At 60.5% G+C, this 114141-nt stretch carries 94 protein-coding genes, 4 tRNA genes, 3 rRNA genes and 1 riboswitch (2 of these 102 only partly in view); of the genes, 50 read left to right on the top strand and 51 right to left on the bottom strand.

The features are described 5' to 3' along the window. Both ACMGGW_RS22075 and ACMGGW_RS22070 read right to left on the bottom strand, forming a co-directional pair. Positions 1 to 1094, bottom strand: the 5' portion of a protein-coding gene (locus ACMGGW_RS22075) for a dihydrolipoyl dehydrogenase (RefSeq protein WP_049294990.1). The gene continues 355 nt to the left of window position 1, outside the view; only the first 1094 of its 1449 coding nucleotides appear in the window; it begins with the start codon at positions 1092 to 1094; its stop codon lies off the left edge, out of view. Positions 1095 to 1166: 72 nt separating this feature from the next. Continuing rightward, entirely contained in the window at positions 1167 to 1898 is a 732-nt protein-coding gene (locus ACMGGW_RS22070; protein WP_015379403.1) for a glutathione peroxidase, read from the bottom strand. 151 nt (positions 1899 to 2049) lie between these two features. On the opposite strand from ACMGGW_RS22070, the gene oxyR reads away from it, so the two are divergent. After that, the gene (oxyR, locus tag ACMGGW_RS22065; RefSeq protein WP_025304651.1) at positions 2050 to 2967 is read left to right on the top strand and encodes a DNA-binding transcriptional regulator OxyR; all 918 of its coding nucleotides are present in this window, start codon (positions 2050 to 2052) and stop codon (positions 2965 to 2967) included. Here oxyR and sthA read toward each other — a convergent pair. Beyond that, the gene (gene sthA / locus ACMGGW_RS22060; protein ID WP_004931047.1) at positions 2950 to 4347 is read right to left on the bottom strand and encodes a Si-specific NAD(P)(+) transhydrogenase; all 1398 of its coding nucleotides are present in this window, start codon (positions 4345 to 4347) and stop codon (positions 2950 to 2952) included. The two genes, oxyR and sthA, sit on opposite strands and share 18 nt — an antisense overlap. 218 nt (positions 4348 to 4565) lie before the next feature. Between sthA and fabR the strand changes: the two genes are divergently transcribed. Together fabR and ACMGGW_RS22050 are read left to right on the top strand one after the other, a co-directional pair. Further along, positions 4566 to 5198, top strand: a complete 633-nt coding sequence (gene fabR / locus ACMGGW_RS22055; RefSeq protein ID WP_004931044.1) for an HTH-type transcriptional repressor FabR — start codon at positions 4566 to 4568, stop codon at positions 5196 to 5198. Positions 5199 to 5213: 15 nt separating this feature from the next. Further along, positions 5214 to 5585 (top strand): YijD family membrane protein, encoded by a 372-nt coding sequence (locus ACMGGW_RS22050; RefSeq protein WP_025304650.1) that lies wholly within the window; start codon positions 5214 to 5216, stop codon positions 5583 to 5585. 34 nt (positions 5586 to 5619) lie between these two features. Here the strand turns inward: ACMGGW_RS22050 and trmA are convergent, their stop codons facing one another. Continuing rightward, a complete protein-coding gene (gene trmA, locus ACMGGW_RS22045; protein ID WP_025304649.1) occupies positions 5620 to 6723 on the bottom strand; it encodes a tRNA (uridine(54)-C5)-methyltransferase TrmA in 1104 nt (367 codons plus the stop codon). 122 nt (positions 6724 to 6845) lie between these two features. After that, positions 6846 to 7059, top strand: a riboswitch (cobalamin riboswitch). Between the two features lie 68 nt (positions 7060 to 7127). Between trmA and btuB the strand changes: the two genes are divergently transcribed. The 9 genes from btuB (at position 7128) to ACMGGW_RS22000 (ending at position 15620) form a co-directional block, all read left to right on the top strand. After that, entirely contained in the window at positions 7128 to 9005 is a 1878-nt protein-coding gene (btuB, locus tag ACMGGW_RS22040) for a TonB-dependent vitamin B12 receptor BtuB (RefSeq protein WP_089181443.1), read from the top strand. After that, positions 8950 to 9813, top strand: a complete 864-nt coding sequence (murI, locus tag ACMGGW_RS22035; RefSeq protein WP_025304647.1) for a glutamate racemase — start codon at positions 8950 to 8952, stop codon at positions 9811 to 9813. The genes btuB and murI overlap by 56 nt, the downstream gene beginning before the upstream one ends. A 373-nt stretch (positions 9814 to 10186) precedes the next feature. After that, a 16S ribosomal RNA gene (locus ACMGGW_RS22030) occupies positions 10187 to 11728 on the top strand. A 74-nt stretch (positions 11729 to 11802) separates the two neighbouring features. Further along, positions 11803 to 11879 (top strand) — tRNA-Ile (locus tag ACMGGW_RS22025). A 38-nt stretch (positions 11880 to 11917) separates the two neighbouring features. Next, positions 11918 to 11993: transfer RNA gene (locus ACMGGW_RS22020), tRNA-Ala, on the top strand. 206 nt (positions 11994 to 12199) lie between these two features. Continuing rightward, a 23S ribosomal RNA gene (locus ACMGGW_RS22015) occupies positions 12200 to 15107 on the top strand. Positions 15108 to 15206: 99 nt separating this feature from the next. Then, positions 15207 to 15322, top strand: a 5S ribosomal RNA gene (gene rrf / locus ACMGGW_RS22010). The 16S, 23S and 5S rRNA genes sit together here with 4 tRNA genes alongside, the layout of an rRNA operon. Before the next feature lie 94 nt (positions 15323 to 15416). After that, positions 15417 to 15493: transfer RNA gene (locus ACMGGW_RS22005), tRNA-Asp, on the top strand. A gap of 51 nt (positions 15494 to 15544) precedes the next feature. Continuing rightward, positions 15545 to 15620: transfer RNA gene (locus ACMGGW_RS22000), tRNA-Trp, on the top strand. A gap of 268 nt (positions 15621 to 15888) precedes the next feature. Here ACMGGW_RS22000 and hdfR read toward each other — a convergent pair. After that, on the bottom strand, positions 15889 to 16716 hold the full coding sequence (hdfR, locus tag ACMGGW_RS21995) for an HTH-type transcriptional regulator HdfR (protein WP_094141939.1): 828 nt from the start codon (positions 16714 to 16716) through the stop codon (positions 15889 to 15891). Between the two features lie 119 nt (positions 16717 to 16835). Between hdfR and ACMGGW_RS21990 the strand changes: the two genes are divergently transcribed. Beyond that, positions 16836 to 17174 carry a DUF413 domain-containing protein gene (locus ACMGGW_RS21990; RefSeq protein ID WP_004929946.1) on the top strand — a complete coding sequence of 113 codons (339 nt, stop codon included), beginning with the start codon at positions 16836 to 16838 and terminating at the stop codon, positions 17172 to 17174. 27 nt (positions 17175 to 17201) lie between these two features. On the opposite strand, the gene ACMGGW_RS21985 is transcribed toward ACMGGW_RS21990, so the two are convergent. Beyond that, the gene (locus tag ACMGGW_RS21985; protein WP_049205986.1) at positions 17202 to 18725 is read right to left on the bottom strand and encodes a YifB family Mg chelatase-like AAA ATPase; all 1524 of its coding nucleotides are present in this window, start codon (positions 18723 to 18725) and stop codon (positions 17202 to 17204) included. Positions 18726 to 19066: 341 nt separating this feature from the next. Between ACMGGW_RS21985 and ACMGGW_RS21980 the strand changes: the two genes are divergently transcribed. The 10 genes from ACMGGW_RS21980 to ACMGGW_RS21935 all read left to right on the top strand — a co-directional run bounded on the left by ACMGGW_RS21980 (position 19067) and on the right by ACMGGW_RS21935 (position 29440). Beyond that, a complete protein-coding gene (locus ACMGGW_RS21980; protein WP_089196353.1) occupies positions 19067 to 20299 on the top strand; it encodes an MFS transporter in 1233 nt (410 codons plus the stop codon). 133 nt (positions 20300 to 20432) lie between these two features. Beyond that, positions 20433 to 20531 carry an ilv operon leader peptide gene (ilvL, locus tag ACMGGW_RS21975; RefSeq protein ID WP_013814970.1) on the top strand — a complete coding sequence of 33 codons (99 nt, stop codon included), beginning with the start codon at positions 20433 to 20435 and terminating at the stop codon, positions 20529 to 20531. A gap of 142 nt (positions 20532 to 20673) precedes the next feature. Then, positions 20674 to 22320, top strand: a complete 1647-nt coding sequence (ilvG, locus tag ACMGGW_RS21970; RefSeq protein WP_049294987.1) for an acetolactate synthase 2 catalytic subunit — start codon at positions 20674 to 20676, stop codon at positions 22318 to 22320. Beyond that, positions 22317 to 22574, top strand: a complete 258-nt coding sequence (gene ilvM / locus ACMGGW_RS21965; RefSeq protein WP_004929955.1) for an acetolactate synthase 2 small subunit — start codon at positions 22317 to 22319, stop codon at positions 22572 to 22574. Before ilvG ends, ilvM begins: the two co-directional genes overlap by 4 nt. Positions 22575 to 22597: 23 nt before the next feature. Continuing rightward, positions 22598 to 23524, top strand: coding sequence for a branched-chain amino acid transaminase (locus ACMGGW_RS21960; RefSeq protein ID WP_016930475.1), 927 nt, complete (start codon positions 22598 to 22600; stop codon positions 23522 to 23524). Positions 23525 to 23630: 106 nt separating this feature from the next. Then, positions 23631 to 25481: a dihydroxy-acid dehydratase gene (ilvD, locus tag ACMGGW_RS21955; protein WP_015379395.1), complete on the top strand. Its 1851-nt coding sequence runs from the start codon at positions 23631 to 23633 to the stop codon at positions 25479 to 25481. Between the two features lie 5 nt (positions 25482 to 25486). Further along, a complete protein-coding gene (gene ilvA, locus ACMGGW_RS21950; protein WP_015379394.1) occupies positions 25487 to 27031 on the top strand; it encodes a threonine ammonia-lyase, biosynthetic in 1545 nt (514 codons plus the stop codon). 112 nt (positions 27032 to 27143) lie between these two features. Further along, complete coding sequence (locus tag ACMGGW_RS21945; protein ID WP_025304642.1) at positions 27144 to 28139, top strand: hypothetical protein; 996 nt, start codon at positions 27144 to 27146, stop codon at positions 28137 to 28139. Next, a complete protein-coding gene (locus tag ACMGGW_RS21940; RefSeq protein ID WP_049209494.1) occupies positions 28139 to 28717 on the top strand; it encodes a hypothetical protein in 579 nt (192 codons plus the stop codon). The genes ACMGGW_RS21945 and ACMGGW_RS21940 overlap by 1 nt, the downstream gene beginning before the upstream one ends. 21 nt (positions 28718 to 28738) lie before the next feature. Beyond that, entirely contained in the window at positions 28739 to 29440 is a 702-nt protein-coding gene (locus ACMGGW_RS21935) for a DUF2461 domain-containing protein (protein ID WP_048326462.1), read from the top strand. 9 nt (positions 29441 to 29449) lie between these two features. Here the strand turns inward: ACMGGW_RS21935 and ilvY are convergent, their stop codons facing one another. After that, on the bottom strand, positions 29450 to 30340 hold the full coding sequence (gene ilvY, locus ACMGGW_RS21930) for an HTH-type transcriptional activator IlvY (RefSeq protein WP_004929971.1): 891 nt from the start codon (positions 30338 to 30340) through the stop codon (positions 29450 to 29452). 168 nt (positions 30341 to 30508) lie between these two features. On the opposite strand from ilvY, the gene ilvC reads away from it, so the two are divergent. Continuing rightward, positions 30509 to 31984 (top strand): ketol-acid reductoisomerase, encoded by a 1476-nt coding sequence (gene ilvC, locus ACMGGW_RS21925; protein WP_197832496.1) that lies wholly within the window; start codon positions 30509 to 30511, stop codon positions 31982 to 31984. A 47-nt stretch (positions 31985 to 32031) separates the two neighbouring features. Here ilvC and ACMGGW_RS21920 read toward each other — a convergent pair whose 3' ends face one another. Then, positions 32032 to 32733 (bottom strand): LuxR family transcriptional regulator, encoded by a 702-nt coding sequence (locus ACMGGW_RS21920; RefSeq protein WP_043142927.1) that lies wholly within the window; start codon positions 32731 to 32733, stop codon positions 32032 to 32034. Positions 32734 to 32968: 235 nt separating this feature from the next. Then, the gene (locus ACMGGW_RS21915; protein ID WP_049209490.1) at positions 32969 to 33904 is read right to left on the bottom strand and encodes a sugar kinase; all 936 of its coding nucleotides are present in this window, start codon (positions 33902 to 33904) and stop codon (positions 32969 to 32971) included. A gap of 238 nt (positions 33905 to 34142) precedes the next feature. Between ACMGGW_RS21915 and pdeH the strand changes: the two genes are divergently transcribed. Further along, positions 34143 to 34934, top strand: coding sequence for a cyclic-guanylate-specific phosphodiesterase (pdeH, locus tag ACMGGW_RS21910; protein ID WP_043142934.1), 792 nt, complete (start codon positions 34143 to 34145; stop codon positions 34932 to 34934). 90 nt (positions 34935 to 35024) lie between these two features. After that, positions 35025 to 37064, top strand: a complete 2040-nt coding sequence (locus tag ACMGGW_RS21905) for an AsmA family protein (protein ID WP_197832495.1) — start codon at positions 35025 to 35027, stop codon at positions 37062 to 37064. Here ACMGGW_RS21905 and ACMGGW_RS21900 read toward each other — a convergent pair whose 3' ends face one another. From ACMGGW_RS21900 to yhjD, 3 genes are all read right to left on the bottom strand, one after another. Beyond that, positions 37065 to 37832, bottom strand: coding sequence for a CDP-diacylglycerol diphosphatase (locus ACMGGW_RS21900; protein WP_141999150.1), 768 nt, complete (start codon positions 37830 to 37832; stop codon positions 37065 to 37067). 100 nt (positions 37833 to 37932) lie between these two features. Beyond that, positions 37933 to 39255 carry an MFS transporter gene (locus ACMGGW_RS21895; protein ID WP_043142943.1) on the bottom strand — a complete coding sequence of 441 codons (1323 nt, stop codon included), beginning with the start codon at positions 39253 to 39255 and terminating at the stop codon, positions 37933 to 37935. Between the two features lie 329 nt (positions 39256 to 39584). Next, a complete protein-coding gene (gene yhjD, locus ACMGGW_RS21890; RefSeq protein WP_025304632.1) occupies positions 39585 to 40604 on the bottom strand; it encodes an inner membrane protein YhjD in 1020 nt (339 codons plus the stop codon). Positions 40605 to 40945: 341 nt separating this feature from the next. On the opposite strand from yhjD, the gene ACMGGW_RS21885 reads away from it, so the two are divergent. Next, positions 40946 to 41812: a crotonase/enoyl-CoA hydratase family protein gene (locus tag ACMGGW_RS21885; protein WP_025304631.1), complete on the top strand. Its 867-nt coding sequence runs from the start codon at positions 40946 to 40948 to the stop codon at positions 41810 to 41812. 16 nt (positions 41813 to 41828) lie between these two features. On the opposite strand, the gene pdeR is transcribed toward ACMGGW_RS21885, so the two are convergent. Beyond that, positions 41829 to 43823, bottom strand: a complete 1995-nt coding sequence (gene pdeR, locus ACMGGW_RS21880; protein WP_025304630.1) for a cyclic di-GMP phosphodiesterase — start codon at positions 43821 to 43823, stop codon at positions 41829 to 41831. A gap of 536 nt (positions 43824 to 44359) precedes the next feature. Here pdeR and spy point away from each other — a divergent pair. After that, on the top strand, positions 44360 to 44851 hold the full coding sequence (gene spy / locus ACMGGW_RS21875) for an ATP-independent periplasmic protein-refolding chaperone Spy (RefSeq protein ID WP_043142950.1): 492 nt from the start codon (positions 44360 to 44362) through the stop codon (positions 44849 to 44851). 94 nt (positions 44852 to 44945) lie between these two features. Here the strand turns inward: spy and ACMGGW_RS21870 are convergent, their stop codons facing one another. Beyond that, a complete protein-coding gene (locus tag ACMGGW_RS21870; protein ID WP_043142954.1) occupies positions 44946 to 46163 on the bottom strand; it encodes a Tm-1-like ATP-binding domain-containing protein in 1218 nt (405 codons plus the stop codon). Positions 46164 to 46427: 264 nt separating this feature from the next. Between ACMGGW_RS21870 and ACMGGW_RS21865 the strand changes: the two genes are divergently transcribed. The 4 genes from ACMGGW_RS21865 to ACMGGW_RS21850 all read left to right on the top strand — a co-directional run bounded on the left by ACMGGW_RS21865 (position 46428) and on the right by ACMGGW_RS21850 (position 55098). Further along, complete coding sequence (locus tag ACMGGW_RS21865; RefSeq protein ID WP_038630005.1) at positions 46428 to 47066, top strand: TetR/AcrR family transcriptional regulator; 639 nt, start codon at positions 46428 to 46430, stop codon at positions 47064 to 47066. Positions 47067 to 47544: 478 nt separating this feature from the next. Beyond that, positions 47545 to 50568, top strand: a complete 3024-nt coding sequence (locus tag ACMGGW_RS21860) for an autotransporter outer membrane beta-barrel domain-containing protein (RefSeq protein WP_197833623.1) — start codon at positions 47545 to 47547, stop codon at positions 50566 to 50568. Between the two features lie 118 nt (positions 50569 to 50686). Then, positions 50687 to 53791, top strand: coding sequence for an autotransporter outer membrane beta-barrel domain-containing protein (locus tag ACMGGW_RS21855; protein ID WP_420279532.1), 3105 nt, complete (start codon positions 50687 to 50689; stop codon positions 53789 to 53791). A gap of 455 nt (positions 53792 to 54246) precedes the next feature. Next, positions 54247 to 55098: a helix-turn-helix domain-containing protein gene (locus tag ACMGGW_RS21850; protein ID WP_049210183.1), complete on the top strand. Its 852-nt coding sequence runs from the start codon at positions 54247 to 54249 to the stop codon at positions 55096 to 55098. Here the strand turns inward: ACMGGW_RS21850 and ACMGGW_RS21845 are convergent. The 3 genes from ACMGGW_RS21845 to ACMGGW_RS21835 form a co-directional block, all read right to left on the bottom strand. Then, positions 55088 to 56872 (bottom strand): hybrid sensor histidine kinase/response regulator, encoded by a 1785-nt coding sequence (locus ACMGGW_RS21845; RefSeq protein ID WP_025304623.1) that lies wholly within the window; start codon positions 56870 to 56872, stop codon positions 55088 to 55090. The genes ACMGGW_RS21850 and ACMGGW_RS21845 overlap by 11 nt on opposite strands. Next, a complete protein-coding gene (locus tag ACMGGW_RS21840; protein ID WP_049205620.1) occupies positions 56869 to 57363 on the bottom strand; it encodes a molybdopterin-dependent oxidoreductase in 495 nt (164 codons plus the stop codon). Before ACMGGW_RS21840 ends, ACMGGW_RS21845 begins: the two co-directional genes overlap by 4 nt. Positions 57364 to 57524: 161 nt before the next feature. Then, on the bottom strand, positions 57525 to 58874 hold the full coding sequence (locus tag ACMGGW_RS21835) for a PLP-dependent aminotransferase family protein (RefSeq protein WP_049205619.1): 1350 nt from the start codon (positions 58872 to 58874) through the stop codon (positions 57525 to 57527). Positions 58875 to 59013: 139 nt separating this feature from the next. Between ACMGGW_RS21835 and ACMGGW_RS21830 the strand changes: the two genes are divergently transcribed. From ACMGGW_RS21830 to ACMGGW_RS21820, 3 genes are all read left to right on the top strand, one after another. Beyond that, entirely contained in the window at positions 59014 to 59643 is a 630-nt protein-coding gene (locus ACMGGW_RS21830) for a LysE family translocator (RefSeq protein ID WP_043139101.1), read from the top strand. Positions 59644 to 59676: 33 nt separating this feature from the next. Then, a complete protein-coding gene (locus ACMGGW_RS21825) occupies positions 59677 to 60528 on the top strand; it encodes a PhzF family phenazine biosynthesis protein (protein ID WP_043139098.1) in 852 nt (283 codons plus the stop codon). Positions 60529 to 60597: 69 nt separating this feature from the next. After that, complete coding sequence (locus ACMGGW_RS21820; protein ID WP_025304618.1) at positions 60598 to 61164, top strand: DinB family protein; 567 nt, start codon at positions 60598 to 60600, stop codon at positions 61162 to 61164. A gap of 77 nt (positions 61165 to 61241) precedes the next feature. Here the strand turns inward: ACMGGW_RS21820 and gorA are convergent, their stop codons facing one another. Both gorA and ACMGGW_RS21810 read right to left on the bottom strand, forming a co-directional pair. Then, positions 61242 to 62594 carry a glutathione-disulfide reductase gene (gene gorA, locus ACMGGW_RS21815; RefSeq protein ID WP_025304617.1) on the bottom strand — a complete coding sequence of 451 codons (1353 nt, stop codon included), beginning with the start codon at positions 62592 to 62594 and terminating at the stop codon, positions 61242 to 61244. Positions 62595 to 62724: 130 nt separating this feature from the next. Continuing rightward, on the bottom strand, positions 62725 to 63567 hold the full coding sequence (locus tag ACMGGW_RS21810; RefSeq protein WP_004931012.1) for a 23S rRNA (adenine(2030)-N(6))-methyltransferase RlmJ: 843 nt from the start codon (positions 63565 to 63567) through the stop codon (positions 62725 to 62727). Between the two features lie 135 nt (positions 63568 to 63702). Here ACMGGW_RS21810 and ACMGGW_RS21805 point away from each other — a divergent pair, with 135 nt between their 5' ends. The 4 genes from ACMGGW_RS21805 (at position 63703) to rsmJ (ending at position 67501) form a co-directional block, all read left to right on the top strand. Next, positions 63703 to 64107 carry an ASCH domain-containing protein gene (locus ACMGGW_RS21805; RefSeq protein WP_122004534.1) on the top strand — a complete coding sequence of 135 codons (405 nt, stop codon included), beginning with the start codon at positions 63703 to 63705 and terminating at the stop codon, positions 64105 to 64107. 16 nt (positions 64108 to 64123) lie between these two features. Beyond that, on the top strand, positions 64124 to 64585 hold the full coding sequence (locus ACMGGW_RS21800; RefSeq protein ID WP_033651785.1) for an HIT family protein: 462 nt from the start codon (positions 64124 to 64126) through the stop codon (positions 64583 to 64585). Positions 64586 to 64703: 118 nt separating this feature from the next. Further along, the gene (prlC, locus tag ACMGGW_RS21795; RefSeq protein WP_025304614.1) at positions 64704 to 66746 is read left to right on the top strand and encodes an oligopeptidase A; all 2043 of its coding nucleotides are present in this window, start codon (positions 64704 to 64706) and stop codon (positions 66744 to 66746) included. A gap of 8 nt (positions 66747 to 66754) precedes the next feature. Next, the gene (rsmJ, locus tag ACMGGW_RS21790; RefSeq protein ID WP_197832491.1) at positions 66755 to 67501 is read left to right on the top strand and encodes a 16S rRNA (guanine(1516)-N(2))-methyltransferase RsmJ; all 747 of its coding nucleotides are present in this window, start codon (positions 66755 to 66757) and stop codon (positions 67499 to 67501) included. Between the two features lie 28 nt (positions 67502 to 67529). Here the strand turns inward: rsmJ and ACMGGW_RS21785 are convergent, their stop codons facing one another. The 10 genes from ACMGGW_RS21785 to ACMGGW_RS21740 form a co-directional block, all read right to left on the bottom strand. Beyond that, positions 67530 to 68129, bottom strand: coding sequence for an SIS domain-containing protein (locus ACMGGW_RS21785; RefSeq protein ID WP_197832490.1), 600 nt, complete (start codon positions 68127 to 68129; stop codon positions 67530 to 67532). Continuing rightward, positions 68129 to 69766, bottom strand: coding sequence for an FGGY-family carbohydrate kinase (locus ACMGGW_RS21780; RefSeq protein ID WP_148123815.1), 1638 nt, complete (start codon positions 69764 to 69766; stop codon positions 68129 to 68131). Before ACMGGW_RS21780 ends, ACMGGW_RS21785 begins: the two co-directional genes overlap by 1 nt. 10 nt (positions 69767 to 69776) lie before the next feature. Continuing rightward, on the bottom strand, positions 69777 to 70730 hold the full coding sequence (locus ACMGGW_RS21775; RefSeq protein WP_025304610.1) for an ABC transporter permease: 954 nt from the start codon (positions 70728 to 70730) through the stop codon (positions 69777 to 69779). A 1-nt stretch (position 70731) separates the two neighbouring features. Then, positions 70732 to 71721 (bottom strand): ABC transporter permease, encoded by a 990-nt coding sequence (locus ACMGGW_RS21770; RefSeq protein WP_015379367.1) that lies wholly within the window; start codon positions 71719 to 71721, stop codon positions 70732 to 70734. After that, positions 71714 to 73213, bottom strand: a complete 1500-nt coding sequence (locus tag ACMGGW_RS21765) for a sugar ABC transporter ATP-binding protein (protein ID WP_025304609.1) — start codon at positions 73211 to 73213, stop codon at positions 71714 to 71716. The genes ACMGGW_RS21770 and ACMGGW_RS21765 overlap by 8 nt, the downstream gene beginning before the upstream one ends. 105 nt (positions 73214 to 73318) lie before the next feature. After that, positions 73319 to 74305: an autoinducer 2 ABC transporter substrate-binding protein gene (locus ACMGGW_RS21760; protein WP_025304608.1), complete on the bottom strand. Its 987-nt coding sequence runs from the start codon at positions 74303 to 74305 to the stop codon at positions 73319 to 73321. 329 nt (positions 74306 to 74634) lie between these two features. Continuing rightward, the gene (gdhA, locus tag ACMGGW_RS21755) at positions 74635 to 75978 is read right to left on the bottom strand and encodes an NADP-specific glutamate dehydrogenase (RefSeq protein ID WP_021505207.1); all 1344 of its coding nucleotides are present in this window, start codon (positions 75976 to 75978) and stop codon (positions 74635 to 74637) included. Between the two features lie 199 nt (positions 75979 to 76177). Then, positions 76178 to 76615, bottom strand: coding sequence for a universal stress protein UspA (gene uspA / locus ACMGGW_RS21750; protein ID WP_004930988.1), 438 nt, complete (start codon positions 76613 to 76615; stop codon positions 76178 to 76180). A gap of 267 nt (positions 76616 to 76882) precedes the next feature. Next, positions 76883 to 77791: a LysR family transcriptional regulator gene (locus ACMGGW_RS21745; protein WP_025304607.1), complete on the bottom strand. Its 909-nt coding sequence runs from the start codon at positions 77789 to 77791 to the stop codon at positions 76883 to 76885. Positions 77792 to 77894: 103 nt separating this feature from the next. Beyond that, on the bottom strand, positions 77895 to 78668 hold the full coding sequence (locus ACMGGW_RS21740; protein WP_025304606.1) for an SDR family oxidoreductase: 774 nt from the start codon (positions 78666 to 78668) through the stop codon (positions 77895 to 77897). A 432-nt stretch (positions 78669 to 79100) separates the two neighbouring features. On the opposite strand from ACMGGW_RS21740, the gene uspB reads away from it, so the two are divergent. Beyond that, positions 79101 to 79436 carry a universal stress protein UspB gene (uspB, locus tag ACMGGW_RS21735; protein WP_016930435.1) on the top strand — a complete coding sequence of 112 codons (336 nt, stop codon included), beginning with the start codon at positions 79101 to 79103 and terminating at the stop codon, positions 79434 to 79436. 73 nt (positions 79437 to 79509) lie between these two features. Here uspB and pitA read toward each other — a convergent pair whose 3' ends face one another. Further along, positions 79510 to 81012 carry an inorganic phosphate transporter PitA gene (gene pitA, locus ACMGGW_RS21730; RefSeq protein ID WP_025304605.1) on the bottom strand — a complete coding sequence of 501 codons (1503 nt, stop codon included), beginning with the start codon at positions 81010 to 81012 and terminating at the stop codon, positions 79510 to 79512. Between the two features lie 300 nt (positions 81013 to 81312). Here pitA and ACMGGW_RS21725 point away from each other — a divergent pair, with 300 nt between their 5' ends. Further along, on the top strand, positions 81313 to 82512 hold the full coding sequence (locus tag ACMGGW_RS21725) for an NAD(P)/FAD-dependent oxidoreductase (protein ID WP_043139059.1): 1200 nt from the start codon (positions 81313 to 81315) through the stop codon (positions 82510 to 82512). Between the two features lie 17 nt (positions 82513 to 82529). Here the strand turns inward: ACMGGW_RS21725 and ACMGGW_RS21720 are convergent, their stop codons facing one another. The 5 genes from ACMGGW_RS21720 to ACMGGW_RS21700 all read right to left on the bottom strand — a co-directional run bounded on the left by ACMGGW_RS21720 (position 82530) and on the right by ACMGGW_RS21700 (position 85771). Further along, positions 82530 to 82757: a hypothetical protein gene (locus ACMGGW_RS21720; protein WP_025304603.1), complete on the bottom strand. Its 228-nt coding sequence runs from the start codon at positions 82755 to 82757 to the stop codon at positions 82530 to 82532. A 137-nt stretch (positions 82758 to 82894) separates the two neighbouring features. Beyond that, positions 82895 to 83311: a VOC family protein gene (locus ACMGGW_RS21715; RefSeq protein ID WP_049205612.1), complete on the bottom strand. Its 417-nt coding sequence runs from the start codon at positions 83309 to 83311 to the stop codon at positions 82895 to 82897. Between the two features lie 145 nt (positions 83312 to 83456). After that, positions 83457 to 83873, bottom strand: a complete 417-nt coding sequence (locus tag ACMGGW_RS21710) for an SRPBCC family protein (RefSeq protein ID WP_197769831.1) — start codon at positions 83871 to 83873, stop codon at positions 83457 to 83459. Between the two features lie 36 nt (positions 83874 to 83909). Further along, entirely contained in the window at positions 83910 to 84707 is a 798-nt protein-coding gene (locus ACMGGW_RS21705) for an SDR family oxidoreductase (protein ID WP_197832498.1), read from the bottom strand. A gap of 53 nt (positions 84708 to 84760) precedes the next feature. Then, entirely contained in the window at positions 84761 to 85771 is a 1011-nt protein-coding gene (locus tag ACMGGW_RS21700; RefSeq protein ID WP_025304599.1) for an aldo/keto reductase, read from the bottom strand. Positions 85772 to 85912: 141 nt separating this feature from the next. Between ACMGGW_RS21700 and ACMGGW_RS21695 the strand changes: the two genes are divergently transcribed. Further along, positions 85913 to 86812, top strand: a complete 900-nt coding sequence (locus ACMGGW_RS21695) for a LysR substrate-binding domain-containing protein (RefSeq protein ID WP_025304598.1) — start codon at positions 85913 to 85915, stop codon at positions 86810 to 86812. A 33-nt stretch (positions 86813 to 86845) separates the two neighbouring features. Here the strand turns inward: ACMGGW_RS21695 and ACMGGW_RS21690 are convergent, their stop codons facing one another. The 3 genes from ACMGGW_RS21690 to ACMGGW_RS21680 are packed head-to-tail and all read right to left on the bottom strand — an operon-like array spanning position 86846 to position 93218. Then, on the bottom strand, positions 86846 to 89038 hold the full coding sequence (locus ACMGGW_RS21690; protein ID WP_197832489.1) for a virulence factor SrfC family protein: 2193 nt from the start codon (positions 89036 to 89038) through the stop codon (positions 86846 to 86848). Then, on the bottom strand, positions 89035 to 91980 hold the full coding sequence (locus ACMGGW_RS21685; RefSeq protein WP_197832497.1) for a virulence factor SrfB: 2946 nt from the start codon (positions 91978 to 91980) through the stop codon (positions 89035 to 89037). The genes ACMGGW_RS21690 and ACMGGW_RS21685 overlap by 4 nt, the downstream gene beginning before the upstream one ends. Then, positions 91980 to 93218, bottom strand: coding sequence for an SrfA family protein (locus ACMGGW_RS21680; protein WP_151429179.1), 1239 nt, complete (start codon positions 93216 to 93218; stop codon positions 91980 to 91982). The genes ACMGGW_RS21685 and ACMGGW_RS21680 overlap by 1 nt, the downstream gene beginning before the upstream one ends. Positions 93219 to 93515: 297 nt before the next feature. Here ACMGGW_RS21680 and ACMGGW_RS21675 point away from each other — a divergent pair, with 297 nt between their 5' ends. Then, the gene (locus ACMGGW_RS21675) at positions 93516 to 94430 is read left to right on the top strand and encodes a DMT family transporter (protein WP_049205608.1); all 915 of its coding nucleotides are present in this window, start codon (positions 93516 to 93518) and stop codon (positions 94428 to 94430) included. On the opposite strand, the gene ACMGGW_RS21670 is transcribed toward ACMGGW_RS21675, so the two are convergent. From ACMGGW_RS21670 to ACMGGW_RS21630, 9 genes are all read right to left on the bottom strand, one after another. Continuing rightward, positions 94427 to 95920: an aminotransferase class I/II-fold pyridoxal phosphate-dependent enzyme gene (locus tag ACMGGW_RS21670; protein ID WP_197832488.1), complete on the bottom strand. Its 1494-nt coding sequence runs from the start codon at positions 95918 to 95920 to the stop codon at positions 94427 to 94429. The genes ACMGGW_RS21675 and ACMGGW_RS21670 overlap by 4 nt on opposite strands. A 79-nt stretch (positions 95921 to 95999) precedes the next feature. Continuing rightward, complete coding sequence (locus ACMGGW_RS21665; protein WP_043139025.1) at positions 96000 to 96623, bottom strand: helix-turn-helix transcriptional regulator; 624 nt, start codon at positions 96621 to 96623, stop codon at positions 96000 to 96002. A 109-nt stretch (positions 96624 to 96732) separates the two neighbouring features. Next, positions 96733 to 97269 carry a fimbrial protein gene (locus tag ACMGGW_RS21660; protein WP_025304591.1) on the bottom strand — a complete coding sequence of 179 codons (537 nt, stop codon included), beginning with the start codon at positions 97267 to 97269 and terminating at the stop codon, positions 96733 to 96735. 18 nt (positions 97270 to 97287) lie between these two features. After that, positions 97288 to 98292: a fimbrial protein gene (locus tag ACMGGW_RS21655; RefSeq protein ID WP_197832487.1), complete on the bottom strand. Its 1005-nt coding sequence runs from the start codon at positions 98290 to 98292 to the stop codon at positions 97288 to 97290. A gap of 14 nt (positions 98293 to 98306) precedes the next feature. Then, positions 98307 to 98918: a fimbrial protein gene (locus ACMGGW_RS21650; protein WP_049294962.1), complete on the bottom strand. Its 612-nt coding sequence runs from the start codon at positions 98916 to 98918 to the stop codon at positions 98307 to 98309. A gap of 11 nt (positions 98919 to 98929) precedes the next feature. Beyond that, positions 98930 to 99676 carry a molecular chaperone gene (locus ACMGGW_RS21645; RefSeq protein WP_049294961.1) on the bottom strand — a complete coding sequence of 249 codons (747 nt, stop codon included), beginning with the start codon at positions 99674 to 99676 and terminating at the stop codon, positions 98930 to 98932. 24 nt (positions 99677 to 99700) lie between these two features. After that, positions 99701 to 102187: a fimbria/pilus outer membrane usher protein gene (locus ACMGGW_RS21640; RefSeq protein ID WP_046687943.1), complete on the bottom strand. Its 2487-nt coding sequence runs from the start codon at positions 102185 to 102187 to the stop codon at positions 99701 to 99703. An 86-nt stretch (positions 102188 to 102273) separates the two neighbouring features. Next, positions 102274 to 102825, bottom strand: coding sequence for a fimbrial protein (locus tag ACMGGW_RS21635; RefSeq protein ID WP_049205598.1), 552 nt, complete (start codon positions 102823 to 102825; stop codon positions 102274 to 102276). A 91-nt stretch (positions 102826 to 102916) separates the two neighbouring features. After that, entirely contained in the window at positions 102917 to 103447 is a 531-nt protein-coding gene (locus ACMGGW_RS21630) for a fimbrial protein (RefSeq protein ID WP_015379342.1), read from the bottom strand. Between the two features lie 795 nt (positions 103448 to 104242). On the opposite strand from ACMGGW_RS21630, the gene ACMGGW_RS21625 reads away from it, so the two are divergent. The 5 genes from ACMGGW_RS21625 (at position 104243) to fetB (ending at position 107722) form a co-directional block, all read left to right on the top strand. Then, complete coding sequence (locus ACMGGW_RS21625) at positions 104243 to 104617, top strand: hypothetical protein (RefSeq protein WP_373275267.1); 375 nt, start codon at positions 104243 to 104245, stop codon at positions 104615 to 104617. Between the two features lie 29 nt (positions 104618 to 104646). Next, a complete protein-coding gene (locus tag ACMGGW_RS21620; RefSeq protein ID WP_235211372.1) occupies positions 104647 to 105768 on the top strand; it encodes an FKBP-type peptidyl-prolyl cis-trans isomerase N-terminal domain-containing protein in 1122 nt (373 codons plus the stop codon). Between the two features lie 37 nt (positions 105769 to 105805). After that, a complete protein-coding gene (locus tag ACMGGW_RS21615) occupies positions 105806 to 106093 on the top strand; it encodes a FaeA/PapI family transcriptional regulator (RefSeq protein ID WP_004930885.1) in 288 nt (95 codons plus the stop codon). A 191-nt stretch (positions 106094 to 106284) separates the two neighbouring features. Further along, the gene (fetA, locus tag ACMGGW_RS21610; protein ID WP_004930881.1) at positions 106285 to 106962 is read left to right on the top strand and encodes an iron efflux ABC transporter ATP-binding subunit FetA; all 678 of its coding nucleotides are present in this window, start codon (positions 106285 to 106287) and stop codon (positions 106960 to 106962) included. Further along, entirely contained in the window at positions 106949 to 107722 is a 774-nt protein-coding gene (gene fetB, locus ACMGGW_RS21605; RefSeq protein ID WP_025304582.1) for an iron efflux ABC transporter permease subunit FetB, read from the top strand. Before fetA ends, fetB begins: the two co-directional genes overlap by 14 nt. A gap of 35 nt (positions 107723 to 107757) precedes the next feature. On the opposite strand, the gene ACMGGW_RS21600 is transcribed toward fetB, so the two are convergent. Together ACMGGW_RS21600 and ACMGGW_RS21595 are read right to left on the bottom strand one after the other, a co-directional pair. Further along, entirely contained in the window at positions 107758 to 108594 is an 837-nt protein-coding gene (locus tag ACMGGW_RS21600; RefSeq protein WP_197832486.1) for a TIM barrel protein, read from the bottom strand. 31 nt (positions 108595 to 108625) lie between these two features. Continuing rightward, entirely contained in the window at positions 108626 to 110068 is a 1443-nt protein-coding gene (locus ACMGGW_RS21595; protein WP_025304580.1) for a sugar porter family MFS transporter, read from the bottom strand. A gap of 556 nt (positions 110069 to 110624) precedes the next feature. Between ACMGGW_RS21595 and ACMGGW_RS21590 the strand changes: the two genes are divergently transcribed. Together ACMGGW_RS21590 and iolB are read left to right on the top strand one after the other, a co-directional pair. Next, complete coding sequence (locus tag ACMGGW_RS21590; protein ID WP_025304579.1) at positions 110625 to 112130, top strand: CoA-acylating methylmalonate-semialdehyde dehydrogenase; 1506 nt, start codon at positions 110625 to 110627, stop codon at positions 112128 to 112130. Positions 112131 to 112207: 77 nt separating this feature from the next. Then, complete coding sequence (iolB, locus tag ACMGGW_RS21585; protein WP_197832485.1) at positions 112208 to 113029, top strand: 5-deoxy-glucuronate isomerase; 822 nt, start codon at positions 112208 to 112210, stop codon at positions 113027 to 113029. Between the two features lie 38 nt (positions 113030 to 113067). Here iolB and ACMGGW_RS21580 read toward each other — a convergent pair whose 3' ends face one another. Together ACMGGW_RS21580 and ACMGGW_RS21575 are read right to left on the bottom strand one after the other, a co-directional pair. Next, on the bottom strand, positions 113068 to 113904 hold the full coding sequence (locus ACMGGW_RS21580; RefSeq protein ID WP_004930856.1) for a MurR/RpiR family transcriptional regulator: 837 nt from the start codon (positions 113902 to 113904) through the stop codon (positions 113068 to 113070). 203 nt (positions 113905 to 114107) lie between these two features. Next, positions 114108 to 114141: the final stretch of a bifunctional 5-dehydro-2-deoxygluconokinase/5-dehydro-2-deoxyphosphogluconate aldolase gene (locus ACMGGW_RS21575; RefSeq protein ID WP_025304577.1), read on the bottom strand. The gene runs 1898 nt beyond the window's last position; 34 of the gene's 1932 nt are visible here — the last part of the coding sequence; the start codon falls outside the window, past its right edge; the stop codon is at positions 114108 to 114110.

The following is a 114141-nucleotide window of genomic DNA, read 5'->3' as shown; positions in this document are numbered from 1 at the left end:
CGGAAAGTTGAGCCGACCATGGCGATCTGCGGATCGGAGAACACCACCGAAATCGCGCTGCGGCGCAGACCTGGATTGATCTCCGGGAAGCTGCCGGCGTTGGCGCCGGCGATGCGCGCCTGATCGCTGGCCTCGTGCAACAGCGGCAGCTGGTTGCTGGCGTCGCCGGCGATAAAGATATGCGGCACGCTGGTTTGCATCGTCAGGCGGTCGGCCAGCGGCACGCCTCGAGCGTCGAGCTGCAGGTCGGTGTTTTCGAGACCCAGCCGATCGACGTTGGGGCGGCGGCCGGTGGCGGCCAGCACGTAGTCCACCAGGATCTCCTGCGACTGGCCCTGCAGATCCTGATAGCGGATAAATACGCGGTCGCCTTCGCGCTGCATCATCTCCACTTTCACGTCGGCGTCGAGGTAGAACTCTTCTCCCAACGCCTTCGCAGCGTAATCGCGCACGGCGCTGTCGGTCAGCGGCCCGACGGCGCCGCCGATGCCGAAGACCTTGGTGTCGACGCCGAGGCGGTGCAGCGCTTGCCCCAGCTCCAGCCCGATGACGCCGGGGCCGAATACCGCCACGGACTGCGGCAAGTCATCCCAGTTGAACAGATCGTCGTTGACGATCAGGCGATCGCCCAGTTCGTTCCACGGCGCCGGCCAGCTGGGGCGAGAGCCGGTGGCGATCACGATGCGCTGCGCCACGATGCGCGTATGGTCATCGACCTGCAGCGTGTTGTCGTCGATAAAGCGGGCATAGCCCTGAATTTTGTCGGCGGCCGGGATCTCGTCCACGCCTTCCAGCACGAAGCCGACGAAACGATCGCGTTCGCGTTTGACGCGCGCCATCACCTCGCGTCCGTCGATGCGGGTTTTACCGGCTGGGTGCACGCCAAAGCCCGGCGCGCGTTCGATTTGATGCACCGCTTCGGCGGCGGCGATCAATAATTTGGATGGCATGCAGCCAACGCGCGCACAGGTGGTGCCGTAAGGCCCGCCTTCAATCATCACCACGCTGGGGGTAGACAGTTTGGCCGCGCGATAGGCGCCGAGCCCTGCGGTGCCGCCGCCGATGACCGCAACATCAACGTTCAACAGTTTCATATCCGCTCCTGAAAGGTAAAAAAAGGGCGGGCCGTAGCCCGCCAAAGTTCACGTTGGCTTTGTTATTACTTATTAAGCTGACAGGAAAGTTTCCAGATCGTCGCTGCCGCCAATGTGACGGCCGCCGATGAACACCTGCGGCACCGTGGCGCGGCCGCTGACGGCGCGCAGGCTGACGGTGGTGGCGTCTTTGCCCAGGACGATCTCTTCATACTGAATGCCGCGCTCTTGCAGCATCTGTTTGGCTTTGGCGCAGAATGGGCAACCCGGTTTGGTGAACAGGGAGACCGATTCCTGCACTTTGAATTCCGGCGCCAGGTATTTCAGCATGGTGTCGGCGTCGGACACTTCAAACGGGTCGCCCGGCTTGTTCGGCTCGACAAACATTTTCTCGACCACGCCGTTGCGCACCAGCATCGAGTAGCGCCATGAACGAGGGCCAAAGCCCAGGTCCGCTTTCTCGACCAGCATGTTCATGCCTTTGGTGAATTCACCGTTGCCGTCCGGTACGAAGGTGATGTTTTCCGCATGTTGGTCAGCTTTCCAGGCGTTCATCACGAAGGTGTCGTTCACGGAGACGCAAAGAATGCTGTCGACGCCGTGCTGCTTGAATACGCTGGACAGTTCGTTGTAGCGCGGCAGGTGGCTCGAAGAACAGGTCGGCGTGAACGCGCCCGGCAGCGAGAAAACAATGACGGTTTTGTTTTTGAACAGGTCATCAGTGGTCACATCAATCCATTGGTCGCCCTGACGGGTGTGGAAAGTAACCTGAGGAACTTTCTTGCCTTCTTGACTGGTAAACATTGATTAACCCCTTAATTAGGAAAAGTAATTTTTAGCATTTAGCGCGATATCGCTTCGTTGGGACACATTATTGTCGCTGGGGCTTGATAGATCTAATCGCTCATTGCTATCTTATCTATCGCCATGAGCTATCATGGAATGGAGGGAAACAATGAATATTCGTGATTTAGAGTATCTGGTCGCCTTGGCCGAGCACCGGCACTTCCGCCGCGCGGCCGATTCATGCCATGTAAGCCAACCCACGCTGAGCGGGCAGATCCGCAAGCTGGAAGACGAGTTGGGCGTCATGCTGCTCGAACGCACCAGCCGCAAGGTACTGTTCACCCAGGCGGGCCTGTTGCTGGTGGAGCAGGCGCGTACCGTGCTGCGCGAAGTGAAAGTGTTGAAGGAGATGGCCAGCCAGCAGGGCGAGGCCATGTCCGGGCCGCTGCACATCGGTCTGATCCCGACCGTGGGGCCTTATCTGCTGCCGCAGATCATCCCGACGCTGCACAAAACCTTCCCGAAACTGGAAATGTACCTGCACGAAGCGCAAACCCACCAACTGCTGGCGCAACTCGACAGCGGCAAGCTGGACTGCGCCATTCTGGCGCTGGTGAAGGAAACCGAGGCGTTTATCGAAGTGCCTCTGTTCGATGAACCGATGAAGCTGGCGGTGTATTCCGATCACCCGTGGGCGCAGCGCGAGCGCGTGGCGATGCCGGATTTGGCGGGAGAAAAGCTGCTGATGCTGGAAGATGGCCACTGCCTGCGCGATCAGGCGATGGGCTTCTGCTTCCAGGCGGGCGCGGACGAGGATACCCACTTCCGCGCCACCAGTCTGGAAACGCTGCGCAATATGGTCGCGGCCGGCAGCGGCATTACCCTGCTGCCGTCCCTGGCGGTGCCGCCGCAGCGCGAGCGCGATGGCGTCTGCTATCTGGATTGCTACAAGCCGGAGCCGAAGCGCACCATCGCGTTGGTGTATCGCCCCGGTTCCCCACTGCGCAGCCGTTATGAGCAGTTGGCCGAAGCGATCCGCGAGCACATGCAGGGCTACATCGACAACGCGTTAAAACAGGCGGTTTAAGCCGTTAAGCGCTGCCACCCGGTAGGCTTCGGCCATGGTCGGATAGTTGAAGGTCGTATTAACGAAATACTCGATAGTATTGCCTTCACCTTTCTGTTCCATGATCGCCTGACCGATGTGGATGATCTCCGCCGCACGTTCGCCGAAGCAGTGGATCCCGAGGATCTGCAGGGTGTCGCGATGGAACAGGATCTTCAGGCTGCCGACGTTCATCCCGGCGATCTGCGCGCGCGCCAGATGTTTGAACTGGGCGCGGCCCACTTCATACGGCACCTTCATCGCCGTCAGTTCCTGCTCGGTTTTGCCGACGGAGCTGATTTCCGGAATGGTGTAGATGCCGGTCGGGATATCTTCGATTAAGTGACCGCTGGCTTCACCGGAGGCGATCGCCTGCGCGGCGATGCGGCCCTGATCGTAGGCGGCGGAAGCCAGACTCGGATAGCCGATGACGTCACCGACCGCATAAATGTGCGACAGCGCGGTTTGATACATGCTGTTCACTTTCAGCAGCCCGCGGCTGTCCGACTCCAGGCCGACGTTCTCCAACCCTAACGAATCGGTGTTACCGGTACGGCCGTTGGCGTACAGCAGGCAGTCCGCTTTCACCTTCTTGCCGGACTTCAGGTGCACGATCACGCCGTCTTCGGTGCCTTCGATCTTCTCGAATTCTTCGTTGTGGCGGATCACCACGCCGTTGTTCCAGAAGTGGTAAGAGAGCGAATCCGACATCTCCTGATCGAGGAACGCCAGCAGACGATCGCGGGTGTTGATCAGATCGACCTTGACGTTCAGGCCGCGGAAGATGGACGCATACTCGCAGCCGATCACCCCGGCGCCGTAAATGATCACGTGGCGTGGCTCATGGCTCAGCTCGAGAATGGAATCGCTGTCGTAGATGCGCGGATGGTTGAAATCGACGCTGGCCGGATGGTAAGGACGCGAGCCGCAGGCGATCACGATGTGATCGGCGCGGATGGTGTCCTGGGTGCCGTCCATGTAGCTGACGCTGACGGTGTTGGCGTCGATGAAGCGCGCGTCGCCGGCGAACAGTTTGCACTGGTTCCGCTCATAGAACCCTTGGCGCATTCGGGTCTGCTGGCTGATGACGTTATCGGCGTGGCGTAAAATGTCAGGGAAGGTCGCGCTGAGCGTGCGCGAGTTGTTGTAAAGCGGGTTCTGGTTGAATTCGATAATGCGGCTGACGGCGTGGCGGAGGGCTTTGGAAGGGATGGTGCCCCAGTGGGTACATCCGCCGCCTACGTTATTGTACCGTTCGATAACGGCCACGCGGGCGCCTTGTTTCACCAGCCCCATGGCGGCACCTTCACCACCAGGGCCCGAGCCAATCACAATGGCATCAAATTGATAGTGCTGTTGCATGTAGGAGAGACCTGTTTTTTTATACAAGATTACAACGGTATCTTAACATCATAGCGCTGCTCACCCAATCACCATTAGGCTTTTTGAGTCAAAGCACAATCGGCTCAGGGCGGAAGTGTGATAGAGCGCGTTAGTATAAATGCTGTTGCAATAAAATTTGCTATATTGCCGAGTCTAGGGCGTTAGACTGAGAAAATGGAACCTATCCGGATATGCATATGGGCGTCAGAGCACAACAAAAAGAACGGACTCGTCGTTCCCTGATCGAAGCCGCTTTCAGCCAGCTGAGCGCCGAACGCAGCTTCGCCAGCCTGAGCCTGCGGGAAGTTTCACGCGAGGCGGGCATTGCGCCCACGTCGTTTTATCGCCATTTCCGCGATGTGGACGAGCTGGGGCTGACCATGGTGGACGAAAGCGGCCTGATGCTGCGTCAGTTGATGCGCCAGGCGCGCCAACGCATCGCCAAGGGCGGCAGCGTAATCCGCACCTCGGTGTCCACCTTTATGGAATTTATCGGCAACAACCCGAACGCCTTCCGCCTGCTGCTGCGTGAGCGCTCCGGCACGTCGGCGGCATTCCGTGCGGCAGTGGCGCGCGAGATCCAGCATTTCATCGCTGAACTGGCGGACTACCTCGAATTGGAAAACCACATGCCGCGCAGTTTTACCGAAGCGCAGGCGGAAGCGATGGTCACCATCGTGTTCAGCGCCGGCGCGGAAGCGCTGGATATCGACGTCGAGCAGCGGCAGCAGCTGGAAGAACGGCTGGTGCTGCAGCTACGGATGATCTCCAAAGGGGCGTATTACTGGTATCGTCGCGAACAAGAAAAAGCTTCTGTGTCCCACGTATAAAAAAGGTAAAAAATGATGGAAAAACCAGGCCGTGAAAATGGCACCTTACTGCTGGCGTTAATTGCCGGCCTTTCGATCAACGGTTCCTTTGCCGCGCTGTTCAGCTCGGTGGTGCCGTTTTCGATCTTCCCGCTGATCGCGTTGGTGCTGGCGGTGTACTGCCTGCATCAGCGTTACCTGAACCGCGCCATGCCGGACGGTATGCCGAAGCTGGCGGCGGCCTGTTTCCTGCTGGGGCTGCTGCTGTACAGCGCCATCGTGCGCGCCGAATATCCGCAGATCGGCTCCAACTTCCTGCCGTCGGTGATCTGCGTGGCGCTGGTGCTGTGGATCGGGATGAAACTGAAGGCGCGCAAGGCGCCGGATGCGCCGACTCAAGAATCGTAATGAAACGGGGCGCCATCATGGCGCCCCTGTCGTATCAGCGATGCTTTTCCAGCAACACACCGCATTCCATGTGATGGGTATACGGGAACTGATCGAACAGCGCCAGGCGGCTGACCCGGTGGGTGGCCTGCAGCGTTTCCAGGTTGGCACACAGCGTTTCCGGATTGCATGAAATATACAGAATGCGCGGGTAAGCCTGCACCATCTTCACCGTTTCCTCGTCCAGCCCGCTGCGCGGCGGATCGACGAAAATCGTCTCGCAGTTGTAGCCGCTCAGATCGATGCCTTTCAACCGGTTGAATTCGCGTACTCCGTTCATCGCCTGAGTGAAGTCTTCTGCCGCCATGCGGATGATTTGCACGTTGTCGATATGGTTGGCGGCGATGTTGTACTGCGCCGCCGCCACCGACGGCTTGGCGATCTCGGTCGCCAGCACGCGCTCGAAATTGCGCGCCAGCGCCAGCGAGAAGTTGCCGTTGCCGCAGTACAGCTCCAGCAAATCGCCTTTGGAACCGGCGGTAACCGCCAACGCCCACTCCAGCATCTGCACGTTCATGGCCGCGTTGGGCTGCGTGAAGCTGTTTTCCACCTGACGATAGATCATGTCGCGGCCGGCGACCGGCAGCACTTCGTCAACATAATCCTGGTCGAGCATGATCTTGGTCTTCGACGCCCGGCCGATCAGCTGCAGGTCGAAACCCTGAGCGCGCAGCTCGTCGCGCAGCTGCTCGGCTCGCTGTTGCCAAACGTCATCCAGCTTGCGGTGATACAGCAGCGAAGCGATGATTTTGCCGCTTCGCGTCGACAGATAATCGATCTGGAACAGCTTGTGGCGCAGGATCGGCTCCGGTTTCAGCGCGGCGATCAGGGCGGTCATCAGGCGGTTGATCAGCTCGCTGGCCGCCGGGAACTGGTCGACGCGAATACGCTGCTTGGTCTGTTGATCGAACATGATGTGATACATGTCATCCGCGTCGTGCCAGATGCGGAATTCGGCGCGCATGCGGTAGTGGTCGACTGGCGAGCGGAACACTTCCGGCTCGGGCGCCGCGAACGGTGACATCAACGTCTTCAGGCGGGCGACTTTCTCCGCCAGTTGGTCATCGTAACGTTCAATAGGCAAATTCTCGGGCGTCATGTGTGTCTTCTCGTCAGGCAAATTTGATCAGCGGGGATTGTAGGGAATCAGCCCGTGAAGTCCAGTTTTGTCGCGTTTATTATTTGTAACATTAGTAGCAGTCTAGACATCTATTTTCATTGATCGTAGCATTGCCGTCCGGCCTCAAGCAGCGAGTGAAAAGGGAATCCGGTGTGAATCCGGAGCTGACGCGCAGCGGTAAGGGGAAGTCACGGCGATAGCGTTTCGACGCAGACACTGTCCACTGCAGGATGGGAAGTCATCGCCCGTTGCCGGTCGCGCCCCGCGGCCCGCAAATCCCAAGCCCGAAGACCTGCCGGTGTTACGTCGCAATGTCCGTGGCCGTCGCGAACTACCGGCCATGATCCTGCGGCATCCGCCAATTAAGTTTGGATGCTTTTCTCATGACAATTACAAAAAATATGCTGCTGGCGGTGGTCTCCTCCGTCACGGCTTTTTCTGGATGGGCGCAAGACAACACCACAGCCAAGAATGGCGATAACCTGGTGGTGACCGCCAACCGTTTCCCGCAGCCGGTTTCTTCTGTGCTGGCACCGACTTCCATCGTCACCCGTAACGATATCGATCGCTGGCAGGCCAAGAGCCTGACCGACGTGATGCGCCGTTTGCCGGGCGTGGACGTTGGCCAAAACGGTGGATTGGGACAAAAGAGCTCGCTGTTTATTCGCGGCACCAACTCCAGCCATGTGCTGGTGCTAATTGACGGCATTCGCCTTAATCAGGCGGGCGTCAGCGGTTCTTCCGATCTCAGCCAAATCCCGATTTCGCTGGTGCAGAAAGTCGAATACATTCGCGGCCCGCGCTCGGCGGTGTACGGCTCCGATGCCATCGGCGGCGTGGTCAACATTATTACCACCCGCGAAAAGAACGGCACGACGCTCTCAGCCGGCGTCGGCTCCAACGGCTATCAATCCTATGACGCGTCGACCCAACAACAACTGGGTGACAGCACCGTGGCGACGGTGGCGGGGAATTACACCTATACCAAAGGGTATGACGTGGTGGCTGAAGGTAATACCAGTATTCCTCAGCCCGATCGCGACGGCTTTATGAGCAAATTGCTCTACGGCGCATTGCAGCACCAATTTAACGAGCAAATCAGCGGTTTTGTGCGTGGTTATGGTTACGATAATCGTACAGGCTACGATGGATTCTATTCTTACGATAAAGACTTCAATATTACCGGTCTGCCCGATACCCGTAAGCTGTACAGCCAAACATGGGACACGGGGTTGCGCTATCAGGAAGGGATTTACGCCACGCAGCTAGTGGGGAGTTACAGCCACAGCAAAGACTACAATTACGATCCGCGCAAAGGCCAGTATGCGATCTCCTCCAGTTTGGATGATTCGGAACAGTACAATCTGCAGTGGGGCAACACGTTCAAGGTTGCCCAAGGCACCATTAGTGCGGGCGCAGATTGGCAGGATCAACAAATCAAACCGGGTACCGCGTCCGTCAGCAGCGAGAGAAGCCAGCGCAATACTGGCATCTATCTGACTGGGCAACAGTTGGTGGGACCGGTGACGCTGGAGGCTGCTGCGCGTGGCGACGACAACTCGGAGTTCGGTTGGCACGGCACCTGGCAAACCAGTGCAGCCTGGGAATTCATCGAGGGGTATCGTTTCATTGCCTCTTACGGTACCGCGTTCAAAGCGCCAAACATGAACCAGTTGTTTAGTACCACTTACGGCAACAATAATTTGAAACCGGAAGAAAGCAAGCAATGGGAAGGCGGTTTTGAAGGCTTGACCGGGCCTGTGACCTGGCGTATTTCCGGTTATCGCAATGACATTGATAATCTTATCGACAGCGATCCGGTGAGTTACCGCTATTATAATATCGGTAAGGCGACCATTAAAGGTGTAGAGGCCACGGCTTCTTTTGAAACCGGCCCGCTGACGCATCAGATTGGTTACGATTATGTCGACCCGCGCAATGCTAAAACCAACGAAGTGCTGCTGCGCCGCGCTAAACAGCAGGTGAAATACGAGCTGGATTGGCAACTGTACGACTTTGATTGGGCAGTAACCTATCAATACCTGGGTGAGCGCTACGACAAGGATTATGGCGTTTATCCTAGCCCGACGGTTAAACTCGGCGGCGTGAGCCTGTGGGATCTCGCAGTTTCGTATCCGGTCACATCTCATCTGACAGTTCGTGGTAGAATTGCCAACCTGTTTGATAAAGATTATGAGACGGCCTATGGCTATGCTACTCCAGGAAGAGAATACTACCTCACTGGAAGCTATACCTTCTAACAGCACCGCCACACCTCGCCCGACGGTGCTGGTTTTTGATTCCGGCGTCGGCGGGTTGTCGGTGTATCAGGAGGTTCGGCAGTTGCTGCCGGATCTCCACTATATATACGCTTTCGACAACGTGGCGTTCCCCTACGGCGAGAAGTCCGAAGAGTTTATCGTTGAGCGCGTGCTGGAAATTGTCGGCGCGGTACAGCAACGTCATCCTCTGGCGATTGTCGTCATTGCCTGCAACACCGCCAGCACCGTTTCCTTGCCGGCCTTGCGCGAGCGTTTCAGTTTCCCTGTCGTGGGCGTGGTGCCCGCCATCAAACCGGCGGCCCGTCTTACCGTTAATGGCATTGTCGGCCTGTTGGCGACCCGCGGTACCGTACAGCGCAGCTACACCCACGAACTGATTTCCCGTTTCGCCACCGACTGCAAGATTGAACTGCTGGGCTCTTCAGAGCTGGTGGAGCTGGCGGAGGCCAAGCTCCATGGCGAAGCCGTGCCGCTGCCGGTGCTGAAGAAGATCCTGCATCCGTGGCTGAGCATGCGCGAGCCGCCGGATACCGTCGTGCTGGGCTGCACCCATTTCCCTCTATTAGCTGAAGAGTTGATGCAGGTGTTGCCGGAAGGCACCCGGCTGGTGGATTCCGGCGCGGCGATTGCCCGCCGCACCGCCTGGCTCATCTCAACGCAGGAAAATCTGGTCTCGAGCCAGGAAGAGAATCTGGCGTATTGCATGGCGTTAAATGAAGATACTGACGCTTTATTGCCCGTTTTGCAGGGTTATGGCTTTAAATCGTTGAAAAAACTGCCGCTTTAACGGTGTTTTGGTTAAACATTCAACGGTCGGAAAAAATATTGAAAATAGGGGTTGCGGCCTGCCGAGAACTCCCTATAATGCGCCTCCACTGACCGGGAACAACGACTGACAAGCCGCCGGGTCAGCGAGAAGAAAGCGAAATAAACGCTTGACTCTCCGGGTGAAAAGCGTAATATACGCAGCCCGCGCCGATGAGTTTATCGGCACTGCTCTTTAACAATTTATCAGACAATCTGTGTGGGCACTCCACAAGACGATATCCAGCATCTTCGGATGCAAAAAAATATCAAGTCTTGAAGAGTGACTAACTGAAGTAAAATTCATGCAGTAAATCTTTGAGCATCGCTTCTCGAGTGGAAGCAAATCAAGCTTTTAATTGAAGAGTTTGATCATGGCTCAGATTGAACGCTGGCGGCAGGCTTAACACATGCAAGTCGAGCGGTAGCACAAGAGAGCTTGCTCTCTGGGTGACGAGCGGCGGACGGGTGAGTAATGTCTGGGAAACTGCCTGATGGAGGGGGATAACTACTGGAAACGGTAGCTAATACCGCATAACGTCGCAAGACCAAAGAGGGGGACCTTCGGGCCTCTTGCCATCAGATGTGCCCAGATGGGATTAGCTAGTAGGTGGGGTAATGGCTCACCTAGGCGACGATCCCTAGCTGGTCTGAGAGGATGACCAGCCACACTGGAACTGAGACACGGTCCAGACTCCTACGGGAGGCAGCAGTGGGGAATATTGCACAATGGGCGCAAGCCTGATGCAGCCATGCCGCGTGTGTGAAGAAGGCCTTCGGGTTGTAAAGCACTTTCAGCGAGGAGGAAGGTGGTGAACTTAATACGTTCATCAATTGACGTTACTCGCAGAAGAAGCACCGGCTAACTCCGTGCCAGCAGCCGCGGTAATACGGAGGGTGCAAGCGTTAATCGGAATTACTGGGCGTAAAGCGCACGCAGGCGGTTTGTTAAGTCAGATGTGAAATCCCCGGGCTCAACCTGGGAACTGCATTTGAAACTGGCAAGCTAGAGTCTCGTAGAGGGGGGTAGAATTCCAGGTGTAGCGGTGAAATGCGTAGAGATCTGGAGGAATACCGGTGGCGAAGGCGGCCCCCTGGACGAAGACTGACGCTCAGGTGCGAAAGCGTGGGGAGCAAACAGGATTAGATACCCTGGTAGTCCACGCTGTAAACGATGTCGATTTGGAGGTTGTGCCCTTGAGGCGTGGCTTCCGGAGCTAACGCGTTAAATCGACCGCCTGGGGAGTACGGCCGCAAGGTTAAAACTCAAATGAATTGACGGGGGCCCGCACAAGCGGTGGAGCATGTGGTTTAATTCGATGCAACGCGAAGAACCTTACCTACTCTTGACATCCAGAGAACTTTCCAGAGATGGATTGGTGCCTTCGGGAACTCTGAGACAGGTGCTGCATGGCTGTCGTCAGCTCGTGTTGTGAAATGTTGGGTTAAGTCCCGCAACGAGCGCAACCCTTATCCTTTGTTGCCAGCGGTTCGGCCGGGAACTCAAAGGAGACTGCCAGTGATAAACTGGAGGAAGGTGGGGATGACGTCAAGTCATCATGGCCCTTACGAGTAGGGCTACACACGTGCTACAATGGCATATACAAAGAGAAGCGACCTCGCGAGAGCAAGCGGACCTCATAAAGTATGTCGTAGTCCGGATTGGAGTCTGCAACTCGACTCCATGAAGTCGGAATCGCTAGTAATCGTAGATCAGAATGCTACGGTGAATACGTTCCCGGGCCTTGTACACACCGCCCGTCACACCATGGGAGTGGGTTGCAAAAGAAGTAGGTAGCTTAACCTTCGGGAGGGCGCTTACCACTTTGTGATTCATGACTGGGGTGAAGTCGTAACAAGGTAACCGTAGGGGAACCTGCGGTTGGATCACCTCCTTACCTAAAGATATTAGTTCGAGTGGCGTGCTCACACAGATTGTCTGATAGAAAGTAACGAGCAGAAATACCTTTATAGGCTTGTAGCTCAGGTGGTTAGAGCGCACCCCTGATAAGGGTGAGGTCGGTGGTTCAAGTCCACTCAGGCCTACCACTTCTTCGAAGTGGAAAAGGTACTGCACGTGACTGTATGGGGCTATAGCTCAGCTGGGAGAGCGCCTGCCTTGCACGCAGGAGGTCAGCGGTTCGATCCCGCTTAGCTCCACCATATAGTCCGGTATTTAATACTTCAGAGTATATTGGCGACAGTATGCTGCGAAGTATTTTGCTCTTTAACAATCTGGAACAAGCTGAAAATTGAAACATGACGGCTGAAATTTATCCCTCCGTAGATGTACTGGGATGAAGAGTAACCTGTCATAGAGTCTCTCAAATGTTTGCAGCGCGAACGATGGAAACATCTTCGGGTTGTGAGGTTAAGTGACTAAGCGTACACGGTGGATGCCTAGGCAGTCAGAGGCGATGAAGGGCGTGCTAATCTGCGAAAAGCGTCGGTAAGGTGATATGAACCGTTATAACCGGCGATACCCGAATGGGGAAACCCAGTGTGTTTCGACACACTATCATGTCATGAATACATAGTGGCATGAGGCGAACCGGGGGAACTGAAACATCTAAGTACCCCGAGGAAAAGAAATCAACCGAGATTCCCCCAGTAGCGGCGAGCGAACGGGGAGGAGCCCAGAACCTGAATCGGCTTGTGTGTTAGTGGAAGCGTCTGGAAAGTCGCGCAGCAAAGGGTGATAGCCCCGTACACTAAAATGCACAGGTCGTGAGTTCGATGAGTAGGGCGGGACACGTGACATCCTGTCTGAATATGGGGGGACCATCCTCCAAGGCTAAATACTCCTGACTGACCGATAGTGAACCAGTACCGTGAGGGAAAGGCGAAAAGAACCCCGGCGAGGGGAGTGAAATAGAACCTGAAACCGTGTACGTACAAGCAGTGGGAGCACCTTCGTGGTGTGACTGCGTACCTTTTGTATAATGGGTCAGCGACTTATATTTTGTAGCAAGGTTAACCGTATAGGGGAGCCGTAGGGAAACCGAGTCTTAACTGGGCGATTAGTTGCAAGGTATAGACCCGAAACCCGGTGATCTAGCCATGGGCAGGTTGAAGGTTGGGTAACACTAACTGGAGGACCGAACCGACTAATGTTGAAAAATTAGCGGATGACTTGTGGCTGGGGGTGAAAGGCCAATCAAACCGGGAGATAGCTGGTTCTCCCCGAAAGCTATTTAGGTAGCGCCTCGTGAACTCATCTTCGGGGGTAGAGCACTGTTTCGGCTAGGGGGCCATCCCGGCTTACCAAACCGATGCAAACTCCGAATACCGAAGAATGTTATCACGGGAGACACACGGCGGGTGCTAACGTCCGTCGTGAAGAGGGAAACAACCCAGACCGCCAGCTAAGGTCCCAAAGTCATGGTTAAGTGGGAAACGATGTGGGAAGGCATAGACAGCCAGGATGTTGGCTTAGAAGCAGCCATCATTTAAAGAAAGCGTAATAGCTCACTGGTCGAGTCGGCCTGCGCGGAAGATGTAACGGGGCTAAACCATGCACCGAAGCTGCGGCAGCGACGCTTAGGCGTTGTTGGGTAGGGGAGCGTTCTGTAAGCCGTTGAAGGTGGCCTGTGAGGGTTGCTGGAGGTATCAGAAGTGCGAATGCTGACATAAGTAACGATAAAGCGGGTGAAAAGCCCGCTCGCCGGAAGACCAAGGGTTCCTGTCCAACGTTAATCGGGGCAGGGTGAGTCGACCCCTAAGGCGAGGCTGAAAAGCGTAGTCGATGGGAAACAGGTTAATATTCCTGTACTTGGTGTTACTGCGAAGGGGGGACGGAGAAGGCTAGGCTAGCCGGGCGACGGTTGTCCCGGTTTAAGCGTGTAGGGGGTGTGACCTGGTAAATCCGGTTGCATACTAACCCTGAGGCGTGATGACGATGCACTACGGTGCAGAAGTAGTTGATGCCCTGCTTCCAGGAAAATCCTCTAAGCTCCAGGTAACATTAAATCGTACCCCAAACCGACACAGGTGGTCAGGTAGAGAATACCAAGGCGCTTGAGAGAACTCGGGTGAAGGAACTAGGCAAAATGGTGCCGTAACTTCGGGAGAAGGCACGCTGGCATGTAGGTGAAGTCCCTTGCGGATGGAGCTGAAGCCAGTCGAAGATACCAGCTGGCTGCAACTGTTTAATAAAAACACAGCACTGTGCAAACACGAAAGTGGACGTATACGGTGTGACGCCTGCCCGGTGCTGGAAGGTTAATTGATGGGGTCAGCCGCAAGGCGAAGCTCTTGATCGAAGCCCCAGTAAACGGCGGCCGTAACTATAACGGTCCTAAGGTAGCGAAATTCCTTGTCGGGTAAGTTCCGACCTGCACGAATGGCGTAATGATGGCCAGGCTGTCTCCACCCGAGACTCAGTGAAATTGAACTCGCTGTGAAGATGCAGTGTACCCGCGGCAAGACGGAAAGACCCCGTGAACCTTTACTATAGCTTGACACTGAACATTGAGCCTTGATGTGTAGGATAGGTGGGAGGCTTTGAAGCGTGGACGCCAGTCTGCGTGGAGCCATCCTTGAAATACCACCCTTTAATGTTTGATGTTCTAACTCGGCCCCATAATCTGGGGTGAGGACAGTGTCTGGTGGGTAGTTTGACTGGGGCGGTCTCCTCCCAAAGAGTAACGGAGGAGCACGAAGGTTAGCTAATCACGGTCGGACATCGTGAGGTTAGTGCAAAGGCATAAGCTAGCTTGACTGCGAGAGTGACGGCTCGAGCAGGTACGAAAGTAGGTCTTAGTGATCCGGTGGTTCTGAATGGAAGGGCCATCGCTCAACGGATAAAAGGTACTCCGGGGATAACAGGCTGATACCGCCCAAGAGTTCATATCGACGGCGGTGTTTGGCACCTCGATGTCGGCTCATCACATCCTGGGGCTGAAGTAGGTCCCAAGGGTATGGCTGTTCGCCATTTAAAGTGGTACGCGAGCTGGGTTTAGAACGTCGTGAGACAGTTCGGTCCCTATCTGCCGTGGGCGTTGGAAGATTGAGAGGGGTTGCTCCTAGTACGAGAGGACCGGAGTGAACGCACCACTGGTGTTCGGGTTGTCATGCCAATGGCATTGCCCGGTAGCTAAGTGCGGAAAAGATAAGCGCTGAAAGCATCTAAGCGCGAAACTTGCCTCAAGATGAGTCTTCCCTGGGCCTTTAAGGCCCCTGAAGGAACGTTTAAGACTAAGACGTTGATAGGCTGGGTGTGTAAGTGCAGCGATGCATTGAGCTAACCAGTACTAATGATCCGTGAGGCTTAACCTTACAACACCGAAGGTGTTTTTAGAGAGATTTTCAGCGAAGTTCCGAGATTGGTTCTGATGGCTTCACGGGAGTGATGCGGTTGGAATGAAACAGAATTTGCCTGGCGGCAATAGCGCGGTGGTCCCACCTGACCCCATGCCGAACTCAGAAGTGAAACGCCGTAGCGCCGATGGTAGTGTGGGGTCTCCCCATGCGAGAGTAGGACACTGCCAGGCATCAAATTAACGTTATCAGTGTGACGACTGGTAATGCGCAAATCGCAAAGCGCGAATTTGCCGGCATCGAGAGATGCAACGTAAAAGAATCGGTGGAGCGGTAGTTCAGTTGGTTAGAATACCTGCCTGTCACGCAGGGGGTCGCGGGTTCGAGCCCCGTCCGTTCCGCCACTTATTTAATTATGCCTGCTTTATTAGCAGGCATAATGTTAAGCGAGATTTAGGGGCGTAGCTCAGTTGGTAGAGCACCGGTCTCCAAAACCGGGTGTCGCGAGTTCGAGTCTCTCCGCCCCTGCCATATTAAGAACCCTTTGCGAAAGCAAAGGGTTTTTTTTTACCTATTATCCCTTCCCTTAGTGCATTCCCGCTTTGGAAAAGAGCGCTTTTGACGCTATATGCCGAGGTTTGCCCGATCCTGGCTGCTTCATGTTCTTCCGAGCTTTACCCTGCACGCCTCCGGATTCTCTTATCGTTTTGCATTATCTTCTCTCAGAAGGCGATGGGCGGCTTTTAGCATGATAGACAGTCATTACCACGATGACGGCATTTAAGGCCGCCATAATGCTTTAGGCTGCGGTATTTAAAGGTATTTTAAGTAATTGCCGAATCAAAGGTTGTTGATCGCTGTTTTGCAACCAGACGGCATACAGTGGGCGGACAATCGGCGGGATCTCGGTGGCGGCAAGCAACTGCGGATACTCTTTTTCCCACTGGCTGGGCAGGAAAGCGCATCCGCCTGTGGTTTCCAGCAACTGACGCGTCAGGTGTGCCGAGGTGGTCGTGAGTACCGGCACGTTATCACCTTCCAACATGCGGTTTTCCTGTTGGTGGAAGTCGGCCCCCCATTCCAGCTTGATGTACGGCATGGGGGATTGCTTGTCACGACGCGCGGATGAGAACAGGCGTAATGAGAAATTGCCCAGCTGCTGGCTGGCCAGTTCGTCCATCTTTGGCGGCTCAGTGGTGATCAGTAAATCGAGCTGCCTTTCATGCAGTTGCTTTACCAAAGAGTGCCTTAAGGCCACCCTGGCTTCGAGCTGCAGCGCCTCTCTTTGTTGATAGAGAGACTGCAACCAGGGGGTCAAATAAGCCTCCCACAACGAGGCAGTCGCGCCGATCGACAGCTCGGTATGTTGCAGTGAACGCACGACCTCTTTCTTCGCCAACTGCCAGGTGTTCATCAGGCTTTCGGCATAGGGCAGAAGCCGCTCGCCGGCAGGCGTCAGGCGGATGTTATTGCGATGACGGGTAAATAAATTTGCGCCCAACTGGTTTTCTAACTGACGGATGCGGAAACTGACCGCGGACTGCGTTAAGTACAAAGATTCTGCGGCTCTGCCAAAGTGACGCGTTCTACTGACCTCCAAAAAGGTTTTCAGTAATTCGGTATCCACACCTATCTCCAAAAAAATTTGTCGTTAAGATTTAAATGTTTTGTTTTACACGCTGTCAAGCCTATCTAATACTCCGCGCCATAAACAGCACGGCCATAAGAGAATTAGGAGCGTGTCAGATGGCGGATAGCTTCACCACGACCAATCGTTTTTTTGATAATAAACATTACCCTCGCGGGTTCTCCCGTCACGGCGATTTCACCATTAAAGAGGCGCAATTGCTAGAGCGTTTCGGCTACGCGTTTAACGAGCTGGACTCGGGTAAACGCCAGCCAGCGACTGAAGAAGAACAGCTGTTCGTCGCAGTGTGCCGAGGTGAGCGCGAAGCGGCTACCGAGCAGGAAAAAGTATGGGCTAAATATCTGGCGCGCACACGTCGCCCGAAGAAATTCCATACTCTGTCCGGCGGTAAACCGCAGGCTGACGCAGTGGAAGATTACAGCGACAGCGAAGACTAAAGACGATGGGGCCTGCGGGCCCCATTTTCATTCCAGACTGCGATGTAGCTGTAACAACAGACGATCCATACTGCGATAGCCCAGCGCTTCGCTGAGGTGGCGCCTGTCGAGTTCAGTATCTCCCGCCAAATCCGCCAGCGTGCGAGCCACTTTCAGGATGCGCTGCCAGGCGCGTACCGATAACCCCAGCGCGTTTAATGTCGTCTCCAAAAACTCGGCGTCCGCCGCCTGCAGAACACAATCACGTTCCACTTCACGGTTGCTCAACAGCGCGTTGACTTTACCGGCGCGTTCGAGCTGCCGGGCGCGTGCCTGCTGCACCCGTTTCCGCACCTGCTCACTGCTTTCCCCATGCGTTTTCCGCTGGCTGAGCGTACCCGGCGGTAACAGCGGCACTTCGATAGACAGATCGAAACGGTCGAGAAAAGGCCCTGACAGCCGGGCCAGATAGCGCAACACCTGCTGCGGCGAGGCGCGGTTGTGCAACCCCTGATAATGCCCTGTCGGGCTGGGGTTCATTGCCGCGATCAACTGTACTCTGGCAGGGAAACAGACCTTGGCGTTGGCGCGTGAAATCACGATCTCGCCGGATTCCAACGGCTCGCGCAGCGCATCCAGGACCTTACGCTCGAATTCCGGTAGCTCATCCAGAAACAGCACGCCGTTATGCGCCATCGAGATCTCGCCCGGACGCGGCAGTGAGCCGCCGCCGACCAATGCCGCCATCGATGCGCTGTGATGCGGCGCGCGAAACGGCCTCTGGCGCCATGGCAGAGCGCTCAGAACAGGGTGTTGCAAGCTGGCGATCGCCAGGCTTTCCAGCGCCTCAGGCTCCGTCAGCGGCGGCAGTAAGCCCGTCAGTCGGCTGGCCAGCATGGTTTTGCCTGTGCCCGGCGGCCCAATCAGCAGCAGGTTATGCCCGCCGGCGGCGGCGATCTCCAGCGCCCGCTTGGCCTGCTCCTGGCCGATGATGTCGCGCAGATCGGCGTTTTCGTACGCATTGCCGGCTGCGGGGGGTGTGACGGCCACCGGCAGTTCGCCCTGGCCGAGTAAAAAAGCACAGACCTCCAACAGGTGTTGGGCGGTATGGGATTGTGACTGTGCGATCAGGCCGACCTCGGCGGCGTTGTCCGTCGACAGGATCAATTGTCGCCCGGCGTCAGCCGCCGCCAGCGCCGCCGGGATGGCGCCTCTGACCGCACGCAGTGCGCCGGACAGCGCGAGCTCGCCAAGAAACTCGTAGCGTGCCAACGGTGCGAGGGGCAGTTGCTCGGAGGCGGCGAGGATCGCCAGCGCTATCGGCAGATCGTAACGCCCGCCTTCTTTCGGCAGATCGGCCGGTGCCAAATTGACGGTGATGCGCCGGGCGGGAAAGGTGAAACCGTTGTTGATCAGGGCGCTGCGCACCCGATCGCGCGCCTCTTTTACCGTGGTTTCCGGCAGACCGACCAGCGTCAGGCCGGGCAGGCCATTGCTGATATGCACCTCCACCGTCACGGAAGGGGCCTGAACGCCGATGATGGCGCGGCTATAGATTACCGCCAGTGACATATCGCTCTCCTTGCTGAGGGCGGCATGATGCGCGATTTATCCAGGTACCGCGCGGCGTTCTTGGCATTTTTTCCATGAAACTCGCAGCATAATCACTGATTTTCATCGAATTGAACGAGATTGTGCGAACCGCCTCGCAACCTGCGGCAATACCCATTAACAATTCGCTGAAGGCTGCAACACATTAGCGGCCCATACGCATTGCAACCATAGGGTTAACGGGTGTATTTAACAATTGATTAAAAGAAAAATCACTTCTTTAACACACTCCGACCGCCGCCGCAGTCTGCCCGGCAGCCGCTAAACCTCCTGACTTCGTACTCTACGGTAGGGATAACACTATGTTTGGTTGGACCCCGCTGCAACGCAACGCGGCAATTGCCAGTTTTTCAAGCTGGACGCTCGACGCTTTCGATTTTTTCGTGCTGGTATTTTTACTCAGCGACATCGCGCAATCTTTTCACGTCGGTCTGGAACAGGTCACGTTGGCTATTCTGCTCACGCTGGCGGTGCGGCCGATCGGCGCGCTGATCTTCGGGCGTGCGGCGGAAAAATATGGCCGCAAACCGATCTTGATGCTGAATATCGTCTTCTTCTCGGTGTTTGAGCTGCTCTCCGCCGCCGCGCCCTCGTTGACGGTCTTCTTGCTGTTACGAGTGTTGTACGGCGTTGCGATGGGCGGTATCTGGGGTGTGGCGTCGTCATTGGCGATGGAAACCATACCGGACCGCTCGCGCGGCCTGATGTCGGGCATTTTCCAGGCCGGCTATCCGTTCGGTTATCTGCTGGCGGCGGTGGTGTACGGCCTGCTGTTCGAAACGGTCGGCTGGCGCGGAATGTTCGTTATCGGCGCGGCGCCGATCCTGCTGCTGCCGTTTATTTATTATTGCGTGCAGGAGTCGCCGGTGTGGCTGGCGGCACGTGAGCGCAAAGAAAGTACGGCTTTATTGCCGGTGTTGAAGAGCCACTGGAAGCTATGCTGCTATCTGGTGCTGCTGATGGCGGCGTTCAATTTCTTCTCTCACGGCACGCAGGATCTGTATCCGGTGTTTCTGAAAGTTCAGCACGGTTTCGACCCTAAAACCGTCAGTATCATCGCCATTAGCTACAATATTGCGTCAATTATCGGTGGCGTTTTCTTCGGTTCATTATCGGAAAAAATCGGTCGTAAAAAAGCGATCATTATCGCCGCGTTGCTGGCCTTACCGGTGATCCCATTGTGGGCATTTTCCAGCGGTTCGCTAATGTTGGGGATCGGCGCTTTCCTGATGCAGTTCATGGTGCAGGGTGCCTGGGGCGTGATACCGACCTACCTGACCGAACTGGTGCCGGCCAACACCCGTGCGGTGCTGCCGGGGTTCGTGTACCAGCTGGGCAATCTGATCGCCTCGGTCAACGCTACGCTGCAAGCCACCATCGCCGAGCATCATGGGCATAATTACGGCTTGGCGATGGCGATCGTTGCCGGTACGGTGGCGGTGGCGATCGCCCTGTTGGTGTTCTTCGGCAAGGATACGCGCGGCAAGGCGATCACCGACGCGGTGAAAAATCCGGGCGTGCGCGCCAACGTGTGAAAGAGAAGCGATTCGCGTGAGGTATGACCAGATTGCGCCGAATAATAACGCAAAAAAAGTGTTGTCATGTCGCGCGCGGCTGTGGTACCTCTGTAAGCATTAGTTCTGAATGAGCACAGTGAACAAACCCATTATGAAAGCCTTTGCCCAAGTGATTAGCCTAGTCGTGATTAGCGTGGTGGTGATTATTATCCCACCGTGCGGGGCTGCACTTGGACGAAGAAAGGCTTAGCAAACAAGCCGGAATCGCAAGAGAACCCCCGCACCGTCAGGTCCGGGGGTTTTTTATTGGCAAGAGAAAAGTGGAGCAAGGGGCAGAACATGAAAAACAGAACAAAATCCTGCGATTTTCGAAGTAAGGCGGGGAAATAACCATGAATGGCGCTCAGTGGGTAGTTCAAGCGTTGCGTACGCAGGGGGTGGATACCGTATTCGGCTATCCGGGCGGGGCAATCATGCCGGTGTACGATGCGCTGTACGACGGCGGCGTGGAACACCTGCTGTGCCGCCATGAACAGGGCGCCGCTATGGCCGCCATCGGCTACGCCCGCGCCACCGGCAAAGTCGGTGTCTGTATCGCCACTTCCGGCCCCGGCGCCACCAACCTGATCACCGGCCTGGCTGATGCGCTGCTCGATTCTGTTCCCGTTGTCGCCATCACCGGCCAGGTGGGCTCCGCGCTGATCGGCACCGATGCCTTTCAGGAGATCGATGTTCTCGGCCTGTCTCTGGCCTGCACCAAGCACAGCTTCCTGGTGGAATCGCTGGACGCCTTGCCGGGCATCATGGCGGAAGCGTTCGCCATCGCCGCCGGCGGCCGTCCCGGCCCGGTGCTGATCGATATCCCGAAAGACATCCAGCTGGCGCAGGGCGACTTGCACCCGCACCTGATGCCGGTCGACGAAGCGCCGGCGTTCCCGGCGGCGGCGTTGGCAGAGGCGGCTGAGCTGCTGGCGCAGGCGCACAAACCGATGCTGTACGTCGGCGGCGGCGTGGGCATGGCGCAGGCGGTGCCGGCGCTGCGTGAATTTATCGCCGTGACCCGCATGCCGAACGTCGCCACCCTGAAGGGGCTGGGCGCGCCGGATGCGCAAGGTCCGCTGTACCTCGGCATGCTGGGCATGCACGGCACCAAGGCTGCCAACCTGGCGGTGCAGGAGTGCGATCTGCTGATCGCCGTCGGCGCGCGTTTCGATGACCGCGTGACCGGCAGGCTGAACGCCTTCGCGCCGCACGCCAAAGTGATCCACATGGATATCGACCCGGCGGAGATGAGCAAGCTGCGCCAGGCGCATGTCGCCCTGCAAGGCGATTTGAAAACGTTGCTGCCGGCGTTGCAGCGCCCGCTGAACATCGCCGCCTGGCAGCAGCAGGTGATAGCGCTGAAAGCCGAGCACGTCTGCCGCTACGATCACCCCGGCCAGCCGATCTACGCGCCGCTGTTCTTGCGCCAGCTGTCCGCCCGCAAGCCGGCCAACAGCGTGGTGACCACCGACGTCGGCCAGCACCAGATGTGGAGCGCGCAGCACATGACGTTCGAGCGCCCGGAGAATTTCATCACCTCCAGCGGCCTCGGCACCATGGGGTTCGGCGTGCCGGCGGCGGTCGGGGCCCAGATCGCGCGTCCGCAAGATACGGTGATCTGCGTCTCGGGCGATGGTTCCTTCATGATGAACGTGCAGGAACTGGGCACTATCAAGCGCAAACGGCTGCCGCTGAAGATCGTGCTGCTGGACAACCAGCGTCTCGGAATGGTGCGCCAATGGCAGCAGCTGTTCTTCGACGGCCGCTACAGCGAAACCAACCTGTCCGATAACCCCGACTTCCTGATGCTGGCCGCCGCCTTCGGCATTCCCGGCCAGCGCATCAGCCGCAAGGATCAGGTGGAGGGCGCGCTCGAGGCGCTGTTCAACACCGAAGGCCCTTATCTGCTGCAGGTCTCTATCGACGAACTCGAAAACGTCTGGCCGCTGGTGCCGCCGGGCGCCGGTAACGAAACCATGTTGGAGGAAATATCATGATGCAGCATCAACTATCGATCCAGGCGCGTTTTCGCCCCGAAATGTTAGAGCGCGTATTGCGGGTCGTGCGTCATCGCGGCTTTCAGGTTTGTGCTATGAATATGGTTTCCCCGGCCAACGCCGACAGCATCAATATCGAATTGACCGTTGCCAGCCCGCGCCCGGTCGCCCTGTTGTCATCTCAATTAAGCAAACTGATGGACGTCTCCTGCGTCGAGATCCAGCAGCCAACATCACAACAAATACGCGCCTGAGGCGCCGAGAAGGATAAATAACAATGACTAAGAAAGCCGATTACATTTGGTTCAATGGTGAGATGGTGCCTTGGGCCGAGGCCAAAGTGCACGTGATGTCGCACGCGTTGCATTACGGCACGTCGGTGTTTGAAGGCGTACGCTGCTATGACTCGCACTTGGGGCCAGTGGTATTCCGTCATCGCGAGCATATGCAGCGCCTGCACGATTCGGCGAAAATCTACCGCATGCCGGTGTCGCAAAGCGTCGACGAGCTGATGGAAGCCTGCCGCGCTACGCTGCGCAAGAACAACCTGGTCAGCGCGTACATTCGCCCGCTGGTGTTCGTCGGCGATGTCGGCATGGGCGTGAACCCGCCGGCCGGTTACAAAACGGACGTGATTATCGCGGCGTTTCCTTGGGGCGCTTACCTGGGTGAAGAAGCGCTGGATCAAGGCATCGATGCGATGGTCTCCTCCTGGCACCGCGTCGCACCAAACACGATCCCCACTGCGGCCAAGGCCGGCGGCAACTATCTTTCCTCCCTGCTGGTGGGCAGCGAAGCGCGCCGCCACGGCTATCAGGAAGGCATTGCGCTCGACGTGCACGGTTACATTTCCGAAGGGGCGGGCGAGAACCTGTTTGAAGTGAAAGACGGCGTGCTCTATACCCCGCCGTTCACCTCGTCGGCGCTGCCGGGCATCACCCGCGACGCGATCATCAAGCTGGCGAAAGACATGGGCTTCGAGGTGCGCGAGCAGGTGCTGTCGCGCGAATCGCTGTACCTGGCCGACGAAGTGTTCATGTCTGGCACCGCGGCGGAAATCACGCCGGTGCGCAGCGTGGACGGCATTCAGGTCGGCATCGGCAAATGCGGCCCGGTGACCAAACAGATCCAACAGGCGTTCTTCGGCCTGTTCAGCGGCAAGACCGAAGACAAATACGGTTGGCTGGATCCGGTAAACCCGTAACGACAAGGCTCGCCGCGCCGCGTGGCGGACGACAAGACAGACAAGATAAGAATATCCAGGCGGTTCGTTCGCCGCCTGTCATAAATACATTTGGAGTGAAAAGAGCATGCCTAAGTACCGTTCCGCCACCACCACCCATGGCCGCAATATGGCGGGTGCCCGCGCATTGTGGCGCGCGACCGGGATGACCGACGCCGATTTCGGCAAGCCGATCATCGCCGTGGTCAACTCCTTTACCCAGTTCGTGCCGGGCCACGTGCATCTGCGCGATCTGGGCAAACTGGTCGCCGAACAGATCGAAGCCTCCGGCGGCGTGGCCAAAGAGTTCAACACCATCGCGGTGGATGACGGCATCGCCATGGGCCACGGCGGCATGCTCTATTCCTTGCCGTCGCGCGAGCTGATCGCCGACTCGGTCGAATACATGGTGAACGCCCACTGCGCCGACGCGATGGTGTGCATCTCCAACTGTGACAAAATCACCCCAGGCATGCTGATGGCGGCGTTGCGCCTGAACATTCCGGTGATCTTCGTTTCCGGCGGCCCGATGGAAGCCGGCAAAACCAAACTCTCCAACCAGATCATCAAGTTGGATCTGGTAGACGCGATGATCCAGGGTGCGAACCCGAACGTCAGCGACGCCGACAGCGAGCAGATCGAGCGTTCCGCCTGCCCGACCTGCGGCTCCTGCTCCGGCATGTTTACCGCCAACTCGATGAACTGCCTGACCGAAGCGCTGGGCCTGTCGCAGCCGGGCAACGGCTCGCTGCTGGCCACCCACGCCGATCGCAAGGAACTGTTCCTCAACGCCGGCAAGCGCATCGTCGAGCTGACCAAACGCTATTACGAGCAGGATGACGAAAGCGCGCTGCCGCGCAATATCGCCAACAAGGCGGCGTTTGAAAACGCCATGACGCTGGACATCGCCATGGGCGGCTCGACCAACACCGTGCTGCACCTGCTGGCTTCGGCGCAGGAAGGCGAGGTGGACTTCACCATGGAAGACATCGATCGCCTGTCGCGCAAAGTGCCGCACCTGTGCAAGGTGGCGCCGAGCACGCAGAAATATCACATGGAAGACGTGCACCGCGCCGGCGGCGTGATCGGCATCCTCGGCGAGCTGGACCGCGCCGGCTTGCTGAACCGCGAGGTGAACAACGTATTGGGGCTGACCCTGCCGCAGACGCTGGAAGCCTACGACGTGATGCTGACCCGCGACGAAAGCGTCAAGAAAATGTACTCCGCCGGGCCGGCCGGTATCCGCACCACGCAGGCATTCTCCCAGGATTGCCGTTGGGATTCGCTGGACACCGACCGCAAGGAAGGTTGCATCCGCACCCGTGAGCACGCTTACAGTCAGGACGGCGGGTTGGCGGTGCTGTACGGCAACCTGGCGGAAAACGGCTGCATCGTCAAAACCGCCGGCGTGGACAAAGAAATCCTCACCTTCCGCGGCCCGGCCAAAGTGTATGAAAGCCAGGACGACGCGGTAGAAGCGATCCTCGGCGGCAAAGTGGTGGCGGGCGACGTAGTGGTGATTCGCTACGAAGGGCCGAAAGGCGGGCCGGGCATGCAGGAAATGCTTTACCCAACCACCTACCTGAAATCGATGGGGCTGGGCAAGGCGTGTGCGCTGATCACCGACGGGCGTTTCTCCGGCGGCACCTCCGGGTTGTCCATCGGCCACGCTTCGCCGGAAGCGGCCAACGGCGGCCTGATCGCCCTGGTGCAGGACGGCGACATGATCGCGATCGACATTCCTCATCGCGGCATCCAGCTGGATGTCAGCGAGCAGGAGTTGGCGGCGCGGCATGAGGCGGAACTGGCGCGCGGCGACGCGGCCTGGACGCCGAAAAACCGTGAACGTCAGGTGTCCTTCGCGCTGCGCGCCTACGCCTCGTTGGCCACCAGCGCCGACAAAGGCGCGGTGCGCGACAAGAGCAAACTGGGGGGATAAGCAGCATGGCGGTCTCTCAACCCCTACCCAGCGCCCCCTGCGGCGCGGAATATCTGCGAGCGGTACTGCGCTCGCCGGTTTACGAGGTGGCGCAGGTCACCCCGTTGCAGGCCATGAGCAAAATCTCTTCGCGTCTCGGCAACACCATTTTGGTGAAGCGCGAAGATCGCCAGCCGGTGCACAGCTTCAAGCTGCGCGGGGCCTATGCGATGATCGCCGGGCTGGACGAAGAGCAGAAGGCGCGCGGCGTCGTGACGGCTTCGGCCGGCAACCACGCGCAGGGCGTCGCCTTCTCCGGTAAACGGCTGGGGATCAAAACGCTGATCGTGATGCCGGTGTCCACCGCGGACATCAAGGTGGATGCGGTGCGCGGCTTCGGCGGTGAAGTGCTGCTGCACGGCGCCAATTTCGACGAGGCAAAAGCGAAGGCGATCGAGCTTTCCCAACAGCAGGGCATGACCTTTGTGCCGCCGTTCGATCACCCGACGGTGATCGCCGGGCAGGGCACGCTGGCGATGGAGCTGTTGCAGCAAGACGCGCATTTGGATCGGGTCTTCGTGCCGGTCGGCGGCGGCGGCTTGGCCGCCGGGGTGGCAGTGCTGATCAAACAGCTGATGCCGCAGATCAAAGTGATCGGCGTCGAAGCGGAAGACTCCGCCTGCCTGCGCGCGGCGCTGGATGCCGGCCATCCGGTGGATCTGGCGCGCGTCGGGCTGTTCGCCGAAGGCGTGGCGGTGAAGCGCATCGGCGACGAAACGTTCCGCCTGTGCCGTGAGTATCTGGACGACGTGATCACCGTGGACAGCGACGCCATCTGCGCGGCGGTCAAAGATCTGTTCGAGGATGTGCGCGCCATTGCCGAACCTTCCGGCGCGCTGGCTTTGGCGGGGCTGAAAAAGTACGTCCAGCAGCACAACATTCAGGGTGAGCGTCTCGCGCACGTGCTGTCCGGCGCCAACCTCAACTTCCACGGGCTGCGCTACGTTTCCGAGCGCTGCGAACTGGGTGAACAGCGCGAAGCGCTGCTGGCGGTGACCATTCCGGAACAGCAGGGCAGCTTCCTCAAGTTCTGCCAACTGCTGGGCGGCCGCTCGGTGACCGAATTCAACTACCGGTACGCCGATGCCGACAACGCCTGCATTTTCGTCGGCGTGCGGCTGACGCGCGGCCACGCCGAACGGCGGGAGATCATCGACGAACTCAACGCCGACGGTTACCAGGTGGTGGATCTGTCGGACGACGAGATGGCCAAGCTGCACGTGCGCTACATGGTGGGCGGGCGTCCGTCGAAGCCGCTGCGCGAACGGCTGTACAGCTTTGAATTTCCGGAGTCGCCGGGCGCGCTGCTGAAGTTCCTGCAAACGCTGGGCACGCACTGGAACATTTCGCTGTTCCACTATCGCAGCCACGGTACCGACTTCGGCCGGGTGCTGGCGGCCTTCGAACTGGCGCAATCTGAGCCGGAATTCGAGCGGCACCTGCAGGCGCTGGGCTACGATTGCCACGATGAAACCGACAACCCGGCGTTCCGCTTCTTTTTGCAGGGATGAGTCGAATTGATAAGTAACCGTGACGCATGAGTCAGTTTATGGGTTGCGCGGTTGTGATTTTGTCGTGCATTTTTATACTGCCAAAACTTCTGACGTATAGGGATGCACGACAATGAAAACTGCTTTTTCTACGCCGTTCGGTTCTCCCGAAGACGATTTGACCAACGCCGAGTTTGCCCGCCTGTTGGGCAATACCGGCGTACAAGAATTCTATCGCGATATTAATCTGCAAGCCTTGCAGGACTCGCTGGACTGCAGCCTCGCCTTTCATGGCGTGGGAATTATTTTTTCCGACGGGCAAAACTCATTTTTAGTCCGCCCGACGCAGCACACCGGTTACTCGAACGCTTCGCAGGTTACCCACGTGGTCATCAGCAAAACGGTGGCTCATACCTCGCGCGTTGCCGCGACCAATACGCTGTCGGAAGCGTTGAGCAAACCCAGCGTCAGCAAAGAGCTGGCCTCGGCCGCGCTGTCGTGTGGAACGCTGCTGGTATCGGTCTTTTTACTGGCGTCGGGCAGCGTCGCCGTGCCATTTACCGGCGGTACCAGCTCAGCGGTGGCTTATCTGGGCTATGCCGGCATGGCCGCCAGCGCGTTGCAGTGCGGTAATGGGCTGTACCGCGTCAACAAGCTTTATGACGGGAAAGGCGATGAATTGGCTCAGCTCGATTCAGAGCAGTGGTATATCGCCACCAGTACCGTGCTCGATGTGATCTCGCTGGCCAGCGCCGGGGCTGCCCTGAAGGAAGCGACGATGACCTATCGCGCCATGCGCCGCATTTCGGCGCGCAAGGCGACGGAGTGGCTGAAAAGCATGCCCCGCAGCGAAAGGAAGCGACTGACCGAAAACATCATTCGGGCGGAAAATCCGGGAATTTCCAACAACGTCTTGAAAGAGATGGTGAAGAACGGCCTGTACCCGAAACGCTACCCGACGGAAGCGATCCAAAACGGGCTGCGCCAGCAATTGCACTCGGCGCTCAATAACGCGTTGACGTTTGTCGGCAGCGGCATCAGCGGCACCCTGTCGGCGCCGGTGAATGTGAAAACCACCGGGCAGTATTTTGTGGGCATTATGCAGAAATTGCCGCAGATGGTGAGGTAATGGCGGAGTGGATGATTAAACGCCTGATCGTGCAGGGTCGGGAGATGGAAAGCCAAATCGCGGCGCGCGATCGCGCTCTTTTCGCCGGTGTGGATGCGCAGCTCGAGCAGCATTTCATGACGCCGGGCCAGCGGTTGTCGCCGCCGGGCGTCGGCAACGTCATGTTGCTGATGGTGTGCCTGACGCTGGGGCTGGCGGGCGTGATGGGTCTGGTCACGGATGTGGCGGCCGCCTGGAGCGGCAAGACCTCCGCCGCCGTGTTGATGGGCAGCGGCGCGATCGTGGCGGTGTGGATGACGTTGATCCTGTTCCAACTGGTGCAGGGTAAAAACAGCGGGGTGGTATTGTTGCAATATTACCTTGGCATGCTCGGTCTGTGTTGCCTCGGCGCCGCGGCGGCGTGGGCGGCGGGCATGACCGGCATCGCCACCGGCGCCCTGCTGCTGGGGGGCGTGGTTGGCGGTGCGCTGTTCAGCAACCGGGCGGCGTTCTACCTGTATGTCGCCTATTTCCGCATGCGTCGGCGCGTGTTTATCAAACGCCGTTGGCAGAGGGAAGATCTGCGCAACACCCGATAAACCGTCAGAACGGAAAAACTTATGACGCAACCCTTCTCCGGCTTTAGCCAGCAGGGCCTGAATTTCCTGCAGCAGGTGCGGATAGAGAACGATAAGGCGTGGTTCGACGGTAACCGCGACATCTACGATCGCGAGCTGCTGGCGCCGTTTCGCGCGCTGGTGGAGCAGCTGGCTCCCGGCATGCTGGCGATCGACCCGCAGTTCGAGACCCGCCCGGCGATCGGCAAAACGCTGTCGCGCATTCATCGCGACACGCGCTTTTCTCATGACAAATCGCGCTACCGCAGCCGCATGTGGCTGACGTTCAAGCGTCCGAGCAAAGACTGGAAAGACGCGCCGGTCTACTTTTTCGAACTGGGGCCGGACATGCTGCGCTATGGGCTCGGCTACTACAGCGCCAACAAGCCGACCATGGATCTGTTCCGCCATACGCTGAGGCAGCGGCCGCAGCCTTTCCTGGAGGTGGCCGCCTGCTGCCGGCCGCCGTTCGAGCTGGTGGGCGAGAGCTACAAGCGCCCGCTGGTGAAGGAACAGGCGGCGGAGATCGCCACCTGGTACAACCGCAAGTCGTTTGCGGTGATGGTGACGGACAGCGAAGTGGAAAAGCTGTTCAACGCCGATCTGGCGCCGCTGCTGGCCGGGGCATTTTTGCAGCTTGAGCCGCTCTACCACTGGTTGATGCAGGTAGAGACGATGAAGCAGATCGATCCGGCGGACCTTTGAAACCCCGCGTCAGCGAGGATGCAGCAACCGCCAAAAGGCGTCGATCAACGGATCGCTGAGGCGCTTTTTCTGAACGCAGACCCCCAGTTCAAACGGTTCGACCATCGAGATGTTATCCAGCTGCGAGATGCGGTTACGTACCGGCTCCGGGCTGTTGTCCACTACCACGCTTGGGATCAGCGCGATGCCGCAGCCCAGGGCCACCATCGACACGATGGCCTCGTGGCCGCCGACGGTAGCGTAAATCAGCGGATTGCTGATGCGATGGCGGCGGAACCACAGCTCGATGCGTTTTCGCGAGGGGCCGTGCTCCGGCAGGATGAACGGGATCTCGGCCCAGTCGGGCTTGTCGGCGAACGCCTGGCTGCGCACCGCACAGGGCAGCGCCGGCGCGATCAGCACTAGCGGAATTTCGCCGATTTTGGTGAACGCCACGCTGGCGGGCAGCGTTTCCGGCCGGCCGGCGATGCCGAGATCGGCCTCGTTGGATTGCACCTTGTCGACCGCGTCGGCGGCGTCGCCGGTGGTCAGCTTGATCTCTACCAGCGGGTGCTGCGCGCGGAAGCGGTCGAGGATCGGCGGCAGGTGGCTGTACGCCGCGGTCACCGAGCAGAACAGCCGCAGTTCGCCGCTCAGCGAAGGGCCGTGCTGGCCGAGCGAGTGCTTCAGCTGCTGATACTGCAGCAGCGTTTGCTGGGCGAATTCTTTCAGCTGTTCGCCGGCGTCGGTGAGCTGCACGGTGCGGTTATCGCGCAGGAACAGCGGCTGCCCGAGGATCTCTTCCAGCCGCTGGATCTGGCGGGAGAGCGTCGACGGGCTGACGTGCATCGCCTTGGCGGTGCGCCCGAAGTGATGGCTTTCGGCCAGATGCAGGAACAGCTTTAAATCACGTAAATCCATATCGATACGCTCGCAGTGAGAGTGTTGCAAAAATTGCAATGTCACGTTCTCAATATATCAATTTAAGCAACGCATTTCCTGTTATACATTGAGTTTAACGAATCTCCGCACAGACAGGGCGGGGAATGAAAATAACAATGCAAGACAACATCAAACCGGAGTACCACCATGGCTAACTATTTCAACACATTGAACCTGCGTCAGCAGTTGGCGCAATTGGGTAAATGCCGCTTTATGGCGCGCGACGAATTTGCTGACGAAGCCGGCTACCTGAAAGGTAAAAAAGTGGTGATTGTCGGCTGTGGCGCCCAGGGCCTGAACCAGGGGCTGAACATGCGCGATTCCGGTCTGGATGTCGCCTATGCCCTGCGCAAAGAAGCGATCGACGAGAAGCGCGCTTCCTGGCGCAAGGCGACCGAAAACGGCTTTAAGGTCGGCACCTACGAAGACCTGATCCCGCAGGCGGATCTGGTGGTCAACCTGACGCCGGACAAGCAGCACTCTTCCGTAGTGCGCGCGGTGCAGCCGCTGATGAAAGACGGCGCGGCGCTGGGTTACTCCCACGGCTTCAACATCGTTGAAGTGGGTGAGCAGGTGCGCAAAGACATCACCGTGGTGATGGTTGCGCCGAAATGCCCGGGCACCGAAGTGCGTGAAGAGTACAAGCGCGGCTTCGGCGTGCCGACCCTGATTGCGGTTCACCCGGAAAACGATCCGAAAGGCGAAGGCATGGCGATCGCCAAGGCCTGGGCGGCGGCGACCGGCGGCCACCGTGCCGGCGTGCTGGAGTCTTCCTTCGTCGCTGAAGTGAAATCCGATTTGATGGGCGAGCAGACTATTCTGTGCGGCATGCTGCAGGCGGGTTCGCTGCTGTGCTTCGACAAGCTGGTTGCTGAGGGCACCGATCCGGCTTACGCCGAGAAACTGATTCAGTTCGGCTGGGAAACCATCACCGAAGCGCTGAAGCAGGGCGGTATCACGCTGATGATGGATCGCCTGTCCAACCCGGCCAAGCTGCGTGCCTATGCGCTGTCCGAACAGCTGAAAACCATCATGGCACCGCTGTTCCAGAAGCACATGGACGACATCATCTCCGGCGCGTTCTCCAGCGGTATGATGACCGACTGGGCGGAAGACGATGTGAAACTGCTGACCTGGCGCGAAGAGACCGGCAAAACCGCGTTCGAGAATGCGCCGCAGTTTGAAGGCAAGATCGGTGAACAAGAGTACTTCGATCACGGCGTGCTGATGGTGGCGATGGTGAAAGCAGGCGTTGAGCTGGCGTTCGAAACCATGGTCGATGCCGGTATCATCGAAGAGTCGGCTTACTACGAGTCACTGCACGAGCTGCCGTTGATCGCCAACACCATTGCGCGTAAGCGTCTGTATGAAATGAACGTGGTCATCTCCGATACCGCGGAGTACGGCAACTACCTGTTCGCCAACGCGGCGGTGCCGTTGCTGAAAGACTTCATGACTACCCTGCAGGCGGGCGATTTGGGCAAAGCCGTGGCGGGTACGGCGGTGGATAACGCGCAACTGCGCGACGTGAATGAAGCGGTGCGCAGCCACCCTATCGAAACCGTTGGCCGTAAACTGCGTGGCTACATGACTGACATGAAACGCATCGCCGTCGCGGGCTGATTTTCCGCAAGGCAAAGCACAAAGAGCCGGCAGCGATGCCGGCTTTTTTATGCTTCCGGCGGTGCGATAAGCTGCCGCTCGAGACAGCGCCGGATCGCGTGTTTGGCGTTCGTGACCCCCAGCTTACGCACCGCATTGCCGATGTGAAACTTCACCGTACGGGTTTTGATCCCCAGGATCAGCGCGATCTCGTGGTAGGTTTTGCCCTGGCTGGCCCAATAGAGAATTTCCCCTTCGCGCGGCGAGAGTCGATCCGTCCGGTTCGCCTCGGCATTGGCCAATGTCAGCGCGTGCTGGTGGGTATCGACCAAGACCATCTGCAGGTTGGCCCTTTCGTCTTCCATCAGTTGCCGCAGTTCGGCGTCATCGGCCGCCGTCGCGCTGATCGACAAGATCGCCAGGTTGTTGTCGTGATCGTGCAAAACAAAGCTGCAGCCGTGCACGATGTCGTACTCCCGTGCCTGGCTGAAGATCTTCCGGTAATGCCGATCCTCGGTGGTGATTGGGGTGTCGTGCCACATAAAGGGCGCGCAGCGGCTATGGGCGGCGCGCACGACGGGGTCGATGCGTTGATAGCGATTGTCGCTGTAGATGTTCAGCCATTCTTGCGGGTAGCTCGATACCAACAGATGGCGATCGGGATGGTGTTTGTTGAAGGTCAAATAAGCATATTTGAATCTGCCGAAGGCGTGCAGCCGGCTGTCCAGATGCAGTCTTGCGGCGACGGCGTTGGCGAATGCGACGGCCATCGGTAACCTCCCTGTCGTTCGGCGATTCAGCCCGACCTGCACCAAAGTCCAGCTAGTCAGTGCGGCGGATTGAAATTTATACTCGGCTAATAAATTCAAAAAGTCGGCAATGCCAAGACCTGAGCTTAGCAGTTCTGGGTATCAATAAGCCAACGCCAGGGAAATTCTTCAATCATCCTCTCATCAATACGTCTGGGAGCCATTGCGCCGGCGGCGAGGTCACCTCGCCGTCGTCTTATTGGTTGGGCATCGCTGCTGCGGGAATGATGGCGCCGCGATGTTGGATCACCGATGCGGCGAGCAGATGGCCGCGCTGCGCCGCCTGCTGGGCGCTGCCGCCGTTCAGGCGTACCGCCAGGTAACCGGCGCTGAAAGAGTCGCCTGCTGCGGTGGTATCCACCACGCGCTCCGGCGGCAGTGCGATCGCCGGTACCTCAAGCCGCTCTCCCTCCACGCTGAACACCAGGCAGGCCTCTGCGCCGCGTTTGATAACGATCTCGCCGACGCCGAGCGCCTGCGTGCGTGCCACCACCTGTTCAACCGGCTGCGCGCCCCACAGCAACGCTTCGTCATCCAGCGTCAGGAAGGCGATGTCGGTGCAGGCCAGCACCTCGCGGTAGGCCTGCTGCGTTTCCTCACGGCTTGGCCACAGGCGCGGACGGTAGTTGTTGTCGAAGATGACTAGACCACCGTTGGCACGGCAGCGGCGCAGCAGCGCTAGCAGCTTCGTGCGGTCGGCAGGCGCGAGGATCGCCAGGCTAATGCCGCTGAGGTACAGGTAATCGAATTGCGCCAATCGGTCGCACAGTGCGTCGGCCTGGGGGCCCGCAAGCCAATACCGGGCGGCGGCGTCGTTGCGCCAGTAGTAAAAGGTGCGTTCGCCGGCGGCGTCGGTTTCGATCACGTACAGGCCCGGCAGTTTGTTGTCCAACTGCTGAATCAACCCGGTTTCGATGTTCTCCTGCCGCCAGGCCAGCAGCATCTCGCCGCTGAAGCTGTCGGTGCCGAGTGCGGTGACGTAATGCACCTGCAGCGTCTGTTCCGGCATTTGGCGGGCAAGGTAGACGGCGGTGTTGAGGGTATCGCCGCCAAAGCCGCGCGTCAGCTGTGCGCCCTGCTGTGACAGCTCGATCATGCATTCGCCGATCACGGCGAGATTTCGGATAGTCATCGTCAATAAGCCCTGGCTAAAGAAGAAGCAACAGCCGCCAGTCTCCACGTAAGGCGGTCAGGGAGTCAATAAATTAAAACGGTGTTTTAATTTTTTATGATCGCGATCGACCAACGCCAACAGGGTGAAGAGGAAAGCCTGCGGTAATTCGTGCTTAAAGTTTTACGCGGCGCGGCCGATAAGCTGGGTAAAGAAACAGCGGCAGCGCTCTCACTTCCCCGCCACGGCGATAGTACCGATGATAACCAACCTGATCTCGGGTCTGCTGGCGCCCTGTTTTGCCCTCTATGCCTGCGCCAAATCGCGGCGCTACTGGCGGCAATGCCGGCGCTTGTATACCTTCCAGCCGATTTATCGCACCAGCGGCGCGTTGCTGGCGGTGGAACTGCTGACGGCGGTGTATCACCCTAATGAGCCGGACAAACGGCAATCCCCGGAACAGTATTTTGCCTCGCTCGGCGTCGCCCAGCGTTTGCGGGTGATCCAGGAGCAGTTGGCGCTGTTGCAGCGCTGGCAGGCGTTGTTCATTCGCCACGCGGTGATGGTGTCGGTCAATATCGACGGCATGGCGCTGCAAGCGTTGCAGCGTCATGATGCGTTGCAACGGCAGATCGCCGAGATGCCCTACCTGCGCTTCGAGCTGGTGGAGCAAGCCGCAACGGCGTCAAACCGCCCGTTACAGCAGATCGTCGGCGGCGAACGGTTGTGGCTGGACGATTTCGGCAGCGGGCTGGCCAACTTCTCCGCCGTCGGCGCCTGGCGCTATCAATACATCAAGGTGGCGCGCGAATTGTTCACCTTGCTCAAACAGTCGGAAGAGGGCGTACAGCTGCTCGGCACCCTGATCAAGATGATGAATCAGCACAGCGACGGGGTGATCGTCGAAGGCGTGGAAACCGAACAGGAGTGGCGGCTGGTGCAGCGTTCCGGCGCGTTGGCCGCGCAGGGTTACTATCTTTCCCGCCCGGCGTGCTTTGAAACTTTACACAGCGTACCGACGCTGTTTGCCGCGCCCGGCGCGCCGGCGTGAACTCCGGCCTATCCTCAGCTAGGCTTAAACGGGGCTGCTCATTCCTTTTCCTTTCATTCGGCAGCCCGGTTTATGTGCTGAGGGAGCCCTATGACAAGAACAGGAAAGGTTTTCAGCTGGCTGGGCGGCATTGTGCTGCTGGTGCTCGCCGCGCTGGCGATCTTCATCGCCACTTTCGACTGGAATCGACTCAAGCCTACCATCAACGACAAGGTGTCGGCCGAACTGCGGCGGCCCTTCGCCATCCGCGGCGATCTGGGCGTCGACTGGTCGCGTAACCCTGAGGAGGGCGGCTGGCGCGCCTGGGTGCCCTGGCCGCATATTCACGCCGAAGACGTGTGGTTGGGTAATCCGAAAAACATCCCCGGCGACAGCATGGTGACGCTGCAGCGCGTCGACGCCAGCATCGCACCGCTGGCGCTGCTGAGGAAAGAACTGCTGATCCCGCGCATCTGGCTCAAGCAGCCGAATGCGTCGTTGCAACGCCTGGCCAACGGCGACAACAACTGGACGTTTGACCTGGCCGGCGGCCAGGATCCCAAGCAGCCGCCTTCCGCCTGGTCGTTCACTGTGCATGATATCGTGTTCGACAAGGGACAGATCGCCTTTAAAGACGCCACGCTGAAGGCGGATTTCCGCGCCGTTATCGATCCGCTCGGCAAACCGCTGCCGTTCAGTGAAGTGACCGGCAAACAGAGCGGCGGCAAGGTCGCTACACCCGATTATGTTTTCGGCTGGCAAGTGAAAGGCAAATATAACGGCGAACCGCTGAGCGGCAGCGGCAAGATCGGCGGCATGCTGTCACTGCAGAGCGCCGATCTGCCGTTCCCGCTGCAGGCCGACGTGCGCTCCGGCAGCACCCGGGTGGCGGTGGCGGGCACCTTGTCCGATCCGCTGAACCTCGGCGGCCTGGACGTGCAGCTGAAATTTTCCGGCGAAAGCCTGGGCAATCTCTATGGCCTGACCGGCGTGCTGCTGCCGAACACGCCGCCGTATGCGACCGATGGCCATCTGATAGCCCGCCTGCATCAGCCGGGCGGCGCCGTGTTCGAATATCAGAAGTTCGACGGTAAAATCGGCGACAGCGACATTCATGGCGACTTGAAATACGTTGCCGGTAAGCCGCGGCCGACGCTGAGTGGCGCGGTGAGCTCCCGGCAGCTGAGGCTGGCGGATCTGGCGCCGCTGATCGGCGCGGATTCCAACGCTGCCAAAGCCGGCCGCGGCGAGAAGAGCCGCCAGCCGGCGGATAAGGTGCTGCCGGTTGAACAGTTCGATACGCAAAGCTGGAGCAAGATGGATGCGGACGTGAAGTTTGCCGCCGCGCGCATCGAGCGCGGCAGCGATTTACCGCTGAGCGATCTGGCCACGCACCTGAAGCTGAACAATGGCGAGTTGCGTCTGGATCCGCTGCGCTTCGGCATGGCGGGCGGCAGCCTGAACGCCGTGGTGCGCCTCGACGGCGGCAAAAAGCCGATGCGCGGCCAGGTAGATATGCACGCGCGCAAACTCCAGCTCAAACAGCTATTGCCTAACGTGGCGGCGATGAAGCGCAGCCTCGGGCAGATGAACGGCGACGCGAGGCTGACGGGCAGCGGTAATTCGGTGGCCGAGCTGCTGGCGACCAGCAACGGCGATCTGCGCCTGCTGATCAATAACGGGGTGATCAGCCGTAGCCTGATGGAGATCCTCGGTCTGAACGTCGGCAACTATCTGGTGGCGCAATTGTTCGGTGACGACGTGGTAGGCATCAACTGCGCGGCGGCGGACGTCGGCATCCGCAGCGGCGTCGCCGCGCCGCGGCTGTTCGTGTTCGACACCGAGAACGCGGTGATCAACATCACCGGTAACACTAACCTCGCCACAGAGCGGCTGGATTTATCCATCGATCCGGAAAGCAAGGGGATGCGCGTGCTGACCCTGCGATCGCCGCTGTACGTGAAAGGCACCTTCAAGCACCCGGACGCCGGGGTGAAAGCCGGGCCGCTGATCGCGCGCGGCGCGGCGGCGGTGGCGTTGGGGGCGGTGCTGACGCCGGCGGCGGCGCTGCTGGCACTGGTCTCGCCCAGTGAAGGCGGCGAGGAGAACCAGTGCGGGCAGATCCTGCGGGAGATGAAAGGCAAAAAATAATCAGGCGCGCGGCGGTGGCGTAAGCAGCCGGCAGTCGTGATCCTGGATCTCTTCCGCCGAGGCCAGGGTGAACGGCAGCAGGCTGCGCTCGGTCGCCAGCAGCAGGAAATCGCCGTCCGGCAGCGCGGTCATCGCCAGGCCGAAGCTGCCCATGCGCCCGTCGGCGCGCGGCAGGCCGGCAGCCAACAGGCGGAAGGCGCCCTGTTGCTCCAGCTCGGCAGGGGTTACCCGCCGCCCCAGATAGTCATGTCCCAACAGGCCGCCGGGCAGCGGTTGCCATTGCTCGATGAAATCGGGGCCGATCTGCGCCAAGCGCTGTTTTACCGCCGGCAACAGGCAGGAGATATGAATGTGCAGCTGGTTTTGCGTGCGGCCATATTCCGAATTGATGGCCAGTGAAATATCACCGTCGTCGATGGGTTTGCCATAGCGTTCCGCCATCACGTGGCGCGCGCGCCAGGCCTGGGCGAAGAAATTCGGCGTGGCGGCATCCAGCACCGCCGGGCTTTCTATCCCGGTGATTTTGGCGCTGGGCATCAGCAGGTATTGCAGCGGTCCGTTGCGATCTTTAAACACCACGAAGCCGGCCCGCACATCCACCTGCTTGCAGGGCGCCGGGTTGTCATGCGCTTGCTGATTGGGCAGACATTGCTGGCTGACGATGCGCCACAGCGCATCGGGATGGTCGGGCTTCAACCCGTAATAGAGCGCGATGGCGAGAGCCGCCAGCAGCGCAACGCAGACAAATACCCCACGACGCAGAGACATCGGCCGATCCTGTTACCGAGATAAACATCCAGCATAGCCCGGTTTTATGACAGGAAACGAACAACGCGTGCGGCCCCCGCAGTGAGGGGGCCGCAGGGGATCACAGCGACTGGTGGCGGGTTTCTTTCATCAACAGCAGAGCCAGTAGCGTCAACCCGGCCATTGCCGCCAGGTACATGCCGACGTAGAACAGCCCGTAATGGGCCGCCAGCCAAGTGGCGATATAAGGCGCCACGGACGCGCCGAGGATCGACGCGACGTTGTAGGAGAACGACGCGCCGGTATAGCGCACTTCGGTAGGGAACAGCTCCGGCAGCAGCGCGCCCATCGGGCCAAAGGTCAGCCCCATGATGCTCAGGCCACACAGCAGGAAGCCCATTACCAGCGCCTGGTTGCCGGAGCCCAGCAGGGTCGGGAACAGAAACGCGAAGCCGATCATCAGCAGGGTAATGGCGATCATGGTCTTGCGGCGGCCGAACGCGTCCGCCAGCAGGCCGGCGATCGGCACCATCACGCCGAAACCGATCACCGCCACCATCAGCATCCACAGGAAGCTGTTACGGGAGTAGCCGAGGCCCAGCGGCTGCGGCGCGGTGCCGTAGGTCATCGAATACACCGTCATCAGATAAAACAGCGTGTAGGTCGCCAGCATGATGAAGGTGCCGAGGATGGTGGCTTTCAGATGCTTGCTCAGCAGCGTGCCGAGCGGCACTTTTACCTGTTTGCCGGCCTTGGCCGCTTTGGCGAACACCGGCGTTTCATGCAGCGATACCCGCACGTACAGGCCAATCAGCACCAGCGCGGCGGAGAGAATGAACGGCACGCGCCAGCCCCATTCCATAAACTGCCGATCGCTCAGCAGCCAGGAGAGCAGCAGGAAGGTGCCGTTGGCGAAGAAGAAGCCGATCGGGGCGCCCAACTGGGGGAAAGAGCCGTATAGCGCGCGCTTTTTGGCCGGCGCGTTCTCCGTTGCCAACAGGGCGGCGCCGCCCCATTCGCCGCCCAGCCCCAGACCCTGGCCAAAGCGCGCCAGCGCCAGCAGGATAGGGGCGAAGATGCCGATGGTTTCATAGCTCGGCAGCAGGCCGATCAGCACGGTGGAAATCCCCATGGTCAGCAGCGAGGCGACCAGCGTCACCTTGCGCCCCACGCGATCGCCGAAGTGGCCGAACAGCGCAGAGCCGATAGGCCGCGCGACAAAGGCGACGGCGAAGGTGGCCAGCGACTGCAGCGTCGCGGTGGTCGGGTCGCCCTGCGGGAAGAAGATGTGCGGGAACACGATCACCGCGGCGGTGGCATAGATGTAAAAGTCGAAGAACTCGATGGCGGTGCCGACCAGCGAGGCGACGATGACTTTCCCGCGGGAATTCACCGGTGTAGACGCGTCGTCGGCGTCGAGTGGGGGTGCGATGGTGGCTTGCATATCTATTTCTTATTGTTGGAGGGGGTAAAAATCCATCTTAGTGACAGCATTCCGCCTTTTCAACGCTGTAACTCTGGGCTGCGCCGCCGCTAACCGGTTAAAAAGACTAATGTTTTACCGGGCTTCTTTTCTGTAGCGTTAAACGTTGAGAAATGGGTTTCATACAGAGGGAATGGCTGTAAAAACGGGAAAGAAAAGTGAATGGGTAGTTTGTTATGCTGGTTTTCCGAATGTCATGCCGCATGATTTAGAGGGATTGACTGGGTTTTTGCTTATTAACCAGAGGAAAGTGCCGGCGTGTGCGATAACACCGGCACGATTGCATGGCTTCAGGGGGCCGGTGGCTCGCGTTCCGGCAAGGCTTTGTCGCCTTTGTAGTCGGCGGTAGCGATCCAGGCGGCACAAAACAGCGTCAAACGGGCGAAGAAGTAGAAGAACGCCATCAGCCCGATCACCGAGCCGAAGGCCGCGCCGGAAGGCGATTTCGCCACCTGCGGCAGCGTCATCGTCATCACGAACTTGATCACCTCAAATCCGATGGCGGCGAGCAAGGTACCGCGCAGCAGCGCTTTTTTCTTCGGTTTGTGGCGCGGCAGCATCCAGAAAATCCACAGGAACAGCAGATAGTTGGCGAAAATCGAGATCGACAGCGCGATCGTCGTCAACGCCGGCCGCAGCCATTCGATGCCGTCCAACCCCAGCGCGTTGACGATCGCCGCCTGTGCCGATCCGGCGACCGAGGTCAGCGACAGCGTAATGATGAGCGCGACCACCAGGCCGGTCAGCGAGATGAAGTCGCGGGTGTACTTGAAATAGATTTTCTCCTGATCCTGCGGATTGCGCTCCCAGACGTCACGCGACTGTGCGCGGATCGCCTCGCGCAGGTTGCCCATCCAACTGATGCCGGAATAGAGCGCCAGCGCCAGACCGGTCAACCCCACGGTGGTACGCTGTTGAATGGCGGTGTTGACGGTGTTCTTCAGCGTGCTGGCCAGCGTCGGATCGCTGATGCTGCCGACGATCCGGTTGATCAATCGGGCCAGCAGATCCGGGTTGGAGGCCAGCACGAAACCGGCGGCGGCGAATGACACCATCAGGATCGGGATCAGCGAGAGGAATGAAAAATAGGTGATGGCGGCGCCGAACTGGCTACCCAGCCGATCGTTAAAGCGTTCGGCCGCGCGCAGCAGGTGCGCAACGCTCGGCCAGGCTTTGATGCGTTCAATCAGACGTGAAAAACCACCAATGCGGCGGTCGAGGGTCTCATGGCCGGTCTTGATGGCGATAAGCGGCTTCGGCGGCGTGTCTTGTGCGGGCTGGCGGCGTTCCTGGTCTGGTCCTGTAGGCATTACTTCACGATTTCCTTAACGTTAAACGGCATGTATCCGTATTGATTATAGCCAAAGCCTCGCGGCGTTTTGAGCGCCGGGGCGGCAAACGGTCAATTTCCGAGCTTAACGCGTTAGCGCCTGGCATGAAATGCCGACGATGGCGCGATAGGTAAAATTCCTATGAAAAGCCCGTGGCGCCTCGGTTTTTTTCACTTCCCTACCTCCAATTTTTATCTGTTTCGTCGGCGAGAAAGCGTTTACTCATGATGTGGCGTCGCGCTTTACCGACCGCCGCTCCGCTGCAGCCGTAGGGGCTGGAACGGTCTCATCCGTCATCAACAGAAAAACTGGAAGGTCTTATGAAATTGCTTAATCACCCCACCTGCCGTCCGTTTACCGAAGCGGGCAATCTGTCGCAGCTTTCCGCCTACTATGAAGAGGAGAGGCATATCATGTGGATGCTGCTGCGCGCCGCGCCCCGCCCCTGCTTCAACCAGGCGCTGATCGAAGACATCATGACGCTGGCGCAGGCGGCGAAGGAGTCTTCGCTGCGATTCGATTTCTGGGTCACCGGCTCGCTGGTGCCGAACATGTTCAACGTCGGCGGCGATCTGCAGTTCTTCGCCGAAGCGATCAAAAACCGCAGGCGCGAGGCGATGATGGCCTACGCACGGGCCTGCATCGACTGTGTGCATGCCGCTGCGCGCGGTTTCGACACCGGCGCGGTCAGCATTGCCATGGTTGAAGGTAGCGCGCTGGGCGGTGGCTTTGAAGCGGCGCTGGCGCACCATTTCGTATTGGCGCAGAACAATGCGCGCATGGGGTTCCCGGAGATCGCGTTCAACCTGTTTCCCGGCATGGGCGGTTACTCGCTGGTGGCGCGCAAGGCGGGCATGCGCTTGGCTGAGGAGCTGATTTGGGGCGGCGAGTCGCACACCGCAGAGTGGTTCGAGAGCCGCGGGCTGGTGGATCAGCTGTTCCAGCCCGGCGATGCCTATATGGCGACGCGCACTTTCATCGATACCATCCGGCCGAAGCTCAACGGCATGCGCGCCATGCTGCGGGCGCGTCAGCGCGTATTGCAACTGACGCGTTCCGAGCTGATGGATATTACCGAGGATTGGGTCCACTCGGCCTTCACCATTGAGGAAAAAGATCGCGCCTACATTGAGCGGCTGGTGATGTTGCAGGATCGCCACACCCTGAACCTGCGTCGTGCCGGCTAACGTTAACGCGCCCGCCTCACGCGGAAGGTGAGCGCGGGCGATAGGACTGCAGCCAATGCTCCAGCTGTTCCGGGAGCATTGGCCGCGCAAACAGAAAGCCCTGTTTTTCGTCCACGCCGACCTCGTCGAGGAAGTGGTTTTCGCTCTCGGTCTCCACCCCTTCGGCGATCACCCGGAAGGCCAGCGCCTCCGCCGCCGCGACGATCGCGCGTACCAGGGATTGCGATACCGGATTGAAATTCACCCCGCGCACGAAGCTTTTATCCAGCTTGATGGCGTCCAGAGGTATACGCGCCAGCTGCGCCAGTGACGAATAGCCGGTGCCGAAGTCGTCGAGATGCACCTGCGCGCCCAGTTCGCGTAGCCGGGTGATCAGCGCGCGCGCGCGGTTCTCGTCTTCAATCAGACTGCTTTCGGTCAGCTCGAAGTCCAGCAGACAGGGGGCCATGCGATGATGGCGCAGCACCCCGAGCAGGTCGTTGACGATGCCGTCGTCGGCCAACTGCCGGGCGGAGAGGTTGACCGCTACCCGCAGGTTCAATCCCTGTTCTTGCCACTGCGCTGCCTGGCTGGCGGCGGTCTGCAGCACCCATTGGCCCAGCGGGCCGATCAGGCCGGACTCCTCGGCGTAGGAGATGAACTGCAGCGGCGGGATCAGGCCGCGCTCCGGCGAATCCCAGCGCACCAGCGCTTCCACGCTGTGCACTTCGCCGCTGCGCGCGTCGATTTTAGGCTGGTAATACAACACCAGCTGATTTTGCTCCAGCCCTTTACGCAGATTGGTGTCCAGCCACATGTATTCGGCGACGCGTTTGTTCATCTCCGGCGAGAAGACGGTATAGGTGCGTTTGCCGTGCTCCTTGGCGACGTACATGGCGGTATCGGCGCTGCGGATCAGGCTGTCGAGATCGTTGCCGTGCTCCGGGCACAGCGCGATGCCGATCGAACAGCCGGTATACACCTCAATCAGGCCGATGCGGAAAGGGGTTTTCAGCCTGTCGATAATGCGCTGCGCCAGCGTTTGCAGGCGCTCGCGATCGGTTTGCGGCGCCAGCACCAGAAATTCGTCGCCGCCGAGGCGGGCGAGCACCTGATCCGGGCTCAGGCAGCCGAGGATCGCCAGCGCGACTTCGACCAGCAGCCGATCGCCGAACATATGGCCGTAGGCGTCGTTGACCTTTTTGAAGTTGTCGAGATCGAGGTACACCAGGCCGAAGCTCTCTTCGCTGCGCGTAGCGATGGCGTGGTTGATCTTATCCTGGATGGCGTTACGGTTAGGCAGGCCGGTGATAAGATCGGTGTTGGCCAGCACCCGCAGCCGTTCCTGCGCACGGCGTTCTTCGGTGATGTCGGTGCCGGAGCAGATCAAAAACACCTCGTTCTTGCCGCTGCCGCTGTGCACGAACTTATTGCGGAACAGAAACAGCCGTTCGCCCTTGACCGTCTTTACCCAACGCTCCACCTCATAAGACGATCCGTTGCGGAAGAAGCCGGCGATGTTGCGCCGCGAGGCGGCGGCTTCTTCCGGGCTCATAAACAGCTGGAAAACGTTTTTGCCGATCACTTCGTGTTCGTGCAGCCCGGTGTACTCCTCGCTCAGCCGGTTGAAACGCTGAATGCGGCCGTGCTGATCGACGATCACGATCACCGAGTTGGCTTCGGACACCACCTGCTCGGCAAAGGAGAGGCCGTGCACCAGATCGCGCGCCACGGATGGGGTGTCGCTGAAGGCGGAAGCGGTGCCCGCCCATTCGAGGTTGTTGACGCGGCGCCCGACCAGATGCAGATGCAGCGGTTCGCCGGCCAGCGTAATGGTCAGCTCAAGGCTGGCGGTTACGCCGGTTAGACGGCGAATTTTCGCCGCGTCCATGGCGCTGAGTGCCACCGCGACGTGGGCTTTGCCCTTAACGGCGGACAGCTCCAGGGCATTGCTGTCAAACGCCAGCCGCCAGTGGGGGCTTTGGGTGCCGAAGTGGGCGTTAAGAAGCTCAGGGCCTTGGTCTGCGGGCATGATGATTCCTCAAAAGAGCACGGGCGGCCGGTCGGCGCAGCTCCGGGCAGCCTGTTGGCCCGAAAGCGATCGCCGTACGCATCTGTGCATCATATAACAGGTTTTTGCAGGCGGGACGGGTGATGGAAACTATTATATAAGCAATGATTAGTTTTGCGGTGTAAACGTCGCCCGGCGGCCGCTTGCCTTAAAGTGTAGGAGAACATCGGATCCTATGATGCTTGTACTGACTTCCCCCTGCTATCGGAAAACGGTTGAGGCAAGATTGCCGTGCTGGCGAGTAAATTATAGCGGTGAGGGGAAAGCGGAAAAATAACTCCACCGGGGGGATTTTTGCCGAGAAATTAAAATTTCCATCAAATAAACGCCATCTTCATAGTTTTCTCATAATTGGTGAATAAATCCGAGACGGGTTTTAAAAAGTTTACACACCCTCGCATTACTTGAATTTTATCAGCCTATTATTATCTCCGACGACGAATGAGCCTGTTAACGTACAGCGCTCCTGATGAAGAAAAACTTTTAAGGAAATGATTATGCGTAAATTGACGGCTTTATTTATTGCTTCCACGCTGGCTCTGGGTTCTGCTTCCGCGGCGTTCGCCGCCGATACGGTGACTGCCCCGGCGGCGGATGCGGCGCCGATGAAAATGATGCATCACAAGGGTGAAGGTAAAGGCGGCCCGTTCGCCGGGTTGAACCTGACCGAGCAGCAGCGCCAGCAGATGCGCGATATTATGAAAGAGTCGCACCAGAAGCGCGGGCCGGGCATGAAAGAAGAACGCCAGGCGCTGCACAATCTGGTCGCTTCCGACAGCTTTGACGAAGCGAAGGCGAAGGCGCAAATTGACGCGATCGGCAAAGCACAATCCGAACGCATGCTGGAACGCGCCAAAGCGGAAAATAAAATGTATAACCTGCTGACACCTGAGCAGAAAAAACAATACAATGAGAATTATCAGAAACGCGAGCAAAAGATGATGGACCACATGAATAAAATGAAGGAGCAGATGTCCTCCGGTCAGTAATATCCGCTCGCGGTGAGTAAAAAAGGGCCAGGCTATTTGTCTGGCCCTTTTTCTATTTGGCGTTATCGCCGGCAGACTTTGTCGTGAGTGATAATCATTCTCCGCCGACAATGTGCTGGAAATGTTCGGCAACGGCCTGCGCAAAGCACGGGTCGTTAATATGATAAGGCGTTTTTATCAACCGGCGTTTGTCGGTGGCGTGCACCGTTTCTTCCAGCGCCTGCGTAAAGGCGGCCAGCGCCGCCGGATCCCAGAACGGTTGCCCGGGCGCATCCAAAGCCGATACGCCGCCTGTCGGGATAACGAAACGCACTTCGCCCGCGCAGGCGTTGATTTTTTCGCCCATCCAACGCCCCATTAACGCATTCTCCCGCGCGCTGGTACGCACCAGCGTCACTTGCGGGTTGTGATGGTGACGCAGACGGTTGGCATAGCGAGCCGGCACCGTATTCGGCGCGCCGAAGTTGATCATGTCTATCGCGCCGCAGGAGAGCACGCACGGGATGCCGGTACGCGCGATGGCACCGAAACGATCCATATTGCAGGGCAGCACACCGCCAAACAGGTAATCGGCCATTTCGGTGGTGGTCAAATCGATGGCGCCGTGCAGTTGGCGGTTATCGATCAGTTTTTCCAACGACCTGCCGCCGCTGCCAGTCGCATGAAACGTCAGACAATCCCATTGTGTTCCCAGTTCGGCCACCAACGCCTGAACGCAGGGCGTGGTGACGCCAAACGTCGTCAGGCCGATCGCGGGTTTGTTGTCGTGATAGTCGACGGCGGCGAAGTGCACTGCGCCGGCTATCTGGCGTGCCGCGTTGCCTAGCACCTGTCGCGAGATGCGGTTAAGACCGGCGAGATCGGTGACCGAATACAGCATGTTGATATCGCTGGCGCCGACATAGGCGGAAACGTCTCCTGCCGCCATGCTTGAGACCATTATTTTCGGCAGGCCAATCGGCAGCTGCTGCATGGCCGGCGTGATGATGGCGGTGCCGCCGGAGCCGCCCAGACCCAGCAAGGCGGCGATATCGCGGCGCGTCAGGATAAAACGTTCGAAAGCGGTCGCCATAGCGGCGATCGCCTGGCCGCGACTGGCGCAAAAGACCGCACCGGCGCCTGCCGGATGGTGGCGAGCAACGTCCTCTGGACCGATATCGGCCGGGGAGTCAAACGGCAAGCGACGAGTGGAAAGATCGACGGTTCGCGTGGGTAAATTCAGGGCAGCGATTAGCCGCCGTACATACTCCAACTCTTGTCCTTTCGTATCTGCTGTGGTAGCAATATAGACAAAATTTGAAGTTTCTTTCATGTGTCTTCCTGGGGTGTTTCTAATTTTTATTTAAAAATCATTTTATTATATTTTTTAGGGTGCCCTGGTGTTGGCATTTAAATTAAATTGATTAATGTATTTATATAATGAGACGGTAGTATCATTTTTGCAAGGGCAGCTCAGTGCAAAATGGGACTCCTGTCTCATTTTTGAGCTTTTCAACGTGGCCGGCGCTTTGCCGGTAGCCAGTCGACAGAGGCGCATCCTCTGTTGCGCAAGCGTGTGCAGATGTATGAGGTTTAAGTGCCGATAAATGCTTTTCCCACCCCGTTCGATCCTTCACTGACTTCCACACGGGCAAAAACCTACCGTTTGTTGCTGGCCAGCGCGATGGCGCTGTATGACGAAGGGGCGTTTCCTTCGATCACCGAGCTGGCGGCGCATGCCCAGGTATCGCGCGCGACCGCCTACCGTTATTTTCCGACCCAGAGTGCGCTGATTAGCGCCGTGGTGGCGGAAAGCCTGGGGCCTATTCTGGAATGGCGCCCGCAGGACGACGATGCCCTGAAGCGTATCCAGCAGTTGCTGACCTTCGCCTATCCTCAGATGGAACGGCACGAGGGAGCATTGCGTGCGGCACTGCAGCTCTCTTTGCAGCAGTGGGCGCACGCCACGCCGGGCGAAAAATTCGTGCGCGGCAACCGCAAGCGTCTGTTGGCGCTGGCGGTAGAACCGTTGCAGGGCAAACTGCCGCCGGATTCTCTACAGAGAGTGATTCATGCTTTCTCGCTGATTTACGGCTCGGAGGTATTCCTGGTGTTGAAAGATATCTGGGGGCTGGAACTTGAGGGCATTCAGGACGTCACGCAATGGATGGCCAAAGCCATCCTGCGTCAGGCGGAAGAGGACGCGACGAACCGCAAAAAAACATCAGCAGGATAATCCAATTTTTGCCGATGACCGAGTGAAAAACCAGCATAATTCACTGAGTGAATATTGGCAAAATTTATAATTAAAAGTGATAAAAGACGCCTGTTAAGCACTTTTCAGGCGGCCATCTCCTTCATTCGATCTTTGTTTATATTTTTATTTATCAGTGTATTGAGGTTTTTCCTCTCACTTTTTATCGCCGCTTCGCTACCGGCAAACGTCATTGCCATTTCTTATTGGCGTTGGCCTGATTCACCCCTGAAACGTTCTCTCCCCCCGCCGAACTGCCGAGTGACACATTAAGCGCACTTGAGATTGTTGTGCTTTATTTATTTGGTGTTACCAAACTGTTACACAAAAAATCTTATAAAACATTTGCAAACAACAACGGACGGTATCTGGGATGGAGAAGAAACTTAGAGGAGTCAAATCCGCTCGGGCGGCCTTCGGCTGGCCTGAAATCGGAGTTCATCGCGCACAATGGAGCGCGATGCTGATCTGCCTGACGGCGATCGGCGGGGCGCAGGCCTCCAGCTATATAGAGAACGGCAAAGCGGGCGATCCGGCCAGTTGGCGCAGCAGTGAGTTCAACGCGGAATGGGGGCTGGGAGCGATCCACGCCGACCAGGCCTACGCCGCCGGTTATACCGGAAAAGGCATCAAACTCGGTATTTTCGACCAGCCAGTCTACGCCAAGCACCCCGAATTTTCCGGCCCAGATAAGGTGATCAATCTGGTTACCCATGGCACTCGCGAATACACCGATCCCTATATTCCAGTGAAAAAAGGCGATGACTTCCGCTATGACGGTACGCCAAGCACCGACTCCAGCGGCAAATTAGGCTCGCACGGCACCCACGTGGGCGGCATCGCCGCCGGCAGCCGCGACGGTGGCGCCATGCATGGGGTGGCATTCAACGCGCAGATCATCAGCGCAGAAAACGGCGACCCCGGCCCGGAGGACGGCATTGTGCTCGGTAACGACGGCGCGGTTTACCAGGCCGGCTGGGAGGCGCTGGTGGCCAGCGGCGCGCGCATCATCAATAACAGTTGGGGCATCGGCATCACCGAGAAATTCGATGAAGGCGGGTATGACCCGGCTTATCCGCACTTCACGGTGAACGATGCGCAAAAGCAGTTCGATCAGATCAAAACGATCCTGGGCACCAAGCCCGGTGGCGCCTATCAGGGCGCGATCGACGCGGCGCGCAGCGGCGTGGTCACCATCTTCGCCGCCGGCAACGACGGTAACCTCAACAACCCGGATGCCATGGCCGGCCTGGCCTACTTCGTGCCGGACATCGCGCCGAACTGGCTGTCGGTCGCCAGCCTGCAGGATCCCAACAATACCGGCGATTACAGCATCAGCACCTTCTCTTCCCGTTGCGGCTATACCGCCAGTTTGTGCGTCTCGGCACCGGGTACCCGGGTGTACAGCTCGGTGATCGCGGGCACCGGTGTGGACGACCTGACGACCGGCTATGCCAATAAAAGCGGTACCTCGATGGCGGCGCCGCACGTGGCCGGCAGCGTTGCGGTGCTGATGGAGCGTTTCCCGTATTTGAATGGCGCGCAGGTGGCGGAAGTGCTGAAAACCACCGCCACCGACATGGGCGCGCCGGGCATCGACGCGCTCTACGGCTGGGGGATGATCAACCTGGGCAAGGCCATCAACGGCCCGGGCATGTTGGTGACCGCTGAGGATATTCCCGAAGAGTTCCGCATCCCGGATCCGACGGGCGTGGCTTATGGCCCGACCCAGTTCGTGGTCGATCTGCCGGGCGTCGGCGCGGTGCTGGACAAGGGTAAACCGACCGAGCGCGTCTGCAGCAGCGATCTTTGCGGCCTGGACTTCTGGAGCAACGACATCTCCGGCCACGGCGGCCTGACCAAGCAGGGCATCGGCACCCTGGTGCTGACCGGTAACAACACCTATGCCGGCCCGACGCTGGTCAATCAGGGGCGGCTGGCGATCAACGGCTCGGTCACCTCGGCCGTCAGCGTGCAGAGCGGCGGTATTGTCGGCGGCAGTGGCACGGTCGGTTCGCTGACCGCCCGTGATGGCGGCACCGTGGCGCCGGGCAACTCGATCGGCACCCTGAACGTGGCCGGCAACGTCAGCTTCGAGCCGGGCTCGCGCTACGCGGTGGAAGTGGGCCCGAACGGCCAGAGCGATCGGATCCAGAGCAGCGGATCGGCGACGATCGGCGGCGGCGAGGTGGCGGTGACGCTGGAGAACAGCCCCAACCTGCTGACGCAAAGCGAGGTGCGCAGCCTGCTGGGCCAGCAGTACACCGTCCTGAGCGCGCAGCAGGGGGTCAGCGGGCAGTTTGACGCGGTGGCGCCGAACTACCTGTTCCTCGGCACCGGGCTGAGCTACCAGCCGACCGGGGTGACGCTGAGCGTCGGGCGCAACGGCACGAGCTTCGCCAGCGTGGCGCAGACCTCGAACGAGCGGGCGGTGGCGGTGGCGGCGGATGCGCTGGCGGCGGGCAACCCGTTGTACGAGAGCCTGCTCACCAGCGGCACGGCGGGCGAAGCGCGGCAGGCGTTCCGTCAGCTGTCGGGGCAAATCCATGCGGATATCGCCTCGGCGCTGGTGAACGACAGCCGCTACCTGCGTGAGGCGCTGAACGGGCGTCTGCGTCAGGCGGAAGGGCTGGCGAGCTCGTCGGCCATCAAGGCGGACGAGGACGGCGCCTGGGCGCAGCTGCTGGGGGCATGGGACCACGCGTCGGGCGACGCCAACGCCACCGGCTATCAGGCCTCGACCTACGGGGTGCTGGTGGGGCTGGACTCGGCGGTTGCGGGCGACGGGCGACTGGGGGTGGCGACCGGCTACACCCGCACCTCGCTGCACGGCGGTTACGGGTCGAAGGCGGACAGCGACAACTACCACCTGGCGGCGTACGGCGACAAGCAGTTCGGGGCGCTGGCGCTGCGCGGCGGGGCGGGCTACACCTGGCACCGCATCGACACCAAGCGGTCGGTGAACTACGGGATGCAGTCGGACCGTGACACGGCGAAGTACAGCGCGCGCACCGAACAGCTGTTCGCGGAAGCGGGCTACGGCGTGCAGGGCGAGTGGCTGAACCTGGAGCCGTTCGTCAACCTGGCGTACGTGAACTTCGAAAACAACGGCATCGCGGAAAGCGGCGGCGCGGCGGCACTGCGCGGCGACAAGCAGCATACCGACGCGACGGTGTCGACGCTGGGGCTGCGTGCAGACACCGCGTGGCAGGTGACCCCGGGCACGACGGTGGCGCTGCGCAGCGAGCTGGGGTGGCAGCACCAGTACGGCGGTCTGGACCGTGGCACCGGGCTGCGGTTCAACGGCGGCAACGCGCCGTTCGTGGTGGACAGCGTGCCGGTCTCGCGTGACGGCATGGTGTTGAAGGCAGGGGCGGAAGTGGCGGTGAACGAGAACGCCACGCTGTCGCTGGGCTACGGCGGACTGCTGTCGCAAAACCATCAGGACAACAGCGTCAACGCCGGTTTCACCTGGCGCTTCTAAGCAACATCGACTCAATCCTTGTACGGGAACCGTCTGCGGGCGGTTCCTTTTTCACATCCTGCTAATGAGAACCCGGCGCACCTGGGGCGTCGGCCAATAACAAGCAAAAGGTAAGGAAATGACAACAACAATGGGTTTTGATAGCAAAGGAAACGCTCGCCGCTTGCCGTGGCGGCTGAACGCGTTGGTCTGCTGCATGGCGCTGGCGGGGTATGCACAGGCGGCGCCGCACGAGGTGAACGGCCAACCCGGCGATCCGGCCAGCTGGCGCAGCGCCGAATTCAACGCCAACTGGGGGCTGGGGGCGATCCACGCCGATGAGGCCTACGCCGCCGGCTACACCGGCAAAGGGCAGAAGGTGGGCATTTTCGACACTCCGGTCAACCGTCATCCCGAGTTCGCCGGTGACGGCAAACTGATCAACGTCGTCACCGAGGGCTACCGCGCCTATACCGATCCACACCGGCCGGGGATTAACGCCGGCGATCGTTTTTACTTCGACGGCACATTCCACTTCTACAGCGGCTCGCAGGGCATGCTGAGCAATCACGGGGTGCACGTCGCGGGGATCAGCGCGGCGAACCGCGACGGCATCGGCATGCACGGCGTGGCCTTCGATTCGCAGGTGATCAGCGTCGATAACGATAACGACGGCCCGGCCTACGGCGAATTCCTCGGCCTGGACGGCGCCGTCACCAATGCCGGCTGGCAGGCGATGATCAACAGCGGTGCACGGGTGATCAACAACAGCTGGGGCGTCAGTATTCCCGATTTCCTGTCCGACGGCGGCCGCGATCCTAACGCGCTGCACTTTGAGCTGAAGGATGCGCAGGAACAATTCGATCAGGTCAAACCGCTGCTCGGCAGCCTGGCCGGCGCAGGCTATCAGGGCGCGATCGATGCGGCGCGCAAAAACATTCTGGTGCTGTTCGCCGCCGGCAACGACGGCAACTACAACCAGCCGGATGTGATCAGCGGGCTGGCCTACTTCGTGCCGGACATCGCGCCGAACTGGCTGTCGGTCGCCAGCGTGGCGCAGGATGCGGCATCGACCAACAGCGTGCCTTATACCATCAGCAGCTTCTCTTCCCGCTGCGGCTATACCGCCAGCTTCTGCGTCTCGTCGCCGGGCAGCAAAATCTACAGCACCGTGGCCAACGGTTCCGATCCGGCCAACCTGGTGTCGGACTACGGCAATAAAAACGGCACCTCGATGGCGACGCCGCACGTGACCGGCGCGGTGGCGGTGTTGCTGCAGCGCTTCCCGTACATGAGCTCGGCGCAGATTGCCGACGTGCTGAAAACCACCGCCACCGACATGGGTGCGCCGGGCATCGACGCGCTCTACGGCTGGGGGATGATCAACCTGGGCAAGGCCATCAACGGCCCGGGCATGTTCTATACCGTCGAAGATATTCCTGCGGAGTTCCGCATCCCGGATCCGACGGGCGTGGCCTATGGCCCGACCCAGTTTGTCGCCAATATTCCGGGGAGGGGCGCCGAGGTGGATGCCGGTACGCTGCACGCCAGGAAATGTGATGACTTCCACTGTGGATGGGAAATCTACTCCAACAACATTTCCGGTCACGGCGGCCTGACCAAAGAGGGCGCGGGAATCCTGGAACTGACCGGTGCCAACACCTATGCCGGCCCGACGCTGGTCAATCAGGGTCGGCTGGCGATCAATGGCTCGGTCACCTCGGCCGTCAGCGTGCAGAGCGGCGGCATCGTCGGCGGCAGCGGCACGGTCGGTTCGCTGACCGCCCGCCGCGGCGGCACCGTGGCGCCGGGCAACTCGATCGGCACCCTGAACGTGGCGGGCAACTTCAGCTTCGAACCGGGCTCGCGCTACGCGGTGGAAGTGGGGCCGAACGGCCAGAGCGATCGGATCCAGAGCAGCGGAGCGGCGACGATCGGCGGCGGTGAGGTGGCGGTGACGCTGGAGAACAGCGCCAACCTACTGACGCAAAGCGAGGTGCGCAGCCTGCTGGGCCAGCAGTACACCATCCTGAGCGCGCAGCAGGGGGTGAGCGGGCAGTTTGACGCGGTGGCGCCGAACTACCTGTTCCTCGGTACCGGGCTGAGCTACCAGCCGACCGGGGTGACGCTGAGCGTCGGGCGCAACGGCACGAGCTTCGCCAGCGTGGCGCAGACCTCGAACGAGCGGGCGGTGGCGGCGGCGGCGGATGCGCTGGCGGCGGGCAACCCGGTGTACGAGAGCCTGCTCAACAGCGGCACGGCGGGCGAAGCGCGGCAGGCGTTCCGTCAGCTGTCGGGGCAAATCCATGCGGATATCGCCTCGGCGCTGGTGAACGACAGCCGCTACCTGCGTGAGGCGCTGAACGGGCGTCTGCGTCAGGCGGAAGGGCTGGCGAGCTCGTCGGCCATCAAGGCGGACGAGGACGGCGCCTGGGCGCAGCTGCTGGGGGCATGGGACCACGCGTCGGGCGACGCCAACGCCACCGGCTATCAGGCCTCGACCTACGGGGTGCTGGTGGGGCTGGACTCGGCGGTTGCGGGCGACGGGCGACTGGGGGTGGCGACCGGCTACACCCGCACCTCGCTGCACGGCGGTTACGGGTCGAAGGCGGACAGCGACAACTACCACCTGGCGGCGTACGGCGACAAGCAGTTCGGGGCGCTGGCGCTGCGCGGCGGGGCGGGCTACACCTGGCACCGCATCGACACCAAGCGGTCGGTGAACTACGGGATGCAGTCGGACCGTGACACGGCGAAGTACAGCGCGCGCACCGAGCAGCTGTTCGCGGAAGCGGGCTACGGCGTGCAGGGCGAGTGGCTGAACCTGGAGCCGTTCGTGAACCTGGCGTACGTGAACTTCGAGAACAACGGCATCGCGGAAAGCGGCGGCGCGGCGGCATTGCGCGGCGACAAGCAGCACACGGATGCGACGGTGTCGACGCTGGGCCTGCGTGCGGACACCGAATGGCAGGTGAGCGCGGGCACGACGGTGGCGCTGCGCAGTGAGCTGGGGTGGCAACACCAGTACGGCGGGCTGGACCGTGGCACCGGGCTGCGGTTCAACGGCGGCAACGCGCCGTTCGTGGTGGACAGCGTGCCGGTGTCGCGTGACGGCATGGTGTTGAAGGCAGGGGCGGAAGTGGCGGTGAACGAGAATGCCACGCTGTCGCTGGGCTACGGCGGACTGCTGTCGCAAAACCATCAGGACAACAGCGTCAACGCCGGCTTCACCTGGCGCTTCTGACGTTCAGCAGCGATCTCAAGGACAACGGAGCCGGCATGCCGGCTCCGTTTTTATTTGCGGCTGTGGGGTGAGTCCGTATGATGGCGCGGCGCCAGGGCAATAAAAAACCGGGACCCTGACGGATCCCGGCTTAAAAGTGGGTAAAACAGATTAGCGCTAAAGGCTCAAGCCCCGTTTGATTTGCGCAGTCCGAGCGATGTGGACATCGTCTCAGTAGCGGCAACGGAACAAATTTTCCCTGGTGTTACTATGGTTATTATTAAAAAACGTGCTGGTGTTATTTTTTATAGTGTATTGCTGTATGTCTCTTTTGATACCATGTTTGACGATGCAACATGGTATGTCAAGCAACGTTTTTAACGCATAATTGCATCAGATGCTAGTTTTAGATGTGGCTTTTTCAGCAGAAATAATCAAAACGACTGATAAATCAGTAAAAAAAATCGAAGGAACAAATGGATAACAATCACCAAAAATTCGATTCACAGTCGATTGCCAATCGGGTCAGGGAGCTGTTTTTACATTACGGGATTGGAAAACGTCAGCATGCCCGCGAGCTCAGCCGCATCTTGGATCTGAGTTTTTCACATGCGCACCGCAAACTGAAAGGGCAAAGCCCCTGGACGCTGGAACAGATCAACAGCGTCGCGGCCGCGCTCGGAGAAACGCCGGCGGCGATCGCCGATTTGAGCGCCGAACACGAGACTCCCGAGCCAAACATGGCGCGCGATGCCATCTTTGTCGTGGCGGGGGTGGCGATACCTTGCATCGGGCACATCGGCGACGAGCTTCCTGCCGGGCGGCCGGCGGAATTTGTGGCGCTGCGCGTGGAAGGGCAGTGGCATATCTATCGCACCGATGAGGCGCCGGCAGGCCCGCGTTACGGCGTCGATCTGATCGAAATCCGGCCCGGCTTCGGCGACGACGAGCGGCTGAGCATCGCGGTATTGGACGATTCGCATCAGGCGGCCGATGAACTGGCCAAGTATCTGGGTGGCTGCGGGTTCAACGCGGTGGCGTTTTACGACGTCGACAGTTTCTGTCAGGCGTTGCAGCAAAGCCTGTTCGACGGTTATGTGGTGGACTGGTTGATCGGTGAGGAAACGGCGGATCGCTGTATCGCTACCATCCGCGCCTCCGACAATCCGGACGCGCCGGTACTGGTGCTGACCGGTGAACTGGGCACCGACCGACGCGAATCGGAAATCGCTCAGGCGATGCGCGAGTACGACGTGCTCGGCCCTTATGAAAAACCGGTGCGGCTCCATGTGATCGAAGCCGCACTGCAACGCTGTTTTAATCTTTAGCGGGGAACACCTCGGCCAGCGCGCTCGACAGCGCATCCAGTCGAACCGGCTTCATCAGGTAGTTATCGAACAGGGCGCGCTGATCCGCCGTTAACTGCTCCGGCGTGTAGGCGCTGATGCCGATGATCGGCACATGGCGGTTGGGGCCGCGACGGTTGCGCAGCTGCCTGGCCAGAGCAGCGCCGTCGATGCCCGGCATCTGCAAATCCAGCAACAGCGCATCGTAAGGACGTCTGAGCAGCTTCTGCAGTGCGCGTTCCGGCGAGTCGCACAGTTCGTGCTGGTAACCCAACTTGTCCAGCAGCGCCGCAAAGGCGTCACCCACCGACTTGTTGTCATCCACCACCAGAACCTGCTGCGGCTTATGCTGCAGAGAGGCATTGGCGGCGGCGGGCTCGTCGGCACGTTCGTCTTCACTGATCTGCACCGGAATGCTGACGATAAAGGTGCTGCCCTTCTTGATTTCGCTGTACACCGTGATGGTGCCGTTAAGCAACGTCACCAGGCCGTGCACGATCGCCAACCCCATCCCCACGCCGGCGTACTGCTTGGTATGCGACTGATCCAACTGGGTAAAGGGCTTGAAGATCTGATCGAGCTGGTCTTTTTCGATACCGATGCCGGTGTCAGTCACTTCGATAATCAACGAACTGCCGCCCGGTTGGCGGCGCAGGCAGCTGTGCAGCGTAATGCTGCCGCTTTCGGTGTACTTGTAGGCGTTGGTCAGCAGGTTGACGATAATCTGCCGGATGCGCAGCGGATCGGAGTGCACCAGCAGGTGGCTGCATTCCACTTCACAGCTGAGTTTGACCTGTTCTTTGCGGGTCAGGGTGGCGATTTCGTTGGCGGTCTCCGCGATCAGCTTCTGCGCGTCGAACGGTACGATGCGCAATTCCATCATGCCGCTGTCGAGGTGCGCGTAGTCGGTCAGATCTTTCATCTGGCTTTCGATTTGCTGCGCGGCGGTCTCCAGCCGCTGGAAGGTGTCCGCATGCTCTGCCGACACACGGGTATTCACCAGCACGTCGATGGCCGACATCACGCTCTGCAATGAGGTGCGCAGCTCGTGGCCAATAGCGCCGAGGAAGGCGTTTTTGGTGCGCGTCGCTTTCTCCGCCTCAATCGCCTTGGCCTGTTGGCGAATGGTCAGCCGCTGCTGGCGGAACACGATCAGGGTGATGGCGATCAGCGCGATCACCGAGAACATGACGATCACCAGCCCATAGAAAATAATGTGCCGCTTCTCGATGTAGTCCTCATAGGCGGCGGTGCGCTGCTTCACCTCGGCATGGTCGGTCAGGTTGGCCATTTCGATGGAGTAAGGCTTGATGGCCTTCATGGCTGCGAAAACCTGGTCGAAGTCGATTTTCGGGCTGTCCAGCAGCTTATCGATGCGATCCATCTGCAGGCGCATCTGTTTGACCACTTCCGGGTAGCCCGGCTCGGCGTACAGCGGCTGGGTCGATTCGGAGACGGTTTCCAGCACGTAAAAACGCGAATAGAGGATTTCGAACCGCAGCCGCAGGTTGTCGTTGTCCACCTGCGGCGCGTGACTTTGCTGTTCGACCAGCGTGTCGAACTCCGCCAGCTTGATGGAGAACTTGGCGATCGACCAGGAGTAGTTCTCCTGCGTGCCGGCGATGGCATACAGCCCTTTCTTCGACAGGGTGGCGCTGTAGTAATAGAGCGTGACGGTTGAAGCCACTAAAAACAGCGCGGCAAAGATGGCCGGGATCGCCAGCCTGCTGCCGTTCTTAAAGGTCGTCAGCTTCATTTGATCACGATCCTGTCGACTTGCCAGATAAAGCGTGAATTGTACAACGGCGAGTTCAGTTCAGGCCCGGCGGCGTCACGCGGGTACACCAGGAACAGCGGGCCGAAGTTTCTGAGCTTCAGCATTTCCCCGTCCATCTTGTAGGCCAGGATCATGTTGTATTTCGTGACGTCGGACAGCGGCACGTCGATGTAATAATCGTTCAGCGCGTAGAAGGTCAGCGTCTCGCCCTTGGCGCCGACGCGCTCCAGGATATCGGCCACCGAAATCCCTTCGAATTTTCTCTGCGGCGTCCAGGACGTGGAGGTGGTGATGCTGCGCACCGGCATCGCCAACAGTTGTTTATCGGTGAACAGATAGCTTTTGTTGACCGGGTCGGTCACGTTGTCGATCTTGCCCGCCACTTCCAGGGTAAAGCTGAGGGCGCTGCTCTGGGCGATAATCAGGGCCACGCAGGCTATCGCAAGGGTTTTGCATAGTTTGAACAGCATCGGTGTTCTCCAGAGGCGCGGGGAGGTTGTATCAGTCCCGCTAATTTATCAGGCAGAATAATGGCAGAAAAAGCAGGCGGGTGCGAAGGGAATAGTAAACCGCACAAAAAGAACAGGTCTGGGTCGGTCGGCCCGTGCGCGTAACCTTTCCCTTCCGTTTGTCAGCCGTTCCGATGTGCTTTCAACAGCTGGGCCAGCTGCGTCAGGCCTGCCGTTAGCTCGTCCAGTGAGGGGGAACCCAGGCACAGGCGAATGCCCGATTCACTTTCGCCGTCATTGACCATGACCGCGGCCGGCGGCGTGACTTTAACGCCCGCCAACGCGGCGGCGGCGGCCACAGACTCGGCGGTTTCGCGCGGCATCGGCAGCCAGACATGGTAAGCGTCGGGATGCGATACGCATTCGTCGGCATCGAATATCGAGGTAGCCAGATGCACTCTTCGCTGAGCCTCATGGCGCAACGCTTGCGGTATCACCTCGATCGCGCCGCTGGACAACCACTCCCCCACCACGGCGCAAGACAGTGGCGAAGGTGCGAAGGGAATATCTTGCAAGGCTTCTTCCGCCGCGGTTTGCATGTCGGGCGGTAGAGTCAGCATACCGATCCGCAACCCCGGGCCGAGCGTTTTCGACAGGCCATTGACATGGAACACCCGCTCGGGTGCCAACGTCGCGAGCGCAGGCACTGCTGAATGCCCTAGGGCATACACGCCATCCTCGATGATCCAGACATTCGCCTGCCGGCATATCTCGACGATAGCCCGCCTGCGCTCGGCGCTCATGGTGGCGGTCGTCGGGTTATGCAGCGTCGGTGTCAGATAGACCGCAATATGGCCGGAGGAGACACGCTCGAGCGCGCTCGCCAGCGCCTGCGGCACCATGCCTTGCGCATCGATCTCCACGCCGATCAGGCGATGGCCTTTACGTCGGGCCAGCGCGATCGCGCCGGGGTAGGTCAGCCTCTCGGTCAGTATCGTCCCGCGTGGCCCGCAGGCCAGGTCAAATGCCAACGAAATCGCCTGACGGGCATTGCTGGTCAGCGCCAGGTGCGACGGTTCGATCGTGACGCCGGCGTTTTCCAGCCAGCGGGCCAACAGACGCCGATGTTCCAAGTGCCCGGTCGGAGGGGAATAGAGGTTCAGATGATCTGCATCCATTTTCCGTGCGATGCCGGCCAGCGTGCGTGCCAGCAAACGGTCAGTCAGCATCGCCGGCGGCGCATTGGACGAGAGATCGATTTCACGTTCTTCACGGGCGCGGCGGATCGCCACGAACATCCCGCGCCCCTTCACGCTGCGGACCAGCCCGCGTCGTTCCAGGATGGCGTAGGCTTTGGTCACCGTGCCCAGACCGATCGCCAATTGCCAGGCGAGGGGGCGGTGTGCCGGCAAACGATCGCCTCCTTGCAGCTTGCCCTCGATAATGTCGTCAGCCAACGCCAGCACCAGCCGTTCGACGGTAGTGGCTTCCACGTTGGCCAGGCGGGGTTGCCAGGGGGATTGAAGCCGCATGGTCGCTCTCCGGAGAAAGAATATAGTGTCACGTGACACTATTTAAATAGGCGAAAAGTGTAACACATACTATGTTGGTGAGGAGTCCCGGCGTTTTCAACAACGGCTCGGCCGTAAGGCGGGCCAGCGGAGTTTTTCCATGATGGTCAGTCAGCTTGCATTGGTTTACGGCGCCTATCTCCTCGCTACCGCCAGCCCCGGCCCCAGCAACATGGCGATCATGGGCGTGGCGATGCGTGACGGCCGCAGGCCCGCATTGGTGCTGGCCGCCGGCGTGATGACCGGATCGCTGTGCTGGGCGATGTTGGCCGCGACCGGCCTTTCCGCCGTGTTGGCCACGTATGCGCAGGCGCTGTGGACCATCAAAATCGTTGGCGGCGTGTATATGCTGTATCTGGCGCTGCGCGCTGGAAAGTCCGCGTTACGGACGTCCGCCGCGGCGCCGGGCATGGCCGCAGGGCGCGATGCGCGGCCTTATCGGGCGCTTTATCGGCAGGGCGTGCTGATGCACCTCGGCAATCCCAAGGCCATCATGTCCTGGATGGCGATCATGTCGCTGGGATTGCGGCAAGGCGCGCCTGAGCAGGTTTTACCGGCAATTATTGGCGGTTGCGCGCTGCTCGGCGTGACGATTTTCGGGGGGTATGCCCTGCTGTTCTCAACGGCGCCGATGATCGCGTTTTACACCCGGGTGAGGCGCTGGATTGAAGGAACGCTTGCGCTGCTGTTCGCTTTGGCGGGCCTGGAGCTGTTGATATCGCGGGGGTAATGAACGCCCGGCGTTAACCTGAGGAGAGAAGCGATGGTTTTTGGCATGCAGATGGTGGATGTCTTTGGCGCCGGGCCGCTCGCCGGCAATCCGTTGGCGGTGATCACGGGCGCCGGAGCGTTGTCGACGGAAGACATGCAGTGTTTGACGCGTTGGTTCAACCTGTCGGAGACGGCCTTTTTGCTGCCGCCGACGCACCCCCAGGCGGATTACCGGGTGCGGATATTCACGCTGGATCGTGAAATGCCGTTTGCCGGGCACCCGACGCTGGGCAGTTGTCATGCCTGGCTCACTGCGGAGGGGATGCCGCGCAATAGGGCGGAGATCATCCAGGAATGCGGGGCGGGCTTGGTGAGCATTCGCCGCGAGGCAGGACGGCTGTGTTTTGCCGCGCCGCCGTTGATTCGCTCCGGGGCGCCCTCAGAAGAGACGTTGGCCGACGCGCTGCAGTTTTTAGGTATCGCGCCTGAGGAGGCGCTCGATGCCGCCTGGATCGATAACGGTCCGGGGTGGCTGGGGATCCGGCTGGCCAGCGCTGAGCGGGTACTTTCCCTGACGCCGGCGAGAAGCTGGCCGCGCAGAGTGGACATTGGCGTCGTCGGCCCACATGCCGATGGTGACGCAGCCTTCGAAGTTCGCGCCTTTTTGAGCGATCATCTTGGCGCTATCGTCGAAGATCCGGTCACCGGCAGCCTCAATGCCTCGCTGGCCCAGTGGTTGTTCGCAAGCGGCGTGGTCAGCGGTGGCTATATCGCCGCCCAGGGCCGCTGCCGTGGGCGCAACGGGCGCGTGCATATCACCCACGACGAGAGCGGCCGGATTTGGGTGGGCGGCAATACGCGCACTCAGGTCGAAGGGCGGCTGCAAGGGATTGGCACGGCGTAGAAAGCGTCGCCGCACTGTGTGCGGCTGAACGGAATATCGATTTTCATCCGATGATAAGGAGTGAACAGTATGTCTGCGATGCCACCAAACGATACCCCCGTCGAAGCTGATATTACGCAGCCGACGACGGTCACCGAAACGTTGAAAATGCTGGTACGTTACAAAGCGTGGGCGAATGCGCTGACCTTTGACACCGTGATGTCCTTGCCGGCCGGTGAAGCCTTACGGCAGCGGCCGACCCGTTTTGGCAATATGGTGCATACCTTAAATCATGTGTACGTGGTGGACGATATCTTCAGGCACCATCTGCAAGGTCGAAAACATGGCTACCTCGCGCGCAACACCGAGCAAACGCCTGCGCTTGACGACTTGCGGTGTGCGGTGGAGGAAATGGACCGCTGGTATATCGAACAGGTGGACAACTGGTCACCCGAGGCGCTGGCGCAGGTGGTACATTTCGAGTTCGTCGGCGGGGGGGAAGGCCGGATGACGCGCCAGGAAATCGTGCTGCATGTCGTCAACCACGCTACCTATCATCGCGGTTTTGTCGGCGATATGCTCTATCAAGTACCCTTCGCCTCGCCGGCGAACGATTTGCCGGTGTTTCTTCGCGATCATTACCGCCAGGCGCGGTGAGGCGAGCGAGAGAAATAAAAAAGCCAGACGCTTTCGCGCCTGGCCTGTTACGCGCCGAAACCCGGCGAGGTTGCGCCTCAGCGCATGGTGACGAACTCTTCCGCCGCGGTCGGGTGGATCGCCACGGTGTTGTCGAAGTCCTTCTTGGTGGCGCCCATCTTCACTGCCACCGCGAAGCCCTGCAGGATTTCATCCATGCCGAAGCCGATGCCGTGCAGGCCGACGATCTTCTCTTCTTTACCCGCGCACACCAGCTTCATGCGGCACGGCTGGCGGTGCTGCGTCACGGCGCTGTACATGGCGGTGAAGGAGGATTTGTACACCTTCACGTTGTCCGCGCCGAATTTCTCGATGGCTTCCGGCTCGGTCAGGCCGACGGTGCCGATCGGCGGGTGGCTGAATACCACGGTGGCGATGTTGCTGTAATCCAGGTGCTCGTCCGGCTTGTTGTTGAACAGGCGCTCGGACAGGCGGCGGCCGGCGGCCACGGCGACCGGGGTCAGCTCTACCGCGCCGGTGTTGTCGCCCACCGCGTAGATGCCTTTGACGTTGGTGTTCTGGAACTTATCGACGTCAATGTAGCCTTGCTCGTTGGTTTTCACCCCGGTGACGCCGAGGTTCAGGTTGTCGGTCGCCGGTTCGCGGCCGATGGCCCAAATCAGGCAGTCGACGGTGAATGCTTTGCCGTTTTCCAGCTGCAGCGTCAGGCTGCCGTCGGCGTTCTTGACGATCGCTTTCGGCACCGATTCGGTGTGCAGGCTCGGCCCCTCGGTGTTCATTACTTCCACCAGGGTTTCGACGATCATCGGATCGAAGCTGCGCAGCGGCGCGTGCTTGCGCACGAACAGGTGCGTTTCCGCGCCGAGCGCGTTCAGCACGCCGGCGATCTCCACGGCGATATAGCCGGCGCCGACTACGGCGACGCGTTTCGGCATGGCGTCCAGCTCAAAGAAGCCGTCGGAGTCGATGCCGTATTCCGCACCCGGAATAGCCGGATGGCTCGGGCGGCCGCCGGTGGCGATCAGGATGTGGTCGGCGGTGATGGTCTCGCCGTTCACCTCCACGGTGTGCGCATCCACGAAGCGCGCGAAGCCTTTGATCACGTCGACCTTGTTCTTGCCCAGCACGTTATCGTAGGAGTTGTGAATGCGGTCGATATAGGCGGTGCGGTTGGCGACCAGCTTCTTCCAGTCGAAGGCGTTGACGGTGGTGTCGAAGCCGTAGTCCGGGCCGTACTGATGGATGGCCTCGGCGATCTGCGCCGCGTGCCACATGACTTTTTTCGGTACACAACCCACGTTTACACAGGTGCCGCCCAGCTCTTTGGCTTCAATCAGCGCACACTTTTGGCCGTACATGGCTGCCCGGTTGATCGATGCGATACCGCCGCTGCCGCCGCCAATTGCTAGATAATCGTAATGTTTCGTCATCTGGGATTTCCATGAGTTGTGAATTTGAAGAGGGTAAGAGTTTAACGCCTGACCGGGGTTTGTCGCAAAGATTGCGTCGATGGCTGCGATAGGCGGACGCAGGGCGCGGCAAAGCGCGCCCTGCCGGGGATTATTCCGGTACCACCCAGTTGACCAGATGGTGGCCGATGCCCGACGGCACCAGCACCTTGTGCAGCCACGGCAGCACGTTTTTCATCTGCTGTTCCAGCTTCCACGGCGGGTTGATGACGATCATGCCGGAGGCGGTCATGCCGCGCTGATCGCTGTCGGGTTTCACCGCCAGTTCGATCTGCAGAATGCGGCGAATGCCGGTGGCTTCCAGATCGCGCAGCATGCGTTTGATCTGCTGGCGCATCACCACTGGGTACCACAGCGCGTAGGTGCCGGTGGCAAAGCGCTTGTAGCCTTCCTGAATGCCTTTCACCACGTCCTGGTAATCGGTCTTCATTTCATACGGCGGATCCATCAGGATCAGGCCGCGGCGCGACAGGGGCGGCAGCTGGGATTTCAGCTGCTGATAGCCGTCGGCGCGCTGCACTTTGGCGCGTTCGTCTTTCTGGAACTCGCTGCGCAGCAGCGGGTAGTCGCTCGGGTGCAGCTCGGTCAGGTGGATTTTGTCCTGCGGGCGCAGCAGCTGGCGGGCGATCAGCGGCGAACCGGGATAGTAGCGCAGCGTGCCGGAACGGTTGAAGTTGTGCACCACGCTCATGTAGGCCGCCAGCTCTTCCGGCAGATCGTCGCGCTGCCACAGCAAGCCGATGCCTTCCAGGTATTCGCCGGTGCGCTCGGCGTGTTCGCCGCTGAGCTGATAACGGCCCGCGCCCGAGTGGGTATCCAGATACAGGAACGGCTTCTCTTTTTCCTTCAGCGACTCGATGATCAGGCTCTGAACGGTGTGTTTGAGCACGTCGGCGTGGTTGCCGGCGTGGAAACTGTGGCGATAACTTAACATGACGGGTGGCGGTTCCTTGTGCTCCGCAGACGGAGCATTCAATGCAATAAGGCTTATAATCTGCACAGTATAAACTGTCTGGCCGGGAAAAACCGGACTCCGTTGCCGCAGACGTTAACAGAAAGGGACAGGACGATGAGCAAACAGGCGATTTTGGCGAATTACCCCGACGCGGCGCGCTGGGCGTTCGGCGACGGCCCCGCGTTAGCCGACGAACTGCTGGGATTGGTGCTGAGCGGGGATAAAACCGCCACCTGCAGTTCCTATGCGAGCTATCGTCGGGAACAAACCCCGAGCATCGGCGATTACAACATCGTTCTCGATGGCCGCGGCGAACCGGCCTGCGTGATCAGAACGCTGGCGCTGCGCCTGGTGCGCTACGACCAGGTGACCGCCGAGATGGCGGCCAAAGAGGGCGAAGGCGACAAAAGCCTGGCGTTTTGGCGCGAGGGGCATCAGGCATTCTTTACCCGCGAGGGGAGCTTTGCGCCGGACATGTGGCTGGTGTTCGAAGAATTCGAACGGGTTGAAACGCTGTGAATCACAAGGAGAAAGGATGAGCTGCATTTTTTGCGACATCGTGGCGGGCAAGGCGCCGTGCCATAAAATCTGGGAAGACGACGACCATCTGGCGTTCCTGTCCATCTTTCCCAACACCGATGGCTTCAGCGTGGTGATCCCCAAGGCGCACCACCCGAGCTACGCCTTTGACCTGCCGGACGAGGTGCTGAGCGCGTTGATGCTGGCGACCAAGCGTGTGGCAAAGCAGCTGGATCGCGCGTTCGACGACGTCGGCCGCTGCGGCATGGTGTTCGAGGGCTACGGCGTCGACCATGTGCATGCCAAACTGATCCCGCTGCACGGCACCGCGTCGCTGGAACAGTGGCGGCCGATCGAATCGACCTCGCCGAAGTTTTTCACGCGTTACGAAGGTTATATCTCCTCCCACGATGCGGCACGCGCCGACGACGAACAGCTGGCGGCGCTGGCCGCCCGCATTCGCCAATGCGCCGTTTAAGGCACGAACGATCAACGCCGGGCATTGATTTTCCTGTTGCCTGGCTCCATGTTAGAGATTCATACGCATTTTAAGGCTCGCCCCCGTGGCGGGCCCCAACGCTAATCAGGACTGCCCTATGACAAATCCGTTGCTGACCCCGTTTTCCCTGCCGCCGTTTTCGGCGATCCGCCCTGAAGATATCGTGCCTGCGGTGCAATCCGCGCTGGCGGACTGCCGCGCCGCGGTAGAACGCGTGGTCGCGCAGCCGGGGCCGTTCACCTGGGACAATTTGTGTCAGCCGTTGGCGGAGTCGGACGATCGCCTGTCGCGCATCTGGTCGCCGATCGGGCACCTGAACTCGGTGAAAAACAGCCCGGAGCTGCGCGCCGCCTATGAGCAGGCGCTGCCGCTGCTGTCCGAGTACGGCACCTGGGTCGGCCAGCACGAAGGGCTGTACCAGGCCTACCGCAGCCTGAAAGAGGGCGCGGCGTTCGAGACGCTGAGCGTGCCGCAGCGCAAGGCGGTGGACAACGCGCTGCGCGACTTCGAGCTGTCGGGCATCGGCCTGTCGGCGGACAAACAGCAGCGCTACGGCGAGATCGTCGCACGCCTGTCCGAGCTGGGCTCCACCTACAGCAACAACGTGCTCGACGCCACCATGGGCTGGAGCAAACTGATTACCGACGAAGCCGAGCTGAGCGGCCTGCCGGAGAGCGCCCTGGCGCAGGCCCAGGCGATGGCGCAGGCCAAAGAGCAGGACGGCTGGCTGCTGACGCTGGACATGCCGAGCTACCTGCCGGTGCTGACCTACGCCGACAACCGCGCGCTGCGTGAAGAGATGTACCGCGCCTTCGCCACCCGCGCCTCCGATCAGGGGCCGAACGCCGGCAAATGGGACAACAGCGAAGTGATGGCGGAAACGCTGGCGCTGCGCCATGAGCTGGCTCAGCTGCTGGGCTTTGACACCTACGCCGACAAGTCGCTGGCGACCAAGATGGCGGAAAGCCCGGAGCAGGTGATCGGCTTCCTGAGCGATCTGGCCAAGCGCGCCCGCCCGCAGGCCGAGCAGGAGCTGGCACAGCTGCGCGCCTTCGCCAAACAGCACTATGGCGTGGACGAGCTCGACGCCTGGGACATCACCTACTACGGCGAAAAACAGAAGCAGCACCTGTTCTCCATCAGCGACGAGCAGCTGCGCCCGTACTTCCCGGAACAGCGTGTGGTGGAAGGGCTGTTCGAAGTGGTGAAACGCATCTACGGCATCACCGCCAAAGAGCGTAAAGACGTGGAGACCTGGCATCCGGACGTGCGCTTCTTCGATCTGTTCGACGCCGACGGCGAGCTGCGCGGCAGTTTCTACCTCGATCTGTACGCCCGCGAAAACAAACGCGGCGGCGCCTGGATGGACGACTGCGTCGGCAGCCTGCGCAAGGCTGACGGCACGCTGCAAAAACCGGTCGCTTACCTGACCTGCAACTTCAACCGTCCGCTGGGCGACCAGCCGGCGCTGTTCACCCATAACGAAGTGACCACGCTGTTCCACGAGTTCGGCCACGGTCTGCACCATATGCTGACGCAGATCGATACCGCCGGCGTCTCAGGCATCAACGGGGTGCCGTGGGATGCGGTCGAACTGCCGAGCCAGTTTATGGAAAACTGGTGCTGGGAGCCGGAAGCGCTGGCGTTTATCTCGGGCCATTACCAGAGCGGCGAGCCGCTGCCGAAGGCCATGCTCGACAAGCTGCTGGCGGCCAAGAATTACCAGGCGGCGCTGTTCATCCTGCGCCAGCTCGAGTTCGGCCTGTTCGATTTCCGCATGCACTTCGAATACAGCCCGGAAAAAGGCGCGCAGATCCTGCCGACGCTGGCGGAAGTGAAGAAAATGGTGGCGGTGGTGCCTTCGCCGAGCTGGGGCCGCTTCCCGCACGCCTTCAGCCACATCTTCGCCGGCGGCTACGCGGCGGGTTACTACAGCTACCTGTGGGCGGAAGTGCTGTCGGCCGACGCCTACTCGCGCTTCGAAGAAGAGGGGATTTTCAACGCCGAGACCGGCAAATCCTTCCTCGACAACATCCTGTCGCGCGGCGGGTCGGAAGAGCCGATGACGCTGTTCAAACGCTTCCGTGGCCGCGAGCCGCAGCTGGATGCTATGCTGCGCCATTACGGCATTAAAGGATAACCCGACACGTGAGCGTGTGTTTATTGTGTGAAGCAGGCGCCGATCCCGGCGCCTTGTCTGTTTTGGCGCAGCGCTGGCAGCTGGTGTCCGATGACGATGCGCCGATGGCGCTGGTACTGACGCCGGAACGGCTGGAGCTGCGTAAGCGCGACGAGCCGAAGCTCGGCGGGATCTATGTCGACTTCGTCACCGGCACCATGGCGCACCGGCGCCGTTTCGGCGGCGGCCGCGGCGAGGCGGTGGCCAAGGCGGTCGGCATCAAGGGCAGCTACCTGCCGGACGTGGTGGACGCTACTGCCGGGCTGGGGCGCGACGCCTTCGTGCTGGCGGCGCTGGGCTGCCGGGTGCGGATGCTGGAGCGCAATCCGGTGGTGGCGGCGTTGCTGGACGACGGACTGCAGCGCGGCTATCAGGATGCGGAAATCGGCCCGTGGCTGCGCGAGCGCCTGACGCTGTTGCACGCCTCCAGCCTGACGGCGCTGGCGGATCTCAGCCCGCGCCCCGAGGTGGCGTATCTCGATCCGATGTTCCCGCACAAGCAAAAAAGCGCGCTGGTGAAGAAAGAGATGCGGGTGTTTCAATCGCTGGTGGGCAGCGACGATGACGCCGACGGCCTGCTGGAGCCGGCGCGCCGCCTGGCGACCAAGCGCGTGGTGGTGAAACGCCCGGACTACGCGCCGCCGCTGGCCGACGTGCCGGCGCACGCCGCCACGCTGACCAAAAGCCACCGTTTCGATATCTACATGCCGCTGTAATGTCAGCCGGGCCCGCCGTGTCGGGCCCTCAGTTTTCCTCCCGCAAACTTTTCCCCACGCCGCCGCCCGGATGCACCGCCAGCAAGGCGGCCTTGTCGTAACCGCTGCGCGCCATCAGGCAGGCGCAGGCGGCGTCGAAGATCGCCAGCACCAGCACAATTGAGGTGGTGGCCAGCATGTTCAGCGGATCTATCTCCTTTTGCACCCCGGTGGCGATCGTTAGCTGCGCCGCCTGCGCGATGGCGGAGTGCGGGTTTTCCGTCACCGCGATCAGCGTCACCCCCTTGGCCTGCAGCGTCGGCAGCAGGCGGGTCAGCTCGTCGGAATTGCCGCCGCGCGAGATCAGGATCAGCAGATCGTCGGCGCGCAGAAAACCCAGATCGCCGTGCGCCGCGCCGGTGGCGTCGAGGTAGACCGCCGGCCGTTCCACGCAAGCCAGCATGTGGGCTATCTTGCGCGCCGCAATCCCCGAGGTGCCGACGCCGGTGACGGCGATTTTACCGCGGCAGTCGGCCAGCAGCGCCAGCAGCCGTTGCCAGGTGCGCGCGTCGAGGCGCTCGCCCAGCTGCGCCAGCTCCTGGCTGTAGGTTTGCCAACCCTGCACGGCCTGCCGCCATTCCTGCTGCATCACGCCTCCTCCTGCATCAGCTGGCGGTATTTCATGTGGTCGTTGTACAGCTCATGGAACACCCGGTATTTGCGGTCGTAGTAGCTTTTTATCTGGTTGGTCTGCGGCGTCACCGTCTTGCCGATGCGGCTCATGGCGCTCATCGCCTCCGGCAAGGTGTCGAACACGCCCGCCGCCACGGTGCCCAACATCGCACCGCCGAGCAGCATCGCTTCGCTTTCCTCCGGCAGCAGCATGGCGCAGCCGGTGGCGTTGGCGTGCTCCTGCACGAAGATCGGGTTCTTGGTGCCGCCGCCGCTGGCCATGATGGTGTCGATGCTGTAGCCGCTGTGGTTCATGGTTTCGATGATGTGGCGGGTGCCGAGCGCGATGGCCTGAATGGTGGCCAGGTAGTGCAGCGCCATATCCTCCGGTGTGCGCGACAGCTTCAGCCCGGTCAGGATGCCGGTCAGCGTCGGGTTGGCGCGCGGCGAGCGGTTGCCGTGGAAGTACGGCAGCATGTGAATGTCCTGCGTCAGGAAGGCGATATTCTCCGGCTCGCCGGCCATGCGGCGCAGAATGGCGTTCAGCACCTCATAGATGGTCTGCCCCTGGGTTTTCGCCTGCGCCAGCAGCTCCGGGTAGCACGGGTGCGACTGGATGACGTGGTCGATCAGCGCGCCGGTGGCAGACTGGCCGCCCTCGTTCAGCCAGTATTCCGGCAGGATCGCCGAGTAATACGGCCCCCAGACGCCGCCGATAAAGCGCGCGGTGCGCGACATCGCCATATGACCGGTGGAGGTGCCGCCGATCAGCGCGACGCGGCGGTTGAAGTCGGCCACCTCACCGGAGACGCCGGTGGCGCCCAGCGTGCCGAGGGTGCCGGCGTGGGCATCGATTATCGATACGCTCACCGCCGTGCCGGCGATCAGCCCCATCTCGCTGGCGGCGCGCTGAGTCAGGCCGTGGCCCAGCGGCTCGCCCATCATTTTAACGTCGCTGCCGATCTTGGCCGCGTCGTGTTCCAGCACGTCTTCCAGCCCGATCTGCTGGAAGTAGCTCTTGTCCCAACGCTGCTCGTGGCCGAGATAGGTCCACTTGCACACCGTCGAGCACAGCGAACGGGTGGCGTCCTGGGTGGCGCGCCAGGTGAGGAAGTCCGGCAGATCGAACAGGTAGCCGGCGTTGGCCCAGGTGGTGGGCATGTGCTGTTTCAGCCACAGCAGTTTCGGCGTCTGCATCTCCGGCGAGATAATGCCGCCGACGAAGTCCAGCACCCGGTGTTTGGTGGCGTTGATGCGCTCGGCCTGGGCGATCGCCCGGTGATCCATCCACACGATGATGTTCTGTTCGGTGCGGCCGGAGGGGCTGACGGTCAGCGGCTTGCCCTCTTTATCCAGCACCACCAGCGAACAGGTGGCGTCGAAGCCCAACCCCTTGACCTGGATCGGGTTGATGTCGGCCTGGTTGACCGCGTCGCGCACCGCATTGCACACCGCCTGCCAGATGTTATCCGACGACTGCTCGACGAAATCCGCCTTCGGCCGGTACAGATCGATGGCCCGGCTGGCCTGGCCGACCATGCGGCCGTTGAGATCGAATACGCCTGCGCGCGCGCTTCCGGTGCCCACATCTACGCCAATAAAATAGCTTGCCATTATTTTCTCCTCAGGCTTTTCGATTCTGTAACGCGATAAACAGGATCAGCACGCCGCCCCACAGGGCCATGGTCAGGTAGCTGCTGACCCCCAGCAGATTGAGGCCGCTTTCCAACATTTGCAGCACGATCAGCGCCAGCACCAGCCCCAGAATACGGCCGAAACCGCCGTCCGGGTTAATGCCGCCCAGCACCGAGGCCAGAATGGTCACCAGCAGATAAGATTCGCCGTAGCCGGCCTTGGCCGAGTTGAACTTGGCCATCATCAGCAGGGCGGCGCCCCAGCCGAGCAGCGCCGACAGGATATACACCGCGATCTGCACCCGCGCGGTGTTCACGCCGCTGAAGCGGGTGGCCTGCTCGTTGGAGCCGATCAGGTACAGGCTGCGGCCCAGCGTGGTGTGCTCCAGCAGCAACCACAGCCCGACCGCCACCAACAGAAACAGGATCAGTGCCACCGGCACACCGAGCACGGCGCCGTTGCCGAGAAATTGAATCGCCGCCGGGAAGCCGGAGATCACCGCGCCGTTGGACAGCAGGATATTCAGGCCGGTGATCAGGGTCATGGTGCCGAGCGAGGCGAGGATCGGCGAAACGCCGATCCAGGCCACCAGCACCCCGTTCAGTGCGCCGATCGCCACCGCCACCAGCAGGCCGGCCAGCAGCGCCAGCACCAGGAACAGCGGCTGGTCGGGATGGCTGACGATGATCGCCGCCATCACCAGCGAACAGGCGTTGGCGCCGGCGATGATCGACAGATTGATGCCGCCGGTCAGCATGGTGATGCCCATGCCGAGCGCCAGCAGGCCGAGGATCGGCAGCTGCGAGGCGATCGACTGGAAGTTGCCGAGGCTGAAGAAGCGCGATCCGAGCAGACCGGCGAACAGCAGCGCCACCGCGATGATGATCGCGCCCTGCAGACGAATGATCCGATCGCTTGGGATCAACCGAGTTAACTGCGTCATGTCAGATCTCCTTGAGCAGCTTGCGTTTTTCGTTCCAGGCGGTGGTGCTGATGCTGATCAAAATGATCGCGCCGCTGAACACCTGGTGCCAATAGGCCGAGACGCTGAGCAGCGTCAGCCCATTTTGCAGGAAGGCCAGCAGCACCACGCCGAGCAGGGTGCCGGTCAACGATCCGCGGCCGCCGCTCATGCTGGTGCCGCCCAGCACCACCGCCGCCAATACCGTCAGCTCGAAGCCGAGCAGCGAGTTGGGCGCCACCGACTGGGTGATCTGCGCCTGCACTACCGCCGCGACGCCGGCCAGAATGCCCATATAGCCGTAGACGCAGAAGTGCAGCCGCAGCAGGTTCAACCCCAGGCGCGACGCCGCGTCGCGGTTGCCGCCCATGGCGTAGATCTGGCGCCCCAGCCGGGTGCGGTTCATCAGCACGCCGGTGACGACGATGGTCGCCAGCAGGCACAGCAGCGGCAGCGTCAGGCCGTAGTCGTAACCGTCGGCGCCCTGGAACGAGAACCAGTTGATGCCGTTCATGAACCAGTCTGGGAAGCCGTACAGCCAGGTGCCGTTGGTGGCGTACACCAGCAGGCCGTAGAACAGGTTAAGGGTAGCGATGGTGATGATGATCGCCGGCACCTTCAGCCAGTACACCAGGAAACCGTTCACCAGCCCGAGCAGCAGGCCGACGCCGATCGCCAGGGCGAACGCCAGCGGGAAGCTGCCGCCGTGCTGGATCACCCAACTGGCCATCACATACTGGGCGATGGCGGTGACCGCCGGGAACGAAATGTCGATGCCGCCGGCGATCAGCACCACGAACAGCCCGCAGGCCAGAATGCCGAGAATGGCGTAGCTGGTGGCGACGTCGGTCAGGTTGCCGAGCGTCAGAAACTCATCGGTGCCGGCGCTTAGGCCGATCGCCAGCAGCAGCACCAACAGGCCGAGATAAAACTCGTGCCGCCCGGCCAGGCGGGCCAATAATGACTTATCCATTCACCACCTCGGCGATCTGTTGTTCGGTACTCTGGTGCGGCGCGAATTCGGCGATCAGTTCGCCCTTGCGCATCACCATCACCCGATGGCTGTTGTAATAGGCTTCCGGGATCTCGTCGCAGATCATCAGCACCGCCATGCCCAGCTGCGCCAGATCGCGAGCGATCTGGTAGATCCCCTCTTTGTTGGCAATGTCCACGCCGACGGTAGGCGAGTCGAGGATCAGGATCTTCGGCTGGGTCGCCACCCATTTGGCGATGGCGATACGTTGGGCGTTGCCGCCGGACAGGGTTTTCACCGGCAATGCGCTGTCGGACACCTTGATGTTCAAATCACGGATCAGCCGGTTGACCAGCTCGGTCGCCTTGGCGTGATCCAGCAGCCCGAGCGAGGTATGCAGCCGATCGAAGACGGTGACGATGGTGTTGTCGTAGATCGATTGCTCCATGATCAACCCCTGCGTCAGGCGATCTTCCGACACATAGCCGATGCCGTGGCGCACCGCTTCGCGGTTGTTGTGCAGCTGCACCGTGCGGCCCTCGATGCGGATCTCGCCGCTGTCCGGCCGCGTCATGCCGAACAGGCTGAGGCACAGTTCGGTGCGGCCGGCGCCGAGCAGGCCGACGATCGAGACGATCTCGCCGCCGCGCAGCGCCAGATTGACGTTGCGGTATTTTTCGCCGCGGCTGAGGTTGCGCACCTCGAGCAGCGGCGCTTGTTCAGCCGGCGGCAGCGGGGGCAGCGGGCTGTAATGGAAGCGTTGGCCGGTCATCAGGAACGCCAGTTCATGGCTGTCCAGTTCGCTGGCCGGCCAGGTGCCCACCAGCTTGCCGTCGCGCATTACGCTGATGCGATCGGCGACTTCCATCACTTCATCCAATCTGTGGCTGACGAACACCACGCAGATGCCGGCCGCCTTCAGTTCGTTAACCACCCGCAGCAGGCCGTCGACTTCCTGGCGGGTCAGCGAGGCGGTCGGTTCGTCCATGATAACCAACCGCGCTTCGGCGGCGATGGCGCGGCAAATCGCCACCAGCTGCCGATCGGCGATCGACAATTTTTCCACCTTTTTATCGGGATCGATGTGTACGCCGACCCGTGCCATGGCGTCCAGCGCCGTCTGGCGCATCACCCGCTTGCGCACCCAGAAGTGGCCGCCGGGCAGGTAACGGTGGATAGCGATGTTTTCCGCCACCGTCAGGTTAGGGAACAGCGACAGGTCCTGGTAGATCACCTGTATGCCGTAATAACCGGACAGCTGCGGCGTCAGGGCGTGGAAGAGTTTGCCTTCCAGCGAAATGTTGGCGCCTTTTTCCGGCTGATAGACGCCGGAGATGATTTTAATAATGGTGCTTTTGCCGCAGCCGTTTTGCCCGGCCAGGCAGTGCACTTCGCCTTTATTCAGCGTCAGGTTGATCTGGTCTAATGCCAGCACGCCTGGGAATCGCTTGCTGATATTCTCCAGGGTGATAAATGCGGGGGAGGCTGTCATAACGTTAACCTGTGCTTGCGTAGCGGCCGAAGCCCTGGGCGCAGCAACGCTGCGCCCCTACGAGGGTTTAACTTCTTTCCCGGTGTGGCGAAATTACGCGAAAAATCAGAATCCGAGCGATTTGGCGTTGTCTTTGGTCACTTCCAAAATCTTATTAAACCGAATCACTTTGTGTTCCATATCGACGTCGGCCTTACCGAGGCCCTCAATCGACAGGTCCTTATTCACTTCCTTGCCCTGCAACAGCTGGTCGGCCACCGTCACCAGCGCATAACCGGCGTCTTTCGGATCCCACAGCAGCGCTTTCTTGATGTCGCCACGCATCAGGTAAGGGGCGGCCTGCGCCGGCATGGCGATGCCCACCACTGCGATTTTGTCCTTGGCGCGTTTCTTGGCCACCGCCTGGCCGGCGCCGATCGGGCCGAGCGAACCGAAGCCGATGATGCCCTTCATCTGCGGATAGGTTTTCATCAGATCCAGCGTGGTGGCGTAGGATTTGTCGATGCTTTCCGCCACCGGCAAGCGCGAGGTGACTTCAAACATGTCCGGGTATTTTTCTTTCTGGTATTTGATGGCGAAGTCGGCCCAGGCGTTGTGCAGCGGCACGGTCAGCGAACCGACGTAGATCGCATAGCCGCCTTTGCCGCCCATGTCTTTCGCCAGCTCATCGACGTTGGCCTGCGCGTATTTCTCGCTGTCGATGGTCTCGATGTCCCACTGGCCGATCTGCTGGTCCGGGGATTCATGGGTCAGCACCACGATGCCTTTGTCGCGCGCTTTTTTCAGCACCGGTTCCAGCACCTTGGCGTCGTTCGGCACCACGATAATGGCGTTGACGTTCTTGGCGATCAGATCCTCAATCACCTTGACCTGCGCGGCCGGATCCGGCGTAGAAGGGCCGGTCTGGTAGGCGTTGACGTCGAGTTTTTTCGCCGCTTCGTTGACGCCCACTTCCATGCGGTTGAACCACGGGATGCCGGTCACTTTGGCGACTACGGCAATCTCATACTTATCAGCGGCGAACACAGGTGTTGTCGATAACATGCACGCAGAAACCACACATGCATTTAATAATGCGAGGTTAAATTTCATTAGCTGTACCTTTTTTTATCTGTAGGGGTGGCGGTTTTTCCACCGCTGCAGATTACAAAGGAATGGAAGAGGGGGCGTAGCTGAAGTTAATGAAATGTGATCTGCGCACATTTAAGTAAAATATTGGCGTATTTAGTGTTAAATAAATGTTTAATTATCTGGTGGTGGTAAATTTACTACCAATTAAATGGTATTAATTAACTATTTATTAACTTTTATTTAACTATATTGCATCATTCTGATGGCGTGAAGGCATAAAAAAATGCCGGCGCAGAGGCCGGCATTGAAGCATTTAATCGATGTGTGAACAAGATCACCTTTACGACGGATTACAGCACGCCTTGGGCCAGCATCGCCTCCGCGACCTTGACGAAACCGGCGATATTCGCGCCGTGTACATAGTGGGTTTGCTTGCCCTCGCCGCCGTATTCCACGCAGGCATGGTGAATATCCGCCATGATATGTTGTAAACGTACATCCACTTTTTCCGCCCGCCAGCCGATGCGCGCGGCGTTTTGCGCCATCTCCAGCCCCGACGTGGCCACGCCGCCGGCGTTGGCCGCCTTGCCGGGTGCGAACAGCACCCCGGCGTCGAGGAAGGCGTCGGTGGCCTGGATGGTGGTCGGCATGTTGGCGCCTTCCGCCACCGCCTTCACCCCGTTGCGGATCAGCGTCTGCGCCGCCTCGAGATCCAGTTCGTTCTGGGTGGCGCACGGCAGGGCGATATCCACCGGCACGTTCCACGGCTGCTGGCCCGCCAGATAGGTCAGGCCGCGTTCGCGGGCGTAGTCCGCCACCCGGCCGTAACGCTGGTTTTTGATCTCCGCCAGGTGTGCCAGCTTCTCGGTAGTGAAGCCGTCTTCGTCCACCAGGGTGCCGCCGGAATCCGATACGGTGATCACGCGCGCGTCCAGCTCCAGCGCTTTTTCGATGGTGTACTGCGCCACGTTGCCGGAGCCGGACACCGCCACCCGCATGCCCTCAAAGCCCAGGCCGTGGCGCTGCAGCATGGCGTCGGTAAAGTACACCAGGCCGTAGCCGGTCGCCTCGGGGCGGATCAGGCTGCCGCCGAAGGAGAGCCCTTTGCCGGTAAATACGCAGGCGGTGTTGTTGGACAGTTTCTTCATCATGCCGGCCATAAAGCCGACTTCACGGCCGCCGACGCCGATGTCGCCGGCCGGCACGTCGGTGTCCGGCCCCAGATGGCGGTACAGCTCGGTCATCAGCGCCTGGCAGAAGCGCATGATCTCGCCCTGGCTTTTGCCCTTCGGATCGAAATCGGAGCCGCCTTTGCCGCCGCCCATCGGCAGGGTGGTCAGCGCATTCTTGAAGGTCTGCTCAAAGCCGAGGAACTTCAGGATCGACAGGTTTACCGACGGGTGGAAGCGCATGCCGCCCTTGTAGGGGCCGATGGCCGAGTTGAACTGGACGCGGAAGGCGCGGTTGACCTGCACCTGGCCGCGATCGTCCACCCAGCTGACGCGGAACTGAATGATGCGCTCGGGCTCCACCAGGCGTTCCAGCAGCGCCTGTTCGCGATAGCGCGGGTTGCGCTCGATAAACGGCCACAGCGAGGTGAACACTTCGCGCACCGCCTGCAGATATTCCGGCTGGTGGGGGTTATGGCGTTGTAACGAGGACAGGAAAGACTCTACCGATACGGCATATTCCATGGATAACTCCTTTTCGCATTAAATTTCCCCCGCTATTTCTTATAGATTTGGGTGTCGATGATGCCCGGGGGAGGATGTTGTGTCTTTAGCGACTATATCATCGGAGGGCGGTTGATTATCAAGCGATTAATCGGCGTGGCGGCATGAAAAACGCCCGCAGGGCGCGGGCGTTGGGCAGTTAAGTTAGCAAGCGCTTACTTTATTCGTCTTCTTCGTCGCGCAGCGGCACGATCAGCATATCGATGTGCACGGTATTGATCAGCTGGCGAGCGGAAGACATCAGCTTGCTCCAGAAGTCCTGATGGTGGCCGCACAGTACCAGGTCCATGTCGTATTTCTTGATGGCATCGACCAATACCTGCGCCAGATCGCCGCTGCCGCTCAGGGTCTCGGTGATCGGGTAGCCGGCGTTCTGCGACAGCTCGGTCAGCGCCTGATGGGTTTCCTCAGAGATGCGTTTTTGCATGTCGCCGAGATTGACGTCGATCAGGCCAGTATAGAGGTCGGAATAGTTGACATCGACGTGGATCAGAGAAACTTTAGCGTTGTACGGCCGCGCCATCGAGACGGCTTTTTCTACCAGGATCTTGCTTTCCGGGGATAGGTCCACCGCGATCAGTATGTGTTTGTAAGCCATAAGAATACTCCTTCCATAAACATGCCGATTAAAAAGGGTTAGCAGGCGTTCCGTTTACCCGCCTGGCGCTTTTGGTTCCATAGTATCATTCGGATAACGCAATGATATGTTGGGGCGATCACACTGCGCCGCATCGAAAATCTCTCCGCCCGATACTTTTCGTTGTACACCCGCGCGGCGTAAAAGCCTATGGGTTATGCGGGCTTTAACGGTCTGACCGCTTGAATTATAAGCGTTATTAAACAAAGTATAGCGCTAAATGTGCAATCAGCGCTCCAGATGCGGCTGCAGCAGGCTTTCAAACCACTCATGAAACACCGCCAGGCGGCGCGATCGCTGGCGGCGATGGGGATAGATCAGGGCGATCGGCATGGAGGCGGCGCGGTAACCGGGCAGGACTTCCACCAGTTCACCGGCGTCGAGCAGGTGTTGCACGTCGTAGCGCGGGATTTGCATCAGCCCCAGCCCGGCGCGGCAGCAGGCGATATAGCTTTCGGCGTTGTTGACCACCACCCGGCTGGGCAGTTCGAGGCGTTGCGTATGGCCGTCGTCGGTCAGGTATTCCCAGGGGGATTCGCGGCCGGTTTTGGGCGAGGCGTAACCGATGCTCCAGTGCCCCTCAGCGAGGTCGGCGGGCTGGCGCGGATGGCCGAATTCGCTCAGGTAGGCAGGGCTGGCGCAGTTGATCAGCGCGATATGGCCGAGTGGGCGCATCACCAGGCTGCTGTCGTGCAGATCGCCGACGCGCACCGCGCAGTCGACCCCTTCCTGCACCAGATCGATGGCGCGATCGGCGGAGCCGAGCACCAGTTGCAGATGAGGGTGGCGCCGCAACAGGCTAGGCAGCGCCGGGGCGATCAACCGGCGAGCGATGCGGCTCGGCACGTCGACGCTGAGCCGCCCGGAGGCCTGCCGCTGGCTGGCCTGAAACGACTGATCGATGTCTTCCACCTCGGCCAGCAGCGGGCGCAGCCGCTCGAGCAGCTGTTCGCCGTCGGCGGTCAGCCGCACTTGCCGCGTGGTGCGGTGCAGCAGGCGCACGCCCAGCTGCGTTTCCAGTTGTTGCACGGCGGCGGACACCGAGGCGCGCGGCACCTCCAGCGCGTGGGCCGCCCGGATAAAGCTGCCCATTTCCGCCACCTGCACGAATACGCGGTATTGATTGAATCTGTCCATCTCGTGACCTGCTGTTCCTTGGCGCCGTTTCTGACAGAGAGTGTAGCCGTATGACGGGGTTGCGCGCGAGCAGGTGCGGGGGCATCTCCGCCCCCCGTCGAACTTATTTGGTGGTGTAGCCGCCGTTGATCAGGATGGTTTGGCCGGTTACCCACCAGCCGTCGCTGACCAGATGGCGGATGAACGGCACCACGTCTTCGATATCGGTCAGGCCGGTTTTGCTGAACGGCGACAGCGCCGCCGCCGTCTTGTGGTAGGCCACGGCGTCCGCACCCTCAGCCGGGTAGAAGAACGGGGTGTCCATCGGGCCGGGGCCGACCGCCGTCACGGAGATGCCACGCTCGCCGAACTCCTTGGCGGCGGCGCGGGTGAAGTGCTCCACCGGCGCTTTGGTGCCGGCGTAAGCGGCGTAAAACGGCGTGAAGGCGCCGAGCAGCGAGGTGACCAGCGTGCAGATTTTACCGTTGTCGTTAAGGTGCTTGCCCGCCTCTTTCAGGAAGAAGAACGCGGTTTTGGCGTTGACCGCGGTCATCTCGTCGTACTCGGCTTCGCTGATGTCGACCATCGGCTTTTTCAGCACCTTGCCGACGGTATTGATGGCGATATCCGGCTTGCCGACGGCGGCGACCGCATCGGCGAACAGCTTCTCGACCGCGCCCGCGGTGGTCAGATCGGCCTGCAGCGCGACGCCTTGCGCACCGGCGGCCTGAATGGCGGCGACGGTTTTCTCCGCTTCGGCTTTGGAGGCGGCGCTGTTGTAGTGGATCACCACCGCTTTGGCGCCTTGCTCAGCCAAATCGCGCGCGATCAGCCCGCCGAGGTTCTTGGCGCCGCCGGCGATGAGGACGGTTTTTCCCTTGATTGAATGGTTTGCCATAACAGTTTCCTTGGATGAACGTAACGGAAACCTGAGTCTAGCCAGCGTGGGGGAAAGATCAGCGGCGTGGCGCGGGATAGACTATCCATAAAAACCGCCTAATCGAAAACGGGCGGTTATCGCTTATAACGTCCCGGCAGGTGACTTTTCGGCACAGGGCGGTAAATTTTATCCACTGCTCAGGCCAGTTTGCGTTTCATTAACCTACAATGATGGATATGGGCCTCATCATTTCCCCTCTGAGTGGAACCACGCCGTGCAAATCTCTCTGTGCGGTGCGGTAACGTCTCCGGAGGCGGTGGGTTATGGGCATGGCCCGTGCAGGCAAAAAAGGGGATGAGAGCGGTAAGCTCCAGCAGAGTATCGGGTAATGAGGTAGGGCGGTTGGACCCGGCGGAAGGCCGCGGATAACAACGCCTTGAGGGGGTAATCATGATCAGTACCGTCGCGCTGTTTTGGGCCTTATGTGTGGTGTGTGTGGTAAACATGGTGCGGTATTACTCTTCTCTGCGCGCGCTGCTGGTGGTATTGCGCGGCTGTGACCCGTTGCTGTACCAGTACGTCGACGGCGGCGGTTTTTTCACCGCCCACGGGCAACCCAGCAAGCAGCTGAGGCTGGTGCGCTATATCTTCGCGCAGCGCTATGTCGAGCATCACGATCCGGAGTTTATCCGCCGCTGCGAGCGGGTGCGCGGGCAGTTTATGCTGACCTCGGCCCTGTGCGGCCTGGTGGTCATCAGCCTGATAGCGCTGATGATCTGGTATTAATGCCTTCCTGTTTCCCTTGATGCAGGCAAAAAAAAGGCGGCCCTGGGGCCGCCTTCCTCATGATGCTTATCGCTTAGATCAGCTTCAACGCAACCCAATACAGCGCACCGGAAAGCAGAATCGAGATTGGCAGGGTCAGTACCCAGGCCAACAGGATGTTCTTCACGGTTTTGCTCTGCACGCCGCCGCCGTCCACGATCATCGTCCCGGCAACCGCCGAAGAGAGGACGTGGGTGGTGGAGACCGGCATGCCGGTATAACTCGCCACGCCGATAGACAGCGCCGCGGTCATCTGGGCCGATACGCCCTGGGCGTAGGTCATGCCTTTCTTGCCGATCTTCTCGCCGATGGTGGTGGCCACGCGTTTCCAACCCACCATGGTACCGAGCGACAGCGCCAGCGCGACGGCGACGATGATCCACATCGGCGCGTACTCGACGGTCTGCAGCAGATCCTGACGCAGGTTCTTCAGGAAACGCTGGTCGGCGGATGAGGTTTCCGGCAGCTTGGCGACTTTATCCGCCGTGTCGGTCACGCACATCAGCAGGCGGCGCAGGTGGCTGCGCTGGTCAACCGTCAGCTGATCGTAGCTTTGCAGGTTGGTCAGCATGCCCTGAGCCAGCTCGATCGCCGGCATGGCGCGCGAACTGTCGCAGTGGAACTCGGCAGGCTTGCCAGGCGCGGCTTCGTCATCCGGGCTTGGCACCAGCGGCGTCAGCGACACCGCATGCGACAGCGCGTCGCCGTGCTGCTGGTAATATTGCTGCAGGTGGGTCACGGCATCACGCGTACGGGTGATGTCATAACCGGTTGCATTCATATTGACCACGAAGCCAGCCGGCGCAACGCCGATCAGCACCAGCATGATAAGGCCGATACCTTTCTGGCCGTCGTTGGCGCCGTGCGAGAAGCTGACGCCAATCGCCGACAGGATCAGCGCGATACGGGTCCAGAACGGCGGCTTGCGTTTGCCGTCGACCTTTTCACGTTCCGCAGGGGTCATGTGGATACGCTGGCGTTTCTTGGTGCCACTCCAATAGCGGCGCAAGGCGAACACCATCACTCCCGCTACCATCATGCCGACCAGCGGCGAGAACAGCAGAGAAAGGAAAATGCCAATCATTTTCGGGACGTTAAGCGCATCCACGACCGAGGTGTGGGTCATCAGGGCGTTGGTTAAACCGACACCGATGATTGCGCCTATCAGCGTATGGGAACTGGAGGCCGGCAAACCGAAATACCAGGTGCCGAGGTTCCAGATGATTGCCGCCAGCAGCATGGAGAAGACCATGGCTAATCCGTGTGCTGAACTGACGTTCAACAACAGATCGGTAGGCAGCAAGTGGACGATGGCGTAAGCAACACTCAAACCGCCGAGCATTACGCCAAGAAAGTTGAACAAACCTGCCATCACGACCGCAAGTTGCGAGCGCATGGCGCGGGTATAAATAACTGTAGCGACCGCATTGGCCGTATCATGAAAACCGTTGATGGCTTCATAAAACAACACGAACAACAATGCGAGAATTAACATCAGGCCGGTATGGAAATCCAGGCCAGCGAACAAATGCAGCATAAGCGTTACGCCAGTTTGTGGACATGAACGCCGCGCATTATCAGTGACAACCGGGGCCGGGGAAAAGGAAAATATGACGTTTTTTTGATTTGGACATGACGAAACGATGACGCGCCTATAACAAAAATATGGAATATCAACGCGTTAATCTGCTCTGACCTCTGTAATATTTTCTTACTATGGCGTTGGCGCCGCCGGGGCTTTACAATCTGCCGCCGTGAATTTGGCGGTGACCGGCGGCGAAACGGCGTAATATGGCGCTCTTTTGTCGCGATTGTGGTTTTGATAAGTGAGGCTCAGGTGGAACAGTTTGATGTCGTAGTGATTGGGGCGGGCGCCGCCGGCATGTTTTGCGCCGCGCAGGCGGGGCAACTCGGTTGCCGCGTATTGCTGCTCGACAACGGCAAAAAACCGGGCCGCAAGATCCTGATGTCCGGCGGTGGGCGCTGCAACTTCACCAACATGTACGCCGAACCGGCGGCCTATCTGTCGAACAACCCGCACTTCTGCAAGTCGGCGCTGGCGCGCTACACCCAGTGGGACTTCATCGATCTGATCAACCGTTACGGCATCGCCTACCATGAAAAAACGCTGGGGCAGCTGTTCTGCGACGATTCGGCGCAGCAGGTGGTGGATCTGCTGGTCAAAGAGTGCGAGCTGGGCCAGGTGACGATGCGCCTGCGCAGCGAAGTGCTGGACGTAGAGAAAACCGAGAATGGCTACGCGCTGGCGCTGAATGGTGAAAAAGTGAGCGCTCGCTCACTTGTGGTGGCCAGCGGCGGATTATCCATGCCGGGGTTGGGCGCGTCGCCGTTCGGTTACAAACTGGCTGAGCAGTTCGGCCTTAAGGTGCTGCCGACGCGCGCCGGGCTGGTGCCGTTTACCCTGCATAAACCGCTGTTGGAGCATGTACAGACGCTGTCCGGCGTCTCGGTGCCGGCGGTGATCACCGCCGAGAACGGCGTCAGCTTCCGTGAAAGCATTCTGTTTACCCATCGCGGCCTGTCCGGCCCGGCGGTGCTGCAGCTGTCCAGCTACTGGCAACCGGGTGAGTATGTGAGCGTTAACTTACTTCCCGAGCTGGATCTGGCGGGCTTCCTGGATGAACAACGCTTGCAGCACCCGAACCAAAGCCTGAAAAATACCCTGGCGCTGCACTTGCCGAAGCGGCTGGTGGAGTGCTTGCAGACCCTGGGACAATTGCCGGAGGCGACGCTGAAGCAGCTGAATGCGCCGCAGCAGGCGGCGCTGGTGGATCTGTTGCAGAACTGGCGCGTGCAGCCGAACGGCACCGAAGGCTACCGCACGGCGGAAGTGACGCTCGGCGGCGTCGACACCAACGAACTTTCTTCCAAGACGATGGAAGCCCACAAGGCGCCGGGGCTCTACTTTATCGGCGAAGTGGTGGACGTGACCGGGTGGTTGGGCGGTTACAACTTCCAGTGGGCCTGGAGCTCGGCCTGGGCCTGCGCCCAGGCGCTGGCAGCGCAGGGGCGTTAACGTTCAGCAGTGACGGGTTAGGCCGATTTTTTTGGCATAAAACGCAGACACAACCCCGCGACAGCTGCATAAAGCATTAGCAGGCAGGTTGTCGAAAGCGCTTGCGGATCGCCGAGACCCCATTCATTAGACTTGTGAACCATTTCCAACGCCATGTCCGGTGTCAGCAGCAGCCGAGAGGGAATGATGTTCGGCAAGACAGCGAATACCAGGACAAAAATCACCGAGGCGATCGGTTTTCTCATATGGGGCAGCGCCTCTCATAGCCAATGACATTGATAGAACCATAAGCTAGCAGCTTATTGTTGGTGCGTGGAACACCTACCCGTGGCGTTCAAACAGATGGGGCCGATAAGGCTCCATTATCTATGGCCCGTTAATCTCATCCCGCCGGCCCTTTCAATTCCACGCGATTACCGTCCGGATCGCTGAAATAAATGGACGGCCCGTCGCCTTCCGCCCCATAGCGCGATTCGGCGGGATCAACGCCGATCCCCTGCGATCGCAGATAGGTCAACAACGCCTCTTCGTTGAACGGATCGATGCGCAGGCAGACGTGATCGACATTTTGCCTATGAGGATCGGGCGCTTCGCCGCCTTTTTTCCCCAGCACGCCATTGATGTCCACCAGGTCGATCATGGAGGCACCGGCGCGCAGGTGCACCAGCCCCAAATCCGGTCGCTGTTTGGCGATATCACAGCCGACGATCTGGGTATAAAAACGCAGGCTGTTCTGCATATCGCGCACGCGCAGAACCACATGATCCAGCCGTTGCAAGTTGAAGGGGCGCACGGTCATCTCCTCAAATGAACATCTCCTTTACAGCATAAGCGGCGATGACGGATTTATCCTGCTGCGCGGCGTGCCCGCTCGTGCACCCAAACCCCAAAAAAAAACGGCCGATGGGTGCAGCCATCGACCGTGGGGCTTAAGTGTTTAAGCGTTAACGAGGGAAGTTGCCGCTCAGCGCATCCAGGCCGCCCTGGTAGATGCCGCTGAACAGGGCGATGGCCTCGTCGTCGCTGATGTTGACCGGCGTGAAGCTGCCCGACCATTCCACGCGCGCCACGTTGGCGTCGTCGGTGGCGTGCACTGACAGGGTGGACAGGTAATTCACCACCGGGAACGGCGCTTGCATGATGGAGTAGCTGTAGCTGCGTTGACGGTTGTCGAACGCTTCCAGCCGCTCGATGACGATACCGCCGTCGGCGGTGGTTAAGGTACGCACGCGGCCGCCTTCAGAAACGACGCTTTTTGGGATGAACGGCAGCCAGTCAGGCAAGGCGTCGAAGCCGCCGATCAGTTGCCATACGGTGTCGGCAGATGCCGGGATGTCCATAGAGACGGATGTAGTAGCCATTTTCTTTCTCTCTTAATATCGGTTTCGGATACAGGGTTACATTGCCAGCGTATCTACGACGCCGCCGTCAACGCGCAGCGCCGCGCCGGTGGTGGCCGAAGACAGCGGAGACGCGAGGTAAACGGCCAGGTTGGCCACTTCATCGACGTCCGCCGCGCGCTGAATGATGGAGCTTGGGCGTTCGGTTTTAACGAACTCGTCGGCCTGATCGCGTGCGCTGCGCCCGGATTTGGCCGCCGCATCCGCCAGCATTTCTTGCAGGCCTTCGGTAAAGGTTGGCCCCGGCAGGATGGCGTTGACCGTCACACCGGTGCCGGCGAGGCGTTTCGCCAGGCCGTGAGACACCGCCAGGTTGGCGCTTTTGGTGACGCCGTAGTTGATCATGTCCGCCGGGATGGCGACGCCGGATTCGGACGACACGAAAATAATGCGTCCCCAACCCTGCTCGGTCATGCTCCGCGCATAGTGGCGCGCAAGACGCACGCCCGAGAGGACGTTGACGTTATAGAAGTGCATCCACTCGCTGTCGGGCACGGTAAAGAAGTCTTTATCGTTGAAAATGCCCAGGTTGTTGATCAGCACGTCGGCTTTCGGTTCCGCGGCGAACAGGGTGGCAGCCCCTTGTTCCGTCCCGAGATCTGCGACCACGCCGCGCACCTGCGCGCCGGGCACGTTGGCGCTGATGTCGGCGATAGCGTTATCGACCCCGGTTTTCTGACGGCCGATGATCACGACGGTGGCGCCCGTTTTGGCGAGCCCGCGCGCGATGCCGAGGCCGATGCCGGAGGTGGAGCCGCTGACGACGGCGACTTTGCCTGATAGATCCAGTTTCATCATGTATCTCATCGAGTTAATGGGGGTAATGGGGCGATGCGGCCCCATAAAACTTAACGAATCGGCAGCGGCGCGTTGTCGGCCACCAGTTTCTGACGGCGCATTTCGGCCCAGAATTCAGCCGGGATAACGGCGTCCAGCGCAGCCAGATCTTCGGCCATGCGGCCAGGGCGGCTCGAACCGGGGATCACGGCGGCGACCGCCGGGTTAGCCAGCGAGAACTGCAGCGCGGCGGCTTTGACGTCGACCTGGAAGCGAGCGGCGATCGCTTTGATTTGCGCCACTTTCGCCAACACCGCCGGGGATGCTTTCTGGTATTCGTAGTGCTCGCCACCGGCCAGCACGCCAGAGTTGTAAGGGCCGCCGACGACAATGTCGACGTTGCTCGCCAGGGCTTCCGGCATCAAACGCTGCAGGGCGCGTTCATGATCCAGCAGGCTGTAACGGCCGGCCAGCAGGAAGGCATCCGGCTGCGTTTCGCTCAGACCCAGCGCCAGTTCACAAGGCTCGACGCGGTTGACGCCGAGGCCCCAGGCCTTGATCACCCCTTCTTCACGCAGACGGGTCAGCGCGCGGAAAGCGCCGGTGCGAGCGATGTTGAACTGCTCAATCCAGTTGTCGCCGTAAAAGTCCTGGGCCGGATCGTGGATCCAGACGATGTCCAGACGGTCGGTTTTCAGGCGCTTCAGGCTGTCTTCAATGGAACGCAGCGTGGCGTCGGCGGAGTAGTCGTTGACGATCTTGTTCTTCAAACCGTGTTCGAACAAACCGCCTTTCTCACCCAGATCGCGGGCGGAGGTGTCTTCTTCTTCGTCCAGCATGATGCGGCCCACTTTGGTGCTCAGCACATACTCGTCGCGTGGGTATTGCGACAGCACTTCACCCATGCGGATTTCCGACAGGCCGGAACCGTAGAGCGGCGCGGTGTCGAAGTAGCGGATGCCCAGATCCCAGGCGCCGCTGACGGTGGCTTGCACGTCCTCTTGCGGGATGTTGCGGAACATATTGCCGAGCGGCGCGCCGCCCAAACCGATCTTGCCGGGTAAAATATTTTTGATGCTCATAGTCGATCCTCAATACGTTATCTTTTCAGGGAAACTTATGGGGCTCATACCTGTCTGCCCCGTCACGAGGCTAAAGATAACGTGGCAAGTTGTGACTTGATAGGACATAATTCGTCTAAGTTAAGTCCTTTGAGGTCTCACATGATCGATTTACGTCAGTTGAAATACTTTGTCGCGGTGGCGGAAGAGGAGCACGTCGGCCGCGCCGCCGAACGGCTGCACATTTCCCAGTCGCCGCTGAGCAGGCAGATTTCCCAGCTTGAGGAGCGCCTCGGGTTGATGCTGTTTGAGCGCAATCAGCAGCGCATCCGCCTGACGGCCGACGGCCAGACGTTTCTGGCCGAAACCCGCGCGCTATTGACGCACGCCAACCGGCTTGAGTCGCTCGGGCGCCGCCTGGGACGGGGGGAAGACGGCGGGCTGTGCATCGGCTATATCGAAAATGCGATGCACTCCGGCGTTTTGTCGAACGCATTGCGGGCGCTGCGGGTGTCCCGGCCGGATGTGCACATCGTGCTTTACAGCCAGCCTTCTTCCATGCAGCTCGAAGGGCTGCGGCAGCGTAGCCTGGACGTGGCGCTGGTCAATACGGCGCCGGATCGCGACGATCAGGATTTGGACTATACGCAGGTGTTGGACGATCGCATGCTGCTGGCCCTGCCGCAGACGCATCCGCTGGCTGAAAGGGAGACGCTGCAGCCGGCGGATCTCACCGATCAGGCCTGGATCTCGGTGATCCACAAAGAGGATGCCCATTCGCGCGACGACTTCGTGGCGGCCTGCGTGAAGGCCGGGTTTGATCCGGATATTCGGCTGGAAGCGGGCGAGCCGCTGACCGCGCTGGGGCTGGTCGCCGCCGGGTTGGGGATGACGCTGATCCAGCACAGCCTGCGGCATAACGCGCCGCAGGGCGTGGTGCTGCGCGAGCTGCCCTGGATGCAATACACCACGCAGCTGTGGGCAGTGTGGCACAAGGCCAACCTGCGCCCGCTGGTCACCCATTTTCGCGAAGTGATGTCGGCAGGGCCGGCCTGCCACTGATTACGCGGCGGCGCCCGGCCCGGATTGCGCCCGCTACGGCACAGCGCGCAGGGTGGCGACGATCGCCGCCAGGTCGGCGCGCTGCTCGTCTGCCAGCGCGGGCTGCGCCTGCGCGGCATTCTCCGCCAGCAGGGTTTGCAGGCCGATCAGCCAGTCATAGATATAAAACGCGGTATTCTTGGTCGGCGTCGGCGCCAGCCGGGTTAGCCGCTGCTGGCCGCTCCAATCCACCGCCGGCTGCGGCGGCGGGGTAAAGATCGGCTGGCCGGGATTGACGCGGCTTTCGGGGCGCGTTGCCACATCGCGCCGCGGGAAGCCGAGCCAGGCGACGAAGTCGCCCAGTAGCGCCAGCGCCTGGCTGATCTGCCGATCTTCACCCTGTTCCGGCAGGCCCCCGGCGTACAGCGCACGCTCCAGTTCGTTGTCGAGCCGCAGGCGGCAGGCGGCGCCGATCAGCGCATCGACCAGCAATTCCAGGTGTGGTTTCTCGACGCCGAGCAGATCCAGCAACCGGCGGCTGTCCGGCAGCGCACGCAGATGATTGACCCAGTCTGCGAAGATCCGTGCGGCAAAAGGCGATGCGGGCTGCTCGCCGGGCGCCGCAGGGTCTTGCTCGCCGAACAGATCGATATCCAGCCCGAACGGTGAAGGCGCCATCGTCGGAGCCGGTGCGGTGTGCTGCTGTTGCTGATAAAGCTGGCGCAGCGTATCGCGCTGGGGTAGCAACCGCTCCAGCAGTTCGCCGTGGCGGCCGGCCTGTGCCTGCAGTGCGCGCAGCAGCTGTTGCGCGCGTTGCTGCGTCGCGTGCGGATCGGCGGCGGTGAGCCAGTTGCCGAGCAGGCTTTCCGTCAGCTCGCGCTGCAATTCCTCACGCTGTTCGAGCAGGCGCGCTTGCTTGTGGGCCGGACGCGCCTGAGCGGCCAGGTAGTTCACCATGCGGCGACAGTCCTGTTCATCCAGCGCCAGCAGCGTGGCCCAGCTGTCGCCGGGCTCGCCGACCTGACGCTGGACGGCGTCGTCGGGCCGCGCTTTGCCTTCCTGACGCGAGTCGAACGGCGTGATTGCCCAGATTAAACCGGGCTTGCGGCGTTGGCGCAGCGCCGGGGTTTCCCCCTGGGTGTGGTTGACCCAATCGCCGAGCGCCTGGCCGACGCGCGCAGCGTCCTGCGGCGTGGCGGCGGCATCGGTTACCAGCAACAGATTGGCGTGCAGGCCGTCCGAGCAGCGGGTCAATAAATGGGCGCGCTTTGCCTGTTGCAGACGCTGCGCCGGCTCCGCCTGCGGACAGCTGCGGCTGCCGGGCAGGTCGATCAGCGCCACCTCGGCGGGCAGGCCCGCCTGCGCCGTCTGCGGCAGAACGGTGGTCACTTCGGCGGTCAGCCAGGCCAGATCGCTCAGTGCGATCTCCCGTTCATCGCCGTTTTCGGTCATGACGGCGATCGTGGCGTTTTCCGGTACGGCGTTTGCGGTCAGCAGCGCCAACGCGCGGCGCGGGGCATGAACCTGTCGGCTGCCGCCGAGGGTATGCAGCGCGTGCGCCAGCTGGCGATAACGCGCCGTCAACGTCGCCTCCTCTCCCCACAGCGGTGCAAACAGGCGCGCGCGATCGTCGATGCTCAGCTGCGGCGCCAGCGTCACGGCCTGCGGCCAGAAGTGCCTGTCGAGCGTGGGTTGCTCTTTGCCGCCGTGGCGGCGTTGGTTGTCCCACAGCGCCAGCACGGCGTTGCCATCGAGGCCATCGAGGGCGACGGCTTGGCGGTGGCGCGCCAACGCTTGCAAATGGCTGGCGATGGCGCGGGCGTCCCAGTCCGGGCGAAAGCCGCGCATCGCGGCGGCGTCGATCGTAATGGCCAACCACTGCGCTTCGTTGAGCAGCGCGAGGGCGATCGGATAATCGGCGGGCCCCGTTTCGGCCGCCGTGCAGTAGCGCACCGCGAGCGACAGGTCCGCGTTGAAGCGTTTGGCGCCAGGCGCCAGCGCCGCCAGCAGATGGGCCTTGGCGGCGGCGTTGTGGCCATACAAACCGATGGCGACCTGCGCAGGCCGGGTGTTTTCCAACTGGACGGCGCGGTTATGGCAACCGCGCAGACGCAGCGTCAGGCGATCGGCTTCCCGCTCCAGGCGGGCGGATTGTCGGCGTGTGGCGTCCACCCAGTCGATCGCCTGCACAATGCCGGCGCTGAGCGCGTTATTCGGAGCCGCTGGGGCAAAGGTGTGCGTTTTCATCGTGGGTAAATGCTCCCGCTGTCTATCCAGTAGTGGGTCGCACCGGAGGCGCTGGCAGCCAGGGTATTGAGTTTCAGTTGCAGGTGGTGAGCCGGGACGGGGCTGCCGTCGGCCAGCACCGCCTGCGCGATCTTGACGCTTTCGGCGCCCTGTTCGGCGCTGGCGGTGATGGCCAGACGCAGGCCGATCACCGCGTCGCCGGCCAGCTTGCGCGCCAGCTGGGCGTCATTGATGGTCAGCGTATAGAGCGGGGAGGCCGGCCAACGTTCGTTGTCCAACTGGCGGAAGCCCAGACGCAGTGGGCCGCGCAGCTGGAAGCTGACGGCGGGATCGAGCGCGAAATCGGCGCGATCCAGATCGATGTCGCGGTAATAGACGTTATCGTCCGCCAGCATATTGTTGCCGTCCAGCATGCCCAGATAGCGAATGGTGGAGTAGGGCTGGAAATCGCCGACGTTGAAGTAAAAGCTCTCCAGCCGCAGATCGATCGCCAGCAGGCACAGCATGGCGCCCACGGCAGCGGTGGATTTCGGGTTGTCGATGCGGCCGCGTTTGTTGAACGGGTACCAACTGCGGGTGTGGTAGCCCTCGAGCGGCAGAATGCGGCTGGCGGGCAGCGGCTGCAGGTGGCGCAGCAGCGCCTGCACGCCGGGGAAACGCGCCGGGCGGCCGGTCAGCAGCAGCACGTCGCAGGTATACAGCGCCACCACTTCGGCCAGCAGGCGCAGGCAGCGGCCGATGCCGATGCGATCGGACAAGAAGGCGGCGTGCAGATCGGCCAGGCGGGTCACCAGCGGGGTGTGCAGAATATCGAAGGCGTCGCTGTCGGCTTCGCGCTGCACTTCGCCGTTGATAAACGCCAGCACCTGCGGCGTCGGCGGCTGCGGCAGCAGATCGCCGAGGTTGGCGGCGATTTCCGCCCGGCTGTCCAGCGGATCGTACTGCTCATAGGCGGCGAGCAGCGCGCGTCCGGCGGGCATGAAGATCTGCAGCGCGGCCTGCTGACGCAGGGTGGAAAGCCCGTCCATGCGCCCTTCGTTGCCGAACAGTTTGTCCATCAGTGCCGCGGCGGCGCTCACGCCGGCGGCCTCGAACGCCTGTTGCACGGCGGGCAGGACAAACTGCTGGATGATGTCCAGCAAGATATCGTCGCCGGCGACCTTAAAGCCCTCGCGGAACAGCAGGCGCGGGTTGATTTTGATGTTGTTGCCTACGCCGTCATCGAGCGAGTAGTGCGTGATCGCCAGATCGGTGGTGCCGCCGCCGATGTCGATGGAGGCGATGCGCAACGTCTTGCCGGGCTGTTCACCCGGCGCCAGCGGCCGATCGGGCCGCGCCATGGCGGCGAAGAAGGCGTCGGTGCGGCCGGCGAAGTTCACCTGGGTTTCGTTGTACAGATAGACCATCTGGCCGCAGGTGGCTTCGTCCCACTCGATCTGCACTTGCGGCGCCGGGAAGCGGGTGTGCTCGCCGTTGAACGGCGCATCCTGCGGGTGCCAGCCGAGGGCTTTCCATACCAGCCCAATCGCTTCCTGCATGCGGCGGCGGAAGATCTCGCGCTCCGGCTTCGGCATCGCCGAAGGCAGCGTCAGGATGATGGCGCGTAAACGGCGCGGCGCGGTGGCGTTCGGCATGCGGCTGCGTTGGGCGATGCTGTTGATCTGCATCAGCGCCTGCGCCAACAGCTCGCTCAACATCAGGCTCATCACCGCACTGCGGCTGTAATGGGCGGCGAACACCGGCAGCCGTTCGGCCGTCGGCAGGGCGGACAGCGGCACGCCCTCATCGTTGATCAGGGTGGTCAACGGCGCGGCGGCGGCCATCGGCTCGTGCCGCTCGTTGAAGCGCCAGCCGGGCGCATAGCGCTCCTCGTCCCACAGATAACGCCGTGGGCTGGAGATGCCGGTGGTGCCTTCATGCCCTTCGCGTCGCTGCGCCAATTGCGCGGCTTCATGGCCGACGCGGGTGATGGACGGCCATTGGAAGGCATCGTCGCGTCCGCTCTGGAAGGACAGATGCGGCTTGCCGAACGCGGCCCGAGAAAACTCCACCCGGCTCTCGAACAGTTCGTTGTAGACCTGATGCGGTTCGGACAGCGAGCGCAGCTGCAGCTCATAGGTTTGCTTCAGGCCGTTGCTCTCTTCCGGATGGTCCTCGACCAGCACGCCGCAGGTGTGAGAATTGCCGACGTCCAGCACCAGATCGACGTCGATCGCCGGTTGTTGCAGCGTCGCCGCCACCATTTTTATCTGCGGCACCGTCAGCTGATGGCCGAGCATGTGCAACAGGTTGAGGTAGTGCGCCTGATACTCGAAGGTTTTCAGCCCGGCGTTGATCTCCGCCTCGGCGCGCTGTTCCCGCTCGGCGGCGCGCTGGCTGAACGCCTCGCGCAGCCAGCCGTCCACCCAGGTCAGATCGAGGAACTCGCCCAGCTCGTGGTTGCGGTGCGCCAGCGTGAAGTTCAGCCCGGTGCCGAGATCGCTTTCGCCCGGCGCCAATGCTTCCTGACCGGGCGCGGCGGCGCGGGTGTCGAAGGCCAGCACCACGCGCAGCAGGTTACCGTCCTGATCCGGCTCATCCAACTGCACCACCTGCAGACGTGCCCAGTTATCCGGGCCTGATAAAAACATTCCCGAGGTGGTGTAGCGCAGGAACGGCAACGGCAGCCAGAGCTTATCCAGCAGGCGCAGCGACTGCTGCAGCGGGTAGCTGAACTCCGGCCGTACCACTTCGGCGGCCTGGTCGCCCACGGCCGGCAACTGGTATTTGCCGCTCTCGGCTTCCCATTGCAGGCGCAGCAGCGGGCCGCTGGCGGTCTTGCGCACGAATTTGCCGGGAAACTCGGCGTCCAGCCGCGGCGTCAGGGCAAAGTCCAGAAACTGAATGCCGCTGTCCTGAATCAGCGTAATGCCGTGTTTGTAGTCAGTAAGGGGGGCCAGCATCATTTACTCTCGCGCTTGAACGTCATGGGATAGGTGGTGTCCGCATCGTAGCGGCCGGTGCACTCCGCCGCGCCGGTCTCGCCTTGGCGGCAGACGATTTCCGGGATCTGATAGCGGCTGCCGTCGCTGCAGCGCGCCTTGGTGCGGCTGTTGATCACCAGATTGCCGGACTGCATCAGGCCGGCTTCGACCGCGACCCGACAGGTGACGCCGTCGCCGTAGGCGATGATGGCGTTGCCTTTGCCCGCGTTCAGGCGGTATTGCAGGCTGGGGCGTTTGCCGGTGATCGGATCTTTCAGCGCCACCGTGGCGCGCCATTTGCCGTTAAGGAAACGGGTGGAGCCAGCCTTCACCGCCTCGGGTGGCAGCACCAGCGCATTTTTGTCCAGCGGTTGCGGGATGGTCGGCGCCGGGGGCGGCGGCATCAGCGTGGCGTGCGCCAGCGGCAAGCGCAGCTTAGGCAATGGCGCGGCGGTTTTTTCCGGTGGTGCCGGAGGGTGCACCTCAGCCGGCATCGCCGGTTGCGGCGGCGGTGAGCGGTGCAGCCAGGCGGCCAGCGCCGCACTGCCTAACAGCAGTACCGGTAACAGCCACAGCGCGTGGCGCCGACGCGGGCGCACGACGGCAGGGGATTTGACGGGGGCCGCCGGAGCGAGCACCGGTTCAGGCTCGGTGGCCGGTGTTGGTTTTGCCGGTTCAACAACGGCCGGCTTGCGTGGTGCGGCGGCGATCGGCGCCGGTTTTTCCACTTCCGATTCGAGCGGGCGCAGGCAGGCTAACGGATCGTCCGGGCTCTGCGCCTGCGGTTTGATAAAGCCCCAAAAGGTCAGCACCGGTCGGTCGTCTACCAGGTAGACGTGGTTGGGATCGGGAATATGCATCGCTTTGGCCAGCAGCGCGCCGAACAGGCGGTGGCTGGGATGATCGGTCGCCCGGGTCTGTTCCGTCAGGCTGCGGAAGGTCGCCAGACAGTGTTCCAGGTGGCGCACTGCCTGCGCGCGCTGGGCGTCGCTTGCCGCCAGCCAGGAGGTCACCTTTCCCGGGAAGGGCGCATACCAGTCGATGCGGGTGCCGCTTTCGTTCGGCTGGGGGATCGCCAGACAGTCGGCGGCCTGCGGCTGCCGGCGAAGACGCAGGGTTTCCCGCAGCTGCTGCGCGCAGGCGTAGATCGGTTGCCCGTTCTCGCCTAAAGCGAGCACATCATCCAAACTGCCACTGCGTAAGAAGGGTTTCACCACGGCACCGCACCTTGTCCTGTTCTGCAAAAACGCATAAAAGTCCATGATACCCCGCAGGCGGCGGCGCCAAACGGCCAAGGACAGCCCGAAAAACGCCCTTCTTCGGCGTTAGCGATGCGCTTTGGCAACCGGCACAGTGAAAATCTCGCTATCTGGACCTGTCCGTGAGCCGCTTTATCTGAAAAATAGAACGCAACCCCGGCAAGCGACGCCGGGGAATGCTGTTCTCTTTCACTATGACCTCGCCTCGCGGGTTGCCGATTTCGGTATGCCTCAGGCGTGCGGAGCGTTCGCATCATGGACAGTCAGTCTGAAAAAACTCTCGTTGTTACCCCCGCTCATCCCGTTGTCGGGCATTCCGCTCAGGGCTGGATGAACGGCTTCCTCGGCATGATTATCTTCAGCGGCTCGCTGCCCGCCACGCGGGTGGCGGTGCTGGAGCTCGATCCGCTGTTTCTGACGGCGGTCAGGGCGGCGATCGCCGCCTTGCTGGCCCTGTGCGCGTTGCTGATCACCCGCCAGGCGCGGCCGACGCGGGCCGATTTGCCGCCACTGCTGTTTGTGGCGCTCGGCGTGGTCATCGGCTTCCCGCTGCTGACGGCGCTGGCGCTGCAGCACACCACCTCGGCGCATTCGCTGGTGTATATCGGCCTGCTGCCGCTGGCGACCGCCGGTTTTGGCGTCTTGCGCGGCGGAGAGCGGCCCAAACCCGCTTTTTGGGCCTTTTCCGGTATCGGGGCCGCGCTGGTGGGGGCGTTCGCGCTGAGCCAGGAAAGCGGCGGTGCCTGGCAGGGGGATGCGCTGATGATCGGCGCGGTGCTGCTGTGCGGTCTGGGTTATGCCGAAGGGGCGGTGTTGTCGCGCCGGATCGGTGGTTGGCAGGTGATCTCCTGGGCGCTGGTGGTCGCCTTGCCGTTGACGCTGGTGGCGGCGTGGTGGGCGGCGCCGGCCACTTGGCCTGCCGTCAGCGGTGCCGCCTGGCTGTCGCTGGTGTACGTCTCGGTGTTCAGCATGTGGATTGGGTTTATCTTCTGGTATCGCGGCCTGGCGCAGGGCGGCATCGCCGCCGTCGGGCAGTTGCAGCTGCTGCAGCCGTTCTTCGGCCTGATGCTGGCGGCCTGGCTGCTGCAGGAAACCGTTCAGCCGATGATGATCGCCGTGATGGCCGGCGTGGTGGTTTGCGTGTTCGGCGCCAAGCGTTTTTCCCGCTAGGCGCCGCTGCCGGCGCAGGCCAGGATCACTTCGCCGAGCCGTTTCACCGCCTGCTGTACCTGGCGTTCATGGTAACCGCCCAATCCCAGCACCAGACCCGGCTCACCGTGGCCGGGCGCATACATCGGCGACACCGCCCGCAGCGCCAACCCGGCTTCGTTGGCGCACTGGGCGACCCGCACGTCATCGAGATCTTTCCTCAGCCACAGCACCATGTGCATGCCCTGATCGCAGGGCTGCACTACCGCCAAATCGGCGGGGATATGCGTGTTGATCGCCTCGATCAGCATCCGGCGTTTCTCGGCGTAGACGCCGCGCATTTTGCGGATATGCCGGTCGAGATACCCTTCGGCGATAAAGGCGGCCAGTACGTGTTGATCCGCGCTGGGCGGGTGACGATCCATCAGGATCCGGGCGCCGCAAAAGGCGTCGACCAGCGGCGGCGGCACGATGGCGTAACCCAGCCGCAGCGAAGGGAACAGCACCTTGCTGAAGGTGCCGAGATAAAGCGTCCGCTCGGGCGCCAACCCTTGTAGCGAGGGGAACGGGTGGCCGGCGTAGCGCATCTCGCTGTCGTAATCGTCTTCCACGATCCAGGCCTGCCGCTCTTTGGCCCAGGCCAGCAGGGCGCTTCGTTTCGCCATGCTCATCGGCATGCCCAGCGGGTATTGATGCGACGGCGTGACAAAGGCGGCTCGGGCGTCGGCGGCCAGGTGCACGCCGGCGGCGACGTCGATGCCGTCGTTAGCGACGGGTACCCTGATCATGTGCCGATCGCGAAACAGGCTGTTAAAAAGGGCGGTGATGCCGGCGTAGGCGGGGTCCTCGACCCAGGCGCTGTCGCCGGCGTCCAGCAGGATCTGCGCGGCCAGATACAGTCCTTGCTGGGTGCCGGCGGTGATGAGGATTTGCTGCGGCGTGCAATTTACCGAGCGGGAACGGCGCACATAGTCGCAGATGGCTTCGCGCAGCGGCAACGCGCCCAGCGGATCGCCGTAGCCCGACGGGGCGCCGGGGCCGCGCGCCCGGATGCGGTTGCCGAGCCGCCGCCAGATATCGTCGGGCGCGGTATCGCCGATCGGCACCGAGACGGTGAACGGCACCGGCGGCAGCGCCCGCACCTGGGCGGCGAAGCGCGCCAGATGCTGCGCCTGTGAAGAAAGCGGAACCGCTACCGCCGAACTCGCCTGTACCGTGGCGCGTGGCGTGCGGCGCGGCGCCTGATAGTGGGCAACCCGGGTGCCGGAACCGGGCTGCGGTTCGAGAAAGCCTTCCGCCGTCAGCTGAGCAAAGGCCTCCAATACCGTGCCGCGCGCCAGATTCAGCGCCGCCGACAGCCGGCGTGTCGAAGGCAGCAGATCGCCCGCTTTCAGATCGCCTTTGTGGATTGCCCGGCGCAGGGCCTGCGCCAGCTGGTGGCTAAGCTGCCCCGCCTGGCGGTCAATCTCGCCGAGGGCGGGGACGTCAACGACTTGGGCTGTTCTGGGCATGTATTCCGGCTCGCTTTGCAGTACAAAAATGAGTATTCAGAGTAAACCACTCTGATATCACTCGCGAGCCTGTTGTCGCTCAGCTTAGCCCCCGCTGATTCAGCAGCACCTTATTCAACTCGCTGTTTTTACGCACGTTAAGCTTGCGCATCGCCGAACGCTTATGGGCGCTGATGGTTTTCTGGCTGCGCTGCAGCAGGCCGGCGATGCTGCAGGCGGACATGCCGCTGCTCATCAAACCCAGCACCTTTTTTTCGCAGTGGCTGAGCGCGGCGATGCGGCAGGCCTGGCATTTCCACAGGCCGGCGGCGTGCAGCGCCACCCACGGATGCTGGATGAACTTTTCCAGCGCCATCTGCAGCTTGAGACGGATGGCATAGGCCGAATCGCGCCGATGGATGCTGAACAGCGGCGGCAGGTTTTTCACCTGTTGCTGGGTCGTGTCGTCGAGGATCAGCAGGGTCAGCTGCCGCTGGCGCGGGATGCCGTAGGCGCTCTGGTAGCAGCAGGCGCAACCCCAGCGCTCTTCCGGCGTGCGAAACACGATTTCGATGTTATCCAACGCCTGCAGCGCCAGCGGCGAGAACTGCGGGTACAGACGCTGGCATTCGTTCAGGGAGTGCAGATAGTCCTGCAGCAGCAGACGCAGCCCCTGCTGGTAGAAGTTATCGCTGTCGAACAGCGTGAAGCGAATATCTGGCATGGGTGGCTCCTTAAAAGGGCCGTGGCACCGCGCCGGAGCGAACGGTGACGGCCCATTGCCGGCGTTCGCGCGCCGGTCGTTTTCCTGATTTCCCTGGGGTGGTGCGGGCTTATTGGTACGCCAGCACAAAATTGGCGACGGACGTGAATTCGCCTTCGGTAATGCTTTGGTTCTGGATCGCGCTCGGCTGCCCCTGCACATAGGCGGTGAAGTTCAGGCTGTTGGGGCCGTTTTGCAGCGCGACGGCACTGGTGGCCTTATTCAGGTCGATGTCCGCTCCCTGATGATCGAACAGGGCGATGGCGGCGCCGTTCGCGCCGTTGTTGATCGCCAGCTTGCCCGGCAGCTCTCCGTCTTCGGTGCCGCTGAAGGTCACGCTGACGGATTTGAACACCGTGGTCTTGCAGTCGGTCAGCTTGATGCTGAACGGCACCGGCGTGGTGTGGCCGTAGCGGTACAGGGTTTTGACGATCACCGTGCCCATCTCAACCAGCTGATCGGCGGACTGCGGTTCGATATTGCACGGGCGGCTCACCACGGTGCCGTGGAACTGCACCGGCGCGCCGATAAGCTCGGTGTTCGCCGCCGCCGGTATGGCAACCCACCAGGGCGCGCAGCTCAGCAGCGCTAAAGCGCGTAGACGCATTTTCCGTTCCTCCCTCGGTTACTGGAATGCCGCCACGATGGTGGCCGATGCGTTGAATTCCCCTTCGCCGATCTCTGCGCCGCCGTTGGCGAACGGCGCCGCCACCAGGTTCCAGGAGCCGCCGTTGCCGATGTTCGGCACCGGGTAAAACTCGTTCGGAATGACCAACTGGCCGTTGTGCGTCAGCCGGATGCCGAGATCGTTCTTGTCGGTTTTGAACACCTCGTTGCTGAAGGAAGCCGCCGAGCCCGACACCGCCAGCTTGATGTTCAGCGTGCCGTCCTCGAAGCTGCCGCCCTCGCACTGGAAGCGCACCGGAATGCTTTGCGGATAATTCGAACCGTTGAGATCGCTGCCGCCGATCTCGCCGAACTCGACGTTGATCAGCTGGCCTTCGTTCACCACGCATTTATCCGGTACATAGAGGATCGCGGACTGGATAAACACCTGCGCCATCGGATTGGGGCCGAAACCGCCGTCGGTCGAGCCGAGGCGGCCGTACATCTCGATGATCTGCCGATCGTTAATCTCGACGCCGTTAATGATCTTTTTGCGCACCCGGAAGGTGATCTTGCCTTTGGAACCGCTGCCGTAGTTGTTGACCTGTAAGTACGGCGGCTGGCAACGGTGTTGGCTCAGCAAATTCGATTCGTTGTAAAAAGGCACGGTGACGTAGGCATTCTTGTTGCCGGCAATCCACACCTCGGCTTTTAAATCCAAAAAGTCATTCAGTTTTAAATAGCCGTTGCCGTAGTCGGAGGGGGGCAACGCCGAATCCGACTTGTAAAAGTGCGGGCTGGTGGGAATAGGGGTATCGCAGTACACCTTGCCGGTATAGGTGCCGCCCAGATCATAGGGAAACAGTTTGGTGAACCCTACCTGGTTGGTGATGTTGCTTTGATTGAGGTCGATATAGAACTGTTTGGGGCCGCCGTCCGGCGTGACGTAGCCGTTGGCCCAGGCGGCGGGGGCCGCCAGTGCGATCGCCAGCGGCAGGCAGAGTTTGGTCAGTTGTGTTTTCATCGCGTTCTCGAGCCTCACAGGTAAATCACCTGAATGTGCGCCACGGCGGCGAACCCGGCGGCCATCACCGCCCGCTGGGTGGATTCCACGCTGGCGCTGAACCACAGAGTGTTGCTGCCGGGCTGCAGAATGTAAGGGCGGCTGCGCTGATTCAGCTCCAGCACCTGGCCCTGCTGGTCTTGCAGCCGCAGGCCGATGCCCTGTACGCCGCCGTTCAGCTTCAGCAACGACGGGTTGTCGACGTCGCTTTCGCCAAGAAATACCAGCGTGGCGGCCTGCTCACCCTGCAGGTAGAGGCGGCCGGCGTCGCCGTTGCGCGGGCCGGCCGGGTTATCCGCCAGCGCGCGCGCGCCCAGCAGGCAGTTGCGGAACGAGAGGCGAAAACGCACCGGCGCGCTGCGATCGCCGGCGTTGCGGAAGTCGCGTGCGCTGACGTCGCCCAGATCGACGGACTGATCCCGGCTGTCCGGCGTCAGGCTGCAGGGGGAGCTGAGCAGGCCGCCGTGAAAGCTGACGGTGCCGGTGGTGCCTTCGATCACGCCCAGCGGCGTTGCCGCCATCGCGCCGCCGCCGCACAGCAGTGCGCCGAGCAGCAGCGGGCGCAGTCGATCGGTGAATTCAGCCATGCTGGACCTCCTTATTTTTTCTCGGGCACGGCGGTGCAAACGCTGCCGTTGCAGGCGAAGCGCAGTTCGGGGTGGCCGCCGTAGTCGTTGATGTAGGTGATGACGAAGCTGTTCATGCCGGTATCGTGCAGCTTGAGGCTTTCGCTGGATTTCGGCTTCAGCATCAGCGGCTGAAAACCGCCGATCGCGCCGCCGCCCTGTTTTTGCGTCTGCCGCGTCATGCCGGTCAGGGTGATGTAAAACGGCGTCGGGTTATCGACGGAGATAGCGCCGCCGCTTTTACGGAACACCAGCTTTTCCTGCCACACCTGGCCCTTGGGCGCGACGATGGCCTTCGGCCGGTAGAACAGCTTGATCTGCGTTTGCAGCGCCAGCTGCATCACGTTGGTTTTGGTGCTTTTCGGCGGAATTTCGCGCAGGTTGAAGTAGAACACCGACTCGCGATCCTGCGGCAGGCGATCCGCCTCCGGCGTCTTGGTGATGCGTACCACGCTGCGCTCGCTTGGCTCCACGCGCTGCAACGGCGGCAGCACCACCAGCGGCGAGGTGATTTTCTGGTGCTGCTCGTTCTCCAGCCAGGACTGCGCCAGGAAGGGCAGCTCTTTGTTTTCATTGACGATATTCAGGCTGATCGATTTGGCGTCGCTCACATAGACGGCGCGCGTGCGATCCAGCGATATCGCCGCGTCGGCGGTAGGCAGTACGGCGCTCAGGGCCAGGCCGGCGGCGGTCAGTAGCGTTATCGGGTGTGTGTTCATGTCATTATTTCTCAGCGTTACGGATTACAGGGTGGCGCACGGCAGCAACAGCTGGTCCAGCGGCTTGGCGGCGCCCGGGATCACGATGCGGCAGCGGCGTTGGCCTTCCCAGGCGACGTCCAGTTTTTCCTCCGGCTGCACGCCGGTCAGGTAGACCGAGCCGCCGTCGTTGACCACCGCGACCTCGCGGCCTTTCTCGCTCAGCACCGCGGCGCCGAACGGCGGCTCGCTGCCGTCCGCGAGGCGAATGGTGGCCAGCAGCTTGCTGCCTTTCACCACCTCGAAGTGGCGGTAGCCGATGGCGCCTTCGGTCAGCGTGCCTTGCACCACGGCGCGGGTGGCCTCGACGTCGTCCGCCAGCTTGTTGACGTCGATGCGGGTGTCGGTGTTGTAGTAGCTGGTGATGTCGGAAATCACCGCCAGCCCGAAACGGTTGCTGTAGGCGCGGCCGTTGTTGATCGGCACGCCGGCGATGCCGTCGGTGTCGAGCATCATGCGGCTGCCGCCGTTGCTCGAGTTCTGGTGCGCCGCGATGCCGTGCCGGGTCGCAGTGAGGCCGCCGCGGAACGAGCCGCCGATCGACGAGTAGCTGTCCTGCTGGTAAGAGGCGCTGGCGTTCAGTGAGCCAAACGAGGCGTTGTGGGTGTAGTACCCGCGCGCCAGCGATTTGCCGGACTGATTAAAGCCGCCGCTGACCTGCCAGGTATTGTCCGGATCGCTGTAGTCGTTGTACGACGCGGTCTGCGTGACATCGCCGTTGTTGGTTTGCAGCGCATAACCGACGCGCCGACGGTCGCCGATCGGCACGGTGAAGTTGAGCATCACACTGTCGTCGGTGCGGCCCTGGTAATAGGTGCGGTAAGCCGACAGCGAGGCGGTGATGTTGCTGATATCGCCGACGCTGAACAGCTTGCTGGCCGACAGCCCGTAACGGTCCTGGGTTCGCGCATCCCAATAGGTCTGGTGCGAGTAGGTCAGGTAGGCGGTGATCGCCTTGGCGCTGTCTTCCGCCATAAAGGTTTTGCTGGCGGTGATGGTGTACAGCTCTTTCTGGCGGCCGTTGTAATTCTTGTCGTAATCGCCGTAACGCTCCTGCAGGTACTGCGACATGTTCATGAACTTGCGCTGCGAGAAGCGGTAGCCGGCGAAGGTGATCTGGCTGTTCAGCTCGTCGAAGCGTTTGGCGTAGTTGAGCTTGAACGACATACCGCTGGCGGTCGGCTCGCCGGGCAGACGGGCGATCGACTGGGTGACGTCCAGCGACATGGCGCCGAACACGTTCAGATCGCGGCCGAGGCCGAGCGCCCAGGCGTTATAGTCGCCGCCGAGCAGCGCCCCGCCATACAGCGACCAGGCGTTGCTCAGCCCCCAGGAGAAGTCGCTGGCGGAAAACAGCGGGCCCTGGGTGCGGTGGTCGTAGGCCGAGGTTTTGCCGAGCGCCACGTTGTAGCGCACGTAGCCCGGGCGGGTCAGGTACGGAATGGTGGCGGTATCCACCTGGAAGGTCGAGACGGTGCCGTCCTGCTCTTCCACCTTGACGTCCAGCTTGCCGCGCACCGAGCTGTTGAGATCCTGAATGGCGAACGGCCCGGCGGGCACGGTGGTTTCGTACAGCGTGCGGCCTTCCTGCGAGACGGTGATCTTGGCGTTGCTCTTGGCGATGCCGCGCACTTCCGGCGCGTAGCCCTGCAGGTTCGGCGGCAGCATGCGCTCGTCGCTGGCCAGATTGAGGCCGGTGAAGCGATAGGCGTCGAACACCCCGGAGTCGAGATAAATCTCACCCAGCGTCAGCTTGGCGGCCTGCATCGGCAGCGCGCGGTAGGCGTAGATCTGGTTCCAGTCGAAGCCGGTGCTGCGATCGCCGGCCTGCTGATTGTAATTGGCCTGGTAGTCCGCGCGCAGGCGCCAGGGGCCCAGGTTGGCGCCCAGCGTGCCGTAGCTGCTCAGGTTCTGGGCGGTGTTGTTGTTGTGATTCTGCTTGCCTAACTGGCCGCTCAGGTTGTAGTCCAGCAGCAGGCCGGGAATGCCGTCGTCCCACTGTTCGGGCGGCGTCCAGTCGGGATCGGAGTATTTCATCCACGCCTGCGGGATGGTGATCGCCAGCACGCCGCCGCCGATGCGATCGGAGACGGTCGCGCCTTTGATGCCGCGAATGTCGGCGCACTGGTTGTCGTGCCACAGGGTGACTTTTTTGGCCGCTTCTTCTTTCAGCGCCATTTTTTCCACCAGATCAGGCGGCAGGCACACCTGGCTGCCGCTCTTGTTATCCGGCGACGGGAAATACTGAATGCTGCGCTGGGGCAGCGTTTTCTGGTTGATCTTGATGTCCAGCAAATAAGCGCCGGGCATGACGTAGTCGGCATCGGAGAAACGCGAAAGATCCACTTTGCTGCGCTCGCCGATATCCAGGACGTCGGTATTGAATTCCGTGGCGGAAAATGCCGGACGCACCCAGAGGAAAGATAGAATGACGAGAAGAGGTAGGTGTTTCCGTGTCAGTAATGACGTCATAGCATAATCACTCATGGCAAGTCCGCGCCCAATAGCAGGTCATCCGTGCGACCTGAATACGTAATGCTGTGCAGCGCCCGCCGGCGCTAGAGATAAGACAGGGTGAATTTGGCCAGAGAGCTGAAGCCGCCCGCCCGCGCCTTATCGGGATGCAGGCGCAACTGCGCGCCAAAACGCAGCGTGTTGTCGCCGGCGACGATCTGGTAATCCGCCGTCGTGCTGCCGAGCGGGATTGGGGTGCCGGCATCGGTCAACAGCTCGATAGCCACGCCCTGCGCCTCGCCGTAAACGCCGAGCAGGGAAGGATCCCCGCTGTCGGCGGTGCCGTCGAACGTGACGTTGGCCGCGCGATAGATGAAGTCAGGTTTCACCTGACTGGCCAGCTCGCAGTTCACCAGTTTGATCGTGAAATGGCGGCGGCTGCCGATCAGCACCGATTGCCCGTCCTGCGAGGCGTCGGTCATGGAAATCAGACCGAAATCGACGGTTTGATCCAGGCTGTCGCTGGCGATGCCGCACGGCGTTTCAACGATGGTGCCGCCCAGGCTGACTTTGCCGTGGCCCTGATTTTTCACTGCCGCCGCCGCGCTGCCGACGCTGAGCGCGATGAGCAACAGGCCGCAAAGGCGGATAGTCATGCTGGCGTCTCCCTGTCTTGCCCTATTCCCTTGCCGCTCTCGTCGGCATGCAATCAAGCGGGGGATGCCCTGAGACATCCCCTGTGGGGTATTACAGGTAAGCCAGGGTGAAGTTCGCCACGCTGGTGAAGTCGCCTGGTACCACGGCGCTTGAGGCGCTGCTGCCCTGCAGGTAAGCGGCGAATTTCAGCGAGTTGTCGCCGTCGTTCAGACCCTGACCGTCGGTTGCGGTGCCCAGTTCCACTTCTTTGGAGTGCAGGTTGTCGTAGATCACGATGCCGGCGCCGGTTGCCGTGCCGCTCAGGGCCAGCAGTTTGTTGTTGACCGGATCAGGCGTGCCGGTAAAGGTCACTTTGACGTTTTTCATGGTGGAGATGGAGCAATCTTTCAGTTCGATGTTGAAAGGTTGCATGCTGGATTTACCCTGGTTGGCCAGGATGCGGCTGCTGATCTGGCCCATCGGCACGGTTTGGTCAACGGATTCCGGCGCGACGCTGCATGGCGCATCGATAATTTCGCCGGTAAAGGTGACTTTACCGCTGCCCTGATTAGATGCGGCATGAGCAACAGAGGCGGAAGCGAAAGCAATCACGGTTGCCAGCATTAATTTATTCAGTTTCATTTCTCAGGTTCCTGTAGAGAGTTTTTAAATAAAAGAACAGCACATCTAAATCCCCCGCGGCGGCGGCAACGCCATGTCGCCGTCCGTGCGGTTGGAGCCAGATCCTTTTGCTCTGGGCAATACGCCGACATCCGTTATTTATGAGAAATAACGAGATTTGGAAAATCGACAATGGATTTTCTGGTAAATAAAATACGAGTTTTACGTGTGGCGTGTTGCTGGGAATATTCTTGCAAATAATAGTATTGCTTGGAAATAGATTTTATTAAATTAAGTCAAATTCAGAATATAAAACCAAAAGGAAAAAGAAACATATTTGCTTTAAAATCAATAGATCGTATACAAATATTATCCAGTATAAATCACTATATAAATAACGATATGCGAGATATTAGATCGGGGGAAATAGGGTGATACCTACAATTCACAATATTGTTTTGCTAATATCGCCCTTAGGCAGCAGATGATGCATTTCCCTTTAGAAACAAAATATAAAACATAATTCATTGTTTTTATTGTTGTTTCATGGTTTTTTGTTCACGAGAGATTGGGTTTATTATTCGCGTTTAGTTCGCGTTTAAGTCTAATTTATTAACAATTAAATAACAATTACACCGGTAGTGAATTATCCTATCGCATTGCGGTATAGGGATTTTTCACCGCCTAACCCATTTTGATTAATCAAATTAAGGCATGTGCTGCTGCCGTTCGCCACATAATGATGACCTAAGTGACAATTAAAGGATTATAAACGGAATGATAACGATGATTAATGCTTGCAGCGGGCGCCGCTGGATGGGTTTGGCTATATTTCTGCTGTCTTTTATGGCGCTTTCTGGCTGTGCGGGCGGGAGCAAGACAAAACTGAATTCCGTGAAAAAAATCTCACAGAATAATCCTAATGATAAATCCGATGAGCAACGCATCGCACTTTGTCAGCAACGGGTTAATTCATTAAAGAATATTAATCCGCAAAGTTACCAAAAACGCATCGCCTATTTTAACGGCCTTCTTTCCAACGCCTCCGGATATGCCGGGGTACGCGGCAACGTGGATGAGAGTACCCGTAAAGCGATAGATGCTCTTTATCAATATAAAACCGAGAAATTCTGCGCCGACGTCGAGCATGAGCTGATGTCCGATCTGTCCAGCCGGGTTGAGAATCTGTAGCCATGAAGCGATGCGCGCAGGGATGGGCGATGGTTCTTTTGCTGTTAGCGGCGAGCGGGGCCGCTTGCGCCGCCGATGACGGCATTCCCGCGCTGTTGAAGTTTGCCGAACAACGGCAGGCACCACCGGCCGCGCCCAGGGAAGAAACCGTGCGTAAATCGGCGCCCGCACCGGTCACCAAACCGGCCACCAAACCGGCCGCCATCGTCGGGGCAGACAGCGTTCGTTTAACGTCGCTGAAGCAGTCTTTGCAACAACAGGCGGAGAAAATCCGTCAGTTGGAGCGGCAGTTGGCGGCGGCTCAGGCCGCGGCGGCGGCGAAACGGGAGCGGGTCGTCGTCGATATTCGGCCGCTGGCCGATGCCCTGAAGGGATTGCGGCAAGCCGTTGCGCCGGTGCCAGAGGTGGGCGCATTGGCCGCTTCGCTCACGCGGGCCGAACAGCGCAGCGCAAGTTTGGCGGCGCAACTGGCACAGCAGCAGCAGCGGGTAGAGACCTTGCTGGCCGAACGGCAGCAGGCGGCCAAGCCACCCGTGCTGGCCAGTGAGGCGGACAAGCTGGCATATGCCGCCGGCGTGTCGCTCGGGCGCGACATTCTGCATCTGCAGCAGGAGAACCGGCGCGCGGGGCTGGAGGCGGAGAGTCCGCTGTTGTTGGCGGGCATCGCCGATACCCTGGCCGGGCGGTTGCGGCTGGATGAGGCCGCCATCGACAGCGCGCTGCGCACGGCGCATCAGCGCTTGCAGCAGGCGCAGCAGACGCAGGCTCCGCCTCTGGACGGTAAAGACTATCTGGCCGCTTTTACCCGTCAGGAGGGCGTCAAGCAGGATGCGCTCGGTTTCTACTACCGGGTGGACTATGCCGGCAGCGGGGCGATCGGCGCCGACGATCGGGTAGATATCGTGGTGCGCGAAAGCCTGACCGACGGGCGGGTGGTCAAAGACATGGAGCTGGCGGGGACGGTGATCTCGCAGCCGTTGACGCGCTATCCGCCGCTGTTTCGCGCCGCTATCGAGAAGCTGCAGCGCCACGGCTCGATCACGCTGGTGGTGCCGCCGGCGCTGGCGTACGGCAAACAGGGCAGCCCGCCGGCGATCCCCCCGAATGCCACCATGATTTACACCCTGCGCATCGCTGACGTGCAGCCGTGAGCGGGGTGCTCAGCAGTAACCACTCAGGAGGAATGCTATGGCCAAGGCGCCGAAAACGTTTGAAAGCAGAAAATCGCTGATGCTGAATGTGTTGCAAGGGTTGTGCAGGGAGCGTGTGGAAGGATCCGGGGGCCATCATCCCCCGCCGGAACAGTGGCCGAAGACGCGCGAGCTGGCGGATAAATGCGGCGAAAATATTTATACCACCCGCACCCTGCTGCTGGCGCTGGAAAAGGAGGGCAAGGTTCACTGCACCCACCGCAGCATCAACAATTCTCTCCGTTGGTACAGCTGCGACGAACAGGCAGCGATAAAAAAAGAGTGATTCGACCCTGGTGGTCGCTTTTGACTATTCCCACAGCTAATCATTAATTAAATTTATCATTTGACGGGGCGTTTCGCTCCGTCAATCCTCCCTCTTCGTTCACTGCCATCCGCACAGCCATTGCTAAGATGTTTTTTGCGGCCATATACTTATCGCTCAGACGGGAACAGGTGTAGGGAGCCGGCATCGTAATGAAGGAAAAGAAAGACATACTGAGATTGGATGATATTCATTATCAAATAGACAGCCAGGTGATCCTGGATTCCGTCTCTTTCACGCTGGGTGAAGGCGAGTTCAAACTGATCACCGGGCCTTCCGGCTGCGGGAAAAGCACCCTGCTGAAAATCATCTCTTCCTTAATGGATCCGACCAGCGGAAAGCTCTATTTCGACGGCCAGGCGATCGACGAGATGTCGCCGGAGGCGTATCGCAAGCAGGTCTCTTACTGCTTCCAGACGCCGTCACTGTTCGGCAATACGGTTTACGACAATCTGGCGCTGCCTTACCAGATCCGCCAGGAACCGCCAGCCGAGCGAAAAATGAAGGCCGATCTGGCGCGTTTCGGGCTGCCAGAGGCGATGCTGACCAAAAGCATCAATGAACTGTCCGGCGGGGAGAAGCAGCGCGTGTCCCTGATCCGCAACCTGCAGTTTATGCCGCGGGTGCTGTTGCTCGATGAGATCACCAGCGCGTTGGACGAGGAAAATAAGCGCAACGTCAACGAAATAGTGCATCAACTGGTGGCGGAACACCGGCTGGCGGTGCTGTGGGTGACGCACGATACCGAAGAGATAGCGCATGCGGACGAGGTGATCACCCTGCGCGCGCATGGCGCCGAGCAACAGGAGCAACAGCATGAATCAGCATAACATCACCAACGAATCCTTGGGCTTGTCGATGGTGCTGGTGGTGGTCGCCATCCTGATCAGCCACCGGGAAAAACTGGCGCTGGAAAAGGACATTATCTGGAGCATCTGCCGCGCGGTGGTGCAGCTGATCATCGTCGGCTACGTGCTGAAGTATATTTTCGACCTGGATAACGCCGTTCTCACCGTGTTGATGGTGCTGTTCATCTGCTTTAACGCGGCCTACAACGCCAAGAAACGCAGCAAGTACATCGAACACGCGTTCGTGACGTCGTTTATCGCCATTACCACCGGCGCGGTGCTGACGCTGGCGGTGCTGGTATTGACCGGCTCCATCGAATTTACGCCGATGCAGGTGATCCCCATCTCCGGGATGATCGCCGGTAACGCCATGGTGGCGGTGGGGCTGTGCTACACCAACCTCGGCCAGCGTTTCAAAGGCGAGCAGCAGAAGATTCAGGAGATGCTCAGCCTGGGGGCTACGCCCAAGTTCGCGTCGGCGGCGCTGATCCGCGACAGCATCCGCGCTTCGCTGATCCCGACCGTGGACTCGGCGAAAACCGTTGGGCTGGTCAGCTTGCCGGGCATGATGTCCGGGCTGATCTTTGCCGGTATCGATCCGGTGAAAGCGATCAAATACCAGATTATGGTGACCTTCATGCTGCTTTCTACTGCCAGCCTGTCAACCATCATCGCCTGCTATTTGGCCTACCGTAAGTTTTACAACGAGCGCCACCAGCTGGTGGTCGGCAACCTGAAGTAACGCTATGAAAAACGGCCTCCGCGGAGGCCGTTTTTTTACCCTTGCAGCAGGGCGATGCTCTGGCGGATTTCCCGTTCGATATCCGCCTCGCTCCAGCCGTCCAGTTGTGAAGAGAAGGGCTCGAAGGCATAGACGCCGGTGTAGCCCAGGCGTTCGAGGTTCTGTACCTGGCGGCGGCTCTCTAGCCGATCGCCCTCGCTCAGCATAATGCGCTCTTCGTCGCTCAACGTGCCTTTATCCCGCCCGTCCTCCACGCCGGACAGATGCACCAGGCCGATCTGCGCCACCTGGATCTGCGCGTCGAAGTCGGCTTGCGTCACGCCGCTCAGATAGTGGTGGAACGTATCGAGCACGATACGGTACGGCGCGCCCGAGTCGCGGATGAGCGCCTGGGTCAGCAGCGACGATCGCAACGAGCTGATGCCGAAGCCCAACGGTTCGACGTATCCCTGTACGCCATAGCGCGCAAACAGCGGCGCCAGCAGCCGCAGCGCGGTAAGGGTGTCATCGCGTTTTTGCTGCTCGCTGCGCCTGTCGTCGGCGCTGCAGTGCGGGCACAGCACCAGCGCCCGGCTGTGGATGGCCTGCGCCTGCGCCAGCAACGCTTCGGCGCGCTGCTGCAGCGCCGCCGGGTCATCCATCAGATTGAACATGCCGAGGGCGTTGATCGTGACGATTTCAATGCCGTATTGCGCGGCGAGCGCGTTGAGCTGCGCGTCGCTCAGATCGTCGGTCACCTTGCCGCTGGGCATGTCGTTGCGCAGCTCAACTTTGCTGAGCCCGCAGCGTTTCACCAGGCGGAAAAAATGGTCCAGATTGAGATTCGGCGCGATCTTGCGGTTAATGCAGAAGCGGTCCAGCGCAATGTTCATGGGCATGACTCCAGCGGTCAGGGTTGAGAGATCAGGATTTGCCGTTTTCCAGCGGCAGCGGCTTGCCGTCGGGCAGGGATTGGCGGTGGCGTTTGGCCATCACCACCTGCTCCATTTTTTCCAGTGAGACGCCTTTGGTTTCCGGAATATAGCGGCCGATAAACCAGTAGCTGAACAGACAGCAGGCGGCGAAGATCCACATCGGGAAGGCGCCGTGGAAATGCGAGAACAGGTAAGGGTGGTCGTTGATCATCGGGAACGACTGCGACACCGCGAAGTTGGCGACCCACATGCAGCCGACGGCGATGCTCATCCCCTGCGCGCGCATGCGGTTCGGGAAGATTTCCGACACCAGCACCCAGGCGCCGACGCCCCAGGACAGCGCATAGAACACCATGAAGAACAGCATGCCGAACAGCGCGAAATAGCCGGTGGCCTGGGTGTAGAGCGCGTACGAGGTGAGCAGCAGGCCGGCGATGGCGCCCAGCGTGCCGTAACGCATCAGCGGAATGCGGCCCATGCGATCCATCAGCATGGCGCCGATGACCGAACCGACCAGCTGCAGCACGCCGATCCAGATGGTCTGGAACAGCGCTTCCTGCGCGTTTTCGGTGACGGTTTTCAGCACTACGGGCGCGTAGTACATCATCACGTTGACGCCGGTGACCTGCTGTAACATGGCGATCATGCAGCCGACGAACAGGATAAACCGCACCCGCACATCGCCGTAGTTCAGCTTCCGGTGCTGCTGCTGTTGATCCTGCTGCAGCGAGTCTTTGATTTCTTTCAGCAGATTCTGCGCGTGGGCGGCGTTGGAGACCTTGGTCAACATCGCCAGCGCCTGATCGTCGCGGCCCATCATCACGTTCCAGCGCGGCGATTCAGGAATGACGAACACCAGGATGCAGAACAGAATGCAGGGGATCACGCCCGAGGCGAACATCCAGCGCCAGCCCATTTCCACCAGCCAGGCTTCGCTGGCGATGCTGGCGATTTTGAAGTTGACGTAGAAAATCACGATCTGGCCAAAGACGATGGCGAATTGCTGCATGCTGAGCGCCCGCCCGCGCATGTCTTTCGGCGACACCTCCGACATGTACATCGGCGACACGGTGGCGGCAATGCCGACCGCCAGCCCGCCGATGATGCGGTAGATGACGAACCAGGTGAAGGTCGGGGCCAATGCGGCGCCGACGGCGGACACGGTGAACAGCAGCGCCGCCAGCATCAGCGCCTTTTTGCGGCCCCAGCGCGCCGCCAGCGGCCCGGCGGCGAAGGCGCCGACCACGCAGCCGATCACCACGTTGGAGACGGCCCAACCGGTTTCGGCCGGGCTGAGATCGAAATAGGTTTTCAACGCTTCGATCGCGCCGGAGATCACGGCGGTATCGTAGCCGAACAGAATGCCGCCCAGGGCGGCGATGCCGCAAATTCGCAATATGTAGCCGGTATTGTGCTTACGCTGATATGACATGTGTTGCTCCGATTTTTATCCTGGCTTCCGTCCGCACGGTCGGGGTGTCGGGAAGAGGGCGAGCGGAAGGGTGTGAACCGTGCCTGTCATCAAGGCGATGTCGTCGATAAATGCTGGAACAAACAAGAACATTTATTTCATAATTAGTGAATAATGGAATATTGATTTTTAGATCCAGTTCAAAAAAAACCGTCACCTCTGCGCCAGGCGCCTTGGGCGTTCGGGGGCGGACGGTAACGGCGGCAGAGCAGGCTCAGTGCGGGTTTTCTGTAGCAAAGTCAGTGTGTATTAGCTCTGTTTTCTCCGCCGCTGTTGTGCTTTCCCTGGCACGGCAATGAAAGCGCCAATCCGATCGACACCGCAAAATTGCGACCTCACGCACTAAAAACAAATTTTTCAAAACAATTTATTTGAAACTTTTTTTTCAATGAAATAGAGTTTGCTGCATCCGGTCAGGATTTAGCCGGCTTGCCGACGGAGTTTGGCGAGCGGGACGATTAACGCCGCGCCGCCTGTGAGTGGCCTGGCGACAGCGGACTTGAAAAGAGGGCGTGACATGAAAACCGTGGGTAATTTTATTGACGGGCAGGTGTGCCTGAGCAGCAGCAATCAAACCATCGACGTGCACAACCCAGCCAGCGGGCAGGTTGAGCGGCGCGTCACGCAGAGCACCGCCGCCGAAGTCAAACAGGCCATCGACGTGGCGCATCGGGCGTTCGCCGACTGGTCGCGCACCACGCCGCTGCGCCGTGCGCGCATCATGTTCAATTTCAAGGCGCTGTTGGAACAACACCGCGACGAGCTGGCCGAGCTTATCGTCAGCGAGCACGGCAAAGTGTATTCGGATGCGCTGGGCGAACTGACGCGCGGCATGGAAGTGGTCGAATTCGCCTGCGGTATCCCGCATCTGATCAAGGGAGAGTATTCGCCGGACGTCGGCAGCGGCGTCGACAGCTTCTCGCTGATGCAGCCGCTGGGTGTGGTGGCGGGCATTACCCCGTTCAACTTCCCGGCGATGGTGCCGATGTGGATGTTCCCCATCGCACTGGCCTGCGGCAACACCTTTATCCTCAAGCCGCCGGCGCTGGTGCCTTCGGCCTCGGTGCGCCTGGCGGAGCTGCTGAAAGAAGCCGGCCTGCCGGACGGCGTGTTCAACGTGGTGCACTGCGCCAATGAAGATGCGGCGCAGCTGTGCACCGATCCGCGCATTCAGGCGGTGAGCTTCGTCGGTTCCTCCACCGTGGCGGAACATATCTATACCACTGCCAGCGCGCACGGCAAGCGGGTACAGGCCTTCGGCGCGGCGAAAAACCAGGCGATCGTCATGCCGGACGCCGATCTGGACGCCACGGTCAACGCGTTGATGGGTGGCGCGTTCGGCTCCGCCGGCGAGCGTTGCATGGCGCTGCCGATCGCCGTGGTGGTCGGTGACGATACCGCCGACAAACTGATCGCCAAACTGAAGCCGCTGATCGCGCAGCTGCGCGTCGGGCCGGGCTTGCAGCAGGGTGGCGAAGAGAATGAAATGGGGCCGCTGGTGTCGTCTGCCCACCAGAAAAAGGTGCTGGGCTACATCGATCTGGGCGTGGAAGAAGGCGCAACCCTGGTGGCCGACGGCCGCAATTATCAGGTGCCGGGCTACCCTGAAGGCTACTACGTCGGCGGCACGCTGTTCGACCATGTGAAGCCGAATATGCGCATCTACCGCGAAGAGATCTTCGGGCCAGTGCTGGGCATCGTGCGGGTGCCGGACTATCGCACCGCCATCGACACGGTCAACGGCCATGAGTTTGGCAACGGCAGCGCCATCTTTACCGGCAGCGGCCACTACGCGCGTCAGTTCGTGCAGGAAGTGCAGGCCGGGATGGTCGGCGTCAACGTGCCGGTGCCGGTGCCGATGGCGTTTCACAGCTTCGGCGGCTGGAAGCGCTCGGTGTTCGGCGCGTTGAACGTGCACGGCACCGACGGCGTGCGCTTCTACACGCGCATGAAAACCGCCACCGCACGCTGGCCGGCCGGGCAGCAGACGGTGTCCGAATTCAGCATGCCGACGCTGGGTTAAGCGCTGTCATATTCAGGCCAGGCCGTTGCTCCTTCGGGGCAGCGGCCTTTGCACGGGTCATTAACAGGAGAATCGAGATGTCTTCACTGCTTGCCAAATGTCAGACGCCGAATGCCGAGGGGTGTATTCAGCACGTGACGCCGGAAAATGCCGGTTGGCGCTATGTCGGCTTTGACGTTTACCGCCTGGCCGCCGGGCAGTCGCTGCAGCTTGAGTGCGGCGACCAGGAACTGTGCCTGGTGCTGGTTGCCGGTATCGCCTCCGTCGCCACGCTGCGCGCCGAATACCCGCATATCGGTAAACGCATGAGCCCGTTCGAACGTACGCCGCCTTACGCGGTGTATGTGCCGCACCACGATCGCATCGACGTGCGGGCAGAAACCGATCTGGAGCTGGCGGTGTGCAGCGCACCCGGCAGCGGCCACCTGCCTTCACGGCTGATTACGCCGGCGGATATCGGCGTGGAGCGGCGCGGCAAGGGGCGTAACCAGCGGTTGGTGCATAACATTCTGCCGGACAGTGAGCCGGCCGACAGTCTACTGGTGGTGGAGGTTTACACCGACGAGGGCAATACCAGCTCCTACCCGAGCCACAAGCACGATCAAGAAGACTCACCGCACGAAACCTATCTCGAAGAGACGTACTATCACCGCATACAGCCGGAGCAGGGGTTCTGCATGCAGCGCGTCTATACCGACGATCGCACGCTCGATGAGTGCATGCCGGTCTACAATCGTGACGTGGTGAAAGTGCCGCGCGGTTATCACCCGGTGGCGACCCTGGCGGGTTACGACAACTATTACCTCAACGTGATGGCCGGGCCGGTGCGGCAGTGGAAATTCACCTGGGAAAAAGACCACGCCTGGATTAACGGCGACGGCTATCCCGCCGCGCAATAAGCGCCTGAGGCCCGGCTTGCCGGGCTTTTTTGTCAGCCTTACTCGTCCCGGGCGTTATTCAGCGCCAGCGAGACCGCCAGCGTCTGCGCCAGGCACATCGAAGCCACCTGCGAGCGGAACCCGTCCACCTGCGCTTCGCGCACCACGAAACAGACGTCGCTGAAGGCGGCCAGCGGGCTGACCTGGCTGTCGGTGATGGCGATCTGCTGCGCGCCGCGCTTGGCGCCCAATTCCACCAGTTCCACCGCCTCGCGGGCGTATGGCGAATAGCTGATGGCGATCACCACGTCCTTCGGTTTCACCATGCTCAGCTGTTCGGTGAACATCCCGCCCAGGCCGTCGATCAGAAACGCGCGGCGCTCCAGATGGCGCAGCGCATAGGTGAGGTAGGAAGCGACGCTGAACGAGCGGCGCAGGCCGATCACGTAGATGTTTTCAGCGTTGTTGAGCAGCTCGACGGCGCGATCCAGCTGCTCGGGAGCGATCTGCATCGCCAGCTGCTGCAGCGCCTGCGCGTTGACCATGGTGAATACGTTGAGAATCTCCGCCGGCTTCTCTGGCGCGACGTTGTCGTCGGTGGAGGTTTGGCGGAACAGGCGCGCGCGCTCGGTATAGTTCACCGTCTCTTCCATCAGATGCTGACGGAACACCTGCTTCATTTCGTTGAAGCCGCTGAAACCGAAGGCGTTGGCGAAACGGATCAGGGTGGAAGGCGGCACGCTGGCCTGTGCGGCGATGGAGGCAACGGTATCGAAAGCGATGCTGTTACTGTTATCCAAAATATAGCGCGCCACCTGCTTCAAACGCTTGCTCAGCGTTTCATAACGGTGGCGGATCTCGTCCTGTAACAGCGAAAGTTGAGTTGGGTTGTTCATCCATTCGGCTCGCAGTGGGGTGAAGGCGCATTGGCCTGACGCCTGAAATATTGACAGGGTATTTTAACAGACGGAGCGGAAATTTCATTTCCTCAAAAAGCGATTTATTCGATCGCACATTGCGCGACTTCACAGAAAATGGGCAAAAAAATCCCCTTAAAGCGGCGAAATGGCCTTAAGGGGACGTGAACCTGCTCTCGCTGTCAGTGCGTGCCGCCCGCCTGTGGACGGTACTGG

Source organism: Serratia sp. BNK-4, from assembly GCF_048685115.1.
GTDB lineage: Bacteria > Pseudomonadota > Gammaproteobacteria > Enterobacterales > Enterobacteriaceae > Serratia > Serratia bockelmannii.
The sequence above is the reverse complement of the archived record's forward strand: the minus strand, read 5'-3'. Positions and strand labels throughout refer to the sequence as shown.

Bases quoted from the DNA above. Each gene is read 5' to 3' on its own strand.
- ACMGGW_RS22050 (WP_025304650.1), top strand. From the start codon at position 5,214: ATGGAAAAACCAGGCCGTGAAAATGGCACCTTACTGCTGGCGTTAATT.
- ilvD (WP_015379395.1), top strand. From the start codon at position 23,631: ATGCCTAAGTACCGTTCCGCCACCACCACCCATGGCCGCAATATGGCG.
- iolB (WP_197832485.1), top strand. From the start codon at position 112,208: ATGTCTTCACTGCTTGCCAAATGTCAGACGCCGAATGCCGAGGGGTGT.
- ilvY (WP_004929971.1), bottom strand. From the start codon at position 30,340: ATGGATTTACGTGATTTAAAGCTGTTCCTGCATCTGGCCGAAAGCCAT.
- ACMGGW_RS21665 (WP_043139025.1), bottom strand. From the start codon at position 96,623: ATGCCAGATATTCGCTTCACGCTGTTCGACAGCGATAACTTCTACCAG.
- ACMGGW_RS21690 (WP_197832489.1), bottom strand. From the start codon at position 89,038: ATGAAAACGCACACCTTTGCCCCAGCGGCTCCGAATAACGCGCTCAGC.
- ACMGGW_RS21895 (WP_043142943.1), bottom strand. From the start codon at position 39,255: ATGCAAGCCACCATCGCACCCCCACTCGACGCCGACGACGCGTCTACA.
- ACMGGW_RS21920 (WP_043142927.1), bottom strand. From the start codon at position 32,733: ATGGCCGTCGCATTCGCCAACGCCGTCGCCGCAAGACTGCATCTGGAC.
- gdhA (WP_021505207.1), bottom strand. From the start codon at position 75,978: ATGGAATATGCCGTATCGGTAGAGTCTTTCCTGTCCTCGTTACAACGC.
- ACMGGW_RS21870 (WP_043142954.1), bottom strand. From the start codon at position 46,163: ATGAAAGAAACTTCAAATTTTGTCTATATTGCTACCACAGCAGATACG.
- ilvM (WP_004929955.1), top strand. From the start codon at position 22,317: ATGATGCAGCATCAACTATCGATCCAGGCGCGTTTTCGCCCCGAAATG.
- spy (WP_043142950.1), top strand. From the start codon at position 44,360: ATGCGTAAATTGACGGCTTTATTTATTGCTTCCACGCTGGCTCTGGGT.
- murI (WP_025304647.1), top strand. From the start codon at position 8,950: ATGGCTATGCTACTCCAGGAAGAGAATACTACCTCACTGGAAGCTATA.
- ACMGGW_RS21900 (WP_141999150.1), bottom strand. From the start codon at position 37,832: ATGTCTCTGCGTCGTGGGGTATTTGTCTGCGTTGCGCTGCTGGCGGCT.
- oxyR (WP_025304651.1), top strand. From the start codon at position 2,050: ATGAATATTCGTGATTTAGAGTATCTGGTCGCCTTGGCCGAGCACCGG.
- fabR (WP_004931044.1), top strand. From the start codon at position 4,566: ATGGGCGTCAGAGCACAACAAAAAGAACGGACTCGTCGTTCCCTGATC.
- ACMGGW_RS21765 (WP_025304609.1), bottom strand. From the start codon at position 73,213: ATGACAGCCTCCCCCGCATTTATCACCCTGGAGAATATCAGCAAGCGA.
- gorA (WP_025304617.1), bottom strand. From the start codon at position 62,594: ATGACGAAACATTACGATTATCTAGCAATTGGCGGCGGCAGCGGCGGT.
- ACMGGW_RS21770 (WP_015379367.1), bottom strand. From the start codon at position 71,721: ATGGATAAGTCATTATTGGCCCGCCTGGCCGGGCGGCACGAGTTTTAT.
- yhjD (WP_025304632.1), bottom strand. From the start codon at position 40,604: ATGCCTACAGGACCAGACCAGGAACGCCGCCAGCCCGCACAAGACACG.
- ACMGGW_RS21810 (WP_004931012.1), bottom strand. From the start codon at position 63,567: ATGTTAAGTTATCGCCACAGTTTCCACGCCGGCAACCACGCCGACGTG.
- ACMGGW_RS21960 (WP_016930475.1), top strand. From the start codon at position 22,598: ATGACTAAGAAAGCCGATTACATTTGGTTCAATGGTGAGATGGTGCCT.
- ACMGGW_RS21855 (WP_420279532.1), top strand. From the start codon at position 50,687: ATGACAACAACAATGGGTTTTGATAGCAAAGGAAACGCTCGCCGCTTG.
- ACMGGW_RS21990 (WP_004929946.1), top strand. From the start codon at position 16,836: ATGGCGGATAGCTTCACCACGACCAATCGTTTTTTTGATAATAAACAT.
- ACMGGW_RS21800 (WP_033651785.1), top strand. From the start codon at position 64,124: ATGAGCTGCATTTTTTGCGACATCGTGGCGGGCAAGGCGCCGTGCCAT.
- ACMGGW_RS21640 (WP_046687943.1), bottom strand. From the start codon at position 102,187: ATGACGTCATTACTGACACGGAAACACCTACCTCTTCTCGTCATTCTA.
- prlC (WP_025304614.1), top strand. From the start codon at position 64,704: ATGACAAATCCGTTGCTGACCCCGTTTTCCCTGCCGCCGTTTTCGGCG.
- ACMGGW_RS21600 (WP_197832486.1), bottom strand. From the start codon at position 108,594: ATGAACATTGCGCTGGACCGCTTCTGCATTAACCGCAAGATCGCGCCG.
- ACMGGW_RS21685 (WP_197832497.1), bottom strand. From the start codon at position 91,980: ATGCTGGCCCCCCTTACTGACTACAAACACGGCATTACGCTGATTCAG.
- ACMGGW_RS21660 (WP_025304591.1), bottom strand. From the start codon at position 97,269: ATGCGTCTACGCGCTTTAGCGCTGCTGAGCTGCGCGCCCTGGTGGGTT.
- ilvG (WP_049294987.1), top strand. From the start codon at position 20,674: ATGAATGGCGCTCAGTGGGTAGTTCAAGCGTTGCGTACGCAGGGGGTG.
- ACMGGW_RS22070 (WP_015379403.1), bottom strand. From the start codon at position 1,898: ATGTTTACCAGTCAAGAAGGCAAGAAAGTTCCTCAGGTTACTTTCCAC.
- ACMGGW_RS21705 (WP_197832498.1), bottom strand. From the start codon at position 84,707: ATGAAACTGGATCTATCAGGCAAAGTCGCCGTCGTCAGCGGCTCCACC.
- uspA (WP_004930988.1), bottom strand. From the start codon at position 76,615: ATGGCTTACAAACACATACTGATCGCGGTGGACCTATCCCCGGAAAGC.
- ACMGGW_RS21650 (WP_049294962.1), bottom strand. From the start codon at position 98,918: ATGGCTGAATTCACCGATCGACTGCGCCCGCTGCTGCTCGGCGCACTG.
- ACMGGW_RS21820 (WP_025304618.1), top strand. From the start codon at position 60,598: ATGTCTGCGATGCCACCAAACGATACCCCCGTCGAAGCTGATATTACG.
- ACMGGW_RS21595 (WP_025304580.1), bottom strand. From the start codon at position 110,068: ATGTCATATCAGCGTAAGCACAATACCGGCTACATATTGCGAATTTGC.
- ACMGGW_RS21715 (WP_049205612.1), bottom strand. From the start codon at position 83,311: ATGACCGTGCGCCCCTTCAACTTGCAACGGCTGGATCATGTGGTTCTG.
- ACMGGW_RS21625 (WP_373275267.1), top strand. From the start codon at position 104,243: ATGGGTTTGGCTATATTTCTGCTGTCTTTTATGGCGCTTTCTGGCTGT.
- fetB (WP_025304582.1), top strand. From the start codon at position 106,949: ATGAATCAGCATAACATCACCAACGAATCCTTGGGCTTGTCGATGGTG.
- ilvA (WP_015379394.1), top strand. From the start codon at position 25,487: ATGGCGGTCTCTCAACCCCTACCCAGCGCCCCCTGCGGCGCGGAATAT.
- ACMGGW_RS21835 (WP_049205619.1), bottom strand. From the start codon at position 58,874: ATGCGGCTTCAATCCCCCTGGCAACCCCGCCTGGCCAACGTGGAAGCC.
- pitA (WP_025304605.1), bottom strand. From the start codon at position 81,012: ATGCTGCATTTGTTCGCTGGCCTGGATTTCCATACCGGCCTGATGTTA.
- uspB (WP_016930435.1), top strand. From the start codon at position 79,101: ATGATCAGTACCGTCGCGCTGTTTTGGGCCTTATGTGTGGTGTGTGTG.
- ACMGGW_RS21785 (WP_197832490.1), bottom strand. From the start codon at position 68,129: ATGCAGCAGGAATGGCGGCAGGCCGTGCAGGGTTGGCAAACCTACAGC.
- ilvL (WP_013814970.1), top strand. From the start codon at position 20,433: ATGAAAGCCTTTGCCCAAGTGATTAGCCTAGTCGTGATTAGCGTGGTG.
- ACMGGW_RS21980 (WP_089196353.1), top strand. From the start codon at position 19,067: ATGTTTGGTTGGACCCCGCTGCAACGCAACGCGGCAATTGCCAGTTTT.
- ACMGGW_RS21905 (WP_197832495.1), top strand. From the start codon at position 35,025: ATGACAAGAACAGGAAAGGTTTTCAGCTGGCTGGGCGGCATTGTGCTG.
- ACMGGW_RS21885 (WP_025304631.1), top strand. From the start codon at position 40,946: ATGAAATTGCTTAATCACCCCACCTGCCGTCCGTTTACCGAAGCGGGC.
- ACMGGW_RS21775 (WP_025304610.1), bottom strand. From the start codon at position 70,730: ATGACGCAGTTAACTCGGTTGATCCCAAGCGATCGGATCATTCGTCTG.
- ACMGGW_RS21780 (WP_148123815.1), bottom strand. From the start codon at position 69,766: ATGGCAAGCTATTTTATTGGCGTAGATGTGGGCACCGGAAGCGCGCGC.
- ACMGGW_RS21850 (WP_049210183.1), top strand. From the start codon at position 54,247: ATGGATAACAATCACCAAAAATTCGATTCACAGTCGATTGCCAATCGG.
- ACMGGW_RS21760 (WP_025304608.1), bottom strand. From the start codon at position 74,305: ATGAAATTTAACCTCGCATTATTAAATGCATGTGTGGTTTCTGCGTGC.
- ACMGGW_RS21985 (WP_049205986.1), bottom strand. From the start codon at position 18,725: ATGTCACTGGCGGTAATCTATAGCCGCGCCATCATCGGCGTTCAGGCC.
- ACMGGW_RS21630 (WP_015379342.1), bottom strand. From the start codon at position 103,447: ATGAAACTGAATAAATTAATGCTGGCAACCGTGATTGCTTTCGCTTCC.
- ACMGGW_RS21860 (WP_197833623.1), top strand. From the start codon at position 47,545: ATGCTGATCTGCCTGACGGCGATCGGCGGGGCGCAGGCCTCCAGCTAT.
- ACMGGW_RS21615 (WP_004930885.1), top strand. From the start codon at position 105,806: ATGGCCAAGGCGCCGAAAACGTTTGAAAGCAGAAAATCGCTGATGCTG.
- ACMGGW_RS21590 (WP_025304579.1), top strand. From the start codon at position 110,625: ATGAAAACCGTGGGTAATTTTATTGACGGGCAGGTGTGCCTGAGCAGC.
- ACMGGW_RS21670 (WP_197832488.1), bottom strand. From the start codon at position 95,920: ATGCCCAGAACAGCCCAAGTCGTTGACGTCCCCGCCCTCGGCGAGATT.
- ilvC (WP_197832496.1), top strand. From the start codon at position 30,509: ATGGCTAACTATTTCAACACATTGAACCTGCGTCAGCAGTTGGCGCAA.
- ACMGGW_RS21745 (WP_025304607.1), bottom strand. From the start codon at position 77,791: ATGGACAGATTCAATCAATACCGCGTATTCGTGCAGGTGGCGGAAATG.
- pdeH (WP_043142934.1), top strand. From the start codon at position 34,143: ATGATAACCAACCTGATCTCGGGTCTGCTGGCGCCCTGTTTTGCCCTC.
- ACMGGW_RS21825 (WP_043139098.1), top strand. From the start codon at position 59,677: ATGGTTTTTGGCATGCAGATGGTGGATGTCTTTGGCGCCGGGCCGCTC.
- ACMGGW_RS21655 (WP_197832487.1), bottom strand. From the start codon at position 98,292: ATGAAAACACAACTGACCAAACTCTGCCTGCCGCTGGCGATCGCACTG.
- ACMGGW_RS21720 (WP_025304603.1), bottom strand. From the start codon at position 82,757: ATGAGAAAACCGATCGCCTCGGTGATTTTTGTCCTGGTATTCGCTGTC.
- ACMGGW_RS21845 (WP_025304623.1), bottom strand. From the start codon at position 56,872: ATGAAGCTGACGACCTTTAAGAACGGCAGCAGGCTGGCGATCCCGGCC.
- ACMGGW_RS21935 (WP_048326462.1), top strand. From the start codon at position 28,739: ATGACGCAACCCTTCTCCGGCTTTAGCCAGCAGGGCCTGAATTTCCTG.
- fetA (WP_004930881.1), top strand. From the start codon at position 106,285: ATGAAGGAAAAGAAAGACATACTGAGATTGGATGATATTCATTATCAA.
- btuB (WP_089181443.1), top strand. From the start codon at position 7,128: ATGACAATTACAAAAAATATGCTGCTGGCGGTGGTCTCCTCCGTCACG.
- ACMGGW_RS21645 (WP_049294961.1), bottom strand. From the start codon at position 99,676: ATGAACACACACCCGATAACGCTACTGACCGCCGCCGGCCTGGCCCTG.
- ACMGGW_RS21710 (WP_197769831.1), bottom strand. From the start codon at position 83,873: ATGGCTACTACATCCGTCTCTATGGACATCCCGGCATCTGCCGACACC.
- ACMGGW_RS21695 (WP_025304598.1), top strand. From the start codon at position 85,913: ATGATCGATTTACGTCAGTTGAAATACTTTGTCGCGGTGGCGGAAGAG.
- trmA (WP_025304649.1), bottom strand. From the start codon at position 6,723: ATGACGCCCGAGAATTTGCCTATTGAACGTTACGATGACCAACTGGCG.
- ACMGGW_RS21700 (WP_025304599.1), bottom strand. From the start codon at position 85,771: ATGAGCATCAAAAATATTTTACCCGGCAAGATCGGTTTGGGCGGCGCG.
- ACMGGW_RS21675 (WP_049205608.1), top strand. From the start codon at position 93,516: ATGGACAGTCAGTCTGAAAAAACTCTCGTTGTTACCCCCGCTCATCCC.
- ACMGGW_RS21740 (WP_025304606.1), bottom strand. From the start codon at position 78,668: ATGGCAAACCATTCAATCAAGGGAAAAACCGTCCTCATCGCCGGCGGC.
- ACMGGW_RS21620 (WP_235211372.1), top strand. From the start codon at position 104,647: ATGGTTCTTTTGCTGTTAGCGGCGAGCGGGGCCGCTTGCGCCGCCGAT.
- ACMGGW_RS21580 (WP_004930856.1), bottom strand. From the start codon at position 113,904: ATGAACAACCCAACTCAACTTTCGCTGTTACAGGACGAGATCCGCCAC.
- ACMGGW_RS21840 (WP_049205620.1), bottom strand. From the start codon at position 57,363: ATGCTGTTCAAACTATGCAAAACCCTTGCGATAGCCTGCGTGGCCCTG.
- ACMGGW_RS21635 (WP_049205598.1), bottom strand. From the start codon at position 102,825: ATGACTATCCGCCTTTGCGGCCTGTTGCTCATCGCGCTCAGCGTCGGC.
- pdeR (WP_025304630.1), bottom strand. From the start codon at position 43,823: ATGCCCGCAGACCAAGGCCCTGAGCTTCTTAACGCCCACTTCGGCACC.
- ACMGGW_RS21945 (WP_025304642.1), top strand. From the start codon at position 27,144: ATGAAAACTGCTTTTTCTACGCCGTTCGGTTCTCCCGAAGACGATTTG.
- sthA (WP_004931047.1), bottom strand. From the start codon at position 4,347: ATGCAACAGCACTATCAATTTGATGCCATTGTGATTGGCTCGGGCCCT.
- ACMGGW_RS21940 (WP_049209494.1), top strand. From the start codon at position 28,139: ATGGCGGAGTGGATGATTAAACGCCTGATCGTGCAGGGTCGGGAGATG.
- ACMGGW_RS21830 (WP_043139101.1), top strand. From the start codon at position 59,014: ATGATGGTCAGTCAGCTTGCATTGGTTTACGGCGCCTATCTCCTCGCT.
- ACMGGW_RS21915 (WP_049209490.1), bottom strand. From the start codon at position 33,904: ATGACTATCCGAAATCTCGCCGTGATCGGCGAATGCATGATCGAGCTG.
- ACMGGW_RS21805 (WP_122004534.1), top strand. From the start codon at position 63,703: ATGAGCAAACAGGCGATTTTGGCGAATTACCCCGACGCGGCGCGCTGG.